Genomic DNA, 111,750 nt, shown 5'->3' with positions numbered 1-111,750 from the left:
AGCATTTGTATTGTCGTAAGTACTTGGTTTTTCGTAAGAATTTCTGCTATCGCACTCGTTCATTTTTCGCTGGGGCTGCCCTCGTCGTCGTCCGGGTTGGCGCCGACCAGGCCGGCAAGTTCCTTCAGGACCACGACGCCGGCCTGGACCATGATGAAGGCGCCGCCCAACACGATGGTCATGCGCGGCCAGTAGAGTGAGAAGGTGCGGCTGGTGACGAGTTCGTTGCGCCCCAGTTCGACCAGGGCATGGCCGGACTGGTACACCTTCAGGGCGAAATAGAAAATCAGCAGGTGAATGGCGATGACGAACAGGCGCTTCAGAACCCTGGGCAATGCATTGAGCAGCAGGTCGACCTGAAGGTGGGAGCCGTGTCGGATACACACGGCCGCTCCCCAGAGTGCCAGGATCGGCAGCTGATAGGCGGCGGCCTCCTCGATCCAGGCGAACGGGGAGTGGATGACGTAGCGCAGCAGGACCTGGGCGAACATCAGCAGGAAGATGCTCGACATCACCACCACCAGGACCGCCTGGAGCGCCCTGTCCATCCAGTAGGCCAGCAGATCGACGGCCTGGACGAAGCGCCTTAGCGTGTAACTGACATTGCTGTCGGCCATATCAGATGCCTCCGAAGCCAAGGGCGCGAGGCAATGCCTCGCTGAGGGCCGGAATCGCCACGATCAGTGCGGTCAGCACAATCTTGACCAGAATGAAGGGCCAGGCGTAGCGGCTGATTTCCGCCACCGACATCTTGCCCACCAGCGAGGCGGTGAGCAGGGTGCCGCCGAAGGGGGGCGTCAAGTGCCCGACCCCCAGGGCAGAGATGATGATCATCGCCGTCTGGACGTCGCTGAAGCCCAGCTCCATGGTGAAAATGGGGATGATGATCGGCCCCAGCAGCAGCAGGTTCGAGTTGCGGTCGATGAACATGCCTGCAATCAGCAGCACCAGAATGATCAGCGCCACGATGCCGATGGGCGACTGGGTGATCTGCAGCAGGAAGTCCACCACCTGGGTGGGGATGTTGCGTCGCACCACCACATAGGAAAACATCGCAGCAACCCCCACCAGGATGGTGATGGCGGCACTGGTGATGGCGGTCTGGCGAATGATGGGAATCAGTTCGCGCAGGCGAATGGTGCGATAGATCCCTACGGTGACCACCAGGCCATAGGCGACTGCCACCGAGGCGGCCTCGGTGGCGGTGAAGAAGCCGCCCAGGATGCCGCCCACGACGATGATCGGCATGCCCAGAGGGATAGCGGCCTTGATAAAGGTACGGCCCAGCTCTCCCAGCCCCAGCCAACCATGGGTGGGGATGCCATAGCGCCATACCATGGCATAGGTGACCAGACCGAACAGCAGGGTCAGGGCCAAGGCGATGGTCAATCCCGCGGCAAAGAGGGCGCCGATGGAAACGCTGAAGGCCGAGCCATAGATGATGAGGACGATGCTGGGCGGAAACAGCGGCGACAGGGTCGCTGATGCGGCGGTCAATGCGCCGGCAAAGCCGCGGGGATAGCCTTCTTTCTGCATGGCCGGGATCATCACGGGGCCCATGGCGGCAACATCGGCATAGGCCGACCCCGAAATACTGGAGAAGAACAGGCTGGAGGCGATATTGACCTGAGCAAGTCCCGCCTTGAAGTGACCCACCAGTGCTCGGGCCAGGTCCATCAGGCGGTCGGTCAATCCGCCACGGGACATGATCTCCCCCGCCAGCAGGAAGAGAGGAATGGCCAGGAAAGTGAAGGAGGTCATGCCATCGAACATTCTCAAGGTGAGAATGTTCATCGTCGCCTCGCGGCCGGTTTCCCAGTAGTGAATCAAGGATGCACCGGCCATCGCCATGAAGACGGGGGCACCGATGATGATCAGCCCGACCAGGGCAATGAGCAGGGATAGAGCGATCACGGCAACTCCCAACCGAGTCGAAGGATTGCGCCCCCTTCCCGCCGCGGGAGCCCGCAGAGGGAAGGGGGGAGCACTCATGGACGTAATGTCAGTCGGTAGTGGAACCCTTCACACCCGCAATGCGTTGCTCGGTCCGCTCGAGGGCGGCTAGCGTCGCCTCGATGTAAGACTCCGGCACCTCCTCCTCGATGAAGTTGCGGGCCGCCGGCACGGCGATGTCCTGCCACTGGCGCAATTCATCGACCGTGGGTACATAGATCTCCTTGCCCGCCTCGGCCATCAGCACCAGGGCCTCGTTGTCATCCTGGAAACTGATTGCATTGCTCGTGGCCGTCGCGATGATGGCGGCTTCGTCCACCGCCTGGCGGTGGGCTTCGGGCAGGCTTTCGTAGAAGTCGTTGTTGGATACCAGCCACAGGTATTCGTACATGTGACCGGTGAGGGAGACATAATCGGCGACTTCCATCAGGCCGGCATCCCAGGCGGATGACAAGCCACCCTCGAGGCCGTCGATCAGGCCACTCTGCAGAGCCGAATAGCGCTCCGGCGCCGAAACCGTGACGATCTGCGCCGCACCCAATGCCTCGAACAGCTCCTGGTGCAGCGGTACCGCCTGGGTACGCATCTTGATGGCATGTTCCTGCATGTCGGCGGGAGTCCGGATCGGGCCACGGGTGGTATAGAGGTGACGGATCGAGTTCTCCATCAACGCGAGCAGGCGCATGGTATTGCCGCTGGCATCGAGTAGCTCGTCGCGGGTCAACTGCATGTACTCGGGGTCCTGGGGCAGAGCCCAGAACACGCTGCGCTCGGTGAACAGGAACGGCCAGCTGTGGACCTGAGCGTGGGGGAAGATGCTGGCGATACCGCCAGCGCCCGGGAGGTTGAACTCCAATTCACCGAGGCGCAGCTGGTCGGTAATCTCCCTGTCGCCACCGAGCGCGCCATGGCGCACCAGGTTGATGGTCAGTTCGCCATCGGTGGCCGCCTCGACATGGTTCTTGAAGGCCTCTGCGGCTTGTACCCCGTAGTTCTGATGTGGATGGGCCAGGGTGGCCTCAACGCTCTGGGCCAAGGCCAATGGGGTGAACAAGGCTGAAATCGAGAGGGTGCAGAGCAGCTTGCTGGCGTGCTTTTTCATGATTGTTCTCCGTTTGCTGTTTTTGATGCGCTCTTGTTCTTGTCGTGGTTCTTGTCGGGCATGCGAGATGCCCTTGTCGCGGCTTTCCCTGCCGGATGAGGCCCGCGTCCCCGAGAGGGCGCTGCCCTTCCAGGTCATAGCGGCTATCTTCATTATGTCATTATGAACACATAATTCATTTTAAGGTGTAGAACATTTATCACGGTGGCTCAACCGTTTTCAAGTCGGTGGCGGCCCATGCGACAGGCGATATCGAAGGCGTGCCGTATGGCCTGGACGTTCGCCTTGCCCTGTCCGGCGATATCGAAAGCGGTTCCGTGGGCGGGAGTGGTGACGGGAATCGGCAGGCCGCCCTGTACGGTGACACCGCGCTCGAAGCCGAGCAGCTTCAGCGCGATCTGGCCCTGGTCGTGATACATGGTCACCACGCCATCGAACTCCCCGTCACGTGCGCGCCGGAATAGCGTGTCGGCGGGGAAGGGCCCCTGGGCGGGATAGCCGGCACCGACGCAGGCCTCGACGGCAGGGGCAATGATGTCGATCTCCTCGCGACCACAGGTGCCACCCTCGCCGGCGTGGGGATTGAGCGCCGCGACCGCGATTTTCGGATGTTCCAGGCCGCTGGCGATCAGCGCCTCGTGGATCAGTCGCGTGGCGCTCATGATGCGTTCGTGGGTCACATGGCGGGCAGCCTCGGCAAGCGGGACATGGGACGAGATGCGCGATGTCCAGAGGTTGCCCAGCGTATTGAACTCGCAGACATCGGTGGTGACGCCCAGGTACTCGGCCAGGAAGTGCAGCTCGTCTTCATGCTTCAAGCCACCCTGCTTCATGGCCAGCTTGTTGAGGGGCGCAAAGCAGATGGCGTCGATGTGACCGTCGTTCGCGGCATCCAGGCAGTGAGCCAGTACCTTCAGCACCGAGGCGCCGCAAACCGGCGAGACCTGGCCATACTCCGCTTGGTCGCGATCCAGCGTATGCAGGGGGAGCAGGGTGGGGGTGGAATGCTCGCGGGCCTGTTCCATATCGTCGATTTCGGGAAGCTCGAGGCGGGTGCCGGCGATGCGCTGGCCTTCCTGCCATAGCCAGGGGTCGCCGACCACGACGATCGCGGCCTGATCCGCCGTTCCTCGTTCGGCGAGTAACCGGGCCACCAGCTCAGGGCCGATGCCGGCGGGGTCGCCCAGGGTCAAGGCAATGCAGGGGCGGGGTGTAGTCATGTTCCTCTCCTTCCAAGTTCGGCTTCCGAATTCGGCTCAGGGTTCTTGCCAGGCGGCGCCGCCGGGATAGGCGTGCCGTGCCAGCGAGTCGGGATGCATGGTGATGCTGTAGCCCGGGGCCGTGGGAACCTGATAGCGACCGTTGCGGACCACCACGGGGTCAACGAAGTGCTCGTGGAGGTGGTCGACGTACTCGAGAACGCGTCCCTCCAGCGAGCCGGAAACGGCGATGTAGTCGAAGATCGAGACGTGCTGCACGTATTCGCAGAGACCCACCCCGCCGGCATGGGGGCAGACCGGCACGCCGTACTTGGCCGCCATCAGCAGCACCACGATGACCTCGTTGAGGCCGCCGAGGCGGGCGGCATCCACCTGGCAATAGTCGATGGCGCCGGCCTGGAGCAGCTGCTTGAACATCACCCGGTTGTGGCAATGTTCGCCGGTGGCCACGCCGATCGGCGCCAGGCGCCGGCGAATCTCGGCATGACCGAGGATGTCGTCAGGGCTGGTCGGCTCCTCGATCCACAGCGGGTCGAACTCGGCAAGCACGCGCATGTTGGCGATCGCCTCGTCCACGTCCCAGACCTGGTTGGCGTCCATCATCAGCGGACGCTCCCAGCCGATCTCCTCGCGCAGGATCTGGGCGCGGCGCCGATCCTCCTCGAGGTTGCCGCCGACCTTCTGCTTGAAGTGCGTCCAGCCCTCGGCCAGGGCCTCGCGGGCCAGCTTGCGAACCTTGTCGTCCGGGTAGCCAAGCCAGCCGGCCGATGTGGTGTAGCCCGGATAGCCGTGCTCGCGCATCTCCTGCTCACGCTGGGCCTTGGCCGCCGCGTTGCGCTTGAGCATGGCCAGCGCTTCCTGTGGGGTCAGCGCATCGCTGACGAAACGGAAGTCGAGGCAGCTCACCAGAGCTTCCGGGCTCATGTCCGCCAACAGCTTCCAGACCGGCTTCTTCTCCGATTTTGCCCACAGGTCCCAGATGGCGTTGACGATGGCGGCGGTGGCCAGGTGTATGGCCCCCTTGTCGGGCCCAATCCAGCGCAGCTGGCTGTCGCTGCTGGTCAGGTGGCGCCAGAATTCCCCCATGTTCGAGGTGATCTCCTCCAACGACGCCCCCTCCACCAGGTAGGCCAGCGACTCCACCGCCTTGACGCAGATCTCGTTACCCCGGCCGATGGTGAAGGTCAGCCCGTGCCCCTCCAGCCGTGCATCGTCGGTATGGAGTACGACATAGGTGGCCGAGTAGTCCGGGGCGGCATTCATGGCGTCCGAGCCATCCAGGGAGCGCGAGGTGGGGAAGCGAATATCCTGAACGGACAGGCGAGAGATGGTGGTCATACAATCGGTTTCCTTTTGTACGTCAGTCGTTATCGTTCCAGCCTAGAAGGGGAGTGCAATAACCTTCCAATCGAAATTTGCGCCCCGCTGATCCATTCTGGTTATCAATAAGCGGCAAGCAGAGAGAGGGTAACGATGGACAAGCTGACGACGGCGAGCCTGTGTGCCTGGCTACGCTTCAAGCACTTACAGCTGCTGGCGAATCTGGGGCAGAGTCGTAACATGCATGCCGCCGCCCGCCAGATGCACCTCAGCCAGCCGGCGGCCAGCAAGATGCTGCGCGACCTGGAGACCTACTTCGGCTTCGCGATCTTCGAGCGGCAGCCGCGTGCCATGGTGCCTACCGAGCTGGGCGGGCATGTGCTGCATCATGCCGAACGCCTGCTCAACGACGTACAGCGCCTGGTCGAGGATGTGGAGTCCCTGCGTGAGGGGGGCTACGGGCGCCTCGCCATCGGGGCCATACCGGCCGCGGCCCCCGAGCTCCTGCCGGCGGCGATTGCCGCCCTGAAGCAGCGGCGGCCGCGGCTGGCGCTGCGCATCGACGAGCAGAGCAGCGATAGGCTATTGCTGGCGCTGGAGTATCGACAGCTGGACCTGGTCATCGGACGCCTGACCGAAGTCAGCCAGCACAACCAGTTCGATTTCGAAGCGCTGCTGGAGGAACCGCTCCGTGTCGTGGTGCGCTCGGGGCATCCACTGGTGAAAGGCGGGGAGGCGTCACTAGGCGTACTCAGCCGCTGGCCTTGGATACTGCACCCCTTGAGCAGTCCGATGCGCGGCGTCTTCGAGACGGCCCTGGCCGAGGCTGGCATTGCCACGCCCGAGGACATCATCGAGACGACCTCTACCCAGTCGATCCTGCAGCTGCTGCTGGCCTCCGACATGTTGGCCGTGCTGCCCCACTCCGTCCTCAAGAGGCCCCTGGCCAGCGGCCAGTATGCGACCCTGCCATTGACCATCGGCAAGCCGCTGGACCACTACGGCATCATTACCCGCAAGCACCAGCCGCTCTCCACGGCGGCGGTCGAGTTGATCGACCTGCTGCGCGAGCAGGTGGCATTGGCACGCCGCAGCCCATCGGCAGCGGGGCCATCCGGGCCGTGACAGGACGGCCAATCAGGTCAGCTGGGTCAGCTCGTTGAGGTAGCGGTTCTTGCGCGCGACGTAGTCCTTGCTGCTCACGGCGAGACCGGCTATTTCCTCCTCGCTCAGCGTCCGCACGACCTTGGCGGGGGAGCCGAGGATCAGCGAGTTGTCGGGAAAGTCCTTGTTGGAGGTGATGACGGAACCGGCGCCGATCAGGCAGTTGTCACCGATCCTGGCGCCGTTGAGCACCGTGGAGTGCATGCCGATCAGGGAGCCGTTGCCGATGGTGCAGCCGTGGAGCATGACGAGGTGGCCTACGGTGACGCCTTCGCCGATCTCCATCGGGAAGCCGGGATCGGTATGCAGTACGCAGTTCTCCTGGATGTTGCTGCCCGGGCCGATGACGATCGCCTCGTTGTCACCACGCAAGACGGCGCCGGGCCAGATGCTGACGTCCCGGGCCAGGCGGGCATCGCCGATGACCGCGGCTTCACGGGCGATGAAGACGGTATCGTCATAGGTCGGGGCCAGGTCGTCGAGTGCATAGGTAGCCATGGTGGTTCTCCGTCAAGGCAATATCGGAAAGGCGCGGATGCCGGAAAGGGCGCCACCTCCTACGTTAGGAAGCGGGGCATAACGCGTCAATAATTTTGAATTCACTTTTTCTCTCTTCTCCATCTTCTGCTTCTCCCTGATTTCCTTCCCTCCTTGACGAGCTTGCGACCAAAGTCTAAATGTGGAAATGAATTATGTGTTCATAATCATGCTGTGACGCAGGCTTCACGCCGCCAGCACGTAAGCAACAGCCGCAAGGAGAGATACCCATCATGAGCGACCCCAGCGACGAACTGCTTCATGAACGCATCGGCCGTGTTGCCTGGCTGACGTTCAACCGCCCCCGAGTGCGCAATGCCATGACCTGGGCGATGTACGACGCGCTGGAGAAGCACTGCCGCGAGTTGAACGATGACTCGGATGTGGATGTGGTGGTCCTGCGCGGGGCGGGTGGGGAAGCCTTCGTTGCCGGTACCGATATCAAGCAATTTGCCCATTTCACCGAAGCGCAGGATGCGCTTGATTACGAGCGGCGCATCGATAGCGTGATCGGCGGCCTGCATGCCCTAAACAAGCCCACCATCGCCCTGATCGAGGGCTACTGCGTCGGTGGCGGCGCGGCTATCGCCATGGCCTGCGACTTTCGCTACTGCACGCCGGACCTGAAGTTCGGCATTCCCATCGCCAGGACCCTGGGCAACTGCGTATCGATGACCAACGTCTCCCGGCTGGTGGATCTGGTCGGTCCGGCACGAGCCAAGGAGGTGCTGATGCTGGCCAGGATGATCGGAGCGGATGAGGCGAAGCTCGCGGGCCTGGTGACCGATAGCTTCGAGGCTGACTCGATCGAAGCGGAGGTGGGGCGAGTCATCGAGCGCCTCCAGGGGTTCGCTCCCTTGACCCTGGGCGCCTGCAAGGAGGCGATCCATCGCGTCCAGGTCGCACGCCAGCCGGCCGAGGGCAGCGATACCGACCTGATATCGCTCTGCTACACGAGCCAGGACTTCCGGGGTGCCGTCGCATCTTTCATCAACAAGACACCGCATAGCTGGAGCGGCCGTTGAGCCGCTCGCTTTCCGCCGACCAAGAGGTAATGAATATGCTTCCCCTAGCCAACATGAAGGTGCTGGATATTTCGCAGATCATGGCCGGGCCGTACTGCACCATGGTGCTGGGCGACATGGGGGCCGAGGTCATAAAGGTTGAGAAGAATGGCGGCGACGACAGCCGGCAGATGGGGCCCTACATCAACGACGAGTCGACCTGCTTCGCCCAGATAAACCGCAACAAGAAGAGCATCTCGATCAACCTCAAGGAAGATGAGGGGCGGGAGATATTCTACCGACTGGCGAAGGACGCCGATGTCATCGTCGAGAACTATCGCCCCGGGGTGGCCAAGTCCCTCAAGGTCGACTACGAAACGATTCAGGCCCTGAACCCCGGCATCATCTACTGCTCCATCTCGGGTTACGGCCAGACGGGGCCCTCCAGCCACAAGGGCGGGTTCGACCTGGTGGCGCAAGGCATGTCGGGTTTGATGTCGATGACGGGGGAGCCGGGGCGGCGCCCCCTGAAGACCGGGATCGCCGTGTATGACATTGGCGCCGGCATCACCGCGACCTACTCGATCCTGGCCGCCTATATCCACAAGATGACGACCGGGGAAGGGCAGCAAGTAGATGTTGCCATCGCCGAGTGCGGGCTGCCCTGGTTTACCTGGGAAGCCGCCGCCTATTTCGGCGAAGGCACCATTCCCGAGCCGACCGGCTGGCGGCACCGGGTGTCGGCGCCGTACCAGGCGCTCAAGGTCCAGGATGGCTACATCATGCTGGGCTGTGCCAACCAGCGTACCTGGGAGCGTCTCTGCCATGAAGTGATCCAGCGCCCGGACCTGCTCGAGGAGCCGCGCTTCGCCACCAACCATCTGCGTGGCCAGAACGTGGAGGAGCTGGAAGCGCTGCTGGAAGAGATTTTCGTGACGCGCACCAAGCATGACTGGCTCGAAGCGTGCGACAAGGCCGGCGTGCCCGCAGGCCCCATCAACAACTTCGCCGAGGCGCTTCAGGACCCTCACTACCTGGCAAGGGGGATGGTCCAGGAAATGGAGCACCCCACCATTGGCAAGATGAAGACCATCGGTTTCCCCGGCAAGCTCTCTCGCACGCCGCCCACCATACGTCGCCCGGCGCCGCTGTTTGCCCAGCATACCGACGAAGTGCTGGCGCAGCTGGGCATCGACGGGGCGCAGTGCGACGCGCTGCGGGAGCGAGGCATCATCAGTTGACGCCTCGAGGGGGTCTGTGCTGCCGCCCGGGCTACATCAGGATCGCCAGCAGCACCGGCAGGTAGATCAGCGACAGCAGCGTGGAGCAGAACACCAGGCTGGCCGTGTAGGCGGCACCCCGGCCGGCACGCAGGGCAAAGAGGTAATTGAATACAGCGACCGGCATGCTCATCTGCAGGATGAGAATGCTCTGGGCCAAGGGGGGGAGGCCGACCAGGATGCCGATGCCCCAGGCCACCAGCGCGGCAATGGGAATGCGCAGCAGGCTGAAGCCGATTCCCGACTTCAATCCCTTGACCTGGATGCTGGCCAGGGAGACCCCCAGGGTGATCAGCATCAGCGGTACGGTAAAGCCGGAAATCAGGTCGACGCTGTTGTCCAGCCACAGCGGCAGTTCGGTATCGGTCAGCAGCAGGGCCAGGGCGATCAGAATGGCGTAGACGGTAGGCGTCTTGGCCAGGGTGCGCAGCGGGTTGCCGCGGCTGGCCATCATGGCGCCGATGGTGAACTGGAACAGCGAGACCGTGACCATTATCGTGATGCCGAATACGAAGCCGGCGCTGCCGAAGGCGTAGAGCACCACCGGAAGCCCCATGTTGCCGGTGTTGGGGTACATGGTGGGGGCCAGCAGGACCCGCCAGTCGCGCCGCACCAGCTTGGCCAGCACGAAGGCCATGCCCGCCATCGTGATGATCACCAGCGCGGCGGCCAGCATGGTGCGCCCGAAGCTGCCGGCATCGATGTCCGCCCCGGAAAGCGAGGCCAGCACCAGCGCGGGCGTGCCGATATTGAAGACCAGACGCGTGACGAAATCCACGGGGTAGGGGTGGCCCAGTCGAATCCAGGTAAAGCCGAGCCCGGCACCGGCCAATACCGGCGCCATGACGGCAAAGAGTTCGGCAACCATGCAGGTGTCCTGTTGAGTGACTGTTCGCGGAAGGGGCTTTTTCGTGCCTATTGTCGAGGTATCGGCCCTGCCACGCAAACCGTTAGGCCGCTAAACGCGCTACACTCTGGCCATCGTCACCGTCGGATGGGTACTCATGTCCTCTTCAGCCAACAGCTTCCAGGCCCTGGTGCGCCTGCTGCGCTATGCGCGTGGCTATCGCCGCCGCATCATCGCCGCCACGGCCTGTTCGATCATCAACAAGATCTTCGATATCGCCCCCGAGATCCTCATCGGGGTGGCCATCGACGTGGTGGTCAACCAGGAGCACAGCTTCGTCGCCCGGCTCGGCTTCACCACGCCCCAGGAGCAGATCCTGATGCTGGCCGTGCTCACCTTCTTCATCTGGGCCGGCGAGTCGATCTTCGAGTACCTCTACAAGATTCTGTGGCGCAACCTGGCCCAGCGGCTGCAGGCCGACATGCGCCTTGACACCTACGAGCACGCCCAGCGCCTCGACATGGCCTTCTTCGAGTCGAGGAGTTCCGGCCAGCTGGTGGCGACCATGAACGACGACGTCAACCAGCTGGAGCGCTTCCTCGACGGCGGTGCCAACTCGCTGATCCAGGTCGGCGTCACCGTGGTTGCGGTGGGGGCGGTGTTCTTCGTCATCTCGCCGCTGATCGCCCTGCTGGCCTTCACGCCGATTCCGATGATCATCTGGGGCGCCTTCTTCTTCCAGCGCAAGGCCGGGCCGCTCTATGCCGACGTGCGCGAGAAGGTGGGCGATCTGGCCAGCCGGCTCTCCAACAACCTCTCCGGCATCGCCACGATCAAGAGCTTTACCAGCGAGGACCGCGAGGCGGCGCGGCTGCGTGCCACCAGCGAGGCCTATGTGGAGGCCAACCGGCGTGCGATCCGCGTCAGCTCGGCGTTCATTCCGGTGATCCGCATGGCGATCCTGGCCGGCTTCCTGGCCACCTTCACCGTGGGCGGCATGCTGGCGCTGCGTGGCGATCTGAACGTGGGCGCCTACGGCGTGCTGGTGTTTCTCACCCAGCGGCTGCTGTGGCCGTTGACGGGCCTGGCCGAGGTGATCGACCTGTTCGAGCGCGCCATGGCCAGCACCCGGCGCATCCTCGACCTGCTGGCGGTGCCTATCACCGTGAAGGACAACGAGGGCAAGCCGCTGGCGGCACCGGTGCGCGGCGAGGTGAGCTTCGAGGCGGTGAGCTTTCACTATGCCTCGAGCGGTGTGGGCGTCGATGGCGTCAGCCTTCGGGTGCCCGAAGGCAACACCCTGGCGCTGGTCGGTGCCACGGGTTCTGGCAAGTCGACACTGATCAAGCTGCTGCTGCGCTTCTACGACCCCGAGGCCGGCCGGGTCTGTATCGATGGCCAGCCGATCGGCGAGGTCAGCCTCAACTCGCTGCGCCAGTCCATCGGCCTGGTCAGCCAGGACGTCTACCTCTTCGAGGGCTCGATCCGCGACAACATCGCCTATGGCAAGCCCGATGCCAACGACGCGGAAGTGATCGAGGCGGCCCGCACCGCCGAGGCCTGGGAGTTCATCCAGGCGCTGCCCCAGGGGCTCGACACCCCAGTGGGTGAGCGGGGCATTCGCCTCTCCGGTGGCCAGCGTCAGCGCCTGTCGCTGGCCCGGGCGCTGCTCAAGGACCCGCCCATCCTGGTGCTGGACGAAGCCACCAGCGCGGTGGACAACGAAACCGAGGCGGCCATCCAGCGCTCGCTGCTCAAGATCGGCCATGGCCGCACGGTGATCATGATCGCCCACCGGCTCTCCACCATCGTTCATGCCGACGAGATCGTGGTGATCGATGGCGGCAGGGTGGTCGAGCAGGGCACCCACGGCGCGTTGATCGAGCGTGGCGGCCGCTATGCCGCCCAGTGGAAAGTACAGACGGGAGCGCTGGAAGAGAGCGAAGCTCTGACGTAACGCACATGGGCGAGGCGCTCGGTCGGCTCGGCCTGGAAGTGCAGACCTGACGCTTCACCGTGGCGGCGGTGATGGTCTTTCAGTTGCTGGTGGAGCTGTTTTGTATGGGCCCTTTCTACGCTGGGTCCCGGGCAGGCTGCTTCCCAACCGCCCGGCGCAGTGAGTTTTTCGTGGAAAGTCGTGCGCCGCTCATCAAGACTCGGGGCTGATGGGATCAATGGAGGATTCGTCATGCCAGAAGCAGTTATCGCCAGGCATTCAGCCCGGCAGGAAGTCAGGCGTTCACGGCTGTGGACAGGGACGGCAGTGGCACTCTGGTTGACGGCTCTGGCCTCCCAAGGGCTAGCGTCGACGCCCGTGCTTACGGCCGCGGAATCCGATCCGGTGAAGCTCGGCTGGATGCAGGGGTTCCCGCCACCTTCCGAGCGGATCATCGGCCACCCCGATAGCGACTACTTCAGCTTTCCCAAGCTGCGCTGGACGGTGTGCCACTTTCGGGAGCTACTGCCGACACGGCGGGTAAGCCGCGGCCTCCAGGCGGCGCGACCGCTTTCCTATGCCCTGGACCCAAACATCGATGCGGTCACCTTTACCCCGTTGGGCGGTGTTGAGCCAGTGACTTGGGGGGCGGCCTTCGACGCCAACTACACCGACGGCCTCTTGGTGCTGCACGAGGGGCGTGTGGTCCATGAGCGCTATGCGGGCTGCCTGGACGAGGCCGGCGTGCACGGCGCCATGTCGGTGACCAAGTCGGTGACCGGGCTGCTGGCCGAAATCCTGGTGGCCGAAGGCTCCCTGGACGAGACGGCTTTGGTGGCGGAGATTTTGCCGGAGCTGAAGGACAGCGCCTTCGGCAATGCCACCGTGCAGCAGGTCATGGAGATGACCACCGGGCTTGACTTCAGCGAGGACTACGCCGATCCCGAGGCTGAGATCTGGGCCTACAGCGCAGCGGCAAGTCCACTGCCCAAGCCCGAGGACTATGAAGGGCCGCGTAGCTATTACGAGTTCCTGGCCACGGTGCAGCCCGAAGGTACCCACGGCGAGGCCTTCGGCTACCGCACCGTAAACTCTGATGCCCTGGGGTGGATTATTGCCCGTACTGCCGGCAGCTCGGTGGCGGATCTTGTCAGCGAGCGGCTCTGGCAGCCCATGGGCGGCGAGCAGGACGCCTACTTCACCGTGGACTCCATCGGCACTCCCTTCGCCGGCGGTGGGCTGAGTGCAGGCCTGCGCGACTTGGCACGCCTTGGGCAACTGGTGCTGGACGGCGGCGAGCTCGACGGCGAGCGGCTCTTCCCCGAAGCGGCGGTTGATCGCATCCGCCAGGGTGGCGACCGCGATGCTTTTGCCCGGGCCGGCTACGAGAATCTGCCCGGTGGCAGCTACCGTGGCATGTGGTGGCTTTTGCACAATGACCACGGCGCCTTCACCGCCCGGGGGGTGCACGGCCAGACAATCTACGTCGATCCCACTGCCCGGATGGTAATCGTACGCTTTGCCTCTCATCCGGTGGCGGGCAATACGGCCAACGATGCGACCTCGTTGCCCGCCTACCAGGCGCTGGCCGAGTATCTGATGCAGCGCGAGCCAGCGGAGTAGGGGGTCAGCGTTTCATCAGCACGGCGTCGAGGCTCACCGGCACCTCGTCGCCGATCTGCTCGTAACCGAGCAGCAGCATGACCGAGCGCAGGGTGGGGTCGGCCATCAGCGCCTGGCCGTCCAGCGCCACCCGCTCGGCATTGGTGATGCGGATCTGATCGGCGGAAACCCGGGTAAAGCGCACCTCCAGCGGCTCCTGGCGGGTCGCACTGCCTGATTTCACCGAAAGCTGCAGGGTTTCCACCAGCGATTCGCCCACCGCCAGTGCATTGAGCCGCTCGGGCGGGAAGCGGGTGGTCAGGGTCGCCATGGGACGCTCGGTCAGTCCGGAAAGCCACGGCGGCAGCGGCCCCAGCCGCTCCACCACATCGCTCTGGTTCAAGCGCAGCGGCAGCTCCAGCTCGCCACTGGCGTCGGTACTGCCGGCCAGCCGACGTACCTCATGATGGCGGGGCATCGGGCCATCGGGGCCGATCTGCACGATCGTGGCCGACACGCGGGACTGCGCCGGGTCCAGCTCCCACGCCGCCAGCAACGGTGACAGCAGCAGCAGGGCCAGGCCGCTCGCCAGCCCAGCTCCTTGACTCCATGTCTTACCCAGGCGATGGCATCGTCTCATCAGCGTTTCTCTCCATGGGCGATATGCCCACCCATCGAGACACGGGAACCGGCCGGAAGTGCCCTGCCCGGCAGCGGAAAAGAAGGAACCAACGAGGAGCTGGCCTCATCCAGCTGCTTTCGCTATCATACGGCGGCGCAAGCAAGGGCCTATAGCTCAGTTGGTTAGAGCAGGGGACTCATAATCCCTTGGTCGCTGGTTCGAGTCCAGCTGGGCCCACCAAAATCAATCATTTACGGTTTTGTTCCTGCCTTTTTCTTCTGTACCTCGCTGTAGATGTCCACATTGTGTCCATCTGGGATGCCGAGATCATGTCGGACCGATTTGGCCAAGTTGTCGCGTGAGATCAGAACAGTGCTTCCAGGTCTTTACGCTGGGCTATGTGTTTTCTCGCATTCTCTCCGATCAGCTTGTTCAGGTTGATCAGTTTCCAGCGTACCGCGGGGAGGTCGGCGGCCTGCGGGCGGTCAATGGCGGCAAAGTCCGGGTTGCCGTCATGCAGGGTCAGGAGGAAGCGCTTGGTGTCATCATCGAGACGGGACCGGATGTCCGCAATCAGCTGCGTACGAATTTCCAGAAGCTCATCGAGGCTGACCGGGATCTTCGTCATGCCTGCGAATTCCTGCGCATAGGGCTGGTCAATATCGATGAAATTCGGGTTCAGCAGTTCATGCGCGGGGCGTGATGAACTGGCGATATAGATCAGGAAGGTGCGGAAAAGATCGTCGGTCAGGCCTTCCTGTTCGTAGAGCAGTTTCACGTCATAGAGATCGCGAGGATGCTGGCGGTCAACCGCCGCATGCAGCTTGCCGCCAAACAGGTCTTCGAACGAGACGACCTGGATTTCCGCGTAGCCGAATTCATCCTCGACAGCTTCCGAAACCGAGCGGGTTTCAGGGTCATGGACAACGCCGCGAGTCACCGGTGAGGTTTCGATCTTGATCTCCGCACCGTTTAGCCGTGCCAGGATGCGGGTGGCGACGCCACCGCCACCTTTGATGCGCTGTGCATGCGCGCCCCTGATGCCGCGCTCGATGGCAGTGGCAATGCGATCCATCGCTTCGTTGATCTCGGCAAGGCTTTCGACACGGTTTTTGATCGGCAGATAGGTCAGGTCGATATCGACTGATAGGCGTGGCAGATCGCGGTAGAACAGGTTGATGGCCGTGCCGCCCTTCAGGGCGAAGATGTCTTCTTCGGCGACATAAGGGAGGATGCGCACGAGCAGGGCGACCCGTGCTTCGTAATCTTCACGCGCCATCGGCTGCCTCCGTTATCGCAAACTCTTCCGGCACCATGATGCGGTAGCGCGGGTGTATCCTGCCGCCCTTGACCAGAGCGCGGTCGCCGCTTCCGAGGTTGAATTCCTGCGGGTCGAGGCGTTTGCGCCATGGGTGGTTGTGACGGTCGGCAAAGACGAAGAACAGCCTCGTAACCTTGATCTTCCTGCAACTGTGCAACAACGCCGACAGGGTGCGCGGGCGCAGGGTCGTCAGGCTTTCAAACACCATGTCGAGATTGTGGAAGCTTTCATGGCCGGGCAGTTCGTCCATGACTTCCAGGATCGCTCGTTCGGGCGATGACATCCTGAGTTGCCAGTCCCAGGGCAGGGTGCTTGCAGCATCGGAGTCGTCCTTGGTGAGACCGAGCGCCGGCTCGGAGAAGAGGGGCGTGGTGCGCGTTTCCAGCGGTGCGTTTAACGGTAGCCTGGCCAGCCAGTTCGGTATGTCTTCGCCATAGACCCAAACCGGAGCGTTCTCCCCCAGCGGTAAATAATGGCTATAGCCCTGCTGCGCGAGCGCTGTCATGCCGCCGACATGGGCATCGTAGCCCATGATGTGCTGTATCGAGAGCAGGCAGGTCCTCCAGTCGATGGTATCGGGCTTTCCTGTGCCCGGCGCCGGGCGCAGGAAAACGCCGCGAGTCACGCGTTCCAGCCAGCCGCGATCCACATATTTGCGCGCGAGGAAGCGGCTGACCTCATGGCGTTCCAGCCAGCCAGAATCGACCATGAAGCCGGGAGGGACGGCTTCAAGGGTGTTCTTTAGCTTCTCTTCTTTATGTGTACTCATGGGTCACATATTAGTATGTTTTCAAAGAGGTTGCCGCAATCCTCTTTGATAATAAACGTATTTGTGTACCTTTAGTGCACAAATTTGATGAAATGCAAAGAGCTCACTAGCCAGAAAAGCAGGGAGTGCGTGCCAGCGCCAGGGTACCGCAATGGCCGGTGGTGCCGGCCATTGTGATGCCCTGCGGGAGTTTTGCGGGCATGAGCCCGCACAGTTGTGCATTGTGCCACTGTAGCCGAGACCCTCGAACGCAAGCGTCGTCTTGGTCACCACGCAGTTATCTGGCAGGACGGCAAGCCGGTACTGGTTGGCGAAGATGCTCCTCTCCAGCCTCCCCACCAGCCCTCTGACGACCGGGTATCGGAGTGACGCTGCGTCGAGTCTAGGAATCTATGCACCAGTGCCTCTTCGAACGTGGCCTCAGCGGCCATGCTGCTGTCATTGTTCGATAATCGACCGCCGAGGATCTTACCAATCGCCGTGTGGACACCAATCCATATGTAAGGTTGGGCTATCTAGCCTTACATATGGAGATCCTTGTATAAGATTGCTTCTGCCAATCACGAGCCTCGTCCAGTACGCCAGCGGGCGGTCTCGCATGGCCTTCGACCACGAGACTGAATACCCCTCTGCAATGGTGGTGGATGCCACTGAAATGACCCTCGGTTTCTTACACCTTGAAATAGCTGCGTAGGGTGTTAAACCAGGGGGCATTACAGGCCATGCGAAAGCTGCTCCAGCGGGATTAAGGGATTATTCCCTGATTGATGAAGTTAGTTTTTTGACCCAGTTTTCAAGGCATAGCCTGGATGATTACTTTACTTCATTCGAGTTTGCCAATGTCCACCAGCCCAGTCTCGGCGAGACCCTGCTGTGTCCAAGGTGCTGTCAGGATGACCTTACCGCTGGGCGAAGTAGGATGCTTAGCAGATTCCAGAGGAGGTCATCCGAAGGGCGGGAGGGCGGCTTAATTCGCCGCCGGTCGAGTGATTCGCTTCGGCTCCAAGTAGGCGTTGAGTCCCAACTGCCCTAGTTCGCGGCCGATTCCACTGCGCTTCATGCCGCCCCAGCTTGAATGGGGAGGGGCCACCTGGCCGCAGTTGCACCAGACATTGCCCGCGTCCAGGCGCCGGGCGATGGTTTCTGCACGGTCCGGGTTCCCGGTCACCACGGTGGCAGCCAGACCGAAATCGCTGTCATTGGCCAAGGCGATGGCCTCTTCGTCGCTGACGACCCGTTGTGCACAAAGCACGGGCCCGAAGATCTCCTCTCGCCACAGGTGGCTGCTGGAAGGGACGTCACGATAGAGGCGCGGTGCTATGAAAAATCCTCGCTCGGGCAGGCCGAGGGTGGGGGTCTTGCTGTGTAGTCCCTCCCTGTCGGCAAGGGCAAGATAGCCCTGCACCCGATCGCGCTGAGTGGCGCTGACCATTGGCCCCATATCAGTCTCCGGCGCTAGGGGGTCGCCCAGGCGAAATGCGCCCATTGCAGCATCAATGGCTGAATAAAGCTCGTCCGCCAGCCGCTCGTGGACCAGTAAACGGCTGGTGGCTGAACACATCTGGCCGGCGTTGTAGCAGATGCCGGCCATCACAAGATCGCGGGCGAGCCCAAGGTCAGCATCTTCGGTGACGAGGATCGGTGACTTGCCGCCCAATTCGAGCGAGACCGGTCTCACGCCGCGTGCGGCGGCGCGCATCACCATCTCGCCCACCGGATTGCTGCCGGTGAAGGAGAGTTTGTCGACGCCGGGATGGTGGCTCAGGGGGGCGCCGATACTCTCGCCGTCGCCATGCAATAAATTGAACACGCCCGGGGGCAGCCCTGCTTCCATCATGACTTCCGCCAGTGCACGCTCTGGCAAGGGCGTGACCTCGGAGGGCTTGAACACCACCGTGCAACCGGCGGCGAGTGCCGGAGCCAGCTTCCAGGCGCTGCTGACTAGGGGGAAGTTCCAAGGAGTGATCAGCCCCACCACGCCGATGGGGTCCCAGAAGCGCCGTGCTGAGAGCCCCTCGATGCCGCTCGCGTCGGCCTGCCCCTGGCGCTCGCCCAGGTCCCGGGCCTGGGTGGCGTAGTAGCGGTAACAGGAGATGGCATCGTCCAGATCTTGTCGGGCCTCGGCCAGGGGCTTGCCGTTGTTGCGGCTCGACAGTTCGGCCAGGCCCTCGCGGCGGGCCTCTAGCCCCGTGGCAATGGTATCCAGATAGACGCCGCGACGAGCTTCCGGAGTGGCTCGCCAGCCGGGCAGGGCTCGTCGCGCGGCGGTTACCGCGGCATCGACATCCGCCGGGTCGCCGCGGGTCACCTCGCCGATCACCGCCTCGCGAAATGGATCCAGCACTGGGAGGCGCGCTTCGGCACGACTGCATACCCAGGCATTATCGATAAACTGCTCGGTCAAGGTGGTCATAATGCCTCGTCTTGCTCAGCGAATCGGGAGCCAGCGCCGCCGGGTCGGCCGCATGCCGGGGAAGTTCAGCTCCACCAGTCGCAGTACCAGGGTCAGCACCACGGTGGTGGCCAGGTAGATGCCGGCGATCAGCAGCAGCGGCTCGTAGACCAGGAAAGTCTCGTCGCGAATGATATTGGCCGCCTGCAGCAGGTCCATCATGGCGATAGTGGAGACCAGCGGCACCGACTTGAGCAGCAGGATCATCTCGCCGGTGAGGGTCGGCAGGCAGAGCTGGATGGCCCGCGGCAGCCAGAGCCGGGTTAGCACCTGAAAGGACGATAGCCCGAAGGCGCGGCCGGCTTCCAGCTCGCCCCGCGGCACGCTCTGCATGGCGCCGCGGATCACTTCGCCGGAGTAGGCGCCGACGCTGAGGGTGAAGGTCAGGGCGCCAAAGAAGAAGGGCTCGCGCAGCAGCGGCCAGAAGAGGCTGTCGCGGATGCCCGGGACCCCCTCCAACAGCCGGCCCACTCCGTAATAGAAGAAGAACAGCTGCACCAGCAGCGGCGTACCGCGGATCACGGTGGTAAAGGCCCAGGCCAGCCAGGCAAGCGGGCGGGGGCCGCGCAGTCGGGCCAGGGCCATCCCCACGGCGAGGATCAGGCCGCCTACCGCTGAGACCAGCAACAGCCACAGAGTATTGACGAAGCCTTCCCACAGATAGGCCTGGTAGAAGGGATCGCTCAGCCAGGAAAAGTCCATCTCAAGCCTCCGTGGGTTGGCCGCGGCGCACATGGCGCTCGAGGCGGGCGAATAGCGCCGTGGAGGTCAGGGTCATCAGCAGGTAGATGACGCCGGCGGCGGCATAGAAGAGAAAGTAGGCGCGGCTGCTGGCGGCGGCCTGCTGAATGGTGAAGAACAGCTCGTTGAAGCCGATCACGCTGATCAGGGCGGTGTCCTTGATCAGGATCAGCCACAGGTTGGACATGCCCGGTAGGGCGTTGGGCAGCATCCCCGGCAGCACGATGCGGTGAAAGCGCGTCCAGCGCGAGAAGCCAAAGGCGTCGGCGGCTTCCAGCTGGCCCTGCGGGATGGCCAGGATGGCGCCGCGAAACACCTCGGTCATGTAGGCGCCCTGGACGAAGGCCAGCACGCCCACGGCGGTGGCGAAGCCGGTGATCTGCACGGCGCCGGCCATGCCCAGATGTGCCAGTAGAGCGTCCAACGCCTGGGCGCCGGCATAGTAGAGCAGGATGATCAGCAGCAGTTCGGGCACCGCGCGAATCAAAGTCGAGTAGCCGGTGGCCAGGCCGCGCAGCGGCGCCCAGGGGCTGAGCTTGGCGCCGGCGCCAAGCAGTCCCAGCAGCAGACCAATGGCGTAGGCCAGCACGGCGATCTGCAGCGTGGTCAGGGCCCCGGCCATGATCGGGCCGGCCCAGTCGCCGAGTCCCTCCGGTGTCATCGCAGTCATGGTTGAGCCTTTCCTCGGTCACACAACGAAGTTCCCCGGCGCCACTGGCACCGGGGGTATGGCAGCCGTTGAAGGCTCAGTCGTAGACGCAGACGTCGGTGCCCAGATACTGCTCGGAGAGGTCGCCACAGGTGCCGTCCTCGATCACCGCGGAGATGCCCGCGTTGAGCGCCTCGTGCAGATCGTCCTCATCCTGACGCAGGCCGATGCCGATGCCGTCGCCGTAGGCCTCGTGGCGGGGGGCAGTAGCCTTGACTTCGAAGCCTCCGGCTTCCTCACGATCGAGAAACTGCAGCATGGCGATCTCGTCGGCGAGGATCAGATCCAGGCGCCCGGCCAGCAGGTCGTTGTTGACCTGTTCCGCCTGGTCGTAGAGGCGAATATCCACGCCGCTGTCGCGTAGCTCGCGGCGGGCATAGGTGGCGTTGGTGGTGGCGCTCTGCACCCCCATCACCAGGCCGTCCAGGTCGTCGGGGATGTCCAGCGACAGATCGCTGGCGGCGACATAGGCGCCGGGGGTGAAGTAGTAGGGGCGGGTGAAGTCGATGACCCGTTGGCGCTGCTCGGTGATCGACATGGAGTTCATGATCATGTCGATGCGCCCGGCATTGAGGGCGGGAATGATACCGCTCCAGCCGGTGGGGGTGATTTCGCAGTCGCGGCCCATGGCGTCGCAGATGGCATGGGCCAGTTCCACCTCGAAGCCTGTCCAGTCGCCGCTGGCGGCCTTGTAGGTGAAGGGCGGGTAGGGCTCGCCGGAGATGCCCACCTTGAGCGGGTCGGCGGCCTGGGCGGTGAGGCCGAGGCTCATGGCGGCAGCGGCGCTAGCGATCATCAGGGGGAACTTCATGGTCTTCTCCTGTCGTTATGGTTAGGTGGAGCTTTCAGGCCGCGGGCGCCACGAAGTGGCGACAGCGGGGATCATCAAAAACGGCTTGCGGCGTGCCCTCGGCGGCAATACATCCCTGGTCGAGGTAGACCAGCTGGTCGGAGACTTCCTTGGCGAAGTGCATCTCGTGGGTGACCAGCAGCATGGTCCGGCCCTCGTCGGCGAGGCCGCGGATCACCCCCAGCACCTCATTGACCCGCTCCGGGTCGAGGGCCGAGGTGGGCTCGTCGAATAGCAGCAGGCGCGGCTCCATGGCCAGGGCTCGGGCGATGGCGACCCGCTGCTGCTGGCCGCCGGAGAGAAAGGCAGGATAGGCATCGCGCTTGTCGGCCATGCCGACCCGCTCCAGGTAGTGCTCGCCCAGGGCGGTGGCCTGCTTGCGGGAGAGCCCCTTGACCCGCATGGGGGCCTCTATGACGTTGCCCAGCCCGCTCAAGTGGGGCCAAAGATTGAACTGCTGGAAGACCATTGCGACCTTGGCGCGCAGCCGCTGCAGCTGGCGCCGGTCCAGGCCGGTGATGTCGCCCTGGGGGTTACGAGCGAAGCGAATCGCCTCATCGGCAATCGCCAGTTCGCCGCGGTCGGGGCGTTCCAGCAGGTTCATGCAGCGCAGCAGGGTGCTCTTGCCGGAGCCACTGGCGCCGATGATCGAGGTGACGGTGCCCTCGGCGACGCTCAGGGAGACGCCCTTGAGCACCTCCAACTCGCCAAAACGCTTGATCAGGTGGTCGGCCACCACCGCGGGGGCGGCCTGGGGACGGAGGGGAAGCTCGAATGATGATGTCATAGGCAATCGGCCTCCGGGGCCGGGGTCGGTGACAGGGCGCGCTCATCTCGGGAGCGCTGCGCACAGGCCGCCAGGCGCCGGCTGGCCTCGGCGAGGCGATCGGCCTCCACGGTCAGGCTGAGGCGCACGAAGCCCGCTGCCGAGGGGCCGAAGGCCTGGCCGGAGAGCACCGAAATGCCCTCCTCGTCGAGCAGGCGGTCGGCGAAGGCCTGGGATGAGAGGCCGGTGGCGCGGATATCCACCATCAGGAACATCCCCGCCGGCGGGCGGATCGCTGTCACCGCTGGGCTCTCGGCGAGTGCCGCGCAGACGGCGTCGCGGCGCGCCCGATAGACCTCGCGCATTTCCTGCAGCTCGGTGGGCGGCGTCGTCAGGGCATCGCAGGCAGCGTCCTGGATGAAGTCGGGGCAGCCGTAGAGCATGCACAGCGCCAGGTGGGTCAGGTGCTGGATCAGCGTCTCGGGGCCCAGCACCCAGCCCAGCCGCCAGCCGGTCATGGCATGCGACTTGGAGAGGCTGCTGATCACTACGCTGCGTTCGGCCATGCCCGGCAGGGTGGCGGGGCAGATATGCTCGCCCTCGAAGATCAGCTCGGCGTAGACCTCATCGGAGATCAGCCACAGATCGTGACGGCGGCACAGCGCGGCGATCGCCGCCCAGGTCTCGGCGTCGATCAACTGCCCGGTAGGGTTGTGGGGGCTATTGAGCAGGATGGCCCGGGTGCGCGGCGTAATGGCCGCCTCCAGGGCCGCCGGGTCGAGGCGGAAGTCCGCCTCGCCGTTGAGCGGCACCTGCACCAGCTCGGCGCCGGTGGCACGCAGCACTGCTTCGTAGGTGACATAGCTGGGCTCGGGTACCAGCACCTCGTCGCCGGGGTCGAGCAGGCACTGGGCGGCAGCATAGAGACCGCACTGAGCGCCGGCCAGGACGATGACGTTATCCGGGCCGACGTCGAGGCCCAGGCGATGATAGTCGTCGGCGATGGCCTGGCGCAGCGCCAGCTTGCCCTGCACGTTGGGGTAGTGAGTGGCACCGCCGCGTAGGCTGGCCACCGCGCTTTCGACGATGGGCGCCGGGGTGGCGAAATCCGGGTCGCCCACCGAGAGCACGGTGATTTCCTCGCCGGCGGCCTGGCGGGCCAGGGCGCGGTAGTGGATATCCCAGGCCGCGGCACCTTCGCCGGCGATACGGTCGGTCAGTCGTGAATAGCGCATGGTATTCCTCGTTGTCTAAGCGCTGGAGCAGGCTTCCTGTGGCCCGGCTGGCGTCATTGGATGGCTGCCATCCAGGCCGCGGCGTCCACCTCGATCAGTAACGGTGAGGCCGCGTCGCCAATCCGCGCGAGAGCCTCGCCTAGAGCCGCCGGATCGCCTGCCGCCTGGTACCGGCAGGCGTAAGCGGAGGCCAGGATGGCGAAGTCCGGGGCCGTCAGGTCGACGCCGAGCTGGGGAACCTCATGCATGGCCATGTAGCGGCGAATCTCGTCGTAGCCCTGGTTGTTCCAGATCACCACCGCTACCGGGTGGCCAAGATCTCGGGCAGTGGCCAGTTCGCCGATCACGAATTGCAGGCCGCCGTCACCTACCAGTGCCACGACTGGACGCTCGGGGCAGGCCAGGGCGGCGCCCAAGGCGGCGGGCAGGCCATAGCCCAAGGTGCCGTAGCCGGTGGCGGCATTGAACCAGCGCCGCGGCGCTGGCAGAGAGGCCAGGAAGTTGCCGGCATACACTGGTCCGGTAGAGTCCCCCACCAGAATCGCCTCAGGCAGCGTCGCTCGGAGGGTGGCATAGAGCGGCGCATAGGGCATCAGCTCGGTATCTTCGGCCAGGCCCAGCTCGCGGCGTACCTGCGCAGCGCGACCGTCATCGCGACGCCCTCTGGGAAGCGCCTCCAGCAGGGCGGTTAGGGTCTCGCCTGCGTCGGCGACCAGAGCCAGGTCGGCGGCCTGGTTGCGCCCCAGTTGCTGGGGATCGATGTCCACACGAATCAGCCGCCCGGTGAGGCGGAAGCCCTCGTCGAACACCAAGTCGTAGTCGGTCTCGCCCAGTTCGGTGCCCAGCGCCAGGATGACGTCGGCCTCGGCCGCCAGGCGGCGCGCGGCCGGCAGGCTGGCAGTGGCCCCCAGATCCTGAGGGTGGTCCTGACCCAGCACGCCCTTGGCGTTGATGGTGGTCAGGGTCGGGGTTTGGAGGCGCTCCACCAGAGCACGGGCGGCTTCGGGGGCGGCGACGCAGCCGCCGCCCAGCAGCAGCAGAGGACGCTCGGCGCTGGTCAGCCACTCGGCAGCACGGGCAATGGCAGCCGGGGCGGGCGCCGGGGGAAACACCTCGATGGGGCGCGGCACAGTCTCGGCAACCGGGGCATCGAACAGATCGATGGGAATCTCAATGTGCACCGGCCCGGGGCGCGCGCCGCGGAAGATCGCGAAGGCGCGGGCCAGGATCTCCGGCAGCGCCGCCGGGTCGTGCAGGGTGTGGCTGAAGACGCTGACGCCGGCCAGCGTCTGTTGCTGTCCAGGTAACTCATGCAGGCGCCCCTGACCGCGCCCCAGGGTGTCGCGGCGGTTCACGCTGGAGATCACCAGCATCGGCACCGAGTCGGCCAATGCCTGGCCCATGGCGGTGGCGATGTTAGTCATGCCGGGGCCGGTGATGATGAAGCAGGCTGCCGGCCGACCACTGGCTCGAGCGTAGCCGTCGGCCATGAAGCCGGCACCCTGCTCGTGGCGCGGTGTGACATGGCGGATCGCGCTGTCGCCCAGCGCACGGTAGAGCTCGATGGTATGAACTCCCGGGATGCCGAAGGCGGTATCCACGCCATAGGCTTCCAACAGGTGCAACAGCTGTCGGGCGCAGGTCTGGCTCATCGCAGCGCCTCCTCGGGAAGCGGCTCGGGTAGCCCACCATGAGGGGTGCGCCCCAGTACTCTTTCCACCATGGGCACGAAATGTTCCAGGGGCAGCGTGTCGTAGTCGGGGTCGAAGCTGGCCTGGTCCCAGTGGTCGCAGAAGCGCACGGTGCGCTCATAGGCAGGATGGTCGCGGTACTGCTCCCGAGCGAGTGGATCCTGGCCGAAGAAATGGCGGTAATGGTAGCCCTGAAAGAGTTCGTGGTGGCGAATCATCCAGGCGTTGAGCGGGTCGACGAAGGGCTCGAGGATGGCCGCGGCGATCTCGGCATGGTTGGCCGGGGCCAGTTCGTCGCCGATGTCGTGGAGCAGCGCGCAGACGATCATCTCCTCGTCGGCGCCGTCACGTAGCGCTCGGGTTGCCGTCTGCAGGCTATGTTCGTAGCGATTCACCGGATAGCCGTGATGATCGCCGGCCAGGCGGTGCAGGTGGCCGAGCACCCGGCGCGGTGCATCGGCGACATAGTCGCGGAAGCGGTTGTCGATCAGCGCCCAGTCGTCACGCTGGGCCTCGCCGAAGTGGCGGAAGCGGGCCTGTTTCATGCGAGCTCTCCATGGGGCTGTGCGGTGGCGAGTCGCTGGCGCAGCACGCGGCGCCGGCTGGCGGTGCTGTCGCGGTCGACGTAGCCCTGACGCAGGTGACGCACGCCGCCGGCGAGCTGGAAGGCGCTGCGGCCGTGCAGCAGGCGATAGTTGTCCATGATCAGCATCTGGCCCGGGTCGAGCTTGAGGTGGAGGGTCAGTTCTTCGCCCGTGATCAGCTGATAGAAGGCCCGGCGAGCGGCATAGTAAGTCTCAAGCTCCTCAGCGGGCAGGGCCGGGACTCGTTCGGTGCGGTTGGAATAGCGTACCCGGATTGGCTCGCCGTGGCTGTCCAGTTCGATCAGCGGCCCCTCGCTCTCAAGATGTGTGTCACCGTCGCGATAGCGGAACCCCGGGGTAATCCGGGTGAGACATTCGTAGGCTTCAGGATCTCGCTCATGCAGCAGCCTGGCCGCCATGAAGCCATCGGCCAGGGTACTGTCACCGCCTTCAGCGGCGTTGGTCAGGCAGTGCAGCCAGATATATCCGGGAATGGGGTCACGGTAGGGGTTATCCGTATGCGGCTCGAGGCCGCGCTGGGTCATTGTCAGGTCGTAGGCATCGGCCACCGACTTGACGTCGGCAATGCCGCCCCAGTTGGTGCGTCGTAGGGGGCCGATGCGGTCGATCAGTGGCTGCATGCCATCAGTTTCTATGGGTACCCCGGAGACGATCACGAAGCCATCACGATGCAGTGCCTCGAGCATCTCTGACAGCGCTGGGTCCTCTTCCAGCGCGGCGGTGAAATCGGCTTCTGGGCGCGGTACGCTGGCTGCATCCCAGAGTCTCAAGGGCGGATCGCTGGCCGGGTCGTCGAACAGCGCCGCGAGGTCGAAGGCGGTGTGATGCCCGTCACTGAAGCGCATGTTCAGTTGGCCATCATGGACCTCGGCACTCTCGATACTCAGGTCCAACGGTAGCTCGGCGGCCTCAATCAGTCGCTGGCCGGTGCGCGGGTCCCGGGTCTCGGCATCCGGGCTGCGTTCGCGCAGCCATAGTGCGGCGAATTCTCGTGTCCGGTCGTGGTGATCGATCACCAGGCGCCGACGATTGGCCAGGGGGGTGACTTGTGTCATGGCGGCATCTCCACGGACTATGCTACGGGGTTGCGCTCCACACTACCCCTACCCGAAGAACATGACTTGATTAAATTGGCCGTAGGCTTGATTCTATTGGCCATGAGCAATGGCAACGACGCTGCGTGGCCCTATCCGCGCCCCGACTCACCACCCCTGCTGACCCCGGAGCAGGCCGAACATACCCTCAATGTGTGGCTGGTCCCCCGGTTCTCCATGCTGACCCTTTTCTGCTTGCTGGAGCCGCTGCGCGTGGCCAATCGCTTCGGCCGCAACCTGTTCGCCTGGCGGCTTCTCTCGGCGAATGGCGACGCGGTGGTGGCCAGCAACGGAGTCCGGATCGACGTGGACGGCGCGCTGGATTCGCTGGAGGACATGACGCGCCTGATGGTCGTTTCCTCCTACGAAGCGGAGGCGACGGTGAGCTTCCAGGACCGCGCCGTGCTTCGGCGCATTGCCGCCCATGGCGGCTGGCTGGGAGGCTTGGATACTGCAGCCTTCATCCTGGCCCGAGCAGGAGTGCTGGAGGGACACCGAGTGGCTCTGCATTGGGAGAGCGTGCCGGCTTTTCGTCTTGAGTTCCCGGATCTGGAGATCAGTCCGGCGCGCTTCGAATTCGATCCCATGCGACTGACAGGTTCGGGTGGCGTGGCGAGCATCGACATGATGTTGGAGTGGATAGAGCAAGCCTATGGACCGGCGCTGGCCGACGCAGTGGGACGCCAACTGGTTCATGAGAGGGCGCGTGGCGACGGTGGCAGCGCTCAACGACACCGTTACCAGGACCTATCACGCAGTGTGGTGCGGGCGTTGGCCACCATGGAAGCCAACCTGGCCCAGGCGCTGCCGATCCCCGAGGTATGCCGGCAGGTGGGACAGTCCCAGCGGCAGCTGACACGACTCTTCCAGCGTCACTTCGGCGAGAGCCCACAGCAATGCTACTTGGGCATGCGACTCGACCGAGCCCGCCAGCTGCTGGCTGATAGCCGCTGCCAGGTGACCGAGGCGGCCTTGGCCACTGGTTTTACCCAGCTGGCGCACTTCACCCGGGCATACCGGCACCGCTTCGGCGAGGTGCCCAGCGTCACCGCCGAGCGGGGCAGCGGTGCTGGACACCATCGTGATGGGAGTTGATACCCCTGTTAAGTGAACGGCGGAGTGATGCACGAACGCTTTGTCAGCAGAGCTTCCTGTTACCCTCGGGTCGTTGATATCAAAGAGGAGGCGGTCTTTGCGCCTGGACTATCAAGGGCCCTTGCCCGAAACCCTGGGTTTTCTATTGCTGCCGCGATTCTCGATGATGGCATTCTTCTCGGCGGTCGAGCCGTTACGAATCGCTAATCGAATCGCTGCGCAGCCGCTTTTCGATTGGACGTTGCTCAGCGAGGACGGCCAGCCGGTCACGGCATCCAACGGTATGACCCTACTGGCTGATTGTGCCATTGCTGACGTACATCAGCTTCCGTCACTGGCGGTATGCAGTGGCTTTGGTCCCGAGCAGACCTTGAGCCGTCCGCTGATGGCCTGGCTGCATCGCCTGAACCAGGCAAACTGTGTGCTGGGAGGTCTCGACACGGGAGGCTTTTTATTGGCCGAGGCGGGCTTACTGGAAGGCGAGCGAGTCACCCTGCACTGGGAGAGCCTGCCGGCCTTTCAGGAGCGCTTCCCGAGTATCGAGACGTCAGACGAACTCTTCGAGCTAGGCGAGCGACGTTTTTCCTGTGCGGGGGGGGCTGCGGCTATGGACATGGCCTTAGAGGTGATCGCTCGTCGCCACGGATCGGGATTGGCCATCGATGTATCAGAGCAGCTGATTCACGAACGAATTCGTACCCGTAGCGACCAACAACGCATGTCGCTGGCCCGGCGGCTAGGCATCCACAACCGCCGTCTGGTGGAGGCCATCTCACTGATGGAGAGACATCAAGAGTTGTCGCTACCGCTGAGTGAAGTGGCGCACCGTAGCGGTCTCTCTCTAAGGCAACTTCAGCGACTTTTCGAGCAGAACCTTGGGACATCTCCGCGCGAATGGTATCGGCACTTGCGGTTGGAGCGTGCCTGGCACCTTCTCATCGAGTCTGACATGGAGGTCATGTCAGTAGGGCTGGCGTGCGGCTTTGCTTCCGGCTCCAGCTTCTCGCGAGCGTTCAGAACCCGCTACGGACTGTCCCCCCGCGAGGTACGCCGTCAGCATGCCATTTAACGATACCTTCTAGCGGAAAAGGTCGGTAGCGCAAGTGCTTGGCCTATCGACACTCATGCGCGCCGAATGCCGATACGCCTCCCGGCGAGTTCCGGCCATTCACCCGTATTCGACTGGGGCAGAGCGGATACGGCCTCGGCGACCGGCGCGGGAAAAGGCTCGGGACAGCCACTTTGCTGATTCATGCCCATCAGCATCTGTTCGCTGGCCGCTAGCAGATTGTCCTTGGCATCTCGCAACTCGAAGAAGAGGTGGAGCCGTTTGGCATCCCGGTCAAGCAGTCTTCCCTCGACCCGCAGTGTCTGTCCCTCATGGGCTTCTCGGCGGTAGCAGAGATGGGTCTCCAGTGTATAGAGCGTATAAGCGTGCCGGCGTCGACCCGCTGCACTCAGGCCGATGCTTTCCATTAGCGCCTCGACGGCCAGGGAGAAGACCCTGGCGTATTCGGCATCATTCATATGTCCGTTGTAATCGACCCATTCGGGGGCTACCCGGGTTTCCAGAAGCCGCATCAGATGCGTCCCTTCAGGCCTTCGGCTTCGGGCCAGTATTTCTGTACCAGATCGAGCATCTCTACCAGAAAGTCGTCGCGTCGGCGGTCCAGCTCGCTCACCGAGCGCCCTGCGGCCTGATGCTCGCAGCCTTCCACTACCTTGTCGATCAGCTCATCGGTGAGTTCCGGTGCCTCCAGCTTCGTCCAGGGCAGTTTCAGTGCCGGACCGAACTGCTCCAGCATATGGCGCATGCCAGCATCACCGCCTGCCAGGTGGAAGGTGAGGAAGGTGCCCATCAGCGACCAGCGCAGGCCGCATCCATAGATCACTGCGGCATCGATTTCCTCGGTCGTAGCCACGCCGTCGTTAACCAGATGCAGTGCCTCTCGCCATAGGGCTTCCATGAGGCGGTCGGCGATATGTCCTTCGATCTCACGGCGCACCACCAAGGGGCGCATGGCCAGCTCCCGGTAGAGTCCTTGAGCCTGTTCGATCTGGTCGGGCTGGGTAGCCTCGCCCCCGACCAGCTCTACCAGTGGCAGCAGATAGACCGGGTTGAAGGGGTGGGCAACGATCACCCGTCCAGGCGAGTTCGTGCATGCCTGCTGCAGGTCGCTCGGCTTGAAACCTGAGGTCGAGGAGCCGATGATCGCTTCCGGTGCCGCCGCGGCGTCCAGGGTGGCGAGGATCTCGCGTTTGAGCTCGAGGCGCTCGGGTACGTTCTCCTGGACCAGATCGGCGCCGGCCACCGCTTCCTCCAGGTTGCCGACGAAGGTCAACCGTGCAGGGTCTGCACCCTCGGCGAGCCCCCGTCTCTCGAGAGACGGCCAGGCGTTATCGACGAATGCGCGGGTGCGTGCTTCGGCCGCCGGGTCCGGGTCGAAGGCGACCACTTCCCAGCCATTGGCCAGTGCCCGGGCGATCCAGCCATTACCGATGACGCCGGTACCGATGACAGAGAGTTGGCGGCTCATGCCTCACCTCCAGCGGCGCTGGCAGCGATCTGGCCGGTGCTCGGATCACGTAGTGCCAGGTGCGCGCGGGTCTCGGCGGGAGTCATGACGCGAGCCCCCAAGTTCTCGATGATACCGGCGGCCTTCTCGACCAGTTGGCCATTGGTGGCCAAGACACCTTTTTCGAGATAAAGATTGTCCTCGAGCCCGACCCGGGCGTGACCGCCCAGAAGCACGGCTTGCGCAGCCATGGGCATCTGCTGACGACCGATGCCGAAGGCTGCCCAGTTGGCGTTGTCCGGCAGCTTGTTACGCATGGCCAGCATGGTCTCCGTGTCGGCCTCGGCGCCCCACGGGATGCCCAGACAGAGCTGATAGAGAGGGTCGCCGTCGATCAGGCCTTCCTGCTGCAGCTGGCGGGCGAACCAGACGTGGCCCAGGTCGAAGCACTCGAGTTCGGGCTTGACCCCGGCGGCCTGCACCAGGCGGGCATGCTCGCGCAGCCAGTCGGCGGGATTGACGTAGACCATGTCGCCGAAGTTGAGGCTCCCGCAATCCAGGGTACACAGCTCCGGCAGCAGCTCGCCCACCGGCGCGTGGCGCTCGCGCGGAGTCTGGATATCGGTGCCCGGGCCGCCCCGTGTGGGGTCCTCGGCGTCAGGAATCCAGTCGCCTCCGCCGCCAGCGGTGATGTTCATGACGATGTCGGTATCCGCTTCGCGGACCCGTTCCATCACCTCGCGGAAGTGCTCGATGGAGTGGCTGATGCCGCCGGTCTCGGGGTCGCGCACGTGGATATGGGCAACGCTGGCGCCGGCCTTGGCTGCGGCGATGCAGTCCTCGGCGATCTGACTGGGTGTAACGGGAACGTTGGGATTCTTGCCGGCAGTATCGCCGGCGCCGGTGACGGCACAAGTCAGGATGACAGTGCGGTTCATGTTGGGCCTCCTTTATGAACGAACGCAAAGTGTCACCAGTGTGCGGTCTTCTTGATGCAATGTTTTGACGCTCGGCGACGTTGTATAGGCCTCAGGCGACAAATAGGAAAGGGACCTTAAGGTTGCCGGGACTCAGCGTTAGCATGAGTGCGCCTCAGTATGCAGGACCAGTCTTTGCCAATAGCCATTGAGTCCTGATGTGTCTGCGCCACTGGCCGGTAAGTCACCCCTCCGGGCGGCGTGTGGTGTATTCTCCCTTGATCATGAGACTCCAGCCTCCCCACACCGTCCCCGAGCGTATCGGTTTTTTGCTTCTACCGCGCTTCGCCATGGTGGCTTTCTTCTCGGCCATCGAACCGCTGCGCATTGCTAACCGCATCGGCGGTCGGACGCTGTTCGAGTGGGACCCGATCAGCCGCGACGGCGAGCCGGTCGTAGCTTCCAACGGCATGACCCTGGCCACGAGCTGCTCACTGCGAGAAGTTCCCCAGGTCTCCAGCCTGGCGGTCTGCGCCAGCTTCGAACCTGAAAGCAGCATCGATGGCGAACTGGTCGGCTGGCTGCAAGCGCGCGCCGCCGATGGCTGCGTGCTCGGCGGCATGGATACCGGCTGCTATGCGTTAGCTGCAGCTGGGCTGCTTGATGACCAGACGGTAACCTTGCACTGGGAATGTCTCCCCGATTTCCGCGCTCGTTTTCCCAAGGTCGATGCCGTGGAATCGGTCTTCGAGGTTACCGACGAGGGCTTCTCCTGCGCTGGCGGCAGCGCTGCTATCGACATGAGTCTCGACCTGATCCGGCGTCGGCATGGCGACGATCTGGCCGCACAGGTGCGCGACCAGCTGATCCACGATCAGGGCCGCCAACCGGCCAGCCGCCAGCGCGACCCCGTGATGCCCCAAGAGCCGCTGGTGCAGCGCGCCATCGCCCTGATGGAGTCCAACCTGGAGCTGCCGCTGGGCATTCGCGAGCTGGCCGACGAGCTCGACATCTCATGGCGACGTCTGGACCGCCTCTTCGCTCGCCATCTCAAGTCATCGCCTCAGCAGGTCTATCTGGCTCGACGCCTGGACCACGCCCACTGGCTATTACGCAAGACGCCGCATAGCGTTATGCAGATCTCCCTGGCCTGCGGCTTCGCCTCCGCTTCCAGCTTTTCTCGCGCCTTCCGGCGCCGTCACGGCTTCACTCCTAGCCGGCTGCGCCGACAGGTACTGTCGAACCGTGCATAGTGGGCGTCGAATCCTGTCGCGATTCGAACCCATCACACTGGCACTCTAGGCGGTATTACGAAACGCTAAGGAGGCCAAGATGACCACTTCCCTTCCCCTGTCCCCCGACTACGACGCCTGGCCGATAGAAGCCGACCTTGAGGCAGTGTCGTTCACGTCGAGGCTGTTGACGGTACGCTGGAGCGACGGCCGTGAGAGTCGCTATCACGGTATCTGGCTACGCGAAAACGCCGCGGATGAGACAACCGTGAATCCGGCGACCCGAGAGCGCATACTTGATCTTTCTACCCTACCTGGTTGGCCGGAAATTACGGGCGCCGAGATTGATGAAGCCGGTGCGCTGTGCGTGAACTTCGTTACCGATGTTGGCTACCTACGCTTCCATCCCGGCTGGTTGCGTGCCCACGACTATGACAATGCTGGTGACCCCGAGCCGCCGCTGGTACCGGTTACGCTCTGGTACGGCGGTACTGAAGCAAGCCCCGATAGCCTTGATGCCAGCGACCTGTTCGACACCGAGCCGTTTTGCGAGGCCGAGGAAGCAATCCTTGCCCCGGCCTTGATGAGCGTGCTGAGCAAGGGGATTGTGCGCCTCCGCGGCCTGCCCACCGAGCCCGATTCGCTCAAGGCGATTGCCCAACGTATCGGTCCAATCCGGCCCACAAACTTCGGCCTGCTATTTGATGTCAAGGCGAAGCCGGATCCGGACTCTAACGCCTACACCTCGATCGCCCTACCGCCGCACACTGACCTGCCGACGCGGGAATATCATCCTGGCCTACAGATATTGCATTGTCTGGAGAATAGCGTTGAGGGCGGCGAAGCAGTGATGCTAGACGGCTTCGCTGTGGCCGAGGCACTGCGCGAGCGCGACCCAAAAGCCTTTACTACCCTGACACGGGTGCGCTGGTGCTACGCCAATACTGCCAGAACCACCGACTACGTTTGGTACTCACCGATGATCCGTCTCGACCATCGCGGCGAGCTGCTCGAAGTACGAATTGCCGACTTCCTGCGTGGCCCGCTGCAGATCCCTTTCGACGAAGTGGAATCGGCCTATGAAGCGCTGATGACCCTGCAACGGATGTTGCGTGAACCGGGTTTTGCCATTCGTTTCACGTACGAGCCCGGTGATGCGGTGATTTTCGATAATCGCCGGCTACTGCACGCCCGCGACGCCTTCGAGGGCACAAGTGGCCACCGCTGGCTGCAGGGCTGCTACATGGAGCGTGACGAGATTCGCTCGCGCTACCGCATGGTGCAGCGCGCCAGACGTCGCCGGCGACTTACCACTGAAGTCTGAAGCCTCTCGCCAGGGTAATACGTCCCTTTCACTGTTCGCCTAACCGGTGTGCGGCTGCAGCTCGTTGGTGGGTGAACTTCTCCCGCCGTGGGTTGAATGTGGCACAGTGAATTACGGCCACTCCAGGTCCACCGTGATCGGATCGTGGTCCGAGGAGCGGAAAGGGTCGGGGCGGAAGTGGGGCGTTGCATTGTCCGGTCCATCGTAGCCGAGGAAAGGCGGCTCGTCGGCATTGATATGCCACGGCCGCACCTCTGTCACTGCCGCGGCCAGTTCGGGGCTGGCCAGGGCATGATCCAGGTAGCCCGACTCACCGCGGAACACATAGCTATAGCGGCGCTCCGGCGGCAGCTTTCGGGCCATCAGATTGACCAGTCCTGCGTGGGTCAGGGTGCGGATCGGGTCCTCGGCGCCGTAGGCGTTGAGGTCGCCGATCAGCATCAGGCGTTCGTGTCCCTCGGCGGCAGCGAGGCGGCCCAGGAAGCCGTTCATGGCCTGTGCCTGCTCCACCCGGCGCTGGTTCCAGCAGCCCTGGCCGCGGTCGATATCGCCCCGGGGCGGGCAGCCGGTCTTGGACTTGAAGTGGGAGGTCACCACGCCGAAGGCCGGGCCGCCGTCCAGGCTGCGGAAGAAGGCCGCCAGCGGTGGGCGGTGATGGGTGGGGGCGTCGTCGGCATAGAGCTCGCTCACGGCCTCTACCCGGTCCGGCCGGTAGATCAGGGCGAGTTTGATGGCATCGCTGCCGCGGTTGGCATCCCCACCGACCGCACGGTAGCGGATACCAGTCCGCTCGCCGAGCTGCTCGACCAGGTCGGCCAGGGCGCGTGGGTCGTTCTCGACCTCCACCAGGGCCAGGATGTCGGCCTGCAGGCCCTCAACCGCAGCGGCGAGCTTGGCTTGCTGGCGCTCCAGCTCTTCCGCGTTGGCGGCGCCGCGCTGGCCGAGTGTGGTGAAGTAGTTCTCCACGTTGAAGGTCGCCACCCGCAGCCGCTCTCCCGGCTCGGGCAGCGGCCCCGGGCGCGGGTTGGCGTCCTCGAAGTCTGGCTCCAGGGTCGGGTGCAGGCGGTAGGCGTCGAAGGCGTGGGCAAGTATCCCGGTCAGCCCCTCGACGCTGCTGCCGACGCGGCGGGTGCCGTCCGCATCCAGATAGGGAATGGGGGTCGGAAAGGCGCGGTAGCTGCCGTCGTCCAGCAGGAGGCTATCCCGCTGCTGGGTTTCGCCGGGGGTATTGGTGGGCCGGAACAGGCGTTCGGCGGCCAGCGCGAGGCTGCCGTAGCGGGCGAGCTCGTAGTTACCGGTGACGGTCAGGGCCTGCGGAAACGCCAGCAGCAGACCCTCCTTCCGTGACAGCTGCTCCTCGCTGAGCGGCCAGTTCACCGTCAATGGTTCGGGCAGCCGGTCGCGGGCGCAGGGCTCGATCCGCTCGACCCGCTGCAGCTGGATCTGGCCGCGGTACTCGCCGGTGCTGGCGTGGAGCTGCAGGTGCCTGCCGGGAGTGATAAGCGCCGCGTCGCTCGGCGTTGCGCTGGGCATATAGACGAACAGGCCGACAGGGCCCTGCTCGGTCGCCTGTTGCAGATAGAAACCGTCCAGCCGTTCGCCGCCGAGGAACTCCCCGGTCACCACGCCGTCGGCGATCACCTCGTGGCCGGAAGGCAGGGCCGGACGTTCGCCATGGCCCTTGATGGCGGCCAGGTCGGTGCTGGACGGCACGGGGCAGCTGGCCGCGGCCTGTGCGGCCACCAGCAGCAGGGCGAGCAGCAGGGTTAGTGGCCCTGCGCGGCGGGCCACGGCATGGCGGCGGCGCTTGCCGGTGGCAGGGGGCTTGTCGGTGTCGGTCATGGTGCTCTCCATGGCGAAGGCGGACAGTTGGTGCGCGACTCGCGCTAGGCTCTGTCCGAAAACTGGCTGCGCTCGGCCATACGGCGTTAAAAATCGGCTCAAAGTGCTCATTTACCCCCCGTAAACTCCGTCTTTGGACTCGCGACATCCTTGTCGCTCGCTCTTCGAGCAGCGGAGCTGCCCAAATCGGCTTTCCTGCCGATTTGTCGCCGATTTTTGCCTTGTCTGGCCTTCGCTCGCCGACTTTTCAGACAAAGCCGAGTCCAACGGCTGGATACACTCACGATCCTGCTAGGACGCCAGGCCCGCCAGCATCACCACCACACCATAGGCCGCTACCCCGGCTGCGACCGGCCAGCCCAGTGTACGCTTGTGCCACCAGACAGCCAGGGTCACCAAGACGCCGATGAGGGTGGCCAGCCAGGAGAGGGCGCCAGGCGCCACCGGCATCAGCGATACCCCGAAAACGGCGGCAATCATCAATGGGCCTAGCAGGCTCAGCCACTGGGGTATCGCCTCCAGGCTGTCGTCGTTGGCTTGCCGCTCCAGGCGGCGCTGCATCCACACCAGAGGTAGCAGCCGCATCAGCAGGGTACCCAGCGCCGAAGCGAGGACGGCGACCCAGAGGGCGCTACTCATGGCGTTCTCCTTTCCCTGTGGTGACGAACTTCACGCTATAGAAGCACAGCGCGCCGCAGACGGCGGCAAGCGGAATCGCCACGTTGGTGAGTCCGCTCATCGTCAGCAGCAGGGCGATGCCGATGGTGATGGCCAGGGCCAGGCTCCAGCGCCGCGAGGTGAAGCGGGGCGCTATCAGTACCAGGAAGAGGGCGGGCAGGGCGAAGGGCAGGATCTCACCCATCAGGGCCCAGCGGGCGACCAGTTCGCCGCCGGCCACCGCGCCCAGTGCCGTGCCACCGATCCAGCTCAACCAGGCCAGCAGGGCGGCGCCGGTGAACCAGCCGAGGCGCTGGGAGGCCGGCAGCTGGGGCAGGCGGGCGTGGGCCACGGCGAAGACCTGGTCGGTGAGGCCGTGCATCAGCCACGGCCACCATCGGCTGGACGTCAGCCAGGGGGCCAGGTTGGGGGCGTAGACCACGTGGCGCACGTTGATCAGCAGGGTCATGGCCACCACCAGCCACAGCGGCCCCCCGGCGGCGACCATGCCGACGAACAGGAACTGGGAGGCACCGGCATAGATCAGCGTCGAGATGAGCACGGCTTCCCAGGCACTGAAGCCGGCCTGGGTGGCGATCAGTCCGAAGGAGATGGCCACCGGCACATAGCCGCCGAGCAGCGGAATGGCCTCGCGCATGCCCGTCAACCAAGCGCGGGACGGCGAAGACGTGGCTTGCAGGCTCATGAGGTGGTCTCCTCGTGATAGACGACGCTGAGCAGCAGCGTGGCCCAGGTGTCCCGGGTGCGATAGAGGTGCGGGCAATCGGCGGCGAAGGTGAGAGTGTCGCCGGCCGAGAGGTGCTTGGTGGCGCCTTCCGGTCCGGCCTCCAGCGTGCCGCTGATAAGCGTGAGGGATTCTCGGGCACCCGGGGTATGGGGCTCGGCGTGGCGCGTGGTGTGGGGCGCGCAGCGCATCCAGTAGGCATCCACCTGGGGGTGATCCTTGCCCTGGTCGAGCAGGCGCACCTCCACGCCATCCTCGCCAAGCGGCACGGCGATGGGGGCGACCAGGGTGCCGAAGGGTACCTTCAGCTGCACCGCCAGGCGCCAGATGGTATCCAGGGTGGGGTTGCCATTGCCCTGCTCGAGGCGTGACAGATTCGACTTGGCGATGCCGGCGGCGGCAGCCAGCTGCGAGAGCGACCAGCCTTGCGCCAGGCGCAGGGTCTGCAGGTGCTGGCCCAGGGTACCGAGTGAGAGCTTGTCCATGATGGTGGGTTCCGAACCGTTCCTTTTAACGAACGTTCTATAAAAGGAACGGTTCTGTCAAGCCCTAACCGCTCAGCCCCCACACGTCATGCTTGGCGGGCCCTTAAACGAACTCCGAATCGTCAGTCCTTGCCGTCACACCGGCTGCTTCGCCCGGCACCATGATCATGAACTCGCCGTTGCCGAGGTAGGTCACGTCGTGGCCGTCGTGTGTGCGGAAGACGGAGGTGCCACGTGTGGCGCCTGCATGCTGCATTTCGCTGAGCTCACGTGTGCTGACGAACATGTCGATCATGTACTCGCGGCCCTGGTCGTCGAAGGCCATCACGGTTCTTTCATGCTGGGTCACTGTGCCCTCCCCAAGATGTCTTCCCCCTGATACATCGCCACATGCATGGCAAGACTGTGGCGGTTTGGCGAACCGCAGCCTTGCCATGGTGTCGAGGTGGGCTCCTTCCGCTGAAGTGCCGCCCTGGCTGATCTCGAGTCAGCGGCTGTTGGGGCGTTGGTTCGGATTGCTTCCGGATTGCCGTTTATCAGGTTTCTTCCCGCGCATGCCGCTCCAGGCATTTTTTGCCTTGGCTCGGTTTGCCGGTTTTCTCAACCAATTGATAACGGCTAACAAGATCCATTTTCTCATACAGACCTCCCTGCCTGAGTGAGAAGGACATGGTTGGCAAGGCCGCTACAGGACGCGGTCCTGGTTGGGTCTCCGAGAGGCATGATGCGTGCTGACGTCTTGTCTACGCTTGTCGGTTCCGTTCACGACACGGTCCCACCCCTCCCTCAATTTATCTTCAGCGAGTTTTCGGTTTTCAGGCTTGCGCAGCCAATACGCGCCGGCAGCCAAAGCAAGTAAACGTAGCATACGACCTCCTTATCGTTTGGGCATTCCGCTTAGGTATGGATGCCCGTTGCCCATCAGTCAAGCGGGATAGTGGTGCAGGGGCGAGGCGAGACATGATAGGGCTCAGCCGTGTGCGGCGAGGCGGTGGCAAACGTTCTCCAGTACGCTCAGCGCCCTGGTCAGGTCGCCGGGTGCGATGGCTTCGCCGGGGTGGTGGCTTACGCCACCCTTGCAGCGCAGGAACAGCATGCCGATGTCGCACAGCGCCTGCATGGCGAGGCCGTCATGGCCGGCACCGCTGAACAGTATCCTGGGCTCGATGCCGGTATCCTGCACCGCGCCTTCCAGCACCTGAATTAGCCAGGCGGAGCAGGGCACGGCCGGCTGTTCGTAGGTGAGGGAGTGGTCGAAGGAGAGGCCGGAAGCGGCAAGAGTCGCCTCGATCTGCTCGAACAGCCGCTGCCTGGCCTGGCGACGGATTGCGTCGTCGGGTGAACGCAGCTCGATGGAGAGCGTCGTGGTCTGGGGGATGACATTGACCCCGTTCGGCGCATTCTCGATCTTGCCCACCACACCGACAAGGTCCTCGGTTTGCTGGCATAGCGTGTCCACCAGCTGGATGACACGGGCCGCGCCGACAAGCGCATCCTGGCGGAGGTGCATGGGCACCGTGCCGGCATGTCCGGCCAGGCCGTGAACGGTGAGTCGATGCCGTTCGATGCCGGTGATGGCACTCACCACGCCAACGGGCAGGTTCTCCAGCTCCAGTTGAGGGCCCTGCTCGATATGTGTCTCGATGAAGGCGATGACCTCCTCGGCGGGATAGGCGTCCCCGGTAATGGCTTCCGGCCGGCAGCCGAACTCGATAAGCGCCTGCCTCAGGCTCGTCCCTTCGTCGTCGACGGCGTCCAGCATGGTGTTGTCGAAGGTCCCGGCCAGCACCTTGGAGCCCAGCAGGGTGGAGCTGAAGCGGGTGCCTTCCTCGTCGCTGAAGGCGACCACATCGATGTGGAAGGGCAGCTCTATGCGGCTCTCGCGCAGGTAATGGATAAGCGCCAGGGGCAGGATCACGCCCATGATGCCGTCGTATTTGCCGCCATTGGGCACGGTGTCCTGGTGAGAGCCGAGCAGTAGAGTGCGCGCAGCGGCGTTCCAGCTGGCATGGCGTCCGATCAGGTTGGCGCCGTTGTCCTGACGCACCGTCATGCCCAGGCCTCGCATCCATTCGGACAGGGCGTCCAGCATGGCGCGGTGCTCCTGGGTGGCGCACAGGCGCGTCACGCCGTCGCGTTCGGGGTCTTGGGTTTCGCTGAAACGGGAGGCGGCTTCCAGCCACTGCCATGCCTGGTCGGCCGCCTGTTCATGGGAAATTGGCATCTGCTGTCTCGTGAAGGCGAAGGGAGCGTCCGCTGTCGGGTTATTTATCATGATAAATTCAAGCTAGCGGAGCCCTTCGCATCGCGTCAACTTCGAGGGAGCTCGATGGACTGGAGTCTCCAGGCGCTTCAGCGAGTTGGGTGACCAAAGCGACATCGTCCGGTTAGCGCCCCCACCCACCAGCTTCTATAACTAGTAGCAGTAAGGATGCACTGTGCTGACCATTGTCCTGACGAAAGGAGTCGTTATGGAGACGATATGGAGGTTGGGTAGCTCTGGCGTGCCGGTCTGCGCCCCGCTGCAAACCAATACCGAGGCCGATGTTGTGGTGATCGGGGCGGGCATTACCGGGCTGACGACGGCCCTGCCGCTGGTCGAAGCCGGTCAGCGAGTGGTCGTGCTCGAGGCGAGGACGGTGGGCGGCGGCGTGACGGGTGGCTCCACGGGAAATCTCTACACCACACTGGCTTCCGGGCAGGCGGCGCTGTGCAGGAAGTGGGGCGACGAGGTGTCAGCCGATGTGGTTTGGGCGAGAAGCGAAGCGATCGACGACATCGAGGCGCTGATCCGGCGCTTCTCCATCGACTGTGGATTTCGCCGTCAATCGGCCTATCGTTTGTTGATCGGCGACGGGCAGCACAGCGACCGCAGCCTGAACGATGAGCGGGACGCACTGTGCAGGGCGGGGCTCGACATCGAGTCGGCCGAGAGCCCCGGGCTGCCCTTCGATAGTTGGGGTATCCGGATCCCCGACCAGGCCCAATTCAATCCGCTGCACTACGTCCAGGGCCTGGCATCCGCCCTGATCGGCGAGGGGGGCGTGATCCACGAACAGAGCCCCGTGCGTCGGGTGGATGCCGAGGAAGGCGTAGTGGAGACCGACACGGCGAGCATCGCGGCCCGGCGTATCGTCTTCGCTACCCATACCCCCAAGGGGGTCAGCCTGCTGCAGGCGGGCATGGTGGTGTCGCGGGAATATGCCGTCGCTGCCAGGCTGAGAAACGGCGAGTACCCTGAAGGCATCTTCTGGCTGCTCGATCCCTTCCACTCTCTGCGCAGCTATCGCCACGGCGACGCCTCCTACTTGGTGGTGGTTGGCGAGAAGCACAAGACCGGCGAGCACGTGGGCGACCACTATCAGCTGCTGCGCGAATACCTGAGCAACCACTTTGATGTCGAATCGTTCAGCCATCAATGGTCTGCCCAGCAATACAACTCACCCGACGGCTTGCCCTATATCGGCCGGATGCATGGCCATGACAACCTCTACATGGCAACGGGCTTCGCCGCCGATGGCCTGGTATGGGGCGCATTGGCCGGCAGGCTCATCGCTGACGAGATACTGGGCCACGCCAACCCCTGGCAGGCCCGCTTCGGCTCGCGCCGTATCACGCCGGGTAAGTCGGCGCTGCAGTATGCCAAGGAGAACGTCACCGTCACCAAGCACCTGGCCAGGGATTACCTGGGAACCGAAAGCATCGACTCCTTCGAAGAAATTGCGCGGGGGCAGGCCAGGGTTGCTACGAAAAATGGCGAAAAGCTGGCGATTCACCGCACCGAGGCCGGTGAGCTCAAAGTTCTGTCTGCCGTCTGCCCCCATTTGAAATGCATCGTGCACTGGAACGCACCCGAGTCGACCTGGGACTGCCCCTGTCACGGCAGTCGCTTCGATACCGATGGCGAGGTGATCGAGGGGCCTGCGTATCGCCCGCTGTCCCGAGCGGGTGGCACGGGCTGATACGGCGGCAACACACTCCGTCGCGAAGGCGGAGTGCGCAACCACATCGTAAACAGCGCGATGGCTAGAAGCACCTCGGCCAGGTCGCCGCCGTAATACATCAATTGGGCGGCGGCCTGGATCTCCTCCACCTCGTGGCCCGTGCCTCGTGGCCATAGATAGCCGTACATCAGCTTGCCGAGGATGGAATGGGTGGCCATCGACACGAATAGTACGCCCAGCCGAAAGCGCATACCGAGGGCATGAGGTGCGGCATCCGGGCCTGCGAGTATCGACCAGTAGAACAGGTAGCCGGCCACCAGAAAGTGGAGGTGCATCCAGTGATGCAATGCCGGGTGCTGCAGTGTGGTTGCATAGAGGGGGGTCAGGTAGAGCCAATACATGCCGCCGATATTCAGCAGTAGCGCGCTTAGCGGATGTGAGATGGTCCGTACTGGCCGACTCTGTAGCAGCACGACGACATGACGCGCGGTTCTGGGAGGCAGCGTGCGCAACAGCAGCGTAACGGGGGCCGACAGCACCCAAGCCAGAGGCGCGAGCATGCCGATCAAAAGATGTTGCACCATATGAAGGCGCAGGTCGTGGTGGGCCCAGGCCATGGCCGGCGGGGCGAATGCCACGCCCAGCAGCAGGCTTCCGGTGATGAAGAAGCCGGTGCGCCATCCACTCCAGCCTCTCGTGGTAGACCGTTGGCGATAGGCGGCGCTCAGGTAGGCAAGGTTGATGATCAACAGGAGGATAAGCGGCAGCATAGCGAGCAGCGGGATATCGGAAGTAGCGCCATTCGATTCGTTCATGACTACCTATGTTCGGGACGGCTTGCCCGGCGGTAGAGCCAGAGACCTATCCCGAGCAATATCAGTGCCGACAGGTTCCAGGCCAGATCATAGACGAGAAGATCGACGTCATAACGAATCTGGTGGATACGCAGCAGTTTGTGGCTGACGATTCCGTCAAAGAGCTGAAAGCCACCCATGCCGAGGAAAACGCCGGCCCAGGCCCAGCCCACTGACAGCTGCTGCCGGCGGGCAAGATCCGTCAATAGAAAAAAACCGGCAACGAGGGCCAGCAGCTCCGCGGCATGCAGCAGACCATCGGAAAGAATGCCGACCGTGGGGGTGGCATGGTCGAAGAAGTGGTGCCACTGCAGGATCTGATGAAACAGGATCTCATCGATACCGGCCATGACACCGGCGCCTATCAACACGGCACACCAGAATGAGCGCCTGGTGTCGGATAATGGGACGGGGGGTGGCGTTGCCATCGCAGCATCCTTGCTCCATGGAATCGTGACTATCAAGGTAGGCGAGTCGGGGCTTGAAACAAGGGGGTTTGCTGGATCAGTTGGCGGGGTCATGCTGCCGAATCTTTTACCAAGGCCTTGGTGTAACGAGCCGGTATCGTTAAGCTGCATGCTGTTTCGATATCCGTTTCGACACCCAACGCAAAGGAAGCCCCGGCATGCTCGTGATGATTCTTGGCCTATTGCTCTTTCTGGGTGTGCACTCCGTGCGCATCTTCGCCGACGATTGGCGCAGTGCACAGGTCCAGCGTATGGGGGAGCTGGGCTGGAAGGCCGCTGTCTCGGTGGTCTCGGTCATCGGCCTGGCCATCGCCATCTGGGGTTACGGCCAGATGCGCCTCGATCCCATCTGGATCTGGTTTCCGCCCACGGGCCTGCGCCATGCCGTTGCGCTGCTGATGATCCCGGCCTTTATCCTGCTGGTAGCGGCCTATGTCCCCGGCAACCATATCAAGGCCAAGTTGGGTCATCCCATGGTGCTGGCGGTCAAGGTATGGGCGTTGGCTCACCTGCTGGCCAACGGCCGCCTGGGTGACATCGTCTTCTTCGGTGCCTTCCTGGCCTGGGCGGTGCTGGACTTCCGCTCCGCGCGCCGCCGCCAGCCGGCTCCGCCGACGACGCCCCGCATGGCCGGCACGGCCATTACCGTGATCGGCGGGTTGATCGCCTATTACCTCTTCGCCTTTCATCTGCACGTCTGGGTGACCGGTGTACCGGTGATGTGAAGTCGCCGAGGCCGACACCCATGTCCGTGCCGCACCTCCCCCGTGCACGGCGGGGGAGGTGCCGTCATCGGTACACTCGAAGGGTCGAGTCTCAGGGTTCGAGATCGAACAGCGCCTTGCCACTCTCCATCTCGAAGGGGACGGAGAAGTGTTCGTGCACCACCTTCCACTTGCCTTCGAGGCGCCGGTAGCCGCTGCTCATGCGCAGCCAGCTCACCTCTGTCTCTCCCTTGTCGTTGGTGCCGCCGCAGCGATGCAGGGCATGGCAGAAGGCCACGTGGCCTTCTGCGTGGATCGCGATTTCGTGGAGCTCGAAGACCATCGGTCCCGGGCACATCTCCATGCATGCCAGCCAATGGTCGCGGTAGTCCGCCACGCCCTTGAACTGCAGCTTCGTCACCGCATCGAAGGCGACGATATCCGGGACATAGTGGTCGATGATGGCATCGATGTCCTTGGCACGCACCGCTGCCGCCCAGCTTTCCAGCTGTTCCAGCACCGCGGCCTCAGGGGACAGGCCGGTATGGGTCGTCATGGGTCACCTCATCGGGTCGATTCGTCTGGAGTTAGTCGACAGTCTGGCACCTTTCTGTCGTACGGACGGCGATGGAATCGACCCCTGGCTGCGCGGTGGCGGCAATTCGCCTATCTGGGGGGCGCCACACGATCGGTCATCGCATACCGGTTGTCTAAGCTATCTTGACTTGCATCAAGGTGATGTCTGCCCTTCTTGGCGGATAGTGTAGTGGGGCCATTGCACTTACCTGGGCCAACGACCAGCCGACCACAAGGGAACCACGACCATGCCAGCCATGATGAAAGCGGCCATCTTCGTCGAGCCGGGACGCATCGAGATCGATGACAAGCCGATTCCGAAGATCGGGCCCAACGATGCCCTCCTTCGTGTTACCACGACCACAATCTGCGGCACCGATGTCCATATCCTCAAGGGCGAGTACCCGGTGGAGAAGGGATTGACCATTGGTCATGAACCCGTGGGGGTGATCGAGAAGCTAGGAGCCAACGTCCAGGGGTATATCGAAGGCCAGCGGGTGATAGCCGGTGCCATCTGCCCGAGCTTTACCTCCTACGCCTGCCAGGATGGTTGTAGTGCCCAGGATGGTGGGCACCATGCCCATGGCTACAAGCCCATGGGTGGGTGGCGTTTCGGCAATACCATCGATGGTGCCCAGGCGGAGTACCTGCTGGTGCCTGACGCCCAGGCCAACCTCTCGCCGGTTCCGGACGGCCTCACCGACGAGCAGGTGCTGATGTGCCCCGACATCATGTCGACCGGCTTCGCCGGGGCGGAATCGGCCGGCATCAAGATTGGCGACACGGTGGCGGTGTTTGCCCAGGGGCCCATTGGCCTGTGCGCCACCGCCGGAGCTCGGCTGCGCGGGGCAGGCTTGATCATTGCCGTGGATGGCGTTGACGAGCGGCTCGAGATGGCGCGCCAGATGGGGGCCGATATCACCCTCGACTTCCGCAAGGTCGACGTGGTGTCGGAAATCCTCAAGCTCACCGGCGGGCGCGGGGTCGATGCCTCCATCGAGGCGCTCGGTCTACAGTCTACCTTTGAGTCGGCGCTGAAGGTGCTCAAGCCTGGCGGCACGCTGTCGAGCCTCGGCGTCTATTCCGAGGATCTCACCATTCCGCTCGGTGCGTTCTGTGCTGGGCTTGGCGACCACAAGATCGTCACGTCGCTCTGCCCGGGTGGCAAGGAGCGCATGCGTCGACTGATGCAGGTGATCGAAGCAGGCCGGCTGGATCTGGGCCCGATGGTCACGCATCGCTACCCACTGGAGCAGATCGTCGATGCCTACGATCTCTTTTCTCACCAGCGTGACGGCGTGCTGAAGGTGGCGATTCAGGCAAGCTAGGCGAACTTCACCAGCCGGCCGGCGCCACCGCTATGGGCGAAAAAAGCGTTGAAAGCGCGAACGGATTTTTCCTGAGGGACTGCTACTCTCTGTTACACGAGGATTGAACGGTCATTCAATGTTCATCCCATCGTCATGGAGTCGCGCGATAAGGGTCGGGGGCCAGGTCCCTCTGACCCCTGTCACCCTGTGCAAGACCCTCATGGAGAACCGTCATGTCGTTCACACGTCGCCGTTTCCTGCAAGGCACCCTGGCCGCTGGCGCGGTCGCTACCGTGCCTTCGTTCTACATCAACAAGGTGCTGGCCCAGGATCAGACCCTGCGTATCTACGCCTGGGCCGGTTATTTCACCGATGAAATGCTGGCCGACTTCACCGAGAAGACCGGCATACGCGCCACCTTCACGCCCTATGGCACCAACGACGAGCTCATGAACTCGCTGCGGGCCACCGATGGCAGCGGCTTCGACGTGATCATGCCCACGGTGGATCGGGTGCCGGGCTACCTCGACTATGACCTGGTGCAGCCGCTGGACGAGTCGCGGATCAATTGGGATGGTGCCCTGGACAGTGCCATCGAGGGCTCCAAGGTCGGCGGCGTGGTGGATGGCAAGCGCTTCTTCGCTCCCAGCGACTGGGGCACCGAGGCGATCACCTGGCATCGCCGCTACGCCGACGTGGACCGCGCCAACCTCAGCTATGCCGACCTGTGGAATCCCGATCACGGCCAGGGCGTAACGGTGCGCGGCCACTCGGCGCTGGTGGGTATCGGCCTGTGGCTGGAGCGAGAGGGCAGGCTGCCGTTCCCGATGCTCGACTCCTACAAGTCCGAAGAGGCGATGCGTGCCAACTTCGACGTCATCCTCGAGGAGGCGGCCAAGCACAAGCACATGCTGGCCCAGTTCTGGGATACCGAGAACGAGGCCCAGGCCGCTTTCCGTACCAATGGTGCCATCATCGGCCAGACCTGGGACTCCACCGCCTTCCGCCTGCAGCAGGAGGGTGAAGACATCGCCTACGGCGCACCGAAGGAGGGAGCCCTGGCCTGGATGGAAGGCTTCGTGATTCCCAAGAACGCCCAGAACCCCGATGCCGTCTACGAGCTGATCAACTGGTACTACACCCCCGAGGCCGGTGCCATGTTCGTCAAGGCTACCGGTTACAACTCCACCTCAAAGGGCGCCACCGAGCTGCTGCCCGAGGAGACGCGTCAGTTCTTCACCGACTCCTACAGCGAAGAGGACCTGGCCAATCTCTGGTGGTGGCCGATCCAGGAGCCCTGGTACGTGGCGCTGCGGAATGAGTACCAGGATCGCTATTTGAGCGCGTGAGTTGGGTCATAAGCATAGAGGCACGTAGCGCAATAAGCTGACATCGCAAAGGCGCTGGCACTGAATGCAGCGGCGCGCGGCGATCGACAGGGATGTCGATCGAGGATAGGCAACAGGGATGTTGTTCCTATCCGACGCGCAGGCCGCAAATGAAGTGCCAGGTCCACGCCTTTGTGGTCAGCGGTTGCGCTGACGTGCCGTTTTGCCGAGGGGAGAGTCAGCAGCTGTCACTTCGGCATTCAGTTCAAGAAGGCAACGATTGAATGGACGGTAGCGTCAGATTGGATGAGGTGGTGATGCGCTTCGGCGACTTCACCGCCATCGAGAAGACATCGCTTACGATCGGCTCGGGGGAGTTCTTCAGCTTCCTCGGCCCTTCGGGCTGCGGCAAGACGACCCTGCTCAATATTGTCAGTGGCTTCCTCGTACCAAGCCAGGGGCAGGTCTTCATCGGCGAGGAGCCGGTCGCCGGGGTTCCGGTCAACCGTCGCCCCACGGCGATGATTTTCCAGAACCTGGCGCTCTTTCCGCTGATGACGGTATTCGAGAACATCGAGTTCGGCCTGGAGGTGCGCGGTGTCGGCAAGAAGCAGCGACGTGAGACGTCCGAGCGATTGTTGGCGCTGGTCGCCCTCGAGGGCAGCGGCCCCAAGCAGGTAACCGAGCTCTCCGGTGGCCAGAAGCAGCGGGTGGCCATCGCCCGGGCGCTGGCGGTGGAGCCCCGGGTGCTGCTGCTCGACGAACCCCTCTCGGCGCTGGACCTGAAGCTGCGCCAGCATATGCGGGCCGAGCTCAAGACCATCCAGCGCAAGACCGGCATCACCTTCATCTATATCACCCACGACCAGGGCGAGGCATTGACCATGTCCGACCGGGTGGCGGTGATGTCGGCGGGGCGGATCCAGCAGGTCGCCGACCCCATGACGCTGTATCGCAGTCCGGCGACGGGCTTCGTGGCGGCCTTCGTCGGCGAGAATAATCGCCTCGAGAGCCGGCTCGTGGACCGGGAAGGGCAGCGGGTTCGCCTGGACGCCGGTGCGCTGGGCGAACTCGCCGGCAGCGCGGGTGAGGACGTCAGCCTGGGGAACGGCGACCGGGTGGCGCTCTACGTTCGACCCGAGCATCTCAAGCCGGTGGCCGCCGATGCCGCCGGGCCACGGCTCGAGGGAGAGATCGAAGCGGTGCATTTCGAGGGCGCCTCGGTGATGCTGGAGACGCGTCTTACGGCCTCCGGCGAGAAGCTGCGAGTACAGCTTGGCCATGAAGTGTCACGCCAGTATGCGGACTCGCTCACCGTGGGCCAGCGGATGACATTCGGCTATGACCCAGCGGATGCGGTGGTGCTGCCCGATGACGGTAGCGCCGTGGTCGACGAAACCACCGGCGAGATGGTGGATAGCCGTACCGCGGCGGGAGGCGCTCATGTTTCGTCAGCTTAGTGCCCGTTTCGGCGGACCGCTGGCGGTCGCCATCCTCACGCTGCTCGGCATCTGGCTGATCGTGATGGTGACCCTGCCGCAGCTGCAGATGATCGAGTACTCGCTCAAGCCCAACCTGCTGCCGGCGCAGATCGGCGGGCCGGAGGATCGGTTGACCATCGCCAACTACGCGACGCTGTTCAACAACGATATCCATCGCTCCATCTTCTTCAAGACCCTGTGGTCGAGCGTGCTGGTCACGGTGTTGACCTTGATCGTGAGCTATCCGCTGGCCTGGTACCTGGCCAAGGTGGCCACCCCGCGCCAGGCGGCGCTTTGCATCCTGTTGCTGATCATTCCCTTCTGGATCAACGAGATCCTGCGCACCTACTCCTGGTTCATCATCCTGGCGTTTCGCGGGCCGCTCAACGAGGTCTTGATGATGCTGGGCCTGATCGACCGTCCGATCCGCTTTCTCAACGGCGATGCCGGGGTGATGGTGGGCATGGTCTACGCCTACATCCTTTTCATGGTCTTTCCGGTCTACAACGCCATCGAGAGCCTTGACGACAACCAGGTGCGCGCGGCGCGGGACCTGGGAGCCGGCACCGTGCGCACCCATCGACGCATCGTGATTCCCCATGCCAAGCCGGGCATCGCCACCGGCTGCATCATGACCTTCATGCTCGCCGCCGGCAGCTACGCGGTGCCGGCGCTGCTGGGCTCGCCCGGCAGCCGCTGGTTTACCCAGATCATCTACAACTGGTTCTTCGAGGGCGGCAACTGGAACCAGGGGGCGGCCTACGCCTTCCTGCTGCTGGTGCTGTGTATCGGGTTCATGTCGCTGGTGATGAAGATCTTCAAGGTAGGCTTGGGGGATATTGCCAAATGAGCTCGCAGCGTTTGCTGGCCTTCGGCCTGCGCTTCTACGTGGTGGTCTTCTTCGTCTACCTGTTCCTGCCACTGCTGATCATGGCGGCGGCCACCTTCAACGACAGCCGCTTCCCCACGGTGACCCCCTGGGATGGCACCACCCTGCGCTGGTTCGGTGAACTGGCGGCCGATGGCGGCATGTGGCAGGCGCTGGGCAACAGCGCGATCGTCGCTGTCGGGGTGCTGTGCCTGGCCGTGCCCATCGGCATCGCCACGGCACTGTTCCTCAATACGGTCTCGAGTCGCGCCAAGCCGTTCCTCTATGCCCTGATCCTCTCGCCACTGCTCACCCCCGGCGTGATCATCGGCATCTCGACGCTGATCTTCTGGCGCCAGTTCGGGGTGAGCGGCGGTATCTTCCTCACCGTGCTGGGTCAGGCCACCTTCATCGCCGCCTATGTGATGCTGATGGTCACCGCCCGGCTGCAGCGTTTCGACCGCACCATGGAGCGGGCCGCGCTGGACCTGGGGGCCAGCCAGTGGCAGATGTTCCGGCGAATCCTGCTGCCGTACCTCAAGCCGGCGATCTACTCGGCGGGGGTGATCGCCTTCCTGCAATCCTTCGAGAACTACAACACCACCCTGTTCGTGGTCGGCTACGACACGACCCTTACTGTCTATATCGCCTCCAAGGTGCGCACCGGCCTCACCCCCGCGGTCAACGCCCTGGGGCTGATACTGATCCTCGTCACCGTGGTGCTGGCCATCGCCTACGAGGTGAAGCGCCGGCGCGAGGAAGCGGCTCGGAGTGTGAAGGGGGTGTAAGCAGGGCACATAGGTCAGCATACAGGCGTCGCCCGTATCCTGAGATACGGGCGTGCCAACAGGGTGCAAACTGTGTCCCGAACCCATTCGAAGTCTCAAGCCCTTCTTGCTGACGGCTTCAGACTCCTGGCATCTGCGCCGGGGTGGGTTAGATGTGTTCTCCGGCCGGGTACGGTACCGGGGTCTCGGCGAGCGGCCGGGCCGGTAGCCAGACACGAACAGACAGGCCGCCCAGGGGAGAAGTGTCCAAGGCCAACTGGCCGCCATGCAGGGCTACCAGGTCGGAGACGATGGCCAGTCCCAGGCCACTGCCGGAGCGCTGCTCATCCAGGCGGGCCCCGCGGCCCGTGGCGGCTTGGCGCTGGGCCTCGTCCATCCCGGGGCCGTCATCCTCCACGCAGAGCCAGATTCCTTCGCTCTCTTCATGGCCGAGGAGTCGAACCTGGCCCTTTGCCCAGCGCAGGGCATTGTCCAGCAAATTACCGACAAGTTCCTGGAGATCCTGGGGCGCCATCCGCACACGCAGTTCATTGGCCAGGTCGTGATCAAGTTTCACGCCGCGGCGCGTGGCGAGTCGCTTGAGACCGTCGAGAATAGGCGCAAGTACCTCTGCCACGGCGACCCGGGGTGCCAGGCCGACATCGCCAGCAGCAGTGGCTCGGGCCAGGTGGTGGCGGACAGCGGTATCTATACGGGAGAGTTCGTCGCGAATTCGAGTGCGACGTGGCTCCTCGATACCGTCGGCCAGGGTGGTCAGTACGCTCACGGGCGTCTTGAGCGAGTGAGCCAGGTTGCCGGCGGCATGGCGCGCGTGTTCCATCAGCCGTCGATCGCGCGCCAGAACGGCATTCATGGCTCCGGCCAGGCGCGCCAGCTCGGCGGGAAGCCGGGTATCGAGCCGCTCGGCATCGCCGTTCTCCACGTGCGCGAGGTCGGCTTGCAGACGCCGCAGCGGTGCCAACCCCCAGCGGACCTGCAGAGCGAGGGTGATCAGCACCAGCAGGCCGAGGCTGGCTAGCGATAGTGCCACGAGACGCGTGAAACGCTCCAGTTCAAGCTCCAGCGACTGCCGCGGTGCCGCCACGCTGATGTGCAGCGGTGTATCGAGCGGAGCCAGGTGGATGTCGCGCTCGATGACCCGTAGCGGTGTGTCGCGTGGTCCCACGAAATTATCGCGGATCACATCGGCTGTCTCTCGCACCGGCAGGCGCTGGTCCCAAAGTGAGCGCGAGGAGAGTACCCGCTCGGCGCCGTCGCTGACCTGCCAGTACCAGCCAGAGAAGACCTGCTCGAAGTGTGGGTCGCCGAGGTCGCGCTCCTGTACCAGTTGCTGCTGCGCGTCGTCCCAGGCAAGGCCGGCGATCACCACGTTGAGTAGTGCCTCCAATTGGCGATCGAAGGAGTCGGTAGCAGTAGTACGGAAGTGCTGGGCGAGGCCGAGACCGGCCAGCGGTAGGGCAACCACCAGCACCAGCAGCGTAGCCAGCATCAGACGGCTGGCCAGGGATAGATGCCGCAGTCGGTTCATGAGGCGTCACCGCCGATGAGCCGATAGCCCTGACCACGGCAGGTCTCGATGTGCTCGGCCCCAAGCTTGCGTCGCAGGCGGCTGATCTGGACGTCGATGACGTTGGAGTCTGGTTCGTGATCACGATCATAGACGTGCTCTACCAGCTCGCTGCGGCTGACCACCCGCGGAGCGGCATGGGCCAGGTAGGCGAGCAGCCGTAACTCCTGGGCGGTCAGGCCAATGGGACGCCCGGCCAGGGTCACACTGCCGGTGTGGGTGTCGAAGGTCAGCTCGCCGATGTGCAGCACCGGGTGAGCGTGACCGTGACTACGGCGTACCAGGGCGCGAAGGCGGAACAGTACCTCGGCTGTCTCGAAGGGTTTGGTGACGTAGTCGTCGGCGCCGGCCGAGAATCCGGCGGCCTTGTCTGCCCAGCGTGTGCGCGCGGTCAGAACCAGCACTGGCAGCTCAATGCCGTCTTCCCGCCACTGGCCGAGCCAGCGGCTGCCGTCGCCGTCGGGCAGTCCCAGGTCGAGGATCACGGCATCGTAGACTTCGGTGCGTACCAGGTAATCGGCTTCGCTGCCGCTGTCGGCCCGCTCAACCAGCACCCCGGCCTCATGCAACGCCCCCGCCAGGGCTTCGGCCAGGGCATCGTCGTCTTCCACCAGCAACACCTTCATCGCGTCTCCTCGCTGCGTCGCATGCCGTCGATGTTGACTCCCTCCATGCCGACCAATTCACCACTTACGGCGTCGAACTCGAACTCCACCACCTGGCCTTGAGGGCCGAGCATCTCGATTTCATAGATCAATCGGCCGTCGTCGCGCTCCAGTTCCACTTCGAGCACATGCCCCTTGTAGCGGGCCTCTAGCCAGTCGAGGATCTCCGGCAGAGCGACCAGTTTGCCGCTGCGTACCGCATCATGGAGGTTGCGCCAGTGATCGTCGGCGAGGCCGGGATTTGCCGAAAGGCCGAGGAGTGCCGATAGCAACAAGGCGGGCATCACTCGACGGACGCGTGTCGAGCGTAGAGGGGGTGGCTGGAGGGGAAGCGTGCGTATCATCATGTTTCCAAGGATGCCGGGCCTGACATGAACACAGCATGAACGGCGCCGTCAGCTTCGGGCAAGCTGGCAGATGATAAAACCTGAGTTGTGTCTACAACGAGACACCTTGAAGGCATCACCATCTACGGAGGTATCACACATGAAACGCAAGATGATTCTGGCCGGTTCCTTGTCCGCCTTGATGCTCGCCGGCTTCACCGCTCAGGCTAGCGATGAAAGCCTGGCGACGGATCGCCTAGACGAGGTGCTGGAGCACGCGGCAGCCTTCGGTTTCCAGCACTTCCAGGAGATCGAAGTCAAGGGGCGTGACAGCGTCGAGATCGAAGGTTGGCTCGATGACGAATGGCAAGCTGAGGTGCGTCTTTCGCTGGAAACCGGTGAGTCCCTCGAAGAGGAGCGCAAGCGCCGAGAAGGGGGCGCCTGGGGCATGAGCGAGGCCGACGTAAAGCTGGCCATGGAGTTGGCTGTTGCCGAAGGCATGGTCGAATTCGAGGAAATCGAGGTCGATCGCGATGGACGTATCGAAGTGGAGGGGCGTGACAGCGACGGCCGTGAGCTCGAGGTCAAGAGTCGCCAGGGTGAAAGGGAGGTTCTTGAGGTAGAGCGTGACTGAACCACTGTGTCGGGGCATTGCCCCGGTTCTTGTTGGCTAAGATACTGTTAGATGGAGTATTCGATGACCCGGCACGGATTCGTGCCGGGCCTTTCGATCTAGCTGTGGTGTCAAAGAATGGACGCTCAACTCATGCGCTGGAGGCTGCGCTCGCCCAGCCACCACTGATGGACCAGGGCGGCGAGCACATGCCCACCAATAACCACCCACATCAGGTTGGCAAGCACCTCGTGGATTTCTTCGAAGGCCTCCTCGAGCCACTCGATCTCTGGGCCGGTGGCAATCATCGGCAACCCGAAGAAGGTCACACCATGGCCGCTGCCCCAGGCCGCCAGGAGCCCGCTTGCCGGGATGGCCAACAACAGGCCGTAGAGAACGAGATGACCGAGGCGAGCGGCGAGACGCCAGTGGGCAGGTGGAGCAAGGCGGCCGCGGTTGTGCCAGCGCCAGGCAAGGCGAAAGGCGAGCAACGCAAGCAGCAACGATCCTGCGCTCTCGTGCAGGCCCATCAGGTTAGCCTTGCCCAGATCTTCGAAAGCCTCCATCCACCAGTCGCTGCCGAGCATGAGCAGCACCAACAGGGCCATGGTCCAGTGAACACTGCGGGAGACGAGGCCATAGCGGTTTTCAGTATCTAGCCAGTTCATGGGGATCACTCCTTGGTTGGGTACGTGATCCTTTTACTCCCCGCCGTCTTGCGAGAGTCTTAAGGCGCCGTTCATGCTTCGTTCACACAACAGCGGCTGAACCAGCGTGGTTACCCCACACGCTCTCCAGCACCTCCAGTGCAGCGGCGATGGCGGGCTCATCGCCGCGCTGGCGCTGCCAGACGAAGTTCAGCGAGCAGGGCAGACGCACCCCTTCGACCACCACCAGACCCCGCTCCTGGCGCTCGGCCATGGCCAGGGCGTCACGGGCGAGACTGAGCCCCACCCCGGCCCGCACCAGGTCGAGCATGCAGGCCTCCTGATCCACCTGGGCCACGCCATTGGGGGCAAGCCCCTGGGGTTCCATCACGCCTTGTAGCAGGCGGTGATGGACGGATTCCTGCGGGGTCACGATCCACGGCAGGGCGGCCAGGCTCGGCCAGTCGGTGTGGGTAAGCCGCCCGCTCCAGCCGGCGGGGGCGATCACGTGGTAGTGAAACTGGGTCAGCTCCCGGTGCGCCACCTCCTGCGAATCGTCTCCGGGCCCCTCGCCCGGTGGTGCCAGATAGAACCCCACATCCAGCTCGCCGCGCCGGATCCAGTTCAGCACGCTGCCACTCATGCCGTGCTGCAGGGCGGTCTCCAGCTGTGGCGCCCGGCCCACCAGGCGATGCAGGAAGGCGCCCAGGCGGATGAACTCCGGGTCGACGATGGTGCCGATCCTCAGTCGCCCGCGCAGGGTACTGTGTAGTGCATGGGCACTCTGTTCGAAGGCGGCCATGGCCGCCAGGGTCCGTTCGGCGGCGGGCAGCAGGGCGTAGCCATCGGCCGTCAGCTTCAAGCCCTGAGGGCGGCGGTGGAACAGGGCCAGCCCGAGACCTTCCTGCAGCTGCTTGAGCTTGAGACTGACCGCCGGCTGGGTCAGGTGGAGCTTTTCGGCGGCGCGGGACACGCTGCCTTCCCGTGCCACGGTGATGAAGGCGCGAAGGGTCTGCAGGTCCTGCATGGCACGCTCCAGGAAGGGGAAGATGGGTTTCCCAGTATTATAAGTAAAGCTTATATTCTGGTTAGGAATTACTCAATTGATTAAGGCGAATAGCGCGTTACTCTGGTAGCCAGTACAGATTTCCTGGCAGAACGCATCGAACTGAGGCAACCATTATGACAACGACCAATATCGATCACTATATCGACGGCCAGCGTGTCGCGGCCGAGGCCACCCAGCGCCAGGCGGTGACCAACCCCGCCAGCGGCCAGGCGACCGGTCAGGTGGCCCTGGCCGGTTCGGCCGACGTCGACCGCGCCGTGGCAGCGGCGAAGGCTGCCTTCCCGGCCTGGGCCGATACCCCACCGATTCGTCGTGCCCGGGTGATGTTTCGTTTCCTGGAGCTGCTCAACGCCCACAAGGATGAGCTGGCCCAGGCCATTACCGCCGAGCACGGCAAGGTATTCACCGACGCCCAGGGCGAGGTGGCACGCGGCATCGATATCGTCGAATTTGCCTGCGGCATCCCGCAGCTGCTCAAGGGCGATTACACCGAGCAGGTCAGCACCGGCATCGACAACTGGACCATGCGCCAACCGCTGGGCGTGGTGGCGGGCATTACCCCGTTCAACTTCCCGGTGATGGTGCCGATGTGGATGTTTCCGCTGGCCATCGCCGCCGGCAACACCTTCATCCTCAAGCCGAGCCCGCTCGATCCCAGCCCCTCGCTGTTGATCGCCGACCTTCTCAAGCAGGCGGGGCTCCCCGATGGCGTGTTCAACGTGGTCCAGGGCGACAAGGCCTCCGTCGAGGCGCTGATCGAACACCCGGACGTCAAGGCGCTCTCCTTCGTCGGCTCCACCCCCATCGCCAACCTGATCTACGAGCGCGGTGCGCATCACGGCAAGCGCGTCCAGGCCCTGGGCGGGGCCAAGAACCACATGGTGGTGATGCCCGATGCCGACCTGGACAAGGCCGTCGACGCCTTGATCGGTGCCGCCTACGGCAGCGCCGGCGAGCGCTGCATGGCGATCAGCGTGGCGGTGCTGGTGGGCGACGTGGCCGATCAGATCGTGCCGCGCCTGGCCGAGCGCGCCCGTGCGCTCAAGGTCAAGAACGGCCTCGAACTTGACGCCGAGATGGGCCCCATCGTTACCGCGGCGGCCCACCAGCGCATCACCGGCTATATCGACAAGGGCGTGGAAGAGGGCGCCGAGCTGGTGGTCGACGGTCGCGACATCGACGCCGCCGCCACCGGCGAGGGCTGCGCCGAGGGCTTCTGGATGGGCGGCTCGCTGTTCGATCACGTCACCCCTGAGATGACCATCTACCGCGAGGAGATCTTCGGCCCGGTGCTGGCCTGCGTGCGGGTGCCCGATATCGCCACGGCGATCCAGTTGATCAACGACCACGAGTTCGGCAACGGCGTGAGCTGCTTCACCGAAAGCGGCAGCGTGGCGCGCGAATTCGGTCGCCGCATCCAGGTGGGCATGGTGGGTATCAACGTACCGATCCCGGTACCCATGGCCTGGCACGGCTTCGGCGGCTGGAAGCGCTCCATGTTCGGCGATACCCACGCCTACGGCGAAGAGGGCGTGCGCTTCTACACCAAGCAGAAGTCGATCATGCAGCGCTGGTCGGACTCGATCAACGCCGGCGCCGAGTTCGCCATGCCGACACACAAGTAGCTTTGGCGAGGTAAGTACGAGTGCCAGTGCCTCTAGCGAGAGGCGCCGGGAACAGGCTGTAGAGGGGGTCCGATGCCATGGATGGCATCGGTAGCGCCCAGGGATGGGTTCACAGCGCCCCCTCGGAAGCCTGTTGCCGGGATAGCCTCGAGCGATATCGCCAAGGGGAACGAAAAAAAGCGATCTGGCCGCCGCAACGCGGCTGCCCGGAGAGAACACGCCATGGCAGAGCAAGAGTTCGACTATATCGTGGTGGGCGCCGGTACCGCCGGCTGCCTGCTGGCCAACCGCCTGAGTGCAGACCCGAATAACCGGGTGCTGCTGATCGAGGCCGGGGGGCGCGACAACTACCACTGGATCCACGTGCCGGTGGGCTACCTCTACTGCATCAACAACCCGCGTACCGACTGGTGCTTTCGCACCGAGCCGGACAAGGGGCTGAACGGGCGCTCTCTGATCTACCCCCGGGGCAAGACCCTGGGCGGCTGTTCCAGCATCAATGGCATGCTCTACATCCGCGGCCAGGCCCGTGACTACGACGGCTGGGCCGAAGCCAGCGGCGACGACGCCTGGCGCTGGGAGAACTGCCTGCCGGACTTCATGAAGCACGAGCATCACCATCGCCTCGACGACGGCGGCGATGCGGACGCAGCACACCGCGACTACCACGGCCACGGCGGCGAATGGCGAGTGGAGAAGCAGCGCCTCAAGTGGCAGGTGCTGGACGACTTTGCCGAGGCGGCGGTGCAGGCCGGCATCCCCCGTACCCGCGACTTCAACCGCGGCGACAACGAGGGGGTCGACTACTTCGAGGTCAATCAGCGCAGCGGCTGGCGCTGGAACGCGGCCAAGGCCTTCCTGCGGCCAACGTGCGCGAAGCGCGATAACTTCACCCTCTGGCACTCCGCCCAGGTGCACCGGCTGTTGTTCGAGAGTGGCAGCGAGGGGAAGCCTCGTGCTACCGGCGTCGAGCTCGAGCGCGACGGCGTCATCAGCCAGGTAAAGGCTACCCGTGAAGTGATCCTGGCCGCCGGCGCCATCGGCTCGCCGCAGCTGCTGCAGCTCTCGGGTATCGGGCCGGCTTCGCTGCTGGCCGAGCACGATATTCCCCTGGTGCATGAACTGCCCGGCGTGGGGGAGAACCTGCAGGACCACCTTCAGATCCGCTCTGTCTACAAGGTCACGGGGGCCAAGACGCTCAATACCCTGGCCGCCTCCTGGCTGGGCAAGGCAAAGATCGGCATGGAGTATGTGCTCAAGCGTACCGGCCCCATGAGCATGGCGCCTTCCCAGCTCTGCGCCTTCACCCGCAGCAGCGAGGCGTACGAGCACCCCAATATCGAATACCACGTCCAGCCGCTGAGCCTGGAGGCCTTCGGCCAACCGTTGCACGACTATCCGGCGATCACCGCCAGCGTGTGCAACCTCAACCCCACCAGTCGCGGCAGCGTGCGCATCAAGAGCCGCGACCCGCGTGAAGCCCCGGCCATCGCGCCGAACTACCTGAGCACCGAGGAGGATCGCAAGGTGGCCGCGGACTCGCTGCGGGTCACCCGACGCATCGCCGAGCAGCCGGCCTTCGCCAGGTACCATCCCGAGGAGGTAAAGCCGGGGCTGGAATACCAGACCGACGAGGAACTGGCGAGGCTGGCCGGCGATATCGGCACGACCATCTTCCATCCGGTGGGCACGGCGAAGATGGGGCGGGCAGACGACCCCATGGCGGTGGTGGACCCGCGCCTGCGCGTTCACGGTGTCCAGGGACTGCGGGTGGTGGATGCCAGCATCATGCCGACCATCACCAGCGGCAACACCAATTCACCGACCCTGATGATCGCCGAGAAGGCGGCGGGTTGGATCCTGGCGGAGCGGCACTAGGGCCGCTCCGCCGGCCTCTGGGGCGATCCGCCAGACAGGCGTCGTCTTTCACCGCTTTTCCTGCTTTCGATGAAATAGTGTTTGACGCGGACCTGCCAATGGCGCATTCTTGGCGCCAGTTGGTTAGTAAGTGGAACATCGCAAGTGGTCATCGAAGGCTCATGGCGTCGATCTCCCGGTGAAAGTTTCTTGTCTTACCCAGCATAACTCGGGTATTTCCCGGCAACATCAAACGCTATTCGAGGAATTCGATAATGGCTACTGGTACAGTTAAGTGGTTCAACGACACTAAAGGCTTTGGCTTCATTTCTCCGGACGAAGGCGGCGACGACCTGTTCGCACACTTCTCCGAGATCCAGGTTGACGGCTTCAAGACCCTGCAAGACGGCCAGAAGGTTTCCTTCGACGTCACCCAGGGCAAGAAAGGCCTCCAGGCTTCCAACATCAAGTCTGTCGATTAATCGACTGATCTGATGGGCGCTACCGTCAGGTAGCGTAGGAAAGGGCTCGCTTCGGCGGGCCCTTTTCGTTTGCGTCTTTTGCAAAATTAGCATTTGACGTGTGCTGGCATAAGGCCCAAGCTATCGCCAGTTGGTAGCAAGACGAACATCGCAAGTGGTCATCGAAGGCTCATGGCATCGATTTCCCGGTGAAAAGTTTCTTGTCTTACCCACTGCAACTCGGGTATTTCCCGGTAAATCAAAACGCTATTCGAGGAATTCGACAATGGCTACTGGTACTGTCAAGTGGTTCAACGACACCAAGGGCTTCGGCTTCATCTCTCCGGACGACAGCGGCGACGACCTGTTTGCTCACTTCTCCGAGATTCAGGCTGACGGCTTCAAGACCCTGCAAGACGGCCAGAAGGTCTCCTTCGACGTCACCCAGGGCAAGAAAGGCCTCCAGGCTTCCAACATCAAGGTCGTCGACTGAGTCTTGACCGACCCGGTTTGATCTGATGTGCGCTGCCCGCAGGCAGCGCTGAGCAGGGCCCGCGAAAGCGGGCCCTGCTTTTTGATAGGGCTTTTGAATAGTGCTTTTGGCTAGTGCGTTCCAATCTTCATATTCTATTATCGAATAGACAAATCTCCACAAATATCTTTATGGAATAAGCGTCGTTAGGCACAATGAGGTCTTTATTTCCGACGGAATCACCCAATGCCCTTCGACGCCTGGATCGCACTCAGTGTTGTCATCGCGGTCTTCCCGCTGATGGCCTTCACGCGGATCGGGCCTGACATGGTGCTGCTCGGCGCCCTGATTCTGTTGCTGACGCTGGGTGTCATCGATAGCGGCGAGGCACTGGCCGGCTTTTCCAACAGCGGCCTGTTCACCGTGGCCTTCCTCTATGTGCTGGTGACGAGCATTCGCGATACCGGCGGCATCGACCTGATCATTCGCTTCGTGCTGGGGCGCCCACGCACCCAGGCGGGTGCCCGGGCGCGATTGCTGCTGCCGGTCGCCGCCCTCAGCGGCTTTCTCAACAACACCCCGGTGGTCGCCACCTATATCCCAGCGGTACTCAGCTGGAGCCGGCGGCTTCAGATCCCCTCGCACCGGCTGCTGATGCCGCTCAGCTTTGCGTCGATCCTGGGCGGTACCATCACCCTGTTCGGTACCAGTACCAATCTGGTGGTGCACGGCCTGCTGGTAGAGCGCTACCCGACTCTCGCCATGGGCGTGTTCGATATCGCCCTGGTGGGTGTGCCGGTCGCCGTGGTCGGCCTGGCCTATCTGCTCTTCATCGGACACCGGCTGCTGCCCCAGCGGCGCGACGCGGCCCAGGCCTTCGAGAATCCCCGGGAATATACCATCGAGATGGAAGTGGACCCCGGCGGCCCCCTGGTGGACAAGACGGTGGAGGAGGCAGGGCTGCGGCACTTGCAGGAGCTTTTCCTGGTGGAGATCGAGCGCGACGGCAATATCGTCAGCGTGGTGGGGCCGGGCGAGCGGCTCAAGGCCGGCGACCGGCTGGTCTTCGCCGGCACCTCGGCGGCGGCGGTGGAATTGCAGCAGATTCGCGGGCTGGTGCCGTCGCACCATGACGGGTCGAGCCTGGAGAAGGACTTCAAGGAGCGGCGGCTGGTGGAGGCGGTGGTCTCCGATCAGTGCCAGTTCGTGGGCCAGCGTATTCGCGACGGGCATTTTCGCACGCTCTATGGGGCGGCGGTGCTGGCCGTATGCCGCGGCGGCGAGCGGGTTGCCGGCAACCTGGGGCAGGTGCGCCTGCAGCCCTCCGACGTCCTGCTGCTGGAGGCGCGCCCCCCCTTCATCGAACGCCACCGGCAGTCCCGCGACTTCCTGTTGATCAGCCAGCTCAATGGCGCGGCGCGCCCGATACACGAGAAAGCCTGGCTGGCCTGGAGCATCCTGCTGGGGGTGGTGGGGCTTGCCACCTTCGGCGTGATGAGCATGATGAACGCCGCCATGCTGGGTGCCCTGCTGGTGCTGGTCACCGGTTGCTGCACGGTGGGAGCGGCCAAGCGGGGCCTGGACACTCAGGTACTGCTGACCATCGCCGCCTCCTTCGGCCTGGGGGCGGCGCTGGAGAGCTCAGGTGCCGCCGGCACGCTGGCAGGGATGGCACTGGAGCTCGCCGGCGGCAATCCCTGGCTGCTGCTGCTCGGCACCTACGTGCTGGTGGCGCTGCTTACCGAGCTGGTGACCAACAACGCTGCGGCGGTCATCGTCTTTCCCGTAGTCATGGCCAGTGCCGAAAGCCTGGGGGTGAGCCCCATGCCCTACGTGGTGGCGGTCATGTTCGCCGCTTCGGCGAGCTTCCTCACCCCCATCGGCTACCAGACAAACCTGATGGTCTACGGACCCGGTGGCTACCGTTTCGGCGATTACCTGCGCGTGGGCGGGCTGCTAAACCTGCTGGTGGCCGTCACGGCGCTGACGCTGATCCCCCTGTTCTGGGCCTTTTGAGCGGGCCCTTTTGAGCGGTGCTTGCTCGCGGTGAACCCGGCTTTGCGTTAGGGTGTCGCTTTTCGCCCATTCCTTAGATCGGAACCAAGCTCATGAGTAGCCACGATGAACTGATCATCGAGCCGAAGAGCGGCAAGCCCGCCGATGCCTGCGTCTTCATCCTTCACGGCCTGGGCGCCGACGGCCGCGACTTCGAGCCGCTGGTCCCGGCCTTGCCGCTGCCGGCCGATGCCAACGTCCGCTTTATCCTGCCCCATGCGCCGCGTCTTCCGGTGACCATCAACGGTGGCATGGTGATGCCGGCCTGGTACGACATCCTGGAGATGAGTCTCGATCGCCGCGTCGACGAAAAGCAGCTGGTGGCCTCCGCCGAGCGCATTCAGGAGTTGATCAGGGAGCAGATCGACCTCGGCATCGAGAGCCGGCGGATCATCCTTGCCGGCTTCTCCCAGGGTGGCGCGGTGGCCTATCACGCGGCGCTCTCGTTCCCCGAGCCATTGGGCGGCCTGCTGGCACTCTCCACCTATTTCGCCACCGCCGACAGCGTCCCCCTGGCCGAGGCCAACCGTGACCTGCCGGCCGAAGTACACCACGGCTCCTTCGATCCGGTGGTGCCGGAGCAACTGGGCAAGGCGGGCTACGAGAAGCTGCTCTCGCTGGGTCACCCGGCGAACTATCGCAGTTATCCCATGGCCCATGCGGTCTGTCCCCAGCAGATTGGCGATATCGGCAAGTGGCTGAGCCAGCGGCTGGCTCGCTAGGCATGCGCAGGACAGGAATCCCATGAAAGCGCTTGCGCCGGATTTCGCCCTGCACGCCTGTTTTCGCAGCAGTCGGCCCAACTTCCTGGTGCTGGCGCCGCTGTGCGCCGGCCTGGCGGTATCCGCCGCCTGGTACGACGGCCATTCGCCGGCGGGGCTCGATATCCTGCTGGTCATGATCGCGGCGCTGCTGGCCCATGCCGCTGTCAATCTGTTCAACGAGCATCACGACTACCGTAGCGGGCTGGACAGCCTCACCACTCGGACGCCGTTTTCGGGGGGAAGCGGCTCGCTGCCGGAGAACCCCGCGGCCGCCGGTGCCGTGCGGGTGGCGGCCTGGGCCTGCCTGTCCGGCGTAGTGGCGATCGGCGCCGGTTTCCTGTGGCAGGTGGGAGCGGTGATGCTGGGCTATGGGCTGCTGGGCATGCTGCTGGTCGTCGCCTATACCGGCTGGCTGACCCGGCGGCCCTGGCTCTGCCTGCTGGCGCCCGGGGTGGGCTTCGGCATCCTGATGGTGGCTGGGGCCTACCAGGCGCTCACCGGCACGCTCTCGCACACGGTCCTGGCTTCCTCACTGGTGCCGACGCTGCTGGTCAGTGCACTGCTGCTGGTCAACCAGCTCCCCGATATCGAGCCGGACCGTCGTGTGGGGCGCGACCATCTGGCCATCCGGCTGGGAGTTCGCCGAGGGTCCCGGCTGGCAGCGGCCTTGGTGCTTGCCGGCTTCGGCGTGATTCCGCTGGCCTGGCTCTTGGGCGCGCTGCCCACCGGCGCCTGGCTGATGTGGCTGGCGGCCCCGGTCGCCGTCTGGCTGGCCTGGGGGCTCTGGTGTCTGCCGGCCGAGGTGGAGCGGGGAGAGCTCGCACCGCTGCTGCCGTTGATGGGTCTCAATGTGGCGGTATTGCTCGGAAGCTTGACCCTGCTCAATGCGGGGCTATTGCTGGCCGGCTGAGGGCGGTTTCGTCCAAGGTCTGCCTCGACAGCCATGGCCGGGCTGGGCAAGATGAGCGGATACTTCGGATGCCGTCAGGATTACGTCATGAGCACTTCCCCCTTCGCCAATCTTCCCGACTCCCAGGGCTTTTTCGGCCGCTTCGGCGGCCAGTTCATTCCGCCCGAACTCAAGCGGGTCATGGACGAGATCGATGCCGCCTATGAAGAGATCCGCGTGCGCGAGGATTTCCAGCAGGAGCTTGCCGAGCTATTCTCCGACTACGTCGGCCGTCCCAGCCCGATCTTCCATGCCCGGCGGCTCTCCGAGAAGCTGGGTGGGGCGCAGATCCATCTCAAGCGTGAAGACCTCAACCACACCGGCGCCCACAAGATCAATCACTGCCTGGGCGAGGCCCTGCTGGCCAAGTTCATGGGCAAGACCAAGGTGATCGCCGAGACCGGCGCCGGCCAGCACGGTGTGGCGCTGGCCACGGCCTGTGCCCTGGTGGGGATTCCCTGCGAGATCCACATGGGGCAGGTGGATATCGAGAAGGAACACCCCAACGTCACCAAGATGAAGATCCTCGGCTGCAAGCTGGTACCGGTAACCCGCGGCACGGCGACGCTAAAGGATGCTGTGGACAGCGCCTTCGAGGAGTACCTCAAGGACCCGCAGAACTACATCTATGCCATCGGCTCGGTGGTGGGGCCGCATCCCTTTCCGAAGATGGTGCGGGACTTCCAGTCGGTGATCGGAAGAGAGGCGCGGGAGCAGTTCCTGGCGCGCCACGGCCGGCTTCCCGACCACGTCACCGCCTGCGTCGGTGGCGGTTCCAACGCCATTGGCATGTTCACCGCCTTTCTGGACGATGAGTCCGTGCACCTGGTGGGCGTGGAGCCCGCCGGCGAGGGGCTCGATACCCATCGCCACTCCGCCACCCTGACGCTCGGCAAGCCCGGCGAGATCCACGGCATGGCCTGCTACGTGCTGGAAGACGAGGCGGGCAACCCGATGCCGGTCCACTCCATCGCCTCCGGCCTCGACTATCCCGGCGTCGGGCCGCAGCACAGTCACCTGAAGGAGCTGGGTCGGGTCGACTACGAAACGGCCAGCGACGATGAGTGCCTGGAAGCCTTCCTGACCCTGTCCCGGGTGGAAGGGATCATCCCTGCACTGGAGAGTGCCCATGCCGTCGCCTGGGCGATGCGCGTCGCACCCACGTTGCCGAAGGAGCGGCATATCCTGATCAACCTCTCCGGTCGTGGCGACAAGGACGCCGACTACGTGGCGGAAAAGCTTGGCCTGTAAGCGATAGGCGGGGCGGAATTGGCCCTTCGGGGTTGAGTCAGGCAGGATTAACCCCAAGGTATCACTATTGGATACCTTCGCAATCAAGCACAAGGAGACCGTGACGATGCCCGATTTATCCGAGGATATACGCCTTCCGGTGGCCTGCCCCAAGTGCGGCAGCCACCTCTACCGTGTGTCAGAGGTTCATAACCCTGACGACAAGGTATTCTGTGCTTCCTGCAAGTACCACCTGTGCTCCTATGCTGAGGCCGCCGAAATGCTCAAGGAGGGCCCAAGCAGTAAGACCGAGGCTTTGATCGAGAAGGTCGTCAACCGCCACGGCAAATAAGGCGTTGCGCCGCCCATGTCGTCGCTTTTCGATGTGTTGCCGGCAACGCTTCCGGTGTTGCTGGCAGTCTTGGTCCTGCTGGACCGCCGCCTGCTTCGCGCCTGTTCGCTATTCGTGCTGTTTGCCCTCACCGTGGCGCTGACCTGGTGGAGGCTGGGCTTCATCTGGCTGGCGCTGCTGGAAACCCTGTTGGGGGCCGTCCTGACCGGCGCCTTCCTGTTCCATGCCTTGGGTATCAGCCCCGCCAGGGGAGCATCACCGGCTCGACCGAGTCATGGCCAGGACCCCGTGCCGCTGATCTGGCGCCGGACGCTTATTCACCTGATACCCGTTCTCGCCCTTATGGGCATGCTCGCGGCCGCCCTGGCCAGCCTGCCGGCCAGTGACAGTAGCCCGGCGGTGCGCTGGAGCGGGTTGGTGCTGGTTGGCCTGGGGCTATGGGCCTTTGCCCTGCATACCCATCTTCTGCGCCGGCTGCTGGCGTTCAATATCACCGGCACCGGTATCTTCCTGCTGCTCATGACGCTGGTGGGTGAAACGACCACAGCCGCAGGCCAGGGGCTGGTGATAACCGGCCTGGCCGTGGCTTTGCTCGGCACGGCACTGGGTGCGTTGTTGATTCGCCGCCTCGATGCCCTGGCGCCGAGCCAGCAGCCGTCCCCGGTCAACGGCAGGCAGGTCTCATGATCGAGCGCCTGGGCCTGGTAACGACCCAGCTACCAACGACGGGCAGCAGCATGATGACGCTGCTGGTCGTCCTGCTACCGCTGCTGCTGGGTATGTTGGGCGGTGCATGGCGACCCTGGCGGGGGTGGCCTGGCCTCGTGGTGGCGCTGCTCTCCTTGCTGGCACTGGTGTGGTTGACGCAGCAGATCGCCACCCATGGTACCCAGGCCTGGGTGCTGGATCTCGGCACTCTGACGCTGCACTGGCGTGCCAATGGCCTGACGCTGCTGTTGCTGCTGCTCACGCAATTACTGGTGCTGGCCAGCGCCGCCTACGCTCCCGCCTATCTGTGCGACGCGGTGCAGGCCCGGGGCAGGGGGCCGGCCTGGCTGTGGCCGTTGATGGGGCTGCTGGCGACGAGCCTGTCGCTGATCTGGCTGGCCGCCGACCTGTTGTCGCTCTACATTGGCCTGGAGTTGATGGGCCTGACGGCGGTCGGTCTGATGCTGCTGCCGGGGCGAGAGGAGGCCTTGGCGGCGGGCATGCGCTATCTGCTGCTGGCACTGATCGGCTCGCTGGCCTTCCTGCTGGGCGTGGCGCTGCTGCTGGGGGGCTGGGGGCGCCTGGATCTGGCTGGGCTGGCCGAGGCGGTCGAGCCGGGTCCGCTGCTGTGGGTAGCCATGGCGTTGCTGAGCGCCGGGCTGCTGCTGAAGGCGGCGGCCTTTCCCCTGCATGCCTGGCTGGCGCCGGTGCATGGCTCGGCCTGGACGCCGGTCAGCGCGCTGCATGCGGCCCTGGTGATCAAGGCCTCGTTCTTCATTGCCCTGCAGCTGTGGCTGGTACTCGCACCTCGGGCGGCCATGGCGGCCTGGCTGGTTGGTGGCATGGGCGCGGCGGCGGTGGTATGGGGCGGGCTATTGGCCTGGCGCGCCGACAAGCTCAAGGACGTGGTGGCCTGGTCCACGGTGTCGCAGCTGGGCTACCTGCTGATCGCCTTCCCGCTGCTCATCGGTACGTCGCAGGCGGTAGTCAGCATCGCCTGGGGCGGGGTCTGGCTACAGCTGTTGGCCCACAGCCTGGCCAAGGCCGCCATGTTCCTGGCCGTCGGCAACCTGATGCTGGCCACCGGGGAGTCGCGGGTGTCGGGCCTGGCTGGCGCCAGCCGGCGCTTTCCGCTTTCGCTGCTCAGCTTCGGTATCGCCGCCATCAGCCTGGTTGGCCTGCCACCCAGCGCCGGCTTCACGGCCAAATGGCTGCTGCTGCATGCGTCACTGGCTGCCGGGCAGTGGCCCTGGCTGGTGGTGCTGGCGCTGGGAACCCTGCTCAGTGCCGCCTATATGTTTCGCGTGTTCCGCTACTCCTTCGTCGAGGACGTGGAACTGCAGGACTACCGGCCGGTTCCCCTGAGGATGGATCTGATCGCCATGGCCCTTGCCCTTGCCTCGCTGCTGCTGGGCCTGACGGCGTCGTGGCCGCTGGCGATTCTGGCAATCGCGGGAGGTGTGCCATGAGCCAGGGATGGTTGCCACTGATCACCCTTGCCACCTCGTTGCTGGTGGCACCGCTGATCCTGCTGCTGCCGGAACGGGCCTGGCGAGCACGGGCGGTGCTCAACCTCTCGGCGGCGCTGCTCAAGCTGCTGCTGGTGGGCCTGATGGTGGTGGGGCTCTATCAGGGGCGAGAGTTCGCGTTCGGCTTCACCGTGGTACCGGGGGTCGAGTTCCTGCTCAGGGTCGATGCGCTGGGGATGATGTTTGCCGGCCTGTCGTCGTTGCTGTGGCTGGCCACGACGGTCTACGCCATCGGCTACCTGGAAGACTCCCCCAACCGCAAGCGCTTCTTCGCCTTCTTCAGCCTCTGCGTGGCAAGCACCACCGGCATCGCACTGGCCGGCAACTTCTTCACCTTCCTGCTGTTCTATGAACTGCTGACGCTCTCCACCTATCCGCTCGTCGTGCACCGGGGGCACTCGGCGGCATTGGCTGCCGGTACCGTTTATCTGCGCTACACCCTCTCCGGGGGGCTGGTGCTGCTGCTCGGGGTCGTGGCGCTGCATGCACTGGTGGGGGACGTCACCTTCGGCGAGCGCGAGATGCTGCGCGACCTGGGCCCGGAATACCACTCGCTGTTGATCGGCCTGTTCCTGGTGCTGCTGCTGGGACTTGGCGTGAAGGCCGCCCTGGTGCCGCTGCATGGCTGGTTGCCTCGGGCCATGGTGGCGCCGGCGCCGGTCAGCGCCTTGTTGCATGCGGTGGCGGTGGTCAAGGCGGGCGCCTTCGGCATCGTACGCCTGGTCTATGACGTCTACGGCATCCAGCTGACCTTCGAGCTGGGCCTGCTGACGCTGCTGACGGCGCTGTCAGTCTTCACCATTCTCTATGCCTCGCTGCGTGCCCTGGCCCAGCAGGAGCTGAAGCCGCGGCTGGCCTACTCCACCATCAGCCAGGTCTCCTATATCGTGCTCGGCATCAGCCTGTTCGGCCCCTTCGGCACCATTGCCGGGCTGGCCCACATCATGCATCAGGGCCTGATGAAGGTGACGTTGTTCTATTGTGCGGGCAACTATGCCGAGGAGCTCGGGATTCACCGCATCGACGAAATGAACGGGGCAGGGCGGCGCATGCCGTTGACAAGCCTGGCCTTCACCGTCGGCGCGCTGGGAATGATCGGCCTGCCGCCGGTGGCCGGTTTCATCAGCAAGTGGTACCTGGGGGTAGGGGCAGTCCAGGCCGGCATGCCTTGGGTCATTGGCGTGCTGGTGGCCAGCAGCCTGCTCAATGCGGCCTACTTCCTGCCGATCCTGCACCGGCTGTGGTTTCGAGCCGGGCCAGAACACGGCAAGGGGCAGTGGCCCGAGGAGCGCCGACTGGGGCGCTTCGAGACCAGCGGCTGGCTGCTGTGGCCGACCCTGGCCACGGCGGTGTTCAGCCTGCTGGCAGGGCTGCTGGCCGGGGTTCCCTTCAGTCCGCTGGATCTGGCAACGCTGGTGGCCACGGAGGAGTATCTGCCATGACGGCGACGCTGCTGCTGATACTGACCCTGCTCTGGCCCCTGCTGCTGATGTTGCGTAGTCCGCTGCGGGTGCTGATGGAGCAGGATGCGCTGTGGCGCCCAGGCCCCCGGCCGAAGCTGCTGGATGCCTGGTGGGCTTCGGCCCCGCTGCCCGCATTGGCGCTGGCACTGTGGCCCGGGGAGACGACCCTGGTGCTGGATGGGTGGCTATTGGGCGGTGTATGGCAGCTCGACGAGGCCCGCCGGCCCTGGCTGCTGTTCAGCGCCCTGCTGTGGGGGCTGGCCGGTGTCTATGCCCGGGGCTACCTGGTTGCCGAGCAGCAGGCCGCCGAAGCGGGAGATGGCGGTACCTTTCTGCGCCTGGCGGGGCTGACCCTGCTCTGGCCGCTGACGCTTGCCGGCAATCTGCTGCTGCTGCTCGCCGAGGACATTCCCAGCTTCTACCTGGGCTTCGCGGTGATGACCTTCGCCGCCTATGGCCTGGTGGTTCACGCCGACAACCGCGACGCCCATCTCGGTGGGCGGGCCTACCTGATCATGGCCCTGTTCGGCGAGGCGCTGATCCTCGGTGGGCTGTTGTGGGCGGCGGGCAGCGCCGACGTGCTGACTCTAGCCGCGCTGCGCGACGGGATCGCCGAAGCCGAGCAGGGTGCATGGATGGCGGCCATCTTGTGGCTTGGTTTCGGCGTCAAGGCCGGGGTGGTGGGATTGCACGTCTGGCTGCCGCTGGCCCATCCGGTGGCCCCGACGCCAGCCAGTGCGGTACTCAGCGGGGTCATGATCAAGGCCGGCCTTGTAGGATGGCTCAGCGTGCTGCCGCTGGGCGACCCGGCTGCCGGGCTCGAGCCCCTGGGGCGGCTGGTGATTGCACTGGGGCTGGTGAGTGCACTGGCTGCGGCGCTGTTCGGTATTACCCAGCGCCATCCCAAGGCGGTGCTGGCCTACTCCAGCGTCAGCCAGATGGGCATGCTCACCGCCCTGGTGGGCACCGGCCTGAGCGATCCGGCGCTATGGCCGGCGATGTCGGTGGCGGTGGTGCTGTTCGCCGCTCACCACGGCATGACCAAGGGGGCGCTGTTCCTGGGTGTCGGCATCAGCGAACACCCGCCGAGGCTGCCGGCCTGGCTACTATGGCCGCTGCTGATTCTGCCGGCAGTGTCGCTGACGGGCGCGCTGGCGTCCGGCCTGGCCAGCAAGTGGGCGTTCAAGAACGTGCTCTACGAGGGCGGTCACGAGACCCTGGTAACCTGGTTGAGCCTGGCCGCCGTGGGTACCACGCTGCTGGTGGCCCGGGCTCTGTGGCGACAGTGGCGTGAGCGGGGCCACCATGCCATACCCTTGCTCGGAACCATGCCGCTGGCCTGGCTATTTGCGATCGTGGCCGCCACCAGTTTGCCACTCTGGCTACCCGTTGCCGGAGGCGTCGTCGACTCCCCGTGGCCACCGCCCGATGAGCTGCCCGGCCTGATGTGGCCGGTGGGGGTTGGCCTGGTGCTGGCCTGCGTGGGTCTTTGGCTGGCGGCTATCACCCGGCGTCGGATCACCTGGCGGCTGATGTCGGGCGACCTCTGGTGGCTCTATGCGATGCTGGCCCGGCGCCTGGGTGCCGGCCTGCAGGAGGGTGCCGAGCGCATTGGTGCACGCGGCTCCCGCCTGCGAGGCAGGCTGGTAGCGGCTGAGAGAGAGGGGATGGCGTGGATCGATGGGCTGCCCCGCTATGAGCGACGCTTCCGGCAGCTGGCCGTGCCGCTGATGATCGGGGTTGCGGTGTTGCTGTTGCTGGGGTTCTGGCTGGGTTAGGCGATGCCCAAGCCCAGCCAGTCGGATCTTGCTACAGCAGTTCCTCCCCAGCGAGCGCCAGGCGCGAGCGTTCCACGCTTCTCAGGGTGACATGGCTGGCATGGGCCCAGTTGCTGAAGCGCTGGACCACGGCCGCCATGCCGCAGGTGTTGGCGGTGAGATAGGGCGTGTCGATCTGGCCGACGTTACCCAGGCAAACGATCTTGGTGTTGCGCCCTGCGCGTGTCACCAGGGCCTTGAGCTGCTTTGGGGTGAAGTTCTGCGCCTCGTCGATGATAAGGAAGGTATCGTTGAGCGTGCGGCCGCGCATGAATCCCGGTGCGCGGATCTGCACGCGTGAGCCGATCAGCGTGCGGGTGGCATCCTGGCTCCAACTGGTGCTGCCGTCGTGCTCGTCGCGTAGCAGGTTGTCCATGTTGTCGTGGAAGGCGCCCATCCAGGGCGACATCTTCTCCTCCTCGGTGCCTGGTAGAAAGCCGATGTCCTCGCTCATCGTGATGGGTGCCCGGGTGAAGACGATGCGCTCGAAGCGCTTGGCGTCCAGGGTCTGCTGGAAGGCCGCCGCCAGGGTCATGTAGGTCTTGCCGGTACCGGCGCTGCCGGCGATGGTCACCAGGTCGATGTCGTCGTCCATCAACAGATTGAGGGCGAAGTTCTGGCGGCTGTCGTGGGCATGAACCCCCCAGACGCCCGCCTTGTGTCGATAGTTGGTGAGCAGCTGCAGCCGGGCATGGTTGGGGCCCAGTTCACGGACGATGGCCTCGAAGCTGGCGCCGTTCTCGCTGTCCGATACCAACATGCCCAGGTGCCAGTCGGCGGGCATGCGCCCCTCCAGGCGGTAGAAGGTGTGGTGGTCGACACGCTCCACCGTGACATCTACCTCGAGCTGGTCCCAGGGGCCGTTGTCGCCGGCCTCCGAGTCGGGGTAAATGCGTACGCCGTCGAGCATGGCGTCGCTGTCGCTGAAGGCGCGGTCGGTCAGGTAGTCCTCCACCGGCACCCGCAGGGCGGCGGCCTTGACCCGGAGGTTGATGTCCTTGGAAACCAGGATGACCGAGGCGTCGGGGCGTTCGTCGCGCAGCCGACAGGTCTCCGCCAGCAGCCGGTTGTCGGGGCTCTCTTCCAGATGTTCGAGGGATTTCAGCTCGGGGTAGCAGAGAAACCGCAGCCGCCCCATCGGGGTGCCACCGGCGCGGGGAATGGGAATGCCTTGCTGGATTTCGTCGAAGGAGACCTGATTGGTCAGGTCGGAGAGGGTACGACTGACCTGGCGGGCGGTGCGAGCGATCTCGCGCAGGCCGTTCTTGTGCTTGTCGAGTTCCTCGAGCACGGTCATGGGGATGACCACTTCGTGTTCCTCGAACTGATACAGGGCAGCGGGATCGTGGATCAGGACATTGGTGTCCAGCACATAGAGCCGCTTGGCTTTCTTGTCGAGTCGAACCATCGGGCAACGCTCCTGGGTAGAGGGCACCTCCGGCACCGGCCCGCTTGCCTTCCCGTCGCCTGACAGTCCGGCACACCGCTGGCCAGTGCCACTACGAAAGGCTGGTTCCTCCTCTTCAACCGTCTTTCAGACGTTTGACTCTAGCATGACGCCTTCGTCCCCGGCCTGCCATCGAAAGGCTTCAACGATCTGTCCTGTTTTACCAGAGCCGAATCCAGGGCGTGTGGTAATTAGCGTTGATAGCCGGCGTGGTTTGGAGCGCCATATCGGCATATTATTGAATGATTGTTGAACCGTGCCAATCCCGCGGTAAACATCGCGCGTTCGCACAAGAAAACAGAATAACGTAGGGAGAAGCGAATGGACCCAGCTCTCGTAGTCTTGTTGGTGGCCGGCGCGGCGCTGTTGCTGGCCATGGTCTGCGGGGTGATGTACTTCTCGGGACGCGCCAGGCGCAGTGCCACTCCACCAGCGGTCCCACCGGTAGCGCCGCCGGCCAAGCCGGCTGCTCCTGCCCCTGTCGAGCCTGAAAGCCCGGCTCGGGACGCCGCCGCTCAGCCGGTGGAGGCACCACCGCCCCCCACCCATCGCTTCCAGGCGGTATCGGGCAACGACATCAAGCAGTGCCTGTTCGTGGTACTCGACTGGCCGGGGCTCGACACCAATCGACGCCTCGCCAAGCTGTTCCGGGAGGTGAATGCCCACTACGACGACAAGCTCGGTGTCTACGTGATGCGTGACACCCAGGCCGGCTACAAGCTCACCATCGCCAACTCCTCACCTCCCGGCACATTGCCGCCGATCCATGAAGGTGACGACCAGCCCATCGTCAAGGGCGTATCGATCCTCATCCATTTCATCAACAAACGCAGCGTGGCGCGCAACCCCGAGACGCTGATCCGCATCACCCAGTCCATCGTTGCCATCGGCGGCCATATCCTCGACGCCGATCGTAACGAAGTCAGCCAAGAGGAGTTCGAACGATTGAGGCAGCACGCCCAGAACGTATAGTCCGAGACCGGAAAGGCGTGTATTCCCAGCAAGGAAAACGATATGGACCTGACGACGCTATTGTTGTTCATACCGGCCTGCTTTGCGCTCAACCTCGCACCAGGGCCCAACAATCTGCTCTCCATGAGCAATGCCAAGCGCTACGGCGTCAATGTTGCCTGTTTGGCAGGTATCGGCCGCTTGGCGGCGTTCGTGGCGATGATTGCACTGGCGGCCTCCGGGCTTGCCACGGTGCTGTACGCGTCGGAAAAACTATTCCTTGCCGTCAAGCTCCTGGGAGCCGCCTACCTGTTCTGGCTGGCCTACCAGCTGTGGTTCGCCACACCTGGTGACGGGCGGGAAATCGAGGGTCGCCAGCGCAGTCTTCCGGGCTTGGCTCGCCAGGAGTTTCTGCTGGCGGCGGGCAACCCCAAGGCGATCCTGATCTTCACCGCCTTCCTGCCGCAGTTTGTCGATCCGGCAGGGGATATCGCCTTGCAGTTCACTATCCTCGGCGCACTGTTCCTGCTGCTCGAATGGGTGGCTATTGCCGGCTATGCCTATGTCGGGGCCTTTCTGCGCCAGTGGTTCTCACGCCCCGCCATGCAGCGGCTGTTCAATCGTGGCTGTGCCGCGCTTCTTGGCAGTGCCGGCGTGGGCCTGTTGGTAGCCCGGCGGGAATGAAAAACCAGGCAATACGATTCGGACGCGCGGGTCAGCCCTTGCGGCGCAGCGGGTCGAGTAGCTCACCCAGCCCGTTGTGGTCGATCTCGTGCATCAGGTGCAACAGCCGGCCGATTTCGCCCGGCGGGAAACCCTCGCGGGCGAACCAGTTCAGGTAGGGGCCGGGAAGGTCGGCGATCAGCCAGCCTTCATACTTGCCGAACGGCATCCTCAGTGTAACCAGCGTCTCCAGGTCCTCGGGGTTCACGCTTGTCGCTCCTTTGCCGTTTGCAGTGGACACTCTGACAGCACGATACTCTACGGCGTCGCGCCGTCGCCCGCCAGCCGTCCCGTCGCTTGTGCCGGTAGGTGCCCCGGCTTGGCAAGAGAGTCTCGCTGTAGGAGCGCTGGTTCCCATCGCGACTGGCGCCGTCAGGCGCCTTGGCGGAGGCTGCCAAGGTTCGTGATTATTGCCATCGCAGGCAACACCGCCGGGAGGCTTTCAGCCTCCAGTCGTGAGCTGAAGCTTCCTCCAACAAGATGGTAAATGCCTGCAGTGGCAGGATAAATCAGCTGTTGGAGCGCCGCTCTGCGACTCAGTGATCTCATCATCAACTGCAGAAGTTAAATATCCAGCGGCAAGCGAGTCTCGAACTTGGTGCGCTTACGTGAAATCAGCGTGCGGAACTTGTGCACGTTGTCGCTGGCATCGAGCACGCGGTCGCAGAAGTGATCGTAGCTCTCCATATTGGGCACGCTGACGATCAGCACGAAATCCACCTCGCCAGTGACCTGATAGCACTGGGTGACTTCAGGCGCCGCCTCCACCTGCTTGATGAAGTGGCCATATAACGTCTTGTTGTCGCGTGTCATGGTGACTTCCACCACCATGTGGAGGTTGGCGCCCAGCGTTTCGGGAGCCAGGATCGCCACTTCGCGCTGGATCACGCCTTGCTCCTTAAGGCGGCGAACACGCTTCAGGCATGCCGAGGGTGAAAGCCCGACCCGCTCCGCCAGCGCCTGGTTGGTCAGACTGGCATCGTGCTGCAACTGATCGAGAATCCTCAGGTCGAGTCTGTCCATGTGCAGGAAATTTTCCTCGGGGCCTACAGAAAGCAACATTCTTCCCGTTTCAGGGTAAGAACGCCATCGCCTTGTTCGGTACATGAGTAAAGTAAGCAGCTGGCTCTCTGACGGAACGACGCCCACATGACACAACGACTTCCTGCCCGCCTGCTCAACACGATGGGCAAGCTGTTGCGCGAGGCCTGGACGGTCTATTGGACCCTGCTCAAGGTGATGGTGCCGGCACTGCTGATCGTGAAGGCACTCGAAATGCTGGGCATGACCGAGCTGCTCGGCCACTGGCTCTCGCCACTGATGGCGCCGCTGGGGCTGCCCGAGCCGCTGAGCGTGGTGTGGGCCGCCACACTGCTGACCAACATCTACACAGGCTTGGTCATCTTCTTCGAAGTCACGCGGGATACGCCGCTGACCGTGGCGCAGGTGACGGTGCTGGGTGCGCTGATGGCCGTGGGGCACTCGCTGCCGATAGAGGGGGCCGTGGCGCGCATGGCCGGCGTGCCCTGGTGGCTGACCGTGCTGCTGCGAGTCGGCGGGGCCTGGCTGTTGGGTTGGCTGCTGCACCTGAGCTATTCGCTGGGCGACTGGCTTCAGCACGCCAACCATGTGGTGTGGGAGCCTTCCGCCCAGGAGGCGACCCTGGTGGCCTGGCTGCAGGGGCAGGCCACGACGCTAGCGACCATCTTCGTGGTAATTCTTGCGCTGATGAGTTTGCTCAGGCTGCTGCACTGGCTGGGCGTCGAACGGCTGATCCACAAGCTGCTCTACCCGCTGCTGCAGCTGCTGGGCATCGGCCCGGCAGCGGCCAATATCACCGTGATCGGCATAACGCTCGGGCTCAGCTTCGGCGCGGGCCTGCTTCTGCGCGAGGCGCATTCGGGCCGCTTGACCCCGCGGGACATCGTGCTCACGCTCTGCTTCCTCGGCCTCTGCCATAGCCTGATCGAGGATACGTTGCTGATCATGCTGATGGGGGCGGACCTCTCCGGCCTGCTGTGGGCACGGCTCGGCTTCGCGCTGGTTGTCATCGCCATACTGGCCAGGCTGCCGTGGCTGAAGCGGGCTCAGATGCCTGCCTGGATATATATCGAAAAAACGATGCCGAAACGGGAGCAGAATCCTTGAAGAGGGGCTTCCAGTCAGACAGCCGCCGGCGCGCCAACGCCGACTGCTCCACCGCTGGAAGCGTGCGCTTCGTCAAGGAGCCACTGCCTGAATGCCAATAAGCGCGGGTCGAACTGGCCGCTTTCGGGATAGACCAGGTAGTAGGCAAACGCCGGCATCACTGCGAGTTCTATGTCGAACAGCGTCACCAGGCGGCCCTGGCGGAGCTCGCTCTCTATCATGGCCGGTTCGGCAAGGCCCACGGCGCCGCCTTCGAGCACGGCTTGCACGACATGGCTCGCCTCGGAGAAGGCCACGCAGTGGCTGGGGTCGAAATCGTCGATGCCAGCCGCCGCCATCCACATGGGCCAATTCGGCCAGGCCTGGCCGCCGACATGACAATCTACATGACACAGTGTGTGGTTCAGCAGGTCCCTGGGTGCCTTCAGATCGGGACCGGCCTCGAGCAGTGCCGGGCTGCAGACGGGCACCACCGTTGTCTCGAACAGGCGAGCCGATCGGGTGCCGAGGTACCCACCGCTACCAAATCGAATGGCGACGTCCACGTCATCGAGTTCGAAATCCCTGACCTCATCGGTAATGTCGAATGTCAGCTCCAGGGATGGAACGGCCTCCCTGAGGCGGGAGAGGCGGGGCAGCAGCCAGTTCGTTGCGAACCTGGCCCCGAGCGAGAGGCGTAGCACTGATGAGCCGCGAGCCATCTTGCGTGCACGCCCCGCAGCACGCTGCAGGGTTTCCAATGCATCACCTGCGGCCTCAAAAAATATCGTTCCAGCAGGTGTGAGCCGAATGCTGCGACTGGAGCGGACGAACAGCTCCATACCCATTTGCCCTTCCATCTCCTTGATCTGGTAGCTGACCGCAGCAGGCGTCAGCCCCACTTCCTCCGCTGCGCGGGTGAAGTTCAAGTGCCTGCCGGCGGCTTCGAAAGTTCTCAGTGCCCGGGTGCCAGGCAGCAGTCGCTTGCTCATGATCTTCAAGCCAAATTTGATGGTTTATCGAGAAGTACTCGTTTCCCAAGGAGGTGTCAACGAAGCACTATCAAGCGAACCTTGGAAATATGGAGCGGCGATATGACGACGAACCGGGAAACCTACGTGGTGCAGCGAAATGGCCTTGAGGCCACGGCAAGCGAACTCTCGCCGCTTGCCTTCGCGGGCTACGCTCACTTCACGGCCATGCAGGTACGTGGCGGCAAGATCCGTGGCCTCGATCTGCATCTGGAACGGCTGCGCTTTGCATCGCGAGAGCTGTTTGGCCAGGCGATTGCCGACGACAAGATCCGTCGCTATTTGCGAAAGGCAGTGGAGGCCGGCCCTGCCGATCTCTCGCTTCTGGCCACGCTGTATTCGCCTGCGGGGGAGTTTACTGTAGCTGGCCCTGAGGTAATTCCTGAGGTTCTGGTGCGCACGGCACCGCCTTCGTCGGGCCCGCAGGGTCCGCTGGCGCTGGCAACGTTCGAGTACGAGCGTGAATTACCAGCCGTGAAGCACGTGGGGGAGGTGGCCAAGACCTACTACTTGCGCAAGGCCGTCGAGCAGGGCTACGACGATGCAGCTTTTCTGGATAGGGCAGGGCGGCTCAGCGAAGGCACGATCTGGAACCTCGCCTTCTGGGATGGTGCCGCCGTGGTATGGCCGCAGGCGGAGATGCTGTTGGGCACCACCATGGGCATTGTGCGTCGGCAACTGCAGCGTCTTGGCATTCCCCAGCGTACCCAGGCGGTAACACTATCGGATCTATCCTCGCTGACAGGGGCCGTGGTGATGAACTCATGGACGCCTGGCATCGCCGTCAACCGGATCGGCCCGGTATCGCTGCCGGAGGCGCCGGAATTTCTCGCCCTGCTGCACGAGGCCTATCAAGCCGAGCCGCTCGAGTCGCCCTGATGAGGCAGCTCATCTCCTTGCCAGGAAATACCGCTGTTGGAGCGCCGCTCCGCGTCGCGACTGGCGCCGGAAGGCGCCTTGGCGGAGGCTGCCAAGGTCCGTGATTATTGCCATCGCAGGCAACACCGCCGGGAGGCTTTCAGCCTCCAGTCGCCGATGCGTCGGACCGGAGCTGAAGCTTCCTCCTACAAGATGGTAAATGCCTGCAGTGGCAGGATAAATCAGCTGTTGGAGCGCCCGGTTCGGCGTTCCGACTCCGCGTCGCGACTGGCGCGGAATTTGACATTGGGCATGGCACTGTCTGGGTAAACGGCGATTGTGGCTATATTGCCATTTGGATCAGTGTGTTAGAAGACTTCCAAGGGGCCGGTCTCACGGATTCAGTTAGACTTGGCATCCTTATGTCGCACAGAGTGGCGCAGCAAGGAATAGCTGCAGGATCTCGTTCGACCCTGCAGCTTGTAGTGTGTTTCGACTCGAAGGACTCGGCGCAAAGCCCTTATGAAAGCTCTGAGGTTGCGATGACTGGCCAGTTTGCAGTGGCTGCGCGCTCGGCTAGGATGGTGCCGGTCCCTACTGCGACCGGGTGGCCGACGACATTAAGCATGGGCAGATCTGAAAGATCATCACCGAATGCATAACAGCGGCTCGGAGATGCGACATGGTGCTGAAGAAAGCCCTGAACTGCTAAGGCTTTTCCCATGCCAATAGTCTGCGGAGCCATAATGTTGCCGGTATATAGTCCGTCTTCTCCAACTTCGAGATTAGTTGCAAGAATATGAGGAACTTCCAGTGTACGCGCTATTGGTTCGAGAAGGGCATTGAAAGAGCCCGAAACGAAAACTGGAATGACCCCTTCGCCTTGCAACCGCTGCAGTTCTTCTACCACTGGCGCGACGAAGAGGTCCTCTGGACGCGCCAGACGATCCGTCGCCCAATCCGACCCGGCACTGTCGAGCAATTGTGGGACGACTCCTGTGAAATAACGGTAATAAGCGCTGTTGAGTTCCTCCCTGGTACGACCCTCTGAAAACATGCGGGCGAATGCAGCCTCGAAGTCATCGTGTAACTGAGGGCGATGCCAAACTTCGTAACACCAGAAGTGGTAGAAGTCGAACATGCTTTTTATATGGATTAGGGTGTCGTCAACGTCGAAAAAAGCAAATCGGAGTTCGTTTTTCATTATTCTGTCTCCTCGTCATAAGACTTTCGACGACTTCGGGTCTGGAAGGTGGGATCGGAGCCCAACACTCCTGCATCAGTCCATCGGTACGGCTCGACTTCGGTCAGGTAGGCACTTATCTTATCGAGCGGAACTCCAGTGACACGGTGCATCGCGGCGGTAACCTCTTCGAGAAGCGACTGGGCCTTCTCCTGATCTGCCATCTTGAAAGTGGAGATATGAATAATAGGCATAGTATTTCCTCCCTATATCAGGCTTGAGTAGTGATGAAGTCGTCGAACATTGGCTTTCGAAATTTAAGTTGGGCATGGATGTCCCCGCCCAGCCCATAGCGACCAATCGCACCCCCGTGGCTCATCTGATAGCTCATCCAAAGTACCACCACATTGACGATACGATTCGCACCCGCGGTGTCTGGCGATGGGAACGGATTCGGCAGAACGACGTCATACTGCGCAGCCCCCTTGTAGTTGGTCACGAAGACATTGGGCACACCCAGTGGGCCGGGGCGTGTTGGCCTAGCGGGGTTTAGGTCATGCTTACGCAGGCTCATGATTGTATAGAGTGAGCGCGGTAGTAACCCTTCAAACCGGAAGGAGAAGCGACCGGCGCGCCGGTTCTCTACCAGCTCAACGGTGAGCTCACCTCGGGCACGTGTCCAAACTGCTAGGGTCACAGGGCCCTGCAGCTGACGGCCATGTTCTGGCCTCAAGTCGGGAATCGGAACCTCATGAAAAGCAAAGCTCGGCCGGCTATCGGAAATGGCGTGAGGGTATTGCTCTGGTGCGAAGAGCATCGGGTAGTTGGTACACGGTAGAGGCAATGGCAGTGTGTGTAGCACCTTGCCCGCAATGTGGTCGGGTATAGGGTCATCGAAGCTTTCGACGATCTCGTAGGGCGTCATGCAGCCGAAAGGCGGTACCACACTATTCGCTGAGACGATCGCGCGGCCCCATCGAGTCTCGCACCCGCCTTCAGCAGTGGGGCGGTTGATAGCGCCGATGACGATAAAATTACCGTTTTCGTCCATTACCTCACTGGGTGGGTATAGGGGGCCTTGCGTCGTTAGGTCGAGCTCGTAGGTCTGTTTTTGCATCCTGGCCTTCTCACGAATGGGTCGGGATACAGGGCCCCGACCTGCGGCATTCAAGCATCTCACTCCGCGACGACGGTCGAGGCCGGCTGTTGGAACTCGCTAAGGAACACCTTGACCGCGTCTCTCGCCAGAGCAGCCTCACGCTCCGAGATGATCCGGTTGGGATAGACCGTGAATGAGATAGTAGATCTCGTGCGTATCTCTCCACCCTGGATGATCTCGATCTCCACTGAGAATTTTTTGCGGCGTTCGTTGATGTCCTTCGAGACTACCCGGTAATCAATATGCGAGCGGATCGGGAAGACGAACCCCATGAACTCAGTTGTCATGGAGTTGATGACAAAGTAGGCACTATCCTCGCCCTCATCTTGAAAGAAGGCTTCAGTCACTGCCAGGAAAGCTTGGCGTGACGCCTCGACCAACACCATACCCTGAACGTGCTGTCCAGTCTGGTGATCCCTCATCAGCTCGGAATTCTCGTCGATGCAGAGATCCATTCGGAAACGGTTCTCGTCCAGCTGATGCGGAGCGCCTATTAACGTGTTGTGGGGGAGTCGCTTGTGGGATAGGCAAGGCTTGGCGGGGCGAGGGCGGGATGCGAGTGCGGAAACGTCCCAGCGATGCGATGAGGTGTGCTGAGCATTGATCTTGGTGGTTAGCTCTACTATATCGTTATCTGAGATGCCCAAACCCGGTATCAGCTTCAGTGTCCCGGGAATAATATGCTCGGGAACTTCGAGCATAGCGTTGAGCTGACTCACAGTTATGGCCTTCTTGTCGGCAGTAAAGTCGACAAACTTGTCCGAAACAAGAATTAAAGTTTCGCAGTTCATGAGAATCTCCTAGAAGTTTGCCAGTTCCCGTTAGGCCCCAAGTGGGGTAGCGCCCGGTAGATCTTAGTGTAAAGACCGTCTGAGCCACCGGTGATATATCGGTCGCCAGCCTGCTGGACGATTTCGCGATAGCGATCCGAGGCAAACACCGCGTTGTAGCTTTCCGGGTCCGCTGAGAATCCTGAGACGAACATCACACCGGGCTGTCCGCTGACCACTGAGTGATACGCTAGGAAGACTTGAACCTCGTCTGCACTGCGCACCACGTCGAAGATCGTCTCTTCGCGCCACTGCCGGTACCCGTCCATCGCCTCTGGCTTGACCTCGACATGTCGTAACTGGATGTAGGGGGTTGCCGGCAGCAGTGTGGCGATATCCTTCGGTGCTTCAACGAAATCCAGCAGCTCACGTCGTACGTCCCCGACGAGATGCTCTGCGACGTTCTGCGCAACCGGCATGGTTGTGGCAGTCAAGGCGCTAAGTTCGAGTTTGGCTTCGAGCGCCCGAAGTTCTACCACCTCGGCCTCGTCGAGTGAGACAAAGATGCGAGACACTTCACTCTCGCCTAGCGTGGTGGCGAGTGTTTCTGCCTGACCGGGTTTGACGGAGTACCTGGAAATCAAGAGGATTTGAGAAGGCATAAGTCTCTCCATGACGAATCGTTTCAGCTAAGTGGGGCACTCAACGGGAATTGAATGCTGAAACTCGTCAATTCCGTCGAGTCGCCAGAGACAGGTTGCGACTTTCAGAAAGGGCAGTCTTTAGCAAATTCCCTTAATTTGATTTCCAGAAATGGAAAATATTAATGGCTGACAGCCATAAGCAGCCAAATCAAGGGGTAGGAAGGAGGGCGGGCTGGGGAGACCGGTGCGTCGCTTACCCGCTCAGCCGCTCGCGATTTCGGATCACCAGGTCCGTGAGGAAGTCGGCCAGTGCTCTGATGCGCCGCGATCTTGCAAGGTCTGTTTGGATGACGAGATAGATTGGCTGGTCGACCCCGATGTCCGAGGCAACGCAGAACAGCCCCACATCGCGAGCGATGAAGTGAGGTAGCACCGCAAGCCCGAGCCCCGCCTTAGCTGCCGCCACCTGTGCGGCAAGTGAGGTGGTGGTCAGCGCGGGCTTGCGCCCACGTAGGATTCGCTCCACCCATTGTGCGGCAGGCAGGTGCGACTGCATCTCGCCCCAGGTGATGAAGGCATCCGTGTCATAGTCGCCCAGGTCGGGGTTGGCCTCGCGCTGTGACGCGTAGTCGGGGCTGCAATAAAGCCCGTACCCCAAGGTGCCGAGACGGCGTAGCGTGACATTCCCCCGTTCGGGTCGGACCATCCGCACCGCAAGATCGGCATCTCGTCGATGTAGGTTAGTGGTCGAGATGTCGGTCACGACTTCAACCAACAGCTCGGGGTATTGCGCACGAAACTCCGGGAGCGCCGGCATTATCAACTCGGTAGCCAGATTTTCGGCCGTGGCCAGGCGCACCTGGCCACTCATCTGCGCTTGAGTGTCCGCGCCCGAGGTGAAGGCTTGCGCAGCCGCTTCCAGGGCTTCGGCTTTCTCTATGAGATCGGCACCGTCCTCGGTCAACTGGTAGCCCGATTGCTGGCGTACGAAGAGTGGGAGATTCAGTGCAGCCTCGAGCCGCTCGATACGCCGTGAGAGTGTCGCGATGCCCAGATTGAGCTCCACCGCAGCGGCGCTCAGCGTACCGCGGCGCGCCACGGCAAGAAATGCGCGGGTGTCGTCCCAGACCAAGCCCCGGCGCATATCGTTTCCGATAATGGAAATCCTTTTGCCAGTATCGTTCGTTTTTTCCATTTTTCGATTCTGTCACGCTGCAGTCCGAATCATCAAGGAGGCAGACATGGAAAAACGAACGCTTGGCAACGACCTCTCGGTTTCGGCCATCGGGTTGGGCTGCATGGGGATGAGCGAGTTTTATGGGCCCCGCGATGACAGTGAGTCGTTACGCGTGCTGGAGCGGGCCGTCGAGCTTGGTGTCGACTTTTTCGACACGGCAGACATGTACGGGCCGCATCACAACGAAGAACTGATCGGTAGCTTTCTGGCGCGCAACAAGGCTCAGGTTCGTATTGCGAGCAAGTTTGGCATCGTACGCAACCCCGGGGAATACAAGCGTAGCTTGGAAAACAGTGCTGGCTATGCACGCAAGGCCTGTGAAGCTTCGCTTCGCCGGCTCGGTGTTGAGCAAATCGATCTTTACTACGTCCATCGCATCAATCCCGAAGAACCGATCGAAGAGACGATTGGCGGACTCGAGCGACTTGTCCAGTCAGGCAAGATCGCCCGCATTGGCCTGTGTGAGGTCAGCGCCGCAACGCTGCGCCGGGCTCATGCGGTACACCCGATCACCGCGGTGCAGACCGAATATTCGCTCTGGGCCCGCGAAGTAGAGCAGGAGGTGCTGCCAACCTGCCGTGAGTTGGGTATCGGCTTCGTACCCTATTCTCCACTCGGCCGCGGGTTCCTGACCGGTCGGTTTCAGGACACCGCCGAGCTCGACCATGGTGACTTCCGTGCCCATCTGCCGCGTTTCGCAGAGGAGGCGATTGGTACCAACCGTCGGATCGCCGACGTGATCGCCGAACTGGCCGAGCAGAAGGGCTGCACTCCGGCCCAGCTCTCGCTGGCCTGGCTCTTGGCACAAGGGCCCGACATCGTGCCGATCCCAGGCACCAAGCAGCTGCACTACCTCGAAGAGAATGTCGCCGCAGCGAATATCAGGCTTAGCGTCGAGGAGCAGCGGCAACTCGGAACGGCCACGGCGTTGCTGCCGGTGGTAGGCGAACGCTACACCTCGGAAGGCATGAAAGGGGTGAACGTATGAGTGCTACACCCACTGATCGTCGCACCCAGGCGTTAGCCCTACTCGAATGGCTCGAGCCAGGCGCACCTGAACGCGTTGCGGAAAACCTCGATGGGTTTCATGGCGATGCGACCGAGATACTGCTGGGGTTCGCGTTTACCGACGTGGTGGCCCGTGAAGGGATACCACTGAAGGCCCGGGAAATGCTCACCATCGCTATGCTGGCTGCAATGGGGACGGCCCCTGGCCAGCTCGAGTTTCACATGCGCGCCGCATTGAATACCGGGGTGACTCGCGAAGAGATTGTCGAGATCGTCCTGCAGGTGGCGGTCTATGCGGGCATCCCTGCATCGATGAATGCCATCACAGCGGCGAAATCCGCCTTCACGTCCGTCTAGTTCGACGGCCAGAGCAAAAGGAGGTTGACATGTCTGCACAAAAAACGACCTGGCGCGACTGGGTTGCCGTAACGGCCCTTGGCGTCGGTTGTTTCACTATCGTTACCACGGAGCTGGCGCCGATCGGGCTGCTCTCTAATATCGGGAGTGATTTCGGGGTGCCTACCTCGCAGGCGGGGCTGATCGTGACTCTCTATGCCTGGATCGCTGTCGCTGCGGCGCTGTTTTCTGCTGTCGTGCTATCCCGCATGCCACGGCGTCCACTCCTGGTGGCTCTGATGCTAATCCTGGCGCTATCCAGTGGAGTTGCCGCCATGGCCGAGACGTTCCCTGCGCTCATGGGGGCGCGCGTGATCGGTGCGCTGGCGCATGGCGCCTTCTGGGCAATGATCGGTACCATTGGCGCGCAGATCGTGCCGCCCCATCGCGTTGGCCTGGCCACGTCGATCATCTTCGGCGGTGTCTCAGCTGCCAGCGTCCTAGGTGTACCGCTGGCCAATCTGATTGGCACCCTCGATGGCTGGCGTGCCGCCTTTACTGCTGTCGCGGCATTGTCCTTTGGCGTCGCTGCGGTGTGCTTCACCACCTTGCCTAAGTTGCCAGGGGTCGAAGGTGTCGGTGTCGCTGCCATGGGGCGCGTTCTGTCGAACCCGCGCTTCCTTGGCATCTTTGCCGCCACTGCGCTTGTGGTCACCTCCCATTTCATGGCATTCACCTACATTGAGCCCTACCTTGCCGCGCAAAGCGATATCACGCCATCAGTGATCGCGCCGCTACTCCTTGCATTTGGTGGTGCTGGCCTGGCAGCCAATGTGGTGACCGGTAGCCTGATCGACTGCTGGCTCAAATCGGTTCTGGTGGTAGCCCTCTGCCTGGCTTCGGCGGTGTTGTGGCTGCTGTCGACGATGTCGGATGTAATGGGCCTGTGGGGCACGACGCTTATGCTGATCCTTTGGGGTGGAGCCATCGCTGCTGTTTTGGTGGGATTCCAGACTTGGATCCTCAAGGAAGCTGGTGATGACGCCCTGCCGGCCTCTGCAATCTATGTCGCCATCTTTAATGCGGCGATAGGTCTTGGCGCGGTGCTTGGCGCTATCGTGCTGTCGATGTCTGGGCTCGATGAAATCTTTCTGATTGCCGCCGTTGCGACTGTGCTGGGTACCGCCACTATCGCACTGATTTCTGGCCCTGCGGGAGTACCTGCCTCGGCGGAATAGGTCAAGTCCATCCTGGCAAAGCGGTGGGCCAGCCTTGCTGGCCTGCCGCGTTTATTGCCCCCTAGTTCGCCGCGGCCCCGGACGCTAGCCGTGACCAGGGCTTCGTGGTGGCCGAGAGGTCCAAGGCGCTACGCGGCAAGCACGTTGTCGACCGGATTGCCCTGGTGCAGGGTCGCCTTGGGAACGGGTCGGCCGCGCCGGCGCCACCTCGGTGATTTGAGGCAGAGCCGCTTCCTGCTATCGGCACACAGGCCGTTGGATTTCTTATCCTTCCGAGGGCGAAGTGCGACTATCGAGCATGTTTCCGAAGATCGTTGTGCCTCATGCCGTGTGCTTCGTTTCACTGTCAGTGGGAGGCGTGCCGATATTTGACGGCGTCCGTCGTCGTTGGTATCGCTCAGGGTGGAGGCGAACGCCAGGCCGGTGCACAGAGATAACGCCAGGGTAATGAACACCGCCATGGATACCATTACTGGGGATGGGGCTACCAGGACATTCGCGTCCGGTCGCTGCGTCCACGTGATGTACTGATCAACCGGTGTCTCGATGGTCACGTGGGCGAAGGTTGGAAAGATAAACAGCTGTCCGATTGCTATTGCGCGCAAGCCCGGCCGGTGCGCGGCCCACAGGGGGCATGAAAAAGGTTATTCGACGTTTCATGTGGATTTGGCCTGATCGATCAGCCGTCCTACTGGGCTGCCGATCTGTCGAGGAAGACCGTGACATAGCGCTGACCGCGTCGGGAGGCCGTTTCATCCACGCCGACGGTGGCCACGCTGGACAGAGCCAGCTCACCCAGCATGCGCCCCACGTAGTGGTGCACGATGCGCCACAGACGCTTGTCAGATATCTTCAACTGACGGGAGACGGCCAGCACCGGCATCTCCTTGACGAGCGACATGGCGGCCTGCTCGAACAGCAGAGTGAAGTCGCTGCCAGGGCGTGCCCAGGCACCTCGATGCGCTTGACGCCATGCTCCGGGCATTTGGTGCGCGACACCCGGGCATGCAGATAGCAGTGGTGCTGGAAGAAGTTCAAGTGCCGCCAGGTCCTATCGGCGAAGTCGTGAGCTGGACAGGCCTTGCCGCACTCCGGGCAGGGGTGGAGGCTGCCTCGCTTGGCCTCGACATAGAGGTCCAGGCGATGGGGTGATACGGAGGTATCCAGGTGCTGGTCCTTGAGAATCCAGGGCGCTTCAAGGCCCAGGCCGAGGGTCAGAATCTGGGTACCGTCCATGTCATGCCTCCTGTCGTCGTGGAGGCTCTATCGTGGCTCAACCCCGGGGCCAAATTCCACACCCAACGACGAAGAGCCCAATTGCAGCGTCTTGGCATTGCCCAGCGCACGCAGGCGGTAACACTATCGGATCTCTCCTCGCTGAAAGGGGCCGTGGTGATGAACTCCTGGACACCGGGTATTGCCGTTCATCGGATCGGCCCGGTATCGGTGCCGGTGGAGCCGACCTTTCTAGAACTGCTGCACGAGGCTTATCAGGCCGAGCCGCTCGAGTCGCCATGATGAGGCAGCTCATCGCCTTGCCAGAGAATACCGCTGTTGGAGCGCCCGGTTCGACGTTCCGACTTTACGTCGCGACTGGCGCCGCCAGGCGCCTGGGTTCTAGCGCCACTGGCGGAGAGCGGGCCCCACATCGCCGTTTGACGCCCCCATGGCGGCTAACTAGCTTGAATCGGCAAGCCCCGATAACAGCAAGAATAACCGTGATGGAGGCATCTCATGACTACCCCTCCCTGGCAGTACGACCGCCCCCGCGGATGGTTCCTGACAGGTGCTCTCTCGCTTACGTTGTTCATCGCACATTCCACCGCTCATGCCCAATCCAATGAGTCGGACACAATACCGCGGTTGGAATCCACAGAGTGCGTTACCGAAGCGCTCACAGAGCTGGGCGCCGATTGCTACACCTTTACGGCCACGAAAACTGGGACGAACCCGGCGACAATCGGATCCAGGTGCCGGTGGCAGTGATCGAGCCGGAAAGCGGTGAATCGGAAGAGGTGCCGGTGTTCTTCTTCCCTGGCGGGCCGGGCTACTCTTCGCTGGGCCTGCGCGACTACATGGAACAGCTGCGCAAGGATATCGGCAACCGCACGCTGGTGACCATGGATCACCGAGGCTTTATCCATAGCGAGCCGGCGCTGGAGTGCCCTGATTACGCGGCCGTGTCGCCTTACCACAACATCATCCACACACCGGCGATTGCCTCGTCGCTGAATCCGATGGAGCGCCTGGAAGCGATCACCAGCGAGGTGGAGGCGTGCTACGAGAAGCTCACCGACGAGGGCATCGACGTCGCCCAGTACAATCAATATGCCGTGGCGCGTGACGTCGACGAGATACGTCAGCTGCTGGAGTACGACGTCATTGACGCCTTCGGCTCCTCGACGGGCAGCGGCACCGTGCTCTCCTTCATCCAGTACCACCCGGACAGCATTCGCGCCGCGGTTCTTGGCTGGCCCTGGTTCAACCATTTGCGCAATCGAGCGCCCGTGGATGAGTTCTACACCGCCAAGCAGACCTTCACCGATACGCTGGCGCTGTGCGCCGCCGAGGACGAGGCGTGCCGCGAGATGTTGCCCAACTGGATGCTGGCGGTCGATCGGGCACGGCGCACCCTGGACGGCAGGCCCTACGTGGTCGATGTCGGGGGCGAGGCCGGCGATGGCGAAACGCTCTACTTCGACGGAGCCGCCTTCCTTGACACGCTCTACCTGATGCTGCCCGGGGCCTATGCTGATCTGCCCAGCCTGCTTGCCGACATCCAGGCGGGCGACTACACGCGGCTAGAGGCGTTCTTCCTCATCGAAGCGTACGACCCCGAACCGGAAGCCCCCAACTATGCACTGGGCTACTTCCTCGCCCATGTGTGCAACGACATGGGCCCGAATCGACCCACCCGCGAAGACTCGATCGCCGCGGTGCAGACCGAGCCGGCGATTCTGGGCTTCGAGCCCCCGTGGGTATGCGGCTGGTGGGGTGAAGACGGTAACGTGCCCGCGGAACATAACGATCCGCCAGTATCGGATACCCCGGCCCTGGCCATCCATGGCCAGATGGACCCCTGCTGCGGCACGCGCTGGAGCGAGCATGTTCGCAAGACCATGCCCAACCTGCAGTACGTCGAGTATCAAGGGCTGGGGCACAACCCTGTCAATGAGTGTCGCTCCACCATGATCAATGCCTTTCTCGACGCCCCGAACGAGCCTGTCGATGACAGCTGCAGGAACGAGGTGGAGCTGGAGCCCTGGGTGATCGAGCCGCCGCAATAGCGGGGCCGACTGCTTTGCAGACAGCACCCGCCGGTCTGGGACCAATGCCAGGCCGGCGGGCGCTATCTTGCGGCCGTGTTTGATAGAAGAAGCCAGCAACACTCAGAGTTAGCGGGTAAGTAAGCACTCGCGGGGGCGTCGGAAAGGCTAGCCGCCTCATTGGCTTCCTGGGGCTGAGCGACTTGATCCGTGGAAGCCGGTAACGGGAGCGATGACGCTGCCTGGCGCTTGATATAGCATAAAAGGTGGCCCGGCTTCGGATGGCCCCCTCCGGAATATCTGATTGAAAAACGTTGGGAGCCATAACCTGTGGCACTACCGATTACAACGAGAAGGCCATAGGTATATATGGAGCAACCGCAGACGATCGAGATAGGTCTCGTGCTGTATCCAGGGGCACAGCAGGCGGCTGTCCTGGACCTGTCCGATCTGTTCGGTGTTGCGAATCGTATGGCCTCGTCCCATCTTCAGAAATCCGAGTCGCCACTGAGGGTGACGCATTGGCAACAGAGCAATGCCGAGGCAGCACCGGAACGTATTTTCGATAGTGGTTCCGAGTTTGATAGTGGCTCTGAGGCTCCCTCCGTGCTGTCGGCACTGATCCTTCCACCTGCGCTGAGCGAGCCGGTCGGGGCGGATGACGTCCTGTCGCTGTCGGAGTGGCTGCGCGAACGCCATGCGGATGGCGTCGCCTTGGGGTCGGTCTGCGCCGGCGCCTTTCCGCTGGCGGCCACCGGCCTGATGGCGGGCCGCAAGATGACAACCCACTGGGCCTATGCCGAATTGCTGCAGCAGCGCTATCCCGACGTTCACGTGGATGCGGACCAGTTGATCATCGACGATGGTGATGTCATTACGGCCGGAGGGCTCATGGCCTGGACGGATCTGGGGCTAAGGCTTGTGGATCGGCTGCTGGGCCCCACGATCATGATCGAGACGGCACGCATGCTGCTGGTCGATCCTCCCGGCCGGGAACGGCGCTACTACAGTGTGTTTTCCCCTCGATTGACGCACGGTGATGCGGCAGTGCTCAAGGTACAGCACTGGCTGCAGGCGACCCAGGCCAAGGATGTGGCACTGCCCACCCTGGCTGCGGGTGGGCCGTGCCCGCGAGTTGCTGCAGTTCGGTAACGCCTCCATTGACCGCGTGGCCTGGGAAGTCGGCTATAGCGACCCCGGCGCCTTCCGCAAGGTGTTCACGCGCATCGTAGGGCTATCGCCCAGCGCCGGCAGATGGCTCGGCGCCCATTTCGTCAGCTGCTATCCTGCTAAAAGCGAGAGCAAAAGGAGGGCTCATGACCACACTGATCATCGGTGCCAATGGCCAGATCGGCCGCCAGCTTTGTGAGCTGGCAGAGCAGGCAGGCGAACCCATTCGGGCGATGATTCGCGATCCCGGACAGCAATCCTGGTTCCAGGAGCGTGACATCGACACCGTGATCGCCGACCTTGAAGGCGATCTCGAGCACGCCTTCGACGGTTGCGACCAGGTAGTCTTCACCGCTGGCTCTGGCCCCCATACCGGCCCCGACAAGACGTTGCTGATCGATCTTCACGGCGCCATACGTGCCGCTGCGCTTGCCAGCGAGAAAGGCGTATCGCGCTTCCTCATGGTCAGTGCCATGCGTGCAGAGAACCCGCTGGACGCCCCCGAAAAACTGCGCCCCTACATGGCCGCCAAGTTCGCTGCCGATGCCTATCTGCGCCTGGCCGGGGTGCCGCATGTGATCCTCAAGCCCGGGCGCCTGACCGACGAGCCGGCTACGCAACGGGTGGCCACCTCACTAGAGGAAGCTGGTGGCAACAACGAAGCCTCGCGTGCCAACGTCGCCCATGCCCTGCTGCACCTGATACAGGCACGGGAGCTGGTCGACCGCGAATTCGTTCTGCTCGATGGCCAGCGCGATATGGCTGAAGCTCTGCGCTGATCGGGCGCGATGAGCTCGTCTCCTTGCCAGAAAACACCGCTGTCGGAGCGCCCGGTTCGGCGTTCCGACTTTGCGTCGCGACTGGCGCCGATAGGCGCCCAGGTTTGGTTCTCTTGGCTAAAGCTTCCTGCACGGGAGTAGAATAAGCTAATCAATGTTAGGTACTGATGCGCCCGGTGCCTACCAAAAATCGCAGGGCGCGGTGAAGAAAACATGAAAATAATAATCGTTGCGGTGGCGCTGATGGTTTTTAGTAGCGCAGCTCTTGCTCATGGTGGTGGTTGCCGGAAGAGTTCGCCGCCTGGGCAATGTTGCCATATGGAAAATAGAACGGGTGTGGTTCACTGCCATTAAACGCTTGAGGAAAAGTGGCCCGGCTTAGGATGGCCGCTGCAGACAAAGATGGCTTCTTGATTGGTGCTGTGGCTGTGGTTGTATCAAGCTCAGTGCCGTACCCGTTTCTCACTTCCCGGCCGCGCGGACACATTGCCACGATAGTGATCACCGAACACTATCGTGGCAAAGGGCTGGGTCGAAAATTGATGGCCGTGGCTGAGGAATACGCGAAAGGGAAAGGTGCACAAGATATCAAGCTGGAAGTGATGGCCTTCAATACCAGAGCCGTGGGTTTTTATAGGGATTTGGGCTACGAGAACTTCTCTCACTGGCTGTCGAAGTCTTTATGAAGGGTCCACTCCTTCGGGCCGCCATCAAGCATGAGGCAACGATGCGTACGGAAAAGGAAAAAATGCTGGCCGATGAGCTTTACGACCCGCGCGATGCCGAGCAGCGCCGCGGCGGCCTGGAAGCCGCCAAGCTCATCACCCTCGGCGACGACGTCTGGATCGGCGGCGGGGCGATTCTATGCCCCGGTGTCACCATCGGTGCCCGCTCGGTCATCGGCGCCGGCAGCGTGGTGACCAAGGATATCCCCGAGGATGTGTTTGCCGGCGACAATCCCTGCCGGGTGATACGTTCTCTCGAGAATGAAGCATCCCGCTGAAAGGAGCGAGGCATGGTCACCGGCATCAACCATCTGACGCTTGCGGTGCGTGATCTCGAACGCTCATTCGCCTTCTACACACGCGTAGTGGGCCTCGAGCCGATCGTGAAGTGGGCGCAGGGGGCTTACCTGCTGGCCGGCGACGACTGGATCTGCCTGTCACTCGACGACGAGACGCGCTCCGGTCCATTGCCCGAATACACCCACGTGGCCTTCAGCGTCGATGCGGAAGCCTTTGCCGTATGCAGCGAGGCGATTCGCGAGCAGGGCACAACGATCTGGAAGGAAAACTGCAGCGAAGGCGATTCCCTGTACTTCCTCGATCCGGATGGCCACAAGCTAGAAATCCACTCGGGCAATCTCGAAAGTCGGCTGGCGGAACTGCGCAAAAGCCTCTATGAAGGATTGGAGTGGTACGTTTGAGAGGGTTAGAAGGTAAGTAAGCACTGACTGGGGTGGCGCTCATTCCATTGACCAAGAGAAGAGAGGCAATGAAAACAACAAATCCAAAAGTCGAAGCGCTCTTGAACAAGACCGAGTGGCAGGAGGAGAGAAAGAAACTGCGAGCCATGCTGCTTGACTGCGAGCTGGACGAGGACGTGAAGTGGGGCAAACTCTGCTACTCATTTCAGGACAGCAACGTGGCAGTGATCTTTGCAATGAAGGCATATTGCGCGCTCGGTTTCTTCAAGGGGAGCTTGTTGAAGGACCCCGAAGGCATTCTCGTTGCACCGGGAGAGAATTCTCAGGCGATGCGTCAGGTTCGCTTTACCCAGGTGCAAGAAATCGATGCCTTGACGCCCACATTAAAAGCCTATCTTCATGAAGCCATCGACGTGGAGAAGGCCGGCCTGACGGTAGATTTCAAGGAGAAGCATGAGCTGGAATATCCCGAGGAGTTTCAGGTGGCGCTGGATGGCAACGCGGAACTGAAAGCTGCTTTCGAAGCGCTTACACCAGGGCGGCAAAGGGGTTATATCCTCCATTTCTCCGGTGCCAAACAATCCAGCACGCGAACATCGAGGATCGAAAAGTGCGTGTCGAGCATTCTCGAGGGGAAGGGACTGAACGGTCGCTGAGGCAGCCGGAAGAGTGCCTGATCAATCGGAGCCGAATACCATGAAGACACAGTACTATACGGCCACAAGCCTCGACGGCTTCATCGCTACCGAAGACGATTCCCTGGACTGGCTCTTCCCGCTGGGAGACATCAACGATACGAGCTACTCAGCCTTCTTCGCGGAGGTTGGGGCGCTAGCCATGGGCTCCACCACCTATGAGTGGATACTGCGTCATGCGGAAAAAGTCGCCGAGGAAACCGGCTCGTCATGGCCCTATACGCAGCCAACCTGGGTCTTCACAAGCCGCAAGCTACCGAGCATCGAAGGCGCGGATATTCGCTTCGTTCAGGGCAGCGTCGCGCCCATTCATGCCGAGATGACGCAAGCGGCAGGGGGGAAGAACCTCTGGATCGTGGGCGGTGGCGATCTGGCCGGCCAGTTCCATGACGCCGGCCTGCTGGACGAAATCCTCGTGCAGGTGGGCTCGGTCACCCTGGGTAGCGGCAAGCCGCTGTTTCCACGCCGCATCACCAACCCGCCGCTGGAGCTGGTCTCCGTCCGTCAGGTGGGCACGGGTTTCGCGGAGCTGTGCTACAGGGTGCCGTGAGCCAGAGGAAACGCTGATTTTCAGGTCATCGACATCCGGCTGTGCTCCAGCTGACGCTGGGCTTCGGCCAATGTGTGGGTTTTGCCACTCCAAGGCAGACGCTCCCCTGCGTGGCGGAGGTGGTACTCGATCTGGCATCGGTCCTCGTCATCCAGGATCTCGTAGCGGTGGATCTGGTCGCCGAACTCGTTGCACCACCAGTTGTCAGGGAGTTTGGTCCAGTTCATGGCGTCACCTCCACTGGCGCATCAACGCCAGGATTCTCCAGTTCACTACAGCGCGCTTGCGCTCGGCTTTGATCTCGTCTGCTCGGCGGGCTTCATGGTGCCAAAGCGCCTCTGCATCCATTAGCCACTGCCGGTGCCACCGCCACTAGGATACACTAAGCGTGCATTTGGTAACATTAAGTTGCATTTAGCCTAGTATAAAGTTTATCGGCTTGCCCATACCATTCTTGAGGATTTTTTTGCGAGGCCTTGGAAGGGCACAGCGGCGCTGGCGTGGGGCCACGCCGTGGCCTTTGCCTGTTATGTGGTTGGCATCCTGCCGGTGTTGTCGGGGCTCAATGGGCTTGCCCCTCCCAGACAAGAACGCTTCTCTCCCGAGCACTGAATCTTCCACCCTCAGGGACGCTGCTTCAAAATGGCGTCGATTTCCGTCGTATCGAAATAGAAGGGTGTACCTTCAATCAGCAAACCGTTCTCAAATCTCAATATTTGTGAAAATGGCTGAGTAATTGACATTCCAGTCGCTCGGGCTGTCAGATGCAAGGTGCAAGCCACGTACAACTTGGCTGGGGAACCGGCGTAGTTCAGGTCCTCCACTGACACATTGCTGAATTCTCTGCTCATTTTCTGCATCAACCCGGCGATGCCTTCCAAGCCTATCCAGTCGCCTGCGTACGGGAGAGAGGTCGGCTCGTGGACGACAACATTCGGGTGGAAAGCATTCGCTAGTATGCAAATATCCTTTGGCTCCGATTCCATAAAAGCCATCTCCGCTTGGAACATTCTTTCGAGCATCTGCATAGTAGAAAGTGATTCTTCTTGACTGGTTTTCATAGTACCCCCGGCTGTATATGAATGACGATAAGAAGATACTGGCCCTGCCGAGGGAGCGACTATCCGTTTATTGCCCCCAAATTGAGAAGCGGGCAGTGCGGCCAGGTACTATTGGCTTGTTGCTGTTTTGGGCAGCAGGCATGACGCTCAGATCATCTCTCGTGTTCCGAGCCTGAGCCAAGCGGCGCTACCGTCAGCCACGGCAGGTTAGTAAGCACTGACTGGTGGGGCTGGCTTTCTCTCGCTATGCTGAGGCGAAATCGACGCCAGGGAATCGGCCATGCTCTTCGAGAGAATAAGAAACACGCCGCGCTGGGTATTCCTGCTCTTGATCGTGCTGCTCATCCCCGGCTATCGGCAAAGCCGTGAAAGCACCGCCAGCCGACGCAGCATCACCGTCTCAGGTCTCACAATCCGTCGCTAGCCTGCGGCGGCAATCTTGGCCGGCACAGCCATCGACATCAATGTTGCTGAGCATCCAGTGAGATAGTTCGCAGCTATGAGGAGGCAGGTAATGAGTGATTCAATTAATAAAAAATCCGTGGTGGGTTCCAGTGTGTTTTATCCTGTGACGCGCCTCAACATGGGTCTACGGTATGTAGCATTGTGGGCAGTTATGATGCTTGCAAATTTTCCTGTCATCGTATTTGCCCAAGGAGAGTGCCCCGGAATTCACGTTAATATTCCAAACATTAGCAATAGTGATGGAGCTATAGCTTGCGCGCTTTTCGAATCGTCGGAGGGTTTTCCTACTGAATTTCTTCACTCAGCAACCAATATAATGTTTATAAAAATTCAGGATACGCAGGCGCGTTGCTATTTTCTGGATATCCCGCCAGGAACGTATGCATTGGCCATCATTCATGATGAAAATATGGACGGCAAGCTTAACACTAACTTTATAGGTGTCCCCACGGAAGGCTACGGCTTTTCAAGCGGGGCAAAAGCCTCAATGAGTGCACCTTCGTTCGAGGATGCCAGTTTTTCGTATGATGGGGGGAATGTTGGTCTGTCAATTAGATTGAGTTACTGAGCAATTTTTCATGGAGAAAGCATGAATAATTTGAAGAGTGTTTCAGATTTAATAGGGCGCGCTGTTTATGGGCTTATCAGCTTGAGTCTAGGTATTATCAGCCTCACAATGATGGGCGTTGCCTTATGGGATATATGGCTCTCGCTACACGAAAAAACCTTACTTGTTGCAGCCCTTCTTAATTCCATCGGTTTGATCGTTATCGGAATGGCAGTCTTTGATGTATCCAAGTTTATGTTGGAGGAAGAGGTTTTAAGTAGCAGTGCTACAAAATCGCCCGCAAAACAGAGAGAGGCTTTGTTAAAATTTTTTGTTATAATTGCAATAGCTATAAGCCTGGAATCCCTGGTTTTCGTGTTCGACGCTGGAACAAAAGATATAACTACGTTGATTTATCCTACTTTACTGTTGGTTTCAGCTATTTTGGTGGTGGTCGGTCTTGGTGTATATCAAAGGTTAACTCGTGATGATGGCCAATAAAGGAGTGCAAAAGGTTCTTCGTCGTTTCGTGTGGATTAGTCCTGGTTCAGAAGATGTCACGCTCAAATGTCAGTGGGGTAGCCACTGGGCTGCCAGCGCTTTTAGCCCTGCGGCTTCCTCTTGTTAACGGCAAAACCAACATCACGCCTCAGCCACACCTCATTGCCATTGCGTCCATCTCCAAGTGCGCAGTGCTACGCTGTCATTATGAATAGCTGAAGCGGGCCGTACGGCCCGGTAATATTGGCTTGTTGCTGTTTTGGGCTGCGGTAATGACGCTCAGATCAGCCCCCGTGTTCCGAGCCTGAGCCAAGCGGCGCTACCGTAACCCACGGCAGGTTAGTAAGCACTGACTGGTGGGGCTGGCTTTCTCTCGCTATGCTGAGGCGAAATCGGCGCCAGGGAATCGGCCATGCTCTTCGAGATAATCAGAAACACGCCGCGCTGGGTATTCCTGCTCTTTATCGTGCTGCTCATCACCGGCTATCGGCAAAGCCGAGAACGCACCGCCAGCCGACGCAGCATCACCATCCTGCCGGCGGTCTTCCTCGTCCTGGCGTTATACGGCGTCGTTTCCGCATTCGGCACCGATCCTGTCGGTCTTACCCTTTGGGCGTTCGGTGTCACGCTCTCCGTGGCGCTTCATCTCAAGCTCGCCATCCCCAGGGGAGTCCGCTTCTCTCCCGAACGTCAAGCCTTCCACCTGCCGGGTAGTTGGCAACCGCTGATCATCATGCTGGCGATCTTCTTCGCCAAGTACACGGTGGAAGTGATACGCGCACGACAGCTTCCCATCGCCGACACGGCGGTGTTCACAGCCGCAGTCAGCCTGCTCTATGGCCTGTTCAGCGGCGTGTTCCTGGGGCGGGCGATGGTGATGTGGCGGGCTGCGCAGCTTAGTCAGGTTCGGACCTGAAGTGAGTGACACTGACATTCGGGATGCATTGGCCCGCGAGTTAACTTCAGCGTTAAGGGTAAAGTATGACCACAAAAGACGTCACGGCAATAGCACTACGGTTATTCTCACTATGGCTTTTGGTCCAAGTGATCCTCAATGTACCCAGCTTGGTCTTGTATCTCACAACCATGGAACAGTACCAAGAGCAGATCATTCCAGGGTACGTCTACATTGCAATGATAGGCGGTTTTATCGTTGTTGGGCTGATGGCTGTATATTTGATATGGCTCGCGGCTAAATCCGTCTTGGCTTACGAAGCTGGCGGAAGCGGTGCTGCTACGGATGACCGAAGTCAGACGTTCCTGCTGCAGCTAGGAGGAGTGTATTTCATTGTGACTTCGTTGGCCTATTTGCCGCGATCACTTGGCTTCTTTCTGTCCTCGATGGAAGTGTCGTATGTGCATGTCTTGTCGCCGCTGGGTCTTCTGTTTCAGCTTTTTATTGGGTTGGCGCTGGTATTTAATGCCTCGTGGTGGGTACATTTGCTTGCAAGGCTGAGAGGCCGCCCGTAATGGCTTTGACAAAGCCATTAAATCGTAGCCCTGCGGTCGCTGAAAGCGACGGCCGAGCGTTGCCGTCAGTAGGCGTGTGATTCGCAGATCTGGAGGTTGTGAGGGCTATGGCGTACGAGCGAGCAATGGCAGCCATGTTCAGGATGAACGAGCAGACGTGGGCGCGACACGCCAACCCCTGGAGCGTCTGGACACGTAACACAGCCCTCCCTCTTCTCGTGGTCGCGATCTGGAGTCGCGTGTGGTTGGGCTGGTGGGCACTGGTACCACTCGCTCTTGCGCTGCTCTGGACGTGGCTCAACCCGCGTCTCTTTCCCGTTCCCGCATCTACGAGGAACTGGGCTTCGAAAGCCGTCCTCGGCGAGCGTGTATGGCTGAACCGCAGGCAGGTTCCCATACCGGCGCATCACAGCCGTGCTTTGCACTTGTTGAGCGCCATCGCAGCCTTGGGTTTGCCCTTCCTCGCGTGGGGGCTGTACAACCTCCAGCTTTGGCCTACGCTGCTGGGCTCGGTACTGATCTATGCGGGCAAGCTCTGGTTCCTGGACCGGATGGTCTGGCTCTATCAGGATATGTGCGAACTCCACCCCGAGTACCGACGTTGGCTCTACTGAGTCGCTTATCAACCGTCAAACAACAATCAAGGCGCCTGGTGGCGCCAGTCGCGACGCAACGAGGCGCTCCAACAGTACCCCTGAAAGCCATTATTCAAAGACATTGTTACTGGAGGAATCCATGTCGGACATTGCCAACACGCCTGCACCGCCATACTACGCCGTCATTTTCAGCAGTCATCTCATTGCGGATGACAAGGGCTACGACAAGGGCTATGCGGCAATGGCCGAGCGTATGGTGGAGCTGGCGGCAACGCAGCCGGGGTTTCTGGGTATAGAGTCCGCCAGGGAGAACCTGGGCATTACCGTGTCCTACTGGGAAAGTCTGGAAGCCATACGGCAGTGGAAGAGCAATGCTGAGCACCAGGAGGCGCAACGGCTGGGGCGCGAGCAATGGTACTCCAGCTTTCGGGTGCGAGTCGCCAGGGTGGAGCGCGAGTACGGCGTTTGATCGGAACCGACAAAGTGCTGGGCGCTACGCCAAGAGCCTCGTTCGCAGCGAGAGCGCATACGAGAGATACGCCAAGTAAGCATTGACTTACACGGTGTAAGACATTGCCTTTGCTGACACGACCAAGGTCAAAATTCAGGCTGGTTACGTAGATTTACACGTATGAAAACGTTAGCTTGGGACTAAGCGGGTTGAAGCAAAGGCCTGATGCCGTTCCCCATAGCTGAGATGACATCTTGGATTACGCGATCATATTTGAAGCCGCAAGGCCGCTGTGGTGGGTGCTTCCCCTCGTCGTGCTTCTCGGCATCATCAAGTCTCGCTGGTTCAAGGGCATCTTCGGCGAAGCCTTCGTCAAACTGATTGCCAAGGTTCGGCTGCCGGCGGAAGAGTACCGGGGAGTTCACAACGTCACGCTTCCCACGCCCGACGGCACCACCCAAATCGACCACGTACTCGTCTCCCGCTACGGCATCTTCGTCATCGAAACCAAGCACATGACGGGCTGGATCTTCGGCAGCGAAAGGCAGGCGCAGTGGACCCAGAAGATCTACCGCAAGTCGTTCAAATTCCAGAACCCGCTGCGTCAGAACTACAAGCATGTGAAAGCGCTGGAAGCCCTGCTCGACGTGCCGGCGCACACCATTCACTCGTTGGTGGTTTTCTCCGGCAGCGCTGTCTTCAAGACCAGGATGCCCGATAACGTCACCATCGGTGGCGGCTATGTGCGCTACATCAGGTCGTTCCGGGAGCCTGTGCTCTCGGATTCTCAGGTCCAGGAAGTATTGGAAAGCATTACAACCGGCCGGTTGGCGCCCAATCGTGAAACGCACCGCCAGCACGTGAAACAGCTCAAGGCCCGCTTCGAATCCAGCGCTGAACGAACCTGCTCGAAGTGCGGTAGCGGCATGGTGCTACGCACGTCGAAGCGGGGCGCCAACGCCGGCAACCGTTTCTGGGGATGTTCGGCCTATCCCAAGTGCCGGGAGGTGCAGGATGTGGCATAGCGCTGGGTATCAGGCGAGGGAGACACAATGCCGACCCGCATCGTTCGGCTCTTTTCCTCAAGATGCGGCTGTACATGCCGATGGTTCATTTAGTTAGCTGCATGTAATCACATGTTTTGTAGCGGGTTATCAGCCCGATGGAAGCATGTCGGCGGCCAATAACCGCAAGGGAGGGGGGCTGAGGATCGGCATCCCCTGGCGGTAGCGTGCCCGGATTCCTCGCTTACCCTGATTCCAGAGGGCTGCGCACGCCGGCAAAGCCCTTGCCCAGCACATGCGTATAAATCTGAGTGGTTTCCACGCTCTTGTGCCCCAGCAATTCCTGAACGGTGCGGATGTCGGTTCCCTGGCTTCGATATTTATGAATATTCTCGCTGTTTTCTAGATGTCGCCCAACTGCAATCTGAGCTGCTTGAGGCATCGGTTGAGAAGAACGTGTCGGAATCATTTGAGCTTCAAGACGAAGTTCTTTTACATGTGACGGACATCGTCATGGAGGGTGTCCACTTCCACGATAAGGAAGATTGGTATCGGCTCGGATATCTCGCACGCAAGCATCCTCGTCCAACGAATATTCTCCATATCATGTCAGAAGGGCATGTAGAAGATTTCTTTGGTTCATGGTGTGCTGAAGATGATAATGAAAATTCCATCGATCCAGGTGAGGATTGGCAGATATTGTTCGATGTCCCGTAGTAAATCAGTACATAAAAAACGGCGGCAGGCGGACCCAGTTTTCGCTCCTTCGTCGCTCCAATTAGTCCGCTGCGCCGGGCGTTAGTTTCCTTTGAGGCCATATGGACATCCTTAACCCCGAAAACTTGCTCGTACTTTTCAAGGCTCCAGAAGGCCAGGACGAGTTTGATGAGTGGTGCCGCCAAGACGATATCCTGCCGTTCCTCCTAGCAGACGCAGGCGATGACTATGTGGTGATCTACGCTTCCCTTGACCATGCATACATATATGCCTTGCTGATCCCACAGCATGTCAACCTTGAGGAACATGGACAGGATCTCCGCGGTTGGAGTTCTAACCCCTTTTCAGGTTGGGGCTTAGTCGCAAGCCAAGAGGATGCATGGATAGAAAAGCCCTGCCAGTCCGAGGGAAGCGAAATTCTAAAGGAGGCCACTCAGATCATTTTCGGTCGATCGTTTGAGGGGCATGCTGATAAGCACACCTATTTTGAGGTGAATCAAGAGATCACGCAGGTTCTAGACCTTCACCACATTACGGAAAGAGACGCTTGGTGCAGATTGGACAGGCATGGAGACATTGAGGAATGCATCAAGCACGTCGAATTTGAGGGAGGTCGAGCCATCGTGGTGAAGTCAGATGTCTTAGCGAGATATTGCGCCGCATCTCAAACTCAGCTCTTGCGAATGTTCGACTTCACGAGGTTTCGAAAGGGTAATTTTCCCGGATGGGGAGATGGCCGAGAAGAAAGAAATCTTACAGAGTACCCGGGGATTGCAGTGTGGCTCACCGTCCAGCCTGGAGTTGGCAGCTACTCACGCGGGGTTCAGATTATTGAGCCCAAAATGACGGCGGCATCAGTCCGTGATGAAATTTGGGGGCTCAACGATGAAGAGGGTAAGGAGTATGCGAGCTTCATCGCACAGGATTGGAAGAATAAGCGGATAGTAGAAATATCTTGTGCACCCGGCGCTACAGTTAACTATTTCACAAAATCGAATTTGCCTTTCGAACTCAGTCCCGCCTATTTTCGGCCGGAGGTGCTCTCTAAGTACAAGGCTGATCGGCAAAAATACACGCTGCAAGACCGTTCAATAACTTGCCGTGGCGCTTGGCACCTTGAAACGTACGACATCAACCAAGCGGGTCAAGTGCATACGTATCTCGTTTATCTTCGGCGTCTTCCATACGAGGAACAGCTACATTGGAAGCAATATAACGAAGCGCCAAAGACCGGCCTTTCTAAAAGAGCGTTTACTACGGATTTTGAAGGGCAGTGGTATGACGAATACGACCCGCTCCCCGCCTTGAAGAGTCGGCTGCGTGCCCTACTTGACAGCAGCTGCCCGTGGTGGATACTGCCCGATCCGGATAAGCTTGATGAGGTTCAATACCCCGTAACCACATCTCGAGACGAATGGGCAAATGAAGTAATGGGGCTAGACCAATTGCTTGTTGAAGGGTTAGTCCAGAAGTGGTTGAAGGCCAAGGCGATTGAACTTGGTCAAGCGCCAACGGCGAACATGCGCCAACTGAAGCTTCTTGAGCGTTGTCTGATCGGGCTGGGGTTTGAAGAAGATCATGCATATGAAGTCATGGGCCCCTTCCACGAACTACACAACCTGAGGTCCCTGGTTCGCGGGCATCGATGGGGTACAGAAGCGACTAGTGAGAGCAAGCGGATTTTGAAGGAATTCGGCGAGTTCAAGCGTCATTTTACTTCGCTTTGCCAACGCTGCGATGAGTCACTGGAGCTTATCGTTGAAGGATTTTCTGAGTATGAAAGCCGTTGCGAGAGTGGAAACTAACAAGTCGCTGCAGGGGATGTTAGACCCGCCAGCTGCTTTGCAGCCGCAAAGCGGCTGGCGCCGCATACGCACCTGAGCTCAGGCGTTAGACGACAAAGATGGAGAAGGCGTGGTGAACAAAGTTCGATTGCATGAAGTTGAGGGTCTCTTAGAACTCGTTTCTACTGACCCTTGGATCTTCAGACCCTCGGAGTTATATGAAATCGAAGGGCCGCTAAGAGTGGAACTCAAGAGATACAACATTTATTTAATCGCAAGGAGAAAAAGAATTGTGTTGGATCCAGAGTCTCTGCGTATAGAGGGTCAAGGATCAAAGATTGTTGGTGCGTTCATTGTCAGTCACGAAGACGAGAAAAAGGCTGTTCCATTTGAATTTCCCAACCCGACCAACTTGCCGATTACCTCGCTTGGAGAAACAGAATTTCCGCATATACACCTAAGGTTCATTGCTGGCGGCGTTGTCCCTATTCAACTTCGACTGCATGATGTAGTCCGATTTTGCCAAGTGGAACTCGCAGGGGCTGCGAATTTAAAGGTCGAATATATTGGGCAGTCATTCGGCGATAATGGTAGTTCTGACGCTTTGCAGCGGCTAATTGGAAAAACGGGAAAGCAAGGCCACGGTTCTTTCCAGAAGGTATTGGCCGATTTGTCTGATAGATATCCCGATAGCGAGTCACATGTGCTTCTGTATAGCTACGAGCAGTACAAAAACTATATGTTTATGGGGGGTGGGGTTCCTGCAGTTAATAATTTTGAGAGCGGTGAAGATAGGCTGGACCGCCTCATGAACGCAGAGTACACCCGCGAAAATCGTATTGATTTGATAGAGGCTGGTTTAATTCGGTATTTTCAGCCTGCTTATAATGATATCTACAAAAAAACGTTCCCGCGCGAAAGCCACGCAATGCTGCAATCGCTGTTTGAAGCAGATGTTACAGGCTTGGCAATTTCGTTATCGACCTTGGAACATTCGATAAGCGTCTATTCAGATCAAGTCTCTCCATCTGCCATGCATTGTGCACAATTCCCTATAGTCGATGATGCTGCGCGGGCCTCCTTTTTAGATTTAGCGATGTTATAGCGTGTTATCGTCTAACGAGTTGCTGTACGCGGAAAAATTACTCGCTGCGCTCCTGATTTTCCGGTGAGCAAGGCGTTAAAGGGAGACAAAACGATGTCTGACGAGCCTCTTCCACCGATTAAGATTAAAGCGGACTGTCTGCCCAGAGATTTCGTTCATCGCCTCAATAAGATGGTGGCATCTCTCGGGTCGTACACCCCTAGATATGAAAAAGATTTCATGGGGGAAAGTGGTTTTGACATTTTGAACCTAGAATATACAGGGAATACACAGTATAAAGACTTCATCGTTCAGTTTATATGCGTTCCGAACGATGCTGAGTATGTTTCATTCGAGGTTAGGGCGTCGCGTTGGGTCCCAAACGATCCGCCAACCTATGACGAATATGTCAAGGTTGCCAGCGAGCATGGGAAGAGGATTCTCTCAGAATACAACAAGGCCCATAGCAGTAGGCGGAGATTGAGTATTCCGTCGAAAGAGAAGCTAGAGCCAAAGCTATCACCGATGTGTGATGCGCTGTTTAGTCGTTTCGTTAATCTGGCCAACAAGCAGGCGCTCCATCCATTGGACTGGAACCGGTTTTATGAATTCGTTACATACTGTAAAAATCGAAGAAAATATTCCGGAGAGGACATAGCACGGTTGCTGCAAAAGGAGGGTTTCAGCGCTCAGTACTCAGAGTATATCGGTTCTGTCTACCGGCATCTCTGTGAGTTCAAACGCTATTTCTGAACCTTTAACAACAGCGTCAACACGGACCGGCTTTTCTGCTGCCGCTCCAAAGCCGTCCGGTTACGCTGGGCGTTATATTTTTCATTAGAAATTGATATTTGAAAGGGGTGTTGTGGATAGTATTATTCGATATACGCACAAGAAGAAGTATAATATAAATTCAGATACTTTAAATAGAATCCAGGCAGTTGTCACATCTACTAGTGAGGAAGTGCTTCAATCGACAACAACTGATAATGCTGATAAATCAAAAAGTTTGAGTTTTTTAACTAATAATATCATCAATGGAGATGAGTGTAAGTTTGAGCTTGCATTCAAGTTAAGTGAAAGTGAAATACTTGGCATTGAGTTGATGCTATTGAGCGGGCCAAAACACTTTAATGAAATCCATTTAAAATATCATGTGCTAAGTTTATTGGATGAGCTGATAGGTGGTGAACACAACGGTGGCTTAAAGAAGTACACGGTTAGAACATATTCTAGTATTTTCAACTCACATCCGATGAGAGATGAATATTTTATTAATTCAGATTATAGGTTCTTAATAAAACCACACGAATGGACAAGTAAGCAAGAGCCGATGACCGAGCAAATCGTGCTGCTTGATACGGAAATAGAAGCCGTAAACGTCGAACATGCAAGGAGTCTTGCTTATAATCACACTCGAAACACCAATGCATACCTATCAGTACTTCTCGATGTTGGGTTTGAAACAATGAACTCAGAATTCAGAGTTTTTACCATTAAGCAGGGTGATGAATTCTCTCTGAGTAGATTCCGAACGGGTTTTTTAGATTACGAGCTTGGACTTGCTGTCAAGGATAATCATTATGGTTTGAAAAGCATGTCTGATAGTGATCATGTGAATTCTTTTCACTCAGGAAAAATGGCTTTGAACTTTTCTATGGAGAAGAGTGATGGTGGGTACGAATTTTTAGGAGTACAAACATACGATACAATATCAAATAATGACTTCTTAGAAGAGCTTTTTTCTACCCATGAAATAACTAGAAAAAACTGTAATAGCAAGGCTAAACCTGTTTTCAAGCCAATAAGTGAAAGCCCACATTACCCAGTAGAAGAAATTATTGTCCCTACAGATATTAGGAAGTACTTTAAAAATATATCAAATTTGGAAGAGAGTAAAAAAGAAGTATTTTTGTCTTGCTGTAGAATGTACAATATCGCATTAACACTAGGTAGAAACCAACCTACACTTGAGCAGTCGTATAAAATATGTTCGATTGAGGCTCTTTCTAAGTTTGAAAAGCTAAGCTTTTCTGATTTTATGGTTAAGTATGGAAGGGATGATTTTGACAGGAAGTTGTCCGACTACTTTTATAGTGTTAGGTCTAGCCACTTCCATGCAGGTAAATTTTACTTCGATGAATATTCAATGAATATGCAAAGGGAGATTGCTTTCTCATTTCAGGAAAAAACAGATGACTATTTCAATTTTAGTCGATACATCAGAATTGCTATTGTTAATTGGGTGATGAGTGAAATTCTAGGTGAATAAAATATAACAAGTAAATCCAAGCGACGCCTACGGCGCACCTGATTTTGACGTTATGCATGAAGGTGAGTTATGAGAATCGTGACAGGAGCACTGCTAATGCTTCTAACTTCAGCGCTTCTTGGCTGTGTCAGTATGAAGCAGCACAGGAGTGCTGATACGGCTCCCTTTGATCATGAAACCATCTCGGTGGATGGTCGGTCGGCGGATTTGTTCTTCGTAGAGATGGACGATCAGGGATGGCTGCATGATCGTGGTCAGTTGGAACGCGCGTATGAGCACATCGTCGAACTGGGTGACACATGCGCGGAACCACCGCCATTGATTATTGCGTATGCTCACGGCTGGAGTTACAGCGCTCGCGAAGGCGATGGCAATGTCGCCGAGATGAAAGAGTCGCTTGCTTACCTGATGACGCAAACGGTTGAGCGGCCTCGGCCCATCGTCGGCGTGTACATCGGGTGGCGCGGGAAGTCTTGGCATTCCCCCTTCCATGTCTTGTCCTTCTGGGGGCGGAAGGAAGCAGCGCACCGTATTGGTGAATCAGGAGCATCGTCAATCATCAATACGTTGGAGCTGGCCAAGCGGGAGTTGATAGCTCGGCGCGGCACATGTGATGGAACGGACCCGATGCTGGTTGTTGCCGGACACAGCTTTGGTGGCGCGATGATCTATTCCGCTTATGCTCAATTGCTGGGAGAGCGTATGCGCCGGCTTTCGGTCATGGACGACTCTGATGCGCGCGAGGAGTACATGAGGAGCTACACCAACCTAGTCGTGCTCTTCAACCCAGCTTTCGAGGCAGCCAGGTTTGAGCATCTGACCAACATCCCCGCCGACTGCGAAGGCAAGCCATGTGCACGCATGCTTATGACGGTGACCTCAGAAACCGATAACGCCACAAGGAAAGCATTTCCCTTTGGCCGCAGGTTCGGAACGCTTTGGCAGAGTGGAAGCTATAGAGCCGGGGATTCGCCGCCCCAAGGTAAGGCCAATAGAACTGCATTGGGGCACTTCACGCCGTGGATCACGCACGAACTCAGCCTCGATGAGACGACTGAGCCCGAACCAGGATGCGCGTCTTACCGACCCGAGCTTGCTCCCCCCCTAACACCACTGCCGACGGTGCGCTTCTGCGGGTACGAACTCAAAACGCTGGAAGAATCCATTGGAGTAGCCAACCCCCGATTGCTGAATGTGCGGGCCGTCAGGCAAGTGCTTAACAAACACGGTCTCGCCCAAAATCGCGACACCCTTGTTCGGTTCGGGTGGGACTTCATTGCTCACGAACTTGTGGAGCATCAGAAAAATCAGCAATAGAAGGCGTTTTGAATCTTCGTTTCAAGTATAACAGTGCAATCGCATAACAATCGGCTGTTGTCGCCCCTGGACTTCCCCCACCCCAGTGGACACGCATCGATAACTCCCAGATAGGAGAGAACCGATGCCCGAGATGATCACGGGGAAGAAAACACAGCGGTACAGCATTGAGTTCAAAGTCAAGGCAGTGGAATGGAGCCATCAAGCCCACCGGAGCGTCAAAGGCGTTGCCGAAGCGCTGGATATTCACCCCTTCATGCTGTCACGCTGGCGAAAGGAATACCGAGAGGGACAGTTCGCCATGAAACGGGTCAAGAAAGCCCCGCCTGATGCTAAGCAGAAGATCCAGGAGTAGGATGAGGTCGCTCGCCTGAAGCGCCGCGTATCGGAGCTTGAGGAAGAGAATGACATCCTAAAAAAGTTTCAACGTTTTCAGGCAGAGGAACGACGGAAGGNGCCACCTGAACATCTCTCGGTCTGGCTACTACGCCTGGGCAAACCGGAAGCCCAGCCAGAGAGCCGCTGAAAATGCAGACCTGCTGTTGAAGGTCCGCAGAGTCTACAACGCCAGCAAGGGCCGTTATGGCAGTCCCCGGGTCTATCAGGCCCTGCGCCGAGAAGGTCTTGTGGTGGGTGAGAACCGGGTGGCCAGACTGATGAGGGAGTGGGGTATGAAGGCCCGAGTCACGCGTGTCTATCGCCGCCTGAGCAAACGTCGGGATGACCTGAAAGCCCTGCCAAATTACCGGCTCGAGGCCAAAAAGCCGGTTGCGGTAAACCAGCAGTGGAGCAGTGACGTCACCTACATCAAGCTGGGTAAAAAATACGTGTTTCTGGCGGTGGTACTGGACCTATTCTCACGTCGAATCATCAGCTGGCGATTGGGAGAGAGTCTGAGCGCAGACTTTGCCCGAGGCACCTTGCGTGAGGCCTTCACAAGTCGGAATCCAGCCCCTGACCTGCTGTTTCATACGGACCGCGGCATCCAGTACCGGGCTCAAAAGACCCAGGCGTTGCTGAACCATCACCGGGTACGGCACAGCATGAACCGCCCGGGACAATGCACTGATAATGCCGAAGTGGAGTCGTTCTTCAAAACGCTGAAGGGAGAATTGCTGCACGCCACCAGCTTCATGACGATGCATCAGTTACGAAAACATATCAGGGACTATATTGATGGCTACTATAACAGCCATCGGCTGCACAGTGGCCTTGGTTACCGGACTCCGATAGAGTTCGAGGAGATTAACTGATGGGGCGTGTCCACTGTTCTGGGGGAAGTCCACAGCTTTTCCGTTGCGGCTTCGCCTTCACTCCAAAGCTGCCCGTGTTGGCAGCGTTCAGTATCAATCGAAATTTCACCTCAAGGGGTAGGTGCGTGTCATTGATAGATTCATACCGGCGAAATGTGACGAGAAAACGAGAAGAAATCACTCGGTTGCAGCAGGGAAAAGCAAAAGAGCAAGCTAAGATTGCTAGTCTCTCTGGAAAGATTAACTCTGCTTCACAGGCACTGTCGAGAACGAGCAGCGCGAATACTGCGAAGTCAAAGGTGCGTGAAATCGAAAGATACCAGAAAGATCTGGCGGCAGCGGAAAAGAAAATTGCTGATTTTGATAACAAAATTTCACGAAAGCACAAAGAGCTTTCTGATGAGCAAAAGAAAGTGTCAAGGGAAGAGGAAAAAGGGAACAAGAAGATTCAAAGAGAGTCACAGCGACAGGCTAAAGCGTACCAGTCTCGAATGAAACAAATGAATAGAACCCTTGACAAGCATGAAGGATTTCATAAGAGCACCATTGCCACCCTGAAGATGCTTCAAAGTCTTCCTGAGAAAATTGTAGTTTTATTTCTGGCTTCGAATCCTGCCGATGCTCAGCAGTTGAGACTGGATGAAGAAGCTCGTTCAATTACCGATATGATTAGGAAAGCCAAGCATAGGGATTCAGTTTCATTCGAGAGTCGATGGGCTGTCCAGCCGATGGACGTCCTACAAGCGATAAATGAGTTAAATCCCACAATAATTCATTTTAGCGGCCATGGTTCAGATTCTGACGAAATCGTATTTCAAGACACTAATGGCAATGCGAAGCTGGTTAGCAAAGAAGCCATTGTACAAACGATGATGGCCTCATCGTGCAATATTCGTTTAGTTTTCTTTAATACATGTTATTCCTATAAGAAAGCGCAAGCGGTCACTCATCATGTCGAAGCGGCCATCGGTATGAATACCAGTATCGGTGATGATGCAGCCAGAGTATTTTCATCACAATTCTACTCCGCAATAGGGTTTGGACTTTCGGTCAAAAAGGCTTTTGAGCAGGCTAAAGCGCTGGTGATGATGGAAGGGCTGAATGAGGAGGAGACCCCTGAACTTTTTGTTCAAGAAGGCCTGGATTCAGATGAGTTAGTTATTGTTCGCCCAGAAGGTCTAGAACAACAACCTTTGCAGCCTACAATGAAATACTGAACAAAGCCATGCACCAGACGCTGGCGCTATCGCGCCTCCGCTGGTGATGGCGACGTTAGATCATCTACATGGCGGGAGTGGCTGGGTGAGCGACCTATCGAGAGAGCAAGTGGACCTGATCAAAGAAGTTCTGGATGAGGTCGTTGATCAGTATCGCGCGAACAACCACATCATCTTTTCCTCGGATAGCGAACGCGCGTCACTCCACTTTGGCGACGTAGCCAAGCGCCTCAAGGCGTGGAAGAAAGGCCGCGAGTGTATTGTTCCAAAATGTTCCCAGACTGCCATAAAGCAATCACACACTGTGCCCAGAGGTATGAGTCTTTCGTCAATTTCCGAAGCGGAGCACTTGCTTACGCCGGAGTTTGACCACCGGCGCGGTGAGCTCGTGCTTCAACGTGTGGGCCAAAACAAAGCCTCAACATTTCCAGGGTTCTGTAGCGAGCATGAAGCACTTTTTCACGAATTCGAGACGTCAGGCAAAATCGATCAAAGCCAGCATATCTATCTGCAAACGTATCGGGCAGCGTGTCGCGAGTGGTTTCGAACAAGCTTCATTTTGGAACAACACGACCGAACCATGGCGGCATATGACAGCCTCAGAGACGAGCGTTTGGCTGCCCTGGTAGAACGGCGACTCCGTGAACGCGGTTTCGGCGACGAGTTCAAGATGGGCAAGTTGGAGTTGAAAAACGATACCCTCAAGAATCAGTGGAGCGACGAACTGGAAGCAATCCGCGAATATGATATTTGGTTAAAAACGACACTGCTTCCAGCATTTGAGAAGGCGATTTTTCAGGGAGACACATCAAACGTATATACATACGCCATAAGCATAGATGTCCAGATACCTGTGGCACTTTCTGGAGGCGGGGCGTTTCACGCGCGAGACACAAAAGCCGAAAGGCGCGTAGATATGATCATCGGCGTCATGCCAAGCGATGGAAATACTCTCCTTACGTTTGGCGGGCACGCTTCGGATGAAGACTTCATCAACGCCTACGTTACAACTTGGATGAACAATGCACTTGGAATGCTCTCGATGGTCGAGTCGTGGATGGTTAATGGCTCTGATCAATGGTACCTAAAGCCTTCGGTTTGGAATGCTTTGCCTGAGGGTAGGCGATCGGCCATTCTTTCAGCCATCCACGCTTGCGAACAAAACATAGGCCAAGAGTTTGAGCTTTCGATCTTTGACGGACTCCGAAACAATTTCTTGGTTGACCTAGCAGCACAGGAGGAGAAAAAGGATGAAAAATACAGTGAGTTTGTCGATAAGCAGCGTAGAAAGATGATCTAACAAATCGTTGCAGCGGACGTTTGCCCCGCCACATGCTTTGCTGCCGCAAAGCAGGCGTCGCCTCAAACGCCGCTGAACTCAGGCGTTAGGCACAAGGGAGAGGCAATGTCCGCATTAGATTTCATGCCTCCACGTTTGGCTGCTCTTTCGATATCAGAGAAAGAAATTGTTTTGCCCCTGCATGCGGCCCTAGAGGCAGTTGATTATCTAGAACGCTACGGACGACACATATTGGGCTGGGAAGGTTGGGTAAAGACCCCAGATGGTCGTGTAGGTCATGGTAGCGCGCCGGAAGGCACAGTTAGCCTTAAGAAGTTCTCTATAGCTGAAGCAGCGGACATTTGCAGAGCGACGATGCCTGAAGATGCCAAAATTTGGGCTGCAGAGAACCCAGCAACAAAGGAGTCTTTGTATTTTTGCATTACTGTGCGTGGACAATCTAAGGGTCAAAGCTGATAACAAGGTGGATGCCTAACAATGCCAGTCACGGCGACGGTTACTGCATTGCGGCTGCGCCTCCATTCCGTAGCCGCGCGTGCTAAGCGGCGTTGAGGCTGTAGAAAAAGCCCATAGCCTCCGTCGGTTTGGTAGGATCGGGAAAACAGCCTAGGAGTGGTCATCATGCCCCACTTCAAGCCCTACAACCATGATCAAAACGCCATGGTGGTGAATCCACTACCAAGATCAGCTCCAACCCGGTACCCTTGAGCACGCAGTGCATTACCTGATCGAGCATAAACTCGACTTGTCGGTTTTCCATCCCAGGTATCGCAACGACGCGACAGGTCGGCTGGCCTATGATGCAGTTATTCTATAAATTCAGGTTATTCAAGGTGATCCATCGATATTATGGCGAGAAAAACACTAGGTTTGAAAGTGAAAAAACAGATAGATGCCAAGCCCGCCGACGAAGTTGCAGATCAATTCCCTAATGATTCCGAAAAACGTTTTTTAAATGGCGTCGCTATTCACCCTTCACCACGCATTTATTTAGAGCTAGGTTCTAAGCAGCGTAGTGTGCGAGCGATGGATTTAATTACGCCAATTGGGATGGGGCAGCGAGGGTTGATTGTTGCGCCGCCAGGCTCTGGCAAAACGACGATGTTAAAACATATCTGTCAGGCCGTGGCAGAAGCTTATCCTGACATAAAGCTGTATGCCTTGCTTATTGATGAGCGCCCTGAAGAAGTGACAGATTTTAAGCGCAGTGTTGCGGCAGAAGTACATGCATCGTCTTCAGATAAAAGCTACACACAACATGTAAGTGTGGCGGATAAGCTTCTTGAGACAGCTCGTAAGCAAGCAGGCGACGGTCATAATGTGATGATTGTGATTGATTCTCTTACGAGACTCTCGCGGGTTCATAATGCCGAGCAGCGAGGCAATGGTCGCACTATGTCGGGTGGGCTGGATACCCGAGCGTTGGAAATACCACGCAAACTGTTTGGCGCCGCGAGAAAGATTGAAAACGGCGGATCGCTCACCATTCTGGCCACCGTGCTGGTGGATACGGGAAGTCGTATGGATCAGGTGATTTTCGAGGAGTTCAAGGGCACGGGCAATATGGAAATCGTGTTATCACGGGAAGTGGCAAATCAGCGGATTTTTCCTGCGATAGATATTGCCAAAAGCAGCACCCGTCGAGAAGAAATTTTGATTGATGCAAGAGATATTGAAAAAGTAAGGGCGTTGCGTAGAGCTTTGACAAATCTTAAGCCAGCAGAAGGTGCGCAGAAGTTGCTTGAATTATTGGAGAAATATCCAACGAATGCCGAGCTATTAGATATTTTTCACCAGCCTAATGGTTAGAGAGAGCTGTACAGTGATGGTGTTCGCCGGACACTCGCTTCGCTCGCGCCGCTGTGGGCGGCTGTAATGACCCCCTGGTTTCTGCACACCCTACGCCACTAATGCGGGGTGTGCTCGGGGTGCCACATAGCCCAAAGACTGATGCGGCCGTTCTTCGTTGTAGTACCGGATCCAGTGGTTGA

116 protein-coding genes, 1 tRNA gene and 2 pseudogenes are annotated in these 111,750 nt (G+C 61.0%); 67 read left to right on the top strand and 52 right to left on the bottom strand.

What is annotated here, in order from left to right; all coding sequences use genetic code 11:
- Positions 1–59: 59 nt before the first annotated feature.
- From DU505_RS14235 to DU505_RS14215, 5 genes are all read right to left on the bottom strand, one after another.
- The gene (locus tag DU505_RS14235) at positions 60–617 is read right to left on the bottom strand and encodes a TRAP transporter small permease (RefSeq protein ID WP_114479652.1); all 558 of its coding nucleotides are present in this window, start codon (positions 615–617) and stop codon (positions 60–62) included.
- A gap of 1 nt (position 618) precedes the next feature.
- Positions 619–1,914: a TRAP transporter large permease gene (locus DU505_RS14230; protein WP_181872832.1), complete on the bottom strand. Its 1,296-nt coding sequence runs from the start codon at positions 1,912–1,914 to the stop codon at positions 619–621.
- Between the two features lie 88 nt (positions 1,915–2,002).
- A complete protein-coding gene (locus DU505_RS14225; protein ID WP_181872831.1) occupies positions 2,003–3,055 on the bottom strand; it encodes a TRAP transporter substrate-binding protein in 1,053 nt (350 codons plus the stop codon).
- Positions 3,056–3,264: 209 nt separating this feature from the next.
- Positions 3,265–4,275: a 4-hydroxythreonine-4-phosphate dehydrogenase PdxA gene (locus tag DU505_RS14220; RefSeq protein ID WP_114479649.1), complete on the bottom strand. Its 1,011-nt coding sequence runs from the start codon at positions 4,273–4,275 to the stop codon at positions 3,265–3,267.
- Between the two features lie 36 nt (positions 4,276–4,311).
- Positions 4,312–5,613 (bottom strand): L-fuconate dehydratase, encoded by a 1,302-nt coding sequence (locus DU505_RS14215; protein WP_114479648.1) that lies wholly within the window; start codon positions 5,611–5,613, stop codon positions 4,312–4,314.
- Between the two features lie 135 nt (positions 5,614–5,748).
- Here DU505_RS14215 and DU505_RS14210 point away from each other — a divergent pair, with 135 nt between their 5' ends.
- Positions 5,749–6,720, top strand: coding sequence for a LysR family transcriptional regulator (locus DU505_RS14210; RefSeq protein ID WP_114479647.1), 972 nt, complete (start codon positions 5,749–5,751; stop codon positions 6,718–6,720).
- Positions 6,721–6,732: 12 nt separating this feature from the next.
- On the opposite strand, the gene DU505_RS14205 is transcribed toward DU505_RS14210, so the two are convergent.
- Entirely contained in the window at positions 6,733–7,257 is a 525-nt protein-coding gene (locus DU505_RS14205) for a gamma carbonic anhydrase family protein (RefSeq protein WP_114479646.1), read from the bottom strand.
- Between the two features lie 272 nt (positions 7,258–7,529).
- On the opposite strand from DU505_RS14205, the gene DU505_RS14200 reads away from it, so the two are divergent.
- Positions 7,530–8,321 (top strand): enoyl-CoA hydratase/isomerase family protein, encoded by a 792-nt coding sequence (locus tag DU505_RS14200; RefSeq protein WP_114479645.1) that lies wholly within the window; start codon positions 7,530–7,532, stop codon positions 8,319–8,321.
- 35 nt (positions 8,322–8,356) lie between these two features.
- The gene (locus DU505_RS14195) at positions 8,357–9,541 is read left to right on the top strand and encodes a CaiB/BaiF CoA transferase family protein (protein WP_114479644.1); all 1,185 of its coding nucleotides are present in this window, start codon (positions 8,357–8,359) and stop codon (positions 9,539–9,541) included.
- 31 nt (positions 9,542–9,572) lie between these two features.
- Here DU505_RS14195 and DU505_RS14190 read toward each other — a convergent pair whose 3' ends face one another.
- The gene (locus tag DU505_RS14190) at positions 9,573–10,448 is read right to left on the bottom strand and encodes an AEC family transporter (RefSeq protein WP_114479643.1); all 876 of its coding nucleotides are present in this window, start codon (positions 10,446–10,448) and stop codon (positions 9,573–9,575) included.
- A gap of 136 nt (positions 10,449–10,584) precedes the next feature.
- On the opposite strand from DU505_RS14190, the gene DU505_RS14185 reads away from it, so the two are divergent.
- Together DU505_RS14185 and DU505_RS14180 are read left to right on the top strand one after the other, a co-directional pair.
- A complete protein-coding gene (locus DU505_RS14185; protein WP_114479642.1) occupies positions 10,585–12,384 on the top strand; it encodes an ABC transporter ATP-binding protein in 1,800 nt (599 codons plus the stop codon).
- A 231-nt stretch (positions 12,385–12,615) separates the two neighbouring features.
- On the top strand, positions 12,616–13,986 hold the full coding sequence (locus tag DU505_RS14180; protein WP_114479641.1) for a serine hydrolase domain-containing protein: 1,371 nt from the start codon (positions 12,616–12,618) through the stop codon (positions 13,984–13,986).
- A gap of 4 nt (positions 13,987–13,990) precedes the next feature.
- Here the strand turns inward: DU505_RS14180 and DU505_RS14175 are convergent, their stop codons facing one another.
- Positions 13,991–14,605 carry a hypothetical protein gene (locus tag DU505_RS14175; RefSeq protein ID WP_245947956.1) on the bottom strand — a complete coding sequence of 205 codons (615 nt, stop codon included), beginning with the start codon at positions 14,603–14,605 and terminating at the stop codon, positions 13,991–13,993.
- Between the two features lie 145 nt (positions 14,606–14,750).
- Here DU505_RS14175 and DU505_RS14170 point away from each other — a divergent pair.
- Positions 14,751–14,827 (top strand) — tRNA-Ile (locus tag DU505_RS14170).
- Between the two features lie 124 nt (positions 14,828–14,951).
- Here the strand turns inward: DU505_RS14170 and DU505_RS14165 are convergent.
- From DU505_RS14165 to tmpA, 11 genes are all read right to left on the bottom strand, one after another.
- A complete protein-coding gene (locus DU505_RS14165; RefSeq protein ID WP_114479640.1) occupies positions 14,952–15,866 on the bottom strand; it encodes a nucleotidyl transferase AbiEii/AbiGii toxin family protein in 915 nt (304 codons plus the stop codon).
- Positions 15,856–16,677, bottom strand: coding sequence for a type IV toxin-antitoxin system AbiEi family antitoxin (locus tag DU505_RS14160; protein ID WP_114479639.1), 822 nt, complete (start codon positions 16,675–16,677; stop codon positions 15,856–15,858). The genes DU505_RS14165 and DU505_RS14160 overlap by 11 nt, the downstream gene beginning before the upstream one ends.
- A gap of 967 nt (positions 16,678–17,644) precedes the next feature.
- Positions 17,645–19,090 (bottom strand): aldehyde dehydrogenase family protein, encoded by a 1,446-nt coding sequence (locus tag DU505_RS14155; RefSeq protein ID WP_114479638.1) that lies wholly within the window; start codon positions 19,088–19,090, stop codon positions 17,645–17,647.
- 15 nt (positions 19,091–19,105) lie between these two features.
- Positions 19,106–19,831 carry an ABC transporter permease gene (locus tag DU505_RS14150; protein WP_114479637.1) on the bottom strand — a complete coding sequence of 242 codons (726 nt, stop codon included), beginning with the start codon at positions 19,829–19,831 and terminating at the stop codon, positions 19,106–19,108.
- 1 nt (position 19,832) lies between these two features.
- Positions 19,833–20,540, bottom strand: a complete 708-nt coding sequence (locus DU505_RS14145) for an ABC transporter permease (RefSeq protein WP_114479636.1) — start codon at positions 20,538–20,540, stop codon at positions 19,833–19,835.
- Positions 20,541–20,616: 76 nt separating this feature from the next.
- Positions 20,617–21,390, bottom strand: coding sequence for a transporter substrate-binding domain-containing protein (locus DU505_RS14140; protein ID WP_114479635.1), 774 nt, complete (start codon positions 21,388–21,390; stop codon positions 20,617–20,619).
- A 34-nt stretch (positions 21,391–21,424) separates the two neighbouring features.
- Positions 21,425–22,216, bottom strand: coding sequence for an ATP-binding cassette domain-containing protein (locus DU505_RS14135; RefSeq protein WP_114479634.1), 792 nt, complete (start codon positions 22,214–22,216; stop codon positions 21,425–21,427).
- A complete protein-coding gene (locus tag DU505_RS14130; RefSeq protein WP_114479633.1) occupies positions 22,213–23,430 on the bottom strand; it encodes a pyridoxal phosphate-dependent aminotransferase in 1,218 nt (405 codons plus the stop codon). Before DU505_RS14130 ends, DU505_RS14135 begins: the two co-directional genes overlap by 4 nt.
- A 53-nt stretch (positions 23,431–23,483) precedes the next feature.
- Positions 23,484–25,082 (bottom strand): 5-guanidino-2-oxopentanoate decarboxylase, encoded by a 1,599-nt coding sequence (locus DU505_RS14125; RefSeq protein ID WP_114479632.1) that lies wholly within the window; start codon positions 25,080–25,082, stop codon positions 23,484–23,486.
- The gene (locus DU505_RS14120) at positions 25,079–25,666 is read right to left on the bottom strand and encodes an HD domain-containing protein (protein WP_114479631.1); all 588 of its coding nucleotides are present in this window, start codon (positions 25,664–25,666) and stop codon (positions 25,079–25,081) included. Before DU505_RS14120 ends, DU505_RS14125 begins: the two co-directional genes overlap by 4 nt.
- On the bottom strand, positions 25,663–26,781 hold the full coding sequence (gene tmpA, locus DU505_RS14115) for a 2-trimethylaminoethylphosphonate dioxygenase (RefSeq protein WP_114479630.1): 1,119 nt from the start codon (positions 26,779–26,781) through the stop codon (positions 25,663–25,665). The genes DU505_RS14120 and tmpA overlap by 4 nt, the downstream gene beginning before the upstream one ends.
- A gap of 102 nt (positions 26,782–26,883) precedes the next feature.
- On the opposite strand from tmpA, the gene DU505_RS14110 reads away from it, so the two are divergent.
- Positions 26,884–27,915 carry a GlxA family transcriptional regulator gene (locus DU505_RS14110; RefSeq protein ID WP_114479629.1) on the top strand — a complete coding sequence of 344 codons (1,032 nt, stop codon included), beginning with the start codon at positions 26,884–26,886 and terminating at the stop codon, positions 27,913–27,915.
- 97 nt (positions 27,916–28,012) lie between these two features.
- The gene (locus DU505_RS14105; RefSeq protein ID WP_114479628.1) at positions 28,013–28,984 is read left to right on the top strand and encodes a GlxA family transcriptional regulator; all 972 of its coding nucleotides are present in this window, start codon (positions 28,013–28,015) and stop codon (positions 28,982–28,984) included.
- Positions 28,985–29,037: 53 nt separating this feature from the next.
- On the opposite strand, the gene DU505_RS14100 is transcribed toward DU505_RS14105, so the two are convergent.
- The 3 genes from DU505_RS14100 to DU505_RS14090 are packed head-to-tail and all read right to left on the bottom strand — an operon-like array spanning position 29,038 to position 31,369.
- A complete protein-coding gene (locus DU505_RS14100; RefSeq protein ID WP_114479627.1) occupies positions 29,038–29,496 on the bottom strand; it encodes a thioesterase family protein in 459 nt (152 codons plus the stop codon).
- Entirely contained in the window at positions 29,496–30,452 is a 957-nt protein-coding gene (locus DU505_RS14095) for an L-carnitine dehydrogenase (RefSeq protein ID WP_114479626.1), read from the bottom strand. Before DU505_RS14095 ends, DU505_RS14100 begins: the two co-directional genes overlap by 1 nt.
- A complete protein-coding gene (locus DU505_RS14090) occupies positions 30,449–31,369 on the bottom strand; it encodes a beta-keto acid cleavage family enzyme (protein WP_114479625.1) in 921 nt (306 codons plus the stop codon). Before DU505_RS14090 ends, DU505_RS14095 begins: the two co-directional genes overlap by 4 nt.
- Positions 31,370–31,632: 263 nt before the next feature.
- Here DU505_RS14090 and DU505_RS14085 point away from each other — a divergent pair, with 263 nt between their 5' ends.
- Together DU505_RS14085 and DU505_RS14080 are read left to right on the top strand one after the other, a co-directional pair.
- A complete protein-coding gene (locus DU505_RS14085) occupies positions 31,633–32,601 on the top strand; it encodes a GlxA family transcriptional regulator (RefSeq protein WP_220250781.1) in 969 nt (322 codons plus the stop codon).
- A 79-nt stretch (positions 32,602–32,680) separates the two neighbouring features.
- Positions 32,681–33,904 carry a TauD/TfdA family dioxygenase gene (locus tag DU505_RS14080; RefSeq protein ID WP_114479623.1) on the top strand — a complete coding sequence of 408 codons (1,224 nt, stop codon included), beginning with the start codon at positions 32,681–32,683 and terminating at the stop codon, positions 33,902–33,904.
- Positions 33,905–34,015: 111 nt separating this feature from the next.
- Here the strand turns inward: DU505_RS14080 and DU505_RS14075 are convergent, their stop codons facing one another.
- The 7 genes from DU505_RS14075 to DU505_RS14045 all read right to left on the bottom strand — a co-directional run bounded on the left by DU505_RS14075 (position 34,016) and on the right by DU505_RS14045 (position 39,857).
- On the bottom strand, positions 34,016–35,746 hold the full coding sequence (locus tag DU505_RS14075) for an ExeM/NucH family extracellular endonuclease (RefSeq protein WP_114479622.1): 1,731 nt from the start codon (positions 35,744–35,746) through the stop codon (positions 34,016–34,018).
- 291 nt (positions 35,747–36,037) lie between these two features.
- A complete protein-coding gene (locus tag DU505_RS14070; protein ID WP_114479621.1) occupies positions 36,038–36,385 on the bottom strand; it encodes an AzlD domain-containing protein in 348 nt (115 codons plus the stop codon).
- Entirely contained in the window at positions 36,378–37,109 is a 732-nt protein-coding gene (locus tag DU505_RS14065) for an AzlC family ABC transporter permease (RefSeq protein ID WP_114479620.1), read from the bottom strand. The genes DU505_RS14070 and DU505_RS14065 overlap by 8 nt, the downstream gene beginning before the upstream one ends.
- Positions 37,106–37,633, bottom strand: coding sequence for a helix-turn-helix domain-containing protein (locus DU505_RS14060; RefSeq protein ID WP_114479619.1), 528 nt, complete (start codon positions 37,631–37,633; stop codon positions 37,106–37,108). Before DU505_RS14060 ends, DU505_RS14065 begins: the two co-directional genes overlap by 4 nt.
- 103 nt (positions 37,634–37,736) lie before the next feature.
- Positions 37,737–37,982: a hypothetical protein gene (locus DU505_RS14055; protein WP_147273086.1), complete on the bottom strand. Its 246-nt coding sequence runs from the start codon at positions 37,980–37,982 to the stop codon at positions 37,737–37,739.
- A 138-nt stretch (positions 37,983–38,120) separates the two neighbouring features.
- Positions 38,121–38,273: a hypothetical protein gene (locus DU505_RS22605; protein ID WP_181872830.1), complete on the bottom strand. Its 153-nt coding sequence runs from the start codon at positions 38,271–38,273 to the stop codon at positions 38,121–38,123.
- A 330-nt stretch (positions 38,274–38,603) separates the two neighbouring features.
- On the bottom strand, positions 38,604–39,857 hold the full coding sequence (locus tag DU505_RS14045; RefSeq protein ID WP_114479616.1) for a M20 family metallo-hydrolase: 1,254 nt from the start codon (positions 39,855–39,857) through the stop codon (positions 38,604–38,606).
- Between the two features lie 247 nt (positions 39,858–40,104).
- On the opposite strand from DU505_RS14045, the gene DU505_RS14040 reads away from it, so the two are divergent.
- Positions 40,105–41,595, top strand: coding sequence for an FAD-dependent oxidoreductase (locus DU505_RS14040; protein WP_114479615.1), 1,491 nt, complete (start codon positions 40,105–40,107; stop codon positions 41,593–41,595).
- Here the strand turns inward: DU505_RS14040 and DU505_RS14035 are convergent.
- Positions 41,511–42,392 (bottom strand): cytochrome c oxidase assembly protein, encoded by an 882-nt coding sequence (locus DU505_RS14035; RefSeq protein WP_114479614.1) that lies wholly within the window; start codon positions 42,390–42,392, stop codon positions 41,511–41,513. The two genes, DU505_RS14040 and DU505_RS14035, sit on opposite strands and share 85 nt — an antisense overlap.
- 2 nt (positions 42,393–42,394) lie before the next feature.
- Positions 42,395–42,859 (bottom strand): DUF2243 domain-containing protein, encoded by a 465-nt coding sequence (locus tag DU505_RS14030; RefSeq protein WP_114479613.1) that lies wholly within the window; start codon positions 42,857–42,859, stop codon positions 42,395–42,397.
- A 197-nt stretch (positions 42,860–43,056) separates the two neighbouring features.
- Between DU505_RS14030 and DU505_RS14025 the strand changes: the two genes are divergently transcribed.
- On the top strand, positions 43,057–43,623 hold the full coding sequence (locus tag DU505_RS14025) for an NnrU family protein (RefSeq protein WP_114479612.1): 567 nt from the start codon (positions 43,057–43,059) through the stop codon (positions 43,621–43,623).
- A 91-nt stretch (positions 43,624–43,714) separates the two neighbouring features.
- Here the strand turns inward: DU505_RS14025 and DU505_RS14020 are convergent, their stop codons facing one another.
- Positions 43,715–44,158 (bottom strand): YybH family protein, encoded by a 444-nt coding sequence (locus tag DU505_RS14020; protein ID WP_114479611.1) that lies wholly within the window; start codon positions 44,156–44,158, stop codon positions 43,715–43,717.
- A gap of 268 nt (positions 44,159–44,426) precedes the next feature.
- Here DU505_RS14020 and DU505_RS14015 point away from each other — a divergent pair, with 268 nt between their 5' ends.
- From DU505_RS14015 to DU505_RS13995, 5 genes are all read left to right on the top strand, one after another.
- On the top strand, positions 44,427–45,506 hold the full coding sequence (locus DU505_RS14015; protein ID WP_114479610.1) for an NAD(P)-dependent alcohol dehydrogenase: 1,080 nt from the start codon (positions 44,427–44,429) through the stop codon (positions 45,504–45,506).
- A gap of 215 nt (positions 45,507–45,721) precedes the next feature.
- A complete protein-coding gene (locus tag DU505_RS14010; protein WP_114479609.1) occupies positions 45,722–46,837 on the top strand; it encodes an extracellular solute-binding protein in 1,116 nt (371 codons plus the stop codon).
- Between the two features lie 263 nt (positions 46,838–47,100).
- Positions 47,101–48,276, top strand: coding sequence for an ABC transporter ATP-binding protein (locus tag DU505_RS14005; RefSeq protein WP_114479608.1), 1,176 nt, complete (start codon positions 47,101–47,103; stop codon positions 48,274–48,276).
- Positions 48,260–49,147, top strand: coding sequence for an ABC transporter permease (locus DU505_RS14000; protein ID WP_114479607.1), 888 nt, complete (start codon positions 48,260–48,262; stop codon positions 49,145–49,147). Before DU505_RS14005 ends, DU505_RS14000 begins: the two co-directional genes overlap by 17 nt.
- Positions 49,144–49,953, top strand: coding sequence for an ABC transporter permease (locus DU505_RS13995; RefSeq protein ID WP_114479606.1), 810 nt, complete (start codon positions 49,144–49,146; stop codon positions 49,951–49,953). The genes DU505_RS14000 and DU505_RS13995 overlap by 4 nt, the downstream gene beginning before the upstream one ends.
- 148 nt (positions 49,954–50,101) lie before the next feature.
- Here the strand turns inward: DU505_RS13995 and DU505_RS13990 are convergent, their stop codons facing one another.
- Genes DU505_RS13990 through DU505_RS13980 form a run of 3 tightly spaced genes read right to left on the bottom strand, consistent with a single transcriptional unit; the run spans position 50,102 to position 52,469 of the window.
- Positions 50,102–51,481, bottom strand: coding sequence for an ATP-binding protein (locus DU505_RS13990; protein ID WP_114479605.1), 1,380 nt, complete (start codon positions 51,479–51,481; stop codon positions 50,102–50,104).
- Positions 51,478–52,146: a response regulator transcription factor gene (locus DU505_RS13985; protein ID WP_114479604.1), complete on the bottom strand. Its 669-nt coding sequence runs from the start codon at positions 52,144–52,146 to the stop codon at positions 51,478–51,480. Before DU505_RS13985 ends, DU505_RS13990 begins: the two co-directional genes overlap by 4 nt.
- Entirely contained in the window at positions 52,143–52,469 is a 327-nt protein-coding gene (locus DU505_RS13980; protein ID WP_114479603.1) for a PepSY domain-containing protein, read from the bottom strand. The genes DU505_RS13985 and DU505_RS13980 overlap by 4 nt, the downstream gene beginning before the upstream one ends.
- Before the next feature lie 202 nt (positions 52,470–52,671).
- Between DU505_RS13980 and DU505_RS13975 the strand changes: the two genes are divergently transcribed.
- On the top strand, positions 52,672–53,145 hold the full coding sequence (locus tag DU505_RS13975; RefSeq protein ID WP_114479602.1) for a PepSY domain-containing protein: 474 nt from the start codon (positions 52,672–52,674) through the stop codon (positions 53,143–53,145).
- A gap of 125 nt (positions 53,146–53,270) precedes the next feature.
- Here the strand turns inward: DU505_RS13975 and DU505_RS13970 are convergent, their stop codons facing one another.
- On the bottom strand, positions 53,271–53,792 hold the full coding sequence (locus DU505_RS13970; protein ID WP_114479601.1) for a cytochrome b: 522 nt from the start codon (positions 53,790–53,792) through the stop codon (positions 53,271–53,273).
- A gap of 82 nt (positions 53,793–53,874) precedes the next feature.
- Positions 53,875–54,798, bottom strand: a complete 924-nt coding sequence (locus DU505_RS13965) for a LysR family transcriptional regulator (protein WP_114479600.1) — start codon at positions 54,796–54,798, stop codon at positions 53,875–53,877.
- A gap of 155 nt (positions 54,799–54,953) precedes the next feature.
- Between DU505_RS13965 and DU505_RS13960 the strand changes: the two genes are divergently transcribed.
- The 13 genes from DU505_RS13960 (at position 54,954) to DU505_RS13900 (ending at position 70,083) form a co-directional block, all read left to right on the top strand.
- Positions 54,954–56,465, top strand: coding sequence for a CoA-acylating methylmalonate-semialdehyde dehydrogenase (locus DU505_RS13960; protein WP_114479599.1), 1,512 nt, complete (start codon positions 54,954–54,956; stop codon positions 56,463–56,465).
- Between the two features lie 222 nt (positions 56,466–56,687).
- Positions 56,688–58,343: a GMC family oxidoreductase gene (locus DU505_RS13955; RefSeq protein ID WP_114479598.1), complete on the top strand. Its 1,656-nt coding sequence runs from the start codon at positions 56,688–56,690 to the stop codon at positions 58,341–58,343.
- A 254-nt stretch (positions 58,344–58,597) separates the two neighbouring features.
- A complete protein-coding gene (locus DU505_RS13950; protein WP_043517745.1) occupies positions 58,598–58,804 on the top strand; it encodes a cold-shock protein in 207 nt (68 codons plus the stop codon).
- A 265-nt stretch (positions 58,805–59,069) separates the two neighbouring features.
- Positions 59,070–59,276, top strand: a complete 207-nt coding sequence (locus DU505_RS13945) for a cold-shock protein (RefSeq protein ID WP_043517747.1) — start codon at positions 59,070–59,072, stop codon at positions 59,274–59,276.
- 225 nt (positions 59,277–59,501) lie between these two features.
- Positions 59,502–61,271 (top strand): SLC13 family permease, encoded by a 1,770-nt coding sequence (locus DU505_RS13940; RefSeq protein WP_114479597.1) that lies wholly within the window; start codon positions 59,502–59,504, stop codon positions 61,269–61,271.
- A 92-nt stretch (positions 61,272–61,363) separates the two neighbouring features.
- Positions 61,364–62,032 (top strand): alpha/beta hydrolase, encoded by a 669-nt coding sequence (locus tag DU505_RS13935; protein ID WP_114479596.1) that lies wholly within the window; start codon positions 61,364–61,366, stop codon positions 62,030–62,032.
- Between the two features lie 22 nt (positions 62,033–62,054).
- On the top strand, positions 62,055–62,984 hold the full coding sequence (locus DU505_RS13930) for a prenyltransferase (RefSeq protein ID WP_114479595.1): 930 nt from the start codon (positions 62,055–62,057) through the stop codon (positions 62,982–62,984).
- 87 nt (positions 62,985–63,071) lie between these two features.
- The gene (gene trpB, locus DU505_RS13925; RefSeq protein WP_114479594.1) at positions 63,072–64,274 is read left to right on the top strand and encodes a tryptophan synthase subunit beta; all 1,203 of its coding nucleotides are present in this window, start codon (positions 63,072–63,074) and stop codon (positions 64,272–64,274) included.
- A 106-nt stretch (positions 64,275–64,380) separates the two neighbouring features.
- Positions 64,381–64,605, top strand: a complete 225-nt coding sequence (locus tag DU505_RS13920; protein ID WP_114479682.1) for a hypothetical protein — start codon at positions 64,381–64,383, stop codon at positions 64,603–64,605.
- A 15-nt stretch (positions 64,606–64,620) separates the two neighbouring features.
- On the top strand, positions 64,621–65,292 hold the full coding sequence (locus tag DU505_RS22745) for an NADH-quinone oxidoreductase subunit K (protein WP_220250739.1): 672 nt from the start codon (positions 64,621–64,623) through the stop codon (positions 65,290–65,292).
- Positions 65,289–66,782 (top strand): complex I subunit 5 family protein, encoded by a 1,494-nt coding sequence (locus DU505_RS13910; RefSeq protein ID WP_181872829.1) that lies wholly within the window; start codon positions 65,289–65,291, stop codon positions 66,780–66,782. Before DU505_RS22745 ends, DU505_RS13910 begins: the two co-directional genes overlap by 4 nt.
- Positions 66,779–68,284 (top strand): proton-conducting transporter transmembrane domain-containing protein, encoded by a 1,506-nt coding sequence (locus DU505_RS13905; protein WP_114479593.1) that lies wholly within the window; start codon positions 66,779–66,781, stop codon positions 68,282–68,284. Before DU505_RS13910 ends, DU505_RS13905 begins: the two co-directional genes overlap by 4 nt.
- Positions 68,281–70,083: a complex I subunit 5 family protein gene (locus DU505_RS13900; protein WP_114479592.1), complete on the top strand. Its 1,803-nt coding sequence runs from the start codon at positions 68,281–68,283 to the stop codon at positions 70,081–70,083. Before DU505_RS13905 ends, DU505_RS13900 begins: the two co-directional genes overlap by 4 nt.
- 31 nt (positions 70,084–70,114) lie before the next feature.
- On the opposite strand, the gene DU505_RS13895 is transcribed toward DU505_RS13900, so the two are convergent.
- On the bottom strand, positions 70,115–71,530 hold the full coding sequence (locus tag DU505_RS13895) for a PhoH family protein (protein ID WP_114479591.1): 1,416 nt from the start codon (positions 71,528–71,530) through the stop codon (positions 70,115–70,117).
- 360 nt (positions 71,531–71,890) lie between these two features.
- Between DU505_RS13895 and DU505_RS13890 the strand changes: the two genes are divergently transcribed.
- Entirely contained in the window at positions 71,891–72,541 is a 651-nt protein-coding gene (locus DU505_RS13890) for a cell division protein ZipA C-terminal FtsZ-binding domain-containing protein (RefSeq protein WP_114479590.1), read from the top strand.
- Positions 72,542–72,583: 42 nt separating this feature from the next.
- Entirely contained in the window at positions 72,584–73,204 is a 621-nt protein-coding gene (locus DU505_RS13885; RefSeq protein WP_114479589.1) for a LysE family translocator, read from the top strand.
- A gap of 31 nt (positions 73,205–73,235) precedes the next feature.
- Here the strand turns inward: DU505_RS13885 and DU505_RS13880 are convergent, their stop codons facing one another.
- On the bottom strand, positions 73,236–73,451 hold the full coding sequence (locus tag DU505_RS13880) for a DUF3820 family protein (RefSeq protein ID WP_114479588.1): 216 nt from the start codon (positions 73,449–73,451) through the stop codon (positions 73,236–73,238).
- Positions 73,452–73,807: 356 nt separating this feature from the next.
- Entirely contained in the window at positions 73,808–74,266 is a 459-nt protein-coding gene (locus tag DU505_RS13875) for an Lrp/AsnC family transcriptional regulator (protein WP_114479587.1), read from the bottom strand.
- Between the two features lie 126 nt (positions 74,267–74,392).
- Between DU505_RS13875 and DU505_RS13870 the strand changes: the two genes are divergently transcribed.
- On the top strand, positions 74,393–75,391 hold the full coding sequence (locus DU505_RS13870; RefSeq protein WP_245947955.1) for a nucleoside recognition domain-containing protein: 999 nt from the start codon (positions 74,393–74,395) through the stop codon (positions 75,389–75,391).
- A gap of 14 nt (positions 75,392–75,405) precedes the next feature.
- On the opposite strand, the gene DU505_RS13865 is transcribed toward DU505_RS13870, so the two are convergent.
- A complete protein-coding gene (locus DU505_RS13865; RefSeq protein ID WP_114479678.1) occupies positions 75,406–76,362 on the bottom strand; it encodes a LysR substrate-binding domain-containing protein in 957 nt (318 codons plus the stop codon).
- Between the two features lie 102 nt (positions 76,363–76,464).
- Between DU505_RS13865 and DU505_RS13860 the strand changes: the two genes are divergently transcribed.
- Positions 76,465–77,280: an aminotransferase class IV family protein gene (locus DU505_RS13860; protein ID WP_114479586.1), complete on the top strand. Its 816-nt coding sequence runs from the start codon at positions 76,465–76,467 to the stop codon at positions 77,278–77,280.
- Positions 77,281–77,779: 499 nt separating this feature from the next.
- Here DU505_RS13860 and DU505_RS13855 read toward each other — a convergent pair whose 3' ends face one another.
- From DU505_RS13855 to DU505_RS13830, 6 genes are all read right to left on the bottom strand, one after another.
- The gene (locus tag DU505_RS13855; protein ID WP_114479585.1) at positions 77,780–78,463 is read right to left on the bottom strand and encodes an HAD family hydrolase; all 684 of its coding nucleotides are present in this window, start codon (positions 78,461–78,463) and stop codon (positions 77,780–77,782) included.
- Positions 78,463–78,696, bottom strand: coding sequence for a tautomerase family protein (locus tag DU505_RS13850; RefSeq protein WP_114479584.1), 234 nt, complete (start codon positions 78,694–78,696; stop codon positions 78,463–78,465). The genes DU505_RS13855 and DU505_RS13850 overlap by 1 nt, the downstream gene beginning before the upstream one ends.
- A 17-nt stretch (positions 78,697–78,713) precedes the next feature.
- A complete protein-coding gene (locus DU505_RS13845; protein ID WP_114479583.1) occupies positions 78,714–79,559 on the bottom strand; it encodes a hypothetical protein in 846 nt (281 codons plus the stop codon).
- A 59-nt stretch (positions 79,560–79,618) separates the two neighbouring features.
- On the bottom strand, positions 79,619–80,392 hold the full coding sequence (locus tag DU505_RS13840) for an AfsA-related hotdog domain-containing protein (RefSeq protein ID WP_114479582.1): 774 nt from the start codon (positions 80,390–80,392) through the stop codon (positions 79,619–79,621).
- Positions 80,389–81,033 carry a hypothetical protein gene (locus DU505_RS13835; protein WP_114479581.1) on the bottom strand — a complete coding sequence of 215 codons (645 nt, stop codon included), beginning with the start codon at positions 81,031–81,033 and terminating at the stop codon, positions 80,389–80,391. The genes DU505_RS13840 and DU505_RS13835 overlap by 4 nt, the downstream gene beginning before the upstream one ends.
- A 235-nt stretch (positions 81,034–81,268) precedes the next feature.
- Positions 81,269–82,210 (bottom strand): LysR family transcriptional regulator, encoded by a 942-nt coding sequence (locus DU505_RS13830; protein WP_114479580.1) that lies wholly within the window; start codon positions 82,208–82,210, stop codon positions 81,269–81,271.
- 46 nt (positions 82,211–82,256) lie between these two features.
- Between DU505_RS13830 and DU505_RS13825 the strand changes: the two genes are divergently transcribed.
- From DU505_RS13825 to DU505_RS13815, 3 genes are read left to right on the top strand one after another with little or no spacing between them, the layout of a single operon-like run.
- On the top strand, positions 82,257–83,240 hold the full coding sequence (locus DU505_RS13825) for an aldo/keto reductase (protein WP_114479579.1): 984 nt from the start codon (positions 82,257–82,259) through the stop codon (positions 83,238–83,240).
- Positions 83,237–83,617 (top strand): carboxymuconolactone decarboxylase family protein, encoded by a 381-nt coding sequence (locus DU505_RS13820; protein WP_114479578.1) that lies wholly within the window; start codon positions 83,237–83,239, stop codon positions 83,615–83,617. The genes DU505_RS13825 and DU505_RS13820 overlap by 4 nt, the downstream gene beginning before the upstream one ends.
- A 29-nt stretch (positions 83,618–83,646) precedes the next feature.
- Positions 83,647–84,834 (top strand): MFS transporter, encoded by a 1,188-nt coding sequence (locus tag DU505_RS13815; RefSeq protein ID WP_114479577.1) that lies wholly within the window; start codon positions 83,647–83,649, stop codon positions 84,832–84,834.
- Positions 84,835–85,525: 691 nt separating this feature from the next.
- On the opposite strand, the pseudogene DU505_RS23130 reads toward DU505_RS13815, so the two are convergent.
- A pseudogene (locus DU505_RS23130) lies at positions 85,526–86,070 on the bottom strand (helix-turn-helix domain-containing protein); the annotation flags it as partial.
- Here DU505_RS23130 and DU505_RS22600 point away from each other — a divergent pair.
- The 10 genes from DU505_RS22600 (at position 86,002) to DU505_RS13765 (ending at position 92,720) form a co-directional block, all read left to right on the top strand.
- Positions 86,002–86,352 carry an aminotransferase class IV gene (locus DU505_RS22600; RefSeq protein ID WP_181872833.1) on the top strand — a complete coding sequence of 117 codons (351 nt, stop codon included), beginning with the start codon at positions 86,002–86,004 and terminating at the stop codon, positions 86,350–86,352. The pseudogene DU505_RS23130 and the gene DU505_RS22600 sit on opposite strands and share 69 nt — an antisense overlap.
- A 395-nt stretch (positions 86,353–86,747) precedes the next feature.
- Positions 86,748–88,121, top strand: a complete 1,374-nt coding sequence (locus DU505_RS13800) for an alpha/beta fold hydrolase (RefSeq protein WP_245947952.1) — start codon at positions 86,748–86,750, stop codon at positions 88,119–88,121.
- Positions 88,122–88,706: 585 nt separating this feature from the next.
- The gene (locus DU505_RS22735) at positions 88,707–89,252 is read left to right on the top strand and encodes a GlxA family transcriptional regulator (protein WP_220250727.1); all 546 of its coding nucleotides are present in this window, start codon (positions 88,707–88,709) and stop codon (positions 89,250–89,252) included.
- A complete protein-coding gene (locus tag DU505_RS23125) occupies positions 89,140–89,469 on the top strand; it encodes a helix-turn-helix domain-containing protein (RefSeq protein WP_422667036.1) in 330 nt (109 codons plus the stop codon). Before DU505_RS22735 ends, DU505_RS23125 begins: the two co-directional genes overlap by 113 nt.
- Positions 89,417–90,049, top strand: coding sequence for an NAD(P)H-binding protein (locus DU505_RS13790; protein WP_114479575.1), 633 nt, complete (start codon positions 89,417–89,419; stop codon positions 90,047–90,049). The genes DU505_RS23125 and DU505_RS13790 overlap by 53 nt, the downstream gene beginning before the upstream one ends.
- A 383-nt stretch (positions 90,050–90,432) precedes the next feature.
- The gene (locus DU505_RS13785) at positions 90,433–90,735 is read left to right on the top strand and encodes a GNAT family N-acetyltransferase (RefSeq protein ID WP_114479574.1); all 303 of its coding nucleotides are present in this window, start codon (positions 90,433–90,435) and stop codon (positions 90,733–90,735) included.
- A 41-nt stretch (positions 90,736–90,776) separates the two neighbouring features.
- Positions 90,777–91,052, top strand: a complete 276-nt coding sequence (locus DU505_RS13780) for a DapH/DapD/GlmU-related protein (protein ID WP_245947950.1) — start codon at positions 90,777–90,779, stop codon at positions 91,050–91,052.
- A gap of 12 nt (positions 91,053–91,064) precedes the next feature.
- Positions 91,065–91,475 (top strand): fosfomycin resistance glutathione transferase, encoded by a 411-nt coding sequence (locus DU505_RS13775; protein ID WP_114479573.1) that lies wholly within the window; start codon positions 91,065–91,067, stop codon positions 91,473–91,475.
- Positions 91,476–91,543: 68 nt separating this feature from the next.
- Positions 91,544–92,131 carry a YdeI/OmpD-associated family protein gene (locus tag DU505_RS13770; protein ID WP_114479572.1) on the top strand — a complete coding sequence of 196 codons (588 nt, stop codon included), beginning with the start codon at positions 91,544–91,546 and terminating at the stop codon, positions 92,129–92,131.
- Between the two features lie 40 nt (positions 92,132–92,171).
- Positions 92,172–92,720 (top strand): dihydrofolate reductase family protein, encoded by a 549-nt coding sequence (locus DU505_RS13765; RefSeq protein WP_114479571.1) that lies wholly within the window; start codon positions 92,172–92,174, stop codon positions 92,718–92,720.
- A gap of 20 nt (positions 92,721–92,740) precedes the next feature.
- Here DU505_RS13765 and DU505_RS13760 read toward each other — a convergent pair whose 3' ends face one another.
- Positions 92,741–92,947: a hypothetical protein gene (locus tag DU505_RS13760; RefSeq protein ID WP_114479570.1), complete on the bottom strand. Its 207-nt coding sequence runs from the start codon at positions 92,945–92,947 to the stop codon at positions 92,741–92,743.
- Positions 92,948–93,343: 396 nt separating this feature from the next.
- Complete coding sequence (locus DU505_RS13755) at positions 93,344–93,781, bottom strand: nuclear transport factor 2 family protein (RefSeq protein ID WP_220250723.1); 438 nt, start codon at positions 93,779–93,781, stop codon at positions 93,344–93,346.
- 514 nt (positions 93,782–94,295) lie between these two features.
- On the opposite strand from DU505_RS13755, the gene DU505_RS13750 reads away from it, so the two are divergent.
- From DU505_RS13750 to DU505_RS13720, 7 genes are all read left to right on the top strand, one after another.
- Entirely contained in the window at positions 94,296–94,814 is a 519-nt protein-coding gene (locus DU505_RS13750) for a DUF2141 domain-containing protein (RefSeq protein ID WP_114479568.1), read from the top strand.
- Positions 94,815–94,835: 21 nt separating this feature from the next.
- On the top strand, positions 94,836–95,294 hold the full coding sequence (locus tag DU505_RS22595) for a general glycosylation pathway protein (protein ID WP_181872828.1): 459 nt from the start codon (positions 94,836–94,838) through the stop codon (positions 95,292–95,294).
- Between the two features lie 412 nt (positions 95,295–95,706).
- Positions 95,707–96,210, top strand: coding sequence for a DUF6622 family protein (locus DU505_RS13740; RefSeq protein ID WP_114479567.1), 504 nt, complete (start codon positions 95,707–95,709; stop codon positions 96,208–96,210).
- A gap of 65 nt (positions 96,211–96,275) precedes the next feature.
- Positions 96,276–96,764, top strand: a complete 489-nt coding sequence (locus DU505_RS13735; RefSeq protein ID WP_114479566.1) for a hypothetical protein — start codon at positions 96,276–96,278, stop codon at positions 96,762–96,764.
- A 125-nt stretch (positions 96,765–96,889) separates the two neighbouring features.
- A complete protein-coding gene (locus DU505_RS13730) occupies positions 96,890–97,378 on the top strand; it encodes a DUF6653 family protein (protein WP_245947948.1) in 489 nt (162 codons plus the stop codon).
- A 121-nt stretch (positions 97,379–97,499) separates the two neighbouring features.
- The gene (locus tag DU505_RS13725; RefSeq protein WP_114479564.1) at positions 97,500–97,829 is read left to right on the top strand and encodes an antibiotic biosynthesis monooxygenase family protein; all 330 of its coding nucleotides are present in this window, start codon (positions 97,500–97,502) and stop codon (positions 97,827–97,829) included.
- Between the two features lie 236 nt (positions 97,830–98,065).
- Positions 98,066–98,836: an NERD domain-containing protein gene (locus DU505_RS13720; protein WP_114479563.1), complete on the top strand. Its 771-nt coding sequence runs from the start codon at positions 98,066–98,068 to the stop codon at positions 98,834–98,836.
- Positions 98,837–99,059: 223 nt separating this feature from the next.
- On the opposite strand, the pseudogene DU505_RS13715 reads toward DU505_RS13720, so the two are convergent.
- A pseudogene (locus tag DU505_RS13715) lies at positions 99,060–99,182 on the bottom strand (tyrosine-type recombinase/integrase); the annotation flags it as partial.
- 89 nt (positions 99,183–99,271) lie between these two features.
- Between DU505_RS13715 and DU505_RS22385 the strand changes: the two are divergent.
- From DU505_RS22385 to rho, 12 genes are all read left to right on the top strand, one after another.
- The gene (locus tag DU505_RS22385) at positions 99,272–99,532 is read left to right on the top strand and encodes a hypothetical protein (protein ID WP_147273085.1); all 261 of its coding nucleotides are present in this window, start codon (positions 99,272–99,274) and stop codon (positions 99,530–99,532) included.
- A gap of 101 nt (positions 99,533–99,633) precedes the next feature.
- Positions 99,634–101,337 (top strand): hypothetical protein, encoded by a 1,704-nt coding sequence (locus DU505_RS13710; RefSeq protein ID WP_114479562.1) that lies wholly within the window; start codon positions 99,634–99,636, stop codon positions 101,335–101,337.
- A 112-nt stretch (positions 101,338–101,449) separates the two neighbouring features.
- Positions 101,450–102,421 (top strand): hypothetical protein, encoded by a 972-nt coding sequence (locus tag DU505_RS13705; RefSeq protein WP_147273084.1) that lies wholly within the window; start codon positions 101,450–101,452, stop codon positions 102,419–102,421.
- Between the two features lie 93 nt (positions 102,422–102,514).
- On the top strand, positions 102,515–103,153 hold the full coding sequence (locus DU505_RS13700; RefSeq protein ID WP_114479560.1) for a hypothetical protein: 639 nt from the start codon (positions 102,515–102,517) through the stop codon (positions 103,151–103,153).
- Between the two features lie 112 nt (positions 103,154–103,265).
- On the top strand, positions 103,266–104,672 hold the full coding sequence (locus DU505_RS13695; RefSeq protein ID WP_220250721.1) for a hypothetical protein: 1,407 nt from the start codon (positions 103,266–103,268) through the stop codon (positions 104,670–104,672).
- A 96-nt stretch (positions 104,673–104,768) separates the two neighbouring features.
- Positions 104,769–105,989, top strand: a complete 1,221-nt coding sequence (locus tag DU505_RS13690) for a hypothetical protein (protein ID WP_114479559.1) — start codon at positions 104,769–104,771, stop codon at positions 105,987–105,989.
- 124 nt (positions 105,990–106,113) lie between these two features.
- On the top strand, positions 106,114–106,344 hold the full coding sequence (locus tag DU505_RS13685) for a transposase (RefSeq protein WP_114479558.1): 231 nt from the start codon (positions 106,114–106,116) through the stop codon (positions 106,342–106,344).
- A gap of 106 nt (positions 106,345–106,450) precedes the next feature.
- Entirely contained in the window at positions 106,451–107,242 is a 792-nt protein-coding gene (locus DU505_RS13680; protein WP_114479557.1) for an IS3 family transposase, read from the top strand.
- Positions 107,243–107,367: 125 nt separating this feature from the next.
- Entirely contained in the window at positions 107,368–108,459 is a 1,092-nt protein-coding gene (locus DU505_RS22895) for a CHAT domain-containing protein (protein WP_181872827.1), read from the top strand.
- 109 nt (positions 108,460–108,568) lie between these two features.
- Positions 108,569–109,759, top strand: coding sequence for a hypothetical protein (locus tag DU505_RS13670; protein WP_147273083.1), 1,191 nt, complete (start codon positions 108,569–108,571; stop codon positions 109,757–109,759).
- Positions 109,760–109,864: 105 nt separating this feature from the next.
- On the top strand, positions 109,865–110,215 hold the full coding sequence (locus DU505_RS22380) for a hypothetical protein (protein WP_147273082.1): 351 nt from the start codon (positions 109,865–109,867) through the stop codon (positions 110,213–110,215).
- Between the two features lie 393 nt (positions 110,216–110,608).
- On the top strand, positions 110,609–111,568 hold the full coding sequence (rho, locus tag DU505_RS13660; protein ID WP_114479555.1) for a transcription termination factor Rho: 960 nt from the start codon (positions 110,609–110,611) through the stop codon (positions 111,566–111,568).
- A gap of 90 nt (positions 111,569–111,658) precedes the next feature.
- On the opposite strand, the gene DU505_RS23120 is transcribed toward rho, so the two are convergent.
- Positions 111,659–111,750: integrase core domain-containing protein (locus tag DU505_RS23120; protein WP_147273081.1), on the bottom strand; the 92-nt coding region annotated here is incomplete at its 5' end.

The organism is Billgrantia montanilacus, from assembly GCF_003336675.1.
GTDB lineage: Bacteria > Pseudomonadota > Gammaproteobacteria > Pseudomonadales > Halomonadaceae > Halomonas > Halomonas montanilacus.
This window is presented reverse-complemented; position numbering and strand designations above follow the sequence as displayed.

Bases quoted from the DNA above. Each gene is read 5' to 3' on its own strand.
- DU505_RS14160 (WP_114479639.1), bottom strand. From the start codon at position 16,677: ATGAGTACACATAAAGAAGAGAAGCTAAAGAACACCCTTGAAGCCGTC.
- DU505_RS14205 (WP_114479646.1), bottom strand. From the start codon at position 7,257: ATGGCTACCTATGCACTCGACGACCTGGCCCCGACCTATGACGATACC.
- DU505_RS14100 (WP_114479627.1), bottom strand. From the start codon at position 29,496: ATGCGGCTTCTGGAAACCCGGGTAGCCCCCGAATGGGTCGATTACAAC.
- DU505_RS13900 (WP_114479592.1), top strand. From the start codon at position 68,281: ATGACGGCGACGCTGCTGCTGATACTGACCCTGCTCTGGCCCCTGCTG.
- DU505_RS14085 (WP_220250781.1), top strand. From the start codon at position 31,633: ATGAGACTCCAGCCTCCCCACACCGTCCCCGAGCGTATCGGTTTTTTG.
- DU505_RS13930 (WP_114479595.1), top strand. From the start codon at position 62,055: ATGAAAGCGCTTGCGCCGGATTTCGCCCTGCACGCCTGTTTTCGCAGC.
- DU505_RS13820 (WP_114479578.1), top strand. From the start codon at position 83,237: ATGAGTGCTACACCCACTGATCGTCGCACCCAGGCGTTAGCCCTACTC.
- DU505_RS13760 (WP_114479570.1), bottom strand. From the start codon at position 92,947: ATGAACTGGACCAAACTCCCTGACAACTGGTGGTGCAACGAGTTCGGC.
- DU505_RS13935 (WP_114479596.1), top strand. From the start codon at position 61,364: ATGAGTAGCCACGATGAACTGATCATCGAGCCGAAGAGCGGCAAGCCC.
- DU505_RS13825 (WP_114479579.1), top strand. From the start codon at position 82,257: ATGGAAAAACGAACGCTTGGCAACGACCTCTCGGTTTCGGCCATCGGG.
- DU505_RS14040 (WP_114479615.1), top strand. From the start codon at position 40,105: ATGGAGACGATATGGAGGTTGGGTAGCTCTGGCGTGCCGGTCTGCGCC.
- DU505_RS14025 (WP_114479612.1), top strand. From the start codon at position 43,057: ATGCTCGTGATGATTCTTGGCCTATTGCTCTTTCTGGGTGTGCACTCC.
- DU505_RS13950 (WP_043517745.1), top strand. From the start codon at position 58,598: ATGGCTACTGGTACAGTTAAGTGGTTCAACGACACTAAAGGCTTTGGC.
- DU505_RS13785 (WP_114479574.1), top strand. From the start codon at position 90,433: ATGGCCGCTGCAGACAAAGATGGCTTCTTGATTGGTGCTGTGGCTGTG.
- DU505_RS14175 (WP_245947956.1), bottom strand. From the start codon at position 14,605: ATGAGACGATGCCATCGCCTGGGTAAGACATGGAGTCAAGGAGCTGGG.
- DU505_RS13970 (WP_114479601.1), bottom strand. From the start codon at position 53,792: ATGAACTGGCTAGATACTGAAAACCGCTATGGCCTCGTCTCCCGCAGT.
- tmpA (WP_114479630.1), bottom strand. From the start codon at position 26,781: ATGACACAAGTCACCCCCCTGGCCAATCGTCGGCGCCTGGTGATCGAT.
- DU505_RS14190 (WP_114479643.1), bottom strand. From the start codon at position 10,448: ATGGTTGCCGAACTCTTTGCCGTCATGGCGCCGGTATTGGCCGGTGCC.
- DU505_RS14130 (WP_114479633.1), bottom strand. From the start codon at position 23,430: ATGCGCTATTCACGACTGACCGACCGTATCGCCGGCGAAGGTGCCGCG.
- DU505_RS13905 (WP_114479593.1), top strand. From the start codon at position 66,779: ATGAGCCAGGGATGGTTGCCACTGATCACCCTTGCCACCTCGTTGCTG.
- DU505_RS13755 (WP_220250723.1), bottom strand. From the start codon at position 93,781: ATGAAAACCAGTCAAGAAGAATCACTTTCTACTATGCAGATGCTCGAA.
- DU505_RS23125 (WP_422667036.1), top strand. From the start codon at position 89,140: ATGCGGCAGTGCTCAAGGTACAGCACTGGCTGCAGGCGACCCAGGCCA.
- DU505_RS13740 (WP_114479567.1), top strand. From the start codon at position 95,707: ATGCTCTTCGAGATAATCAGAAACACGCCGCGCTGGGTATTCCTGCTC.
- DU505_RS14165 (WP_114479640.1), bottom strand. From the start codon at position 15,866: ATGGCGCGTGAAGATTACGAAGCACGGGTCGCCCTGCTCGTGCGCATC.
- DU505_RS14155 (WP_114479638.1), bottom strand. From the start codon at position 19,090: ATGACCACCTTGACCGAGCAGTTTATCGATAATGCCTGGGTATGCAGT.
- DU505_RS13725 (WP_114479564.1), top strand. From the start codon at position 97,500: ATGTCGGACATTGCCAACACGCCTGCACCGCCATACTACGCCGTCATT.
- DU505_RS13975 (WP_114479602.1), top strand. From the start codon at position 52,672: ATGAAACGCAAGATGATTCTGGCCGGTTCCTTGTCCGCCTTGATGCTC.
- DU505_RS14045 (WP_114479616.1), bottom strand. From the start codon at position 39,857: ATGCCAATTTCCCATGAACAGGCGGCCGACCAGGCATGGCAGTGGCTG.
- DU505_RS13840 (WP_114479582.1), bottom strand. From the start codon at position 80,392: ATGAACTGCGAAACTTTAATTCTTGTTTCGGACAAGTTTGTCGACTTT.
- DU505_RS13985 (WP_114479604.1), bottom strand. From the start codon at position 52,146: ATGAAGGTGTTGCTGGTGGAAGACGACGATGCCCTGGCCGAAGCCCTG.
- DU505_RS13990 (WP_114479605.1), bottom strand. From the start codon at position 51,481: ATGAACCGACTGCGGCATCTATCCCTGGCCAGCCGTCTGATGCTGGCT.
- DU505_RS14000 (WP_114479607.1), top strand. From the start codon at position 48,260: ATGTTTCGTCAGCTTAGTGCCCGTTTCGGCGGACCGCTGGCGGTCGCC.
- DU505_RS14140 (WP_114479635.1), bottom strand. From the start codon at position 21,390: ATGAAGTTCCCCCTGATGATCGCTAGCGCCGCTGCCGCCATGAGCCTC.
- DU505_RS14090 (WP_114479625.1), bottom strand. From the start codon at position 31,369: ATGAACCGCACTGTCATCCTGACTTGTGCCGTCACCGGCGCCGGCGAT.
- DU505_RS13885 (WP_114479589.1), top strand. From the start codon at position 72,584: ATGGACCTGACGACGCTATTGTTGTTCATACCGGCCTGCTTTGCGCTC.
- DU505_RS14035 (WP_114479614.1), bottom strand. From the start codon at position 42,392: ATGAACGAATCGAATGGCGCTACTTCCGATATCCCGCTGCTCGCTATG.
- DU505_RS22605 (WP_181872830.1), bottom strand. From the start codon at position 38,273: ATGAGAAAATGGATCTTGTTAGCCGTTATCAATTGGTTGAGAAAACCG.
- DU505_RS14125 (WP_114479632.1), bottom strand. From the start codon at position 25,082: ATGAGCCAGACCTGCGCCCGACAGCTGTTGCACCTGTTGGAAGCCTAT.
- DU505_RS22745 (WP_220250739.1), top strand. From the start codon at position 64,621: ATGTCGTCGCTTTTCGATGTGTTGCCGGCAACGCTTCCGGTGTTGCTG.
- DU505_RS14005 (WP_114479608.1), top strand. From the start codon at position 47,101: ATGGACGGTAGCGTCAGATTGGATGAGGTGGTGATGCGCTTCGGCGAC.
- DU505_RS13940 (WP_114479597.1), top strand. From the start codon at position 59,502: ATGCCCTTCGACGCCTGGATCGCACTCAGTGTTGTCATCGCGGTCTTC.
- DU505_RS14135 (WP_114479634.1), bottom strand. From the start codon at position 22,216: ATGACATCATCATTCGAGCTTCCCCTCCGTCCCCAGGCCGCCCCCGCG.
- DU505_RS14110 (WP_114479629.1), top strand. From the start codon at position 26,884: ATGAGCAATGGCAACGACGCTGCGTGGCCCTATCCGCGCCCCGACTCA.
- DU505_RS13960 (WP_114479599.1), top strand. From the start codon at position 54,954: ATGACAACGACCAATATCGATCACTATATCGACGGCCAGCGTGTCGCG.
- DU505_RS13855 (WP_114479585.1), bottom strand. From the start codon at position 78,463: ATGAAAAACGAACTCCGATTTGCTTTTTTCGACGTTGACGACACCCTA.
- DU505_RS13895 (WP_114479591.1), bottom strand. From the start codon at position 71,530: ATGGTTCGACTCGACAAGAAAGCCAAGCGGCTCTATGTGCTGGACACC.
- DU505_RS13890 (WP_114479590.1), top strand. From the start codon at position 71,891: ATGGACCCAGCTCTCGTAGTCTTGTTGGTGGCCGGCGCGGCGCTGTTG.
- DU505_RS13870 (WP_245947955.1), top strand. From the start codon at position 74,393: ATGACACAACGACTTCCTGCCCGCCTGCTCAACACGATGGGCAAGCTG.
- DU505_RS13865 (WP_114479678.1), bottom strand. From the start codon at position 76,362: ATGAGCAAGCGACTGCTGCCTGGCACCCGGGCACTGAGAACTTTCGAA.
- DU505_RS13750 (WP_114479568.1), top strand. From the start codon at position 94,296: ATGAGTGATTCAATTAATAAAAAATCCGTGGTGGGTTCCAGTGTGTTT.
- DU505_RS13920 (WP_114479682.1), top strand. From the start codon at position 64,381: ATGCCCGATTTATCCGAGGATATACGCCTTCCGGTGGCCTGCCCCAAG.
- DU505_RS14095 (WP_114479626.1), bottom strand. From the start codon at position 30,452: ATGAGCCGCCAACTCTCTGTCATCGGTACCGGCGTCATCGGTAATGGC.
- DU505_RS13945 (WP_043517747.1), top strand. From the start codon at position 59,070: ATGGCTACTGGTACTGTCAAGTGGTTCAACGACACCAAGGGCTTCGGC.
- DU505_RS14195 (WP_114479644.1), top strand. From the start codon at position 8,357: ATGCTTCCCCTAGCCAACATGAAGGTGCTGGATATTTCGCAGATCATG.
- rho (WP_114479555.1), top strand. From the start codon at position 110,609: ATGGCGAGAAAAACACTAGGTTTGAAAGTGAAAAAACAGATAGATGCC.
- DU505_RS14070 (WP_114479621.1), bottom strand. From the start codon at position 36,385: ATGAGTAGCGCCCTCTGGGTCGCCGTCCTCGCTTCGGCGCTGGGTACC.
- DU505_RS13875 (WP_114479587.1), bottom strand. From the start codon at position 74,266: ATGGACAGACTCGACCTGAGGATTCTCGATCAGTTGCAGCACGATGCC.
- DU505_RS13780 (WP_245947950.1), top strand. From the start codon at position 90,777: ATGCGTACGGAAAAGGAAAAAATGCTGGCCGATGAGCTTTACGACCCG.
- DU505_RS14030 (WP_114479613.1), bottom strand. From the start codon at position 42,859: ATGGCAACGCCACCCCCCGTCCCATTATCCGACACCAGGCGCTCATTC.
- DU505_RS13815 (WP_114479577.1), top strand. From the start codon at position 83,647: ATGTCTGCACAAAAAACGACCTGGCGCGACTGGGTTGCCGTAACGGCC.
- DU505_RS14010 (WP_114479609.1), top strand. From the start codon at position 45,722: ATGTCGTTCACACGTCGCCGTTTCCTGCAAGGCACCCTGGCCGCTGGC.
- DU505_RS14210 (WP_114479647.1), top strand. From the start codon at position 5,749: ATGGACAAGCTGACGACGGCGAGCCTGTGTGCCTGGCTACGCTTCAAG.
- DU505_RS22380 (WP_147273082.1), top strand. From the start codon at position 109,865: ATGTCCGCATTAGATTTCATGCCTCCACGTTTGGCTGCTCTTTCGATA.
- DU505_RS14235 (WP_114479652.1), bottom strand. From the start codon at position 617: ATGGCCGACAGCAATGTCAGTTACACGCTAAGGCGCTTCGTCCAGGCC.
- trpB (WP_114479594.1), top strand. From the start codon at position 63,072: ATGAGCACTTCCCCCTTCGCCAATCTTCCCGACTCCCAGGGCTTTTTC.
- DU505_RS14060 (WP_114479619.1), bottom strand. From the start codon at position 37,633: ATGGACAAGCTCTCACTCGGTACCCTGGGCCAGCACCTGCAGACCCTG.
- DU505_RS14065 (WP_114479620.1), bottom strand. From the start codon at position 37,109: ATGAGCCTGCAAGCCACGTCTTCGCCGTCCCGCGCTTGGTTGACGGGC.
- DU505_RS14185 (WP_114479642.1), top strand. From the start codon at position 10,585: ATGTCCTCTTCAGCCAACAGCTTCCAGGCCCTGGTGCGCCTGCTGCGC.
- DU505_RS13770 (WP_114479572.1), top strand. From the start codon at position 91,544: ATGAAAACAACAAATCCAAAAGTCGAAGCGCTCTTGAACAAGACCGAG.
- DU505_RS13850 (WP_114479584.1), bottom strand. From the start codon at position 78,696: ATGCCTATTATTCATATCTCCACTTTCAAGATGGCAGATCAGGAGAAG.
- DU505_RS14020 (WP_114479611.1), bottom strand. From the start codon at position 44,158: ATGACGACCCATACCGGCCTGTCCCCTGAGGCCGCGGTGCTGGAACAG.
- DU505_RS14180 (WP_114479641.1), top strand. From the start codon at position 12,616: ATGCCAGAAGCAGTTATCGCCAGGCATTCAGCCCGGCAGGAAGTCAGG.
- DU505_RS13860 (WP_114479586.1), top strand. From the start codon at position 76,465: ATGACGACGAACCGGGAAACCTACGTGGTGCAGCGAAATGGCCTTGAG.
- DU505_RS14120 (WP_114479631.1), bottom strand. From the start codon at position 25,666: ATGAAACAGGCCCGCTTCCGCCACTTCGGCGAGGCCCAGCGTGACGAC.
- DU505_RS13830 (WP_114479580.1), bottom strand. From the start codon at position 82,210: ATGGAAAAAACGAACGATACTGGCAAAAGGATTTCCATTATCGGAAAC.
- DU505_RS13735 (WP_114479566.1), top strand. From the start codon at position 96,276: ATGACCACAAAAGACGTCACGGCAATAGCACTACGGTTATTCTCACTA.
- DU505_RS13685 (WP_114479558.1), top strand. From the start codon at position 106,114: ATGCCCGAGATGATCACGGGGAAGAAAACACAGCGGTACAGCATTGAG.
- DU505_RS13845 (WP_114479583.1), bottom strand. From the start codon at position 79,559: ATGCAAAAACAGACCTACGAGCTCGACCTAACGACGCAAGGCCCCCTA.
- DU505_RS14075 (WP_114479622.1), bottom strand. From the start codon at position 35,746: ATGACCGACACCGACAAGCCCCCTGCCACCGGCAAGCGCCGCCGCCAT.
- DU505_RS13710 (WP_114479562.1), top strand. From the start codon at position 99,634: ATGGACATCCTTAACCCCGAAAACTTGCTCGTACTTTTCAAGGCTCCA.
- DU505_RS14220 (WP_114479649.1), bottom strand. From the start codon at position 4,275: ATGACTACACCCCGCCCCTGCATTGCCTTGACCCTGGGCGACCCCGCC.
- DU505_RS13765 (WP_114479571.1), top strand. From the start codon at position 92,172: ATGAAGACACAGTACTATACGGCCACAAGCCTCGACGGCTTCATCGCT.
- DU505_RS13965 (WP_114479600.1), bottom strand. From the start codon at position 54,798: ATGCAGGACCTGCAGACCCTTCGCGCCTTCATCACCGTGGCACGGGAA.
- DU505_RS13955 (WP_114479598.1), top strand. From the start codon at position 56,688: ATGGCAGAGCAAGAGTTCGACTATATCGTGGTGGGCGCCGGTACCGCC.
- DU505_RS13775 (WP_114479573.1), top strand. From the start codon at position 91,065: ATGGTCACCGGCATCAACCATCTGACGCTTGCGGTGCGTGATCTCGAA.
- DU505_RS14015 (WP_114479610.1), top strand. From the start codon at position 44,427: ATGCCAGCCATGATGAAAGCGGCCATCTTCGTCGAGCCGGGACGCATC.
- DU505_RS22595 (WP_181872828.1), top strand. From the start codon at position 94,836: ATGAATAATTTGAAGAGTGTTTCAGATTTAATAGGGCGCGCTGTTTAT.
- DU505_RS14215 (WP_114479648.1), bottom strand. From the start codon at position 5,613: ATGACCACCATCTCTCGCCTGTCCGTTCAGGATATTCGCTTCCCCACC.
- DU505_RS14145 (WP_114479636.1), bottom strand. From the start codon at position 20,540: ATGACTGCGATGACACCGGAGGGACTCGGCGACTGGGCCGGCCCGATC.
- DU505_RS14225 (WP_181872831.1), bottom strand. From the start codon at position 3,055: ATGAAAAAGCACGCCAGCAAGCTGCTCTGCACCCTCTCGATTTCAGCC.
- DU505_RS13910 (WP_181872829.1), top strand. From the start codon at position 65,289: ATGATCGAGCGCCTGGGCCTGGTAACGACCCAGCTACCAACGACGGGC.
- DU505_RS14080 (WP_114479623.1), top strand. From the start codon at position 32,681: ATGACCACTTCCCTTCCCCTGTCCCCCGACTACGACGCCTGGCCGATA.
- DU505_RS13835 (WP_114479581.1), bottom strand. From the start codon at position 81,033: ATGCCTTCTCAAATCCTCTTGATTTCCAGGTACTCCGTCAAACCCGGT.
- DU505_RS14200 (WP_114479645.1), top strand. From the start codon at position 7,530: ATGAGCGACCCCAGCGACGAACTGCTTCATGAACGCATCGGCCGTGTT.
- DU505_RS13980 (WP_114479603.1), bottom strand. From the start codon at position 52,469: ATGCCCGCCTTGTTGCTATCGGCACTCCTCGGCCTTTCGGCAAATCCC.
- DU505_RS13730 (WP_245947948.1), top strand. From the start codon at position 96,890: ATGGCAGCCATGTTCAGGATGAACGAGCAGACGTGGGCGCGACACGCC.
- DU505_RS13790 (WP_114479575.1), top strand. From the start codon at position 89,417: ATGACCACACTGATCATCGGTGCCAATGGCCAGATCGGCCGCCAGCTT.
- DU505_RS13995 (WP_114479606.1), top strand. From the start codon at position 49,144: ATGAGCTCGCAGCGTTTGCTGGCCTTCGGCCTGCGCTTCTACGTGGTG.
- DU505_RS13700 (WP_114479560.1), top strand. From the start codon at position 102,515: ATGTCTGACGAGCCTCTTCCACCGATTAAGATTAAAGCGGACTGTCTG.
- DU505_RS14150 (WP_114479637.1), bottom strand. From the start codon at position 19,831: ATGGACTTTTCCTGGCTGAGCGATCCCTTCTACCAGGCCTATCTGTGG.
- DU505_RS13690 (WP_114479559.1), top strand. From the start codon at position 104,769: ATGCTTCTAACTTCAGCGCTTCTTGGCTGTGTCAGTATGAAGCAGCAC.